This is a genomic window from Chryseobacterium vietnamense, assembly GCF_031454475.1.
In the GTDB taxonomy this organism is placed as follows: Bacteria; Bacteroidota; Bacteroidia; order Flavobacteriales; family Weeksellaceae; genus Chryseobacterium; species Chryseobacterium vietnamense.
The window spans coordinates 115,344-230,686 of sequence record NZ_JAVDQX010000001.1 but is presented as its reverse complement, the minus strand read 5'-3'; the positions used below and the strand labels follow the sequence as shown (position 1 = coordinate 230,686).

Sequence of the window (115,343 nt, the reverse complement as noted above, 5' to 3'; positions counted from 1 at the left end):
GACGCGGTAACAGTTGCTCCAACTGTCGTAAAAGACTTTACCAATATATTAAAAGCTCCTAAAAAGTCGACTTTTAATGTTTATGATCTTTCAGGTAAAAAACTACAAACAGGTATCATTAACAATGATAAAGAAGCAGTAGATTTATCCGCTTACACAAAAGGAATTTATATCATTGAAGTAAAAACAGACAAAGATGTTATTTCTAAAAAAGTGATCAAGGAATAACCTTTATAAACAAAGATTTTTCACAAAATACTAACAGTTGTTAGTATTTTGTTTTTTTATGTATATTTGCTTCCTATGGAAAATGCACTTCACGAAAAAGTTTCTCAGGATATATTACTCAAAGCGTATAATCATATGATGCTGGCTAAGGCGATGGCTGACATTTACGAAGAAAACAGAAATGTATGCAAATACGTTCACAGCACTTCTAGAGGTCATGAAGCTATTCAGCTTGCAACAGCTTATCAGTTAAAGAAAGAAGACTGGGTTTCTCCTTATTACAGAGACGAAAGTATTCTTTTAGGAATTGGTTTTGAACCTTACCAATTAATGCTTCAATTACTGGCAAAAGCTGATGATCCTTTTTCGGGAGGAAGATCTTATTACTCACACCCTTCGAGCAAGGATGAAAATAAACCTAAAATTGTTCACCAGAGTTCAGCCACAGGAATGCAGACTATTCCTACGACAGGTGTTGCACAGGGAATCAAATATATTCAGGATTTTAACCTTCAGAATTTTGAAAACAATCCTGTTGTGGTTTGTAGTCTTGGAGATAATTCCGTTACAGAAGGAGAAGTGAGTGAAGCTTTGCAATTTGCCGCTTTACACCAGCTTCCTATCATCTTCCTGGTTCAGGATAATGAATGGGGAATTTCTGTAACTAAAGACGAAGCAAGAACATGTGACGCTTATGATTTTGTAGCCGGATTTACCGGATTGAGCAGAATGAGAGTAGACGGAACTGATTTTGTGGAAAGTTTTGAGGCCATGAAAAAAGCTGTAGACTTTGTAAGAACAGAAAGAAAACCTTTGGTTGTCTGTGCAAAGACAGTATTGATCGGACATCACACTTCCGGAGTAAGAAGAGAATTCTATAGAGACGAAGAAGATCTAACAAAACATAGAGCTAAAGATCCGGGAGAAATACTTAGAAAACACTTACTGGAAACTGGTGTTGACGAAGATCTTTTAAAACAAATTACCAAAAAAGCGCGTCTTGAAGCAGAAGAAGCTTTCGAAAAAGCTAAAAATGCAGAAGACCCAAAACCTGAAACTGTAATGCAGCACGTTTTTGCTCCTACTCCTATCACGGAGGAAACAGGAACACGTGAACCTGCCAACGGAGAAAAAATTGTAATGGTAGATGCTGCCATCCACGCGATACAGGAATTGATGTGGAAACATCCGGAAGCTCTTCTTTACGGACAGGATGTAGGAGAAAGAATTGGTGGGGTGTTCCGTGAAACGGTGACTTTAGGAAAAAAATTCGGAAGTAAAAGAGTTTTCAATACGGCAATTCAGGAGGCCTACATCATTGGATCCACAGCGGGAATGAGTGCTGTTGGACTAAAACCAATTGTTGAGGTTCAGTTTGCAGATTATATTTACCCTGGTATCAACCAGCTAATCACCGAGATTTCAAAATCCAACTATTTGAGTGGCGGAAAATTCCCTGTAAGTAATATTATCCGTGTTCCTATCGGTGCATACGGCGGCGGCGGTCCTTATCACAGTGGAAGTGTTGAAAGTATTTTAGCCAATATCAAAGGAATTAAAATAGCATACCCAAGTAATGCTGCAGACTTTAAAGGGTTATTAAAAGCAGCTTATTACGATCCGAACCCGGTGGTAATGCTTGAACATAAAGGATTATACTGGAGTAAAGTTCCGGGAACTGAAGATGCTAAGACGATAGAGCCAGCTGAAGATTATGTTCTTCCGTTTGGAAAAGGTAAAGTAATTATTGAAGCAGATAAAGAAGAAACCGAAAAAGGCAGAACTTTACTCGTGGTTACCTATGGAATGGGAGTTTACTGGGCTAAAGAAGCAGCTAAGAATTTCAACGGAAGAGTTGAAGTGATTGACTTAAGAACATTAATTCCTCTGGATGAAGAATTAGTTTTTGAAAGAGTGAAAGCCCATGGAAAATGTATCGTTCTCACTGAAGAGCAACTTAACAATTCTTTTGCAGAAGCTTTTGCACACCGTATTTCCAAAAACTGCTTCAAGTATCTTGATGCACCGGTAGAAACGATGGGATCACTGGATGTACCTGCCGTTCCAATCAATCTGATTCTGGAAAAAGAAATGCTTCCGAATGCTGAAAAACTAAGCAATAAGATTGAAGAAATGCTGAAATATTAATTTTATATAAAATTAAAACCTCTAAAAATTTTTAGAGGTTTTTTTATGCATTTTTTTCACTACTTTTATTTAAGATTATCAATCTCAATTCTAACCCATTACAAAACAACAAAACACAATTATCCATTATCTGAGAGGTATTATGAAACACAAGTAATCCCAGTTTGGTATTTATTTTGTCTATACACGCAAAACACATCCATCTTTATGATCACAACAAAATACGTCAATTATAAGCAGGTTCTCAATTTATCAGGTTTTCATCTTATACTGATTTCAATCTGGTGTACCCTGATCGCTGTCCTGTTCTATTTTTTCAATTGGCAGTGGATGACAATTCCTTGGGTTCCTGTGGCATTGATTGGTACAGCAGAAGCATTCCTTGTGGGTTTTAAAAACAACCAGGCTTATGACAGACTTTGGGAAGCCAGAAAAATCTGGGGAGGAATAGTGAATTCAAGCCGTTCGTTTGCTTCTATGGTGTATGCTTTCGATACCAAAAATGAAGAAATTGGTGTTTTTGATCTTGAAGACCGCAAAAGAAGAATCGTTTACCGTCATATTGCATGGTTATATACTTTCCGTGAACAGCTTTTGGTGCCTACAGAATGGGAACACATCAGTACAGAAAATAATAAATTCGGGAATATCAACCTGAGAAGAAACAGATTAATTAAAGCGGGTTTCCCTGATTATGGAAGAGCTCCTATTTTCCTGCACAAATATCTGTCAGAAGAAGAGTATGAGCTTAAAAATGATTATAAAAACTTTGCTACGTATCTGGTTGCTCAGCAAGCAAAAGACATCAATGAGCTGAAAAACATGAATGCCATTACGGAGTTCAATCAGACTCAGCTTCAAAACAGCCTCAATGAATTCTACAATTTCCAGGGGCAGGCAGAAAGAATCAAAAAATTTCCTTCTCCAAGACAGTTTGCCAGCACAGCCTTTGTTTTCAATATTCTTTTTATCATGCTTCTTCCGCTAGGATTAGTAAATGAGTTTGCAAAACTTGGTGATTGGGGAATCTGGACCTCTATTCCATTTTGTATCATTATCGGATGGATTTACATTATTATGGAGCTGGTGGGTGATTATTCTGAGAATCCTTTTGCGGGATTAATGTTTGACGTTCCTATGCTTTCTATATGCAGAACAATTGAAATAGATCTTCTTCAAATGAGTGGAGAAACAGATCTTCCTGATCCTATTGCTTCCAAAAACGGAGTATTAGTGTAATTTTTGAGGATTACTTCGTTAAAAACAAAATTTCAGATTTGCGATAAAAATATGAAGTAAAATATACTTAAAACTTCATTGTTTTTCATAATTTAGAGGCATTGAAAGCATAAGATATGTTGATTCATCAGAATCGATTGAGCTTTTCCTTTTTTCATCAGCTAATAATTTATCCCTTTTTTTAAACAATGAAATTCAAGCAACCCCTGCAGGTTATAACTGTGTTATGTTTTACCTTATTCTACTCTAAAGTAAAGTCGCAGGCGGCCTTTAATAAAGAATTACCTAAAGAGTTTACAGACCAATTCACCAAAGAAATTAACGACAGTATTCCTTCTTTGGGATCTTTTATTGTTTCACAAAACAACAAGGTAGTTTATGAGGAGTATTTCCACGGAGCCAACAAAGAGACCATCTTCAGTATAAAATCGGTAACCAAAAGTATCGTCTCTGTTCTGGCAGGCATTGCACAGGATAAAAATATACTTCCCAATCTCAATACTCCGGTTTTAAAAATTCTTCCGGAATATAATGTCTCAAGAAGCAGTTTCAAAAATATTTCCAATATTGAAGGAAAAGTAGCCCATGACTCTATCAGAAATACATTAACGTTGAAAAATCTGCTGACTATGCAGGGTGGTTTTGACTGGGTTGAAAATTCGAAAATTTCAACAGCCATGTCTTTTTCCAGTGATCCGGTAAAATTTGTACTGGATCTTCCTTTTGAAGAATATCCAGGAACTGTATTCAATTATAACAGCGGTGAAACTCATCTTTTTGGTGCCGCATTGGCAAAAATAGTGAAGACCAACCTGAAACAGTTTGCCACAGAGAATCTTTTCAGACCATTAAAGATGAATACTCCCCGATGGGATACAGACTCCATGAACAGGAATATTGCAGGTTCAGAGATGTTTATGAAACCTGAAGACATGCTTAAGTTTGGTTTGATGGTTCTGAACAATGGAAAGCTTAGCGGCAGACAGATTGTTTCCTCAAAATGGATTCAGGAATCTACTTCGGAACATGCAAAACTGAATTCCTGGGATGTCATGCCGGATGCCAACGGATACGGCTATTACTGGTGGCGAAGAAAGACCAACGGACATCAGGCGTATGTAGCCACCGGTTATGGTGGCCAGCTTATCTGCATCATTCCTGATTTAAAAATAGTAATCGTAACAACCTGCTTTTTGAATGACAAAAACAGAGGCAGAACCGAGATTAAAAGGCTTCATTATTTTATCGACAAAATGACCAAAGGAGATTCACAACCCTAAATCTTCCATTCAGTTTAGATCAAATGGCTGTGATAAGCTACAACACAATCGCCGTAGTATTTTTTACTTCGGAAATCATAAAAGAGCTGTGGGTACTGGCGATATGCTGAAGCGTTGTAAGTTTTGTCAGCATAAAACTACGGTAATCTTCAATGTCTTTCACTCCTATTTTAAGGATATAATCATAATCTCCACTTACATGAAAACACTCCGTAACTTCCTGAAGATCCATCACTTCTTTTTCAAATTGAAGGACAAATTCCTTTTTATGCTGGCTTAGTTTCACATGACACAAAACGATAAAATTTTTCTTAACTTTACTCTTGTCCAGTAAGGCTACATATTTTGAAATAACACCTGCATTTTCAAGCTTTTTTACACGCTCATAAATTGCTGTAACAGACAATCCAAGCTTACCGGACAGCTCTTTGGTGGTTTGTTTACAATCTTCCTGTAAAAAAAATAAAAGTTTCTTATCAGTTTCGTCAAGTTCCATAGATATTTTTTTGGTAAAAATTTAATAATATCGAAGATACTAAATAATTTTTCTAAATAAATAATATTTTACAGTTTTATATTCTATAAATTCAAATTTATATTGTAATTATTAGGAAATTAATGCAAATTGGAACGATAAAATAAAAACAATATTTATGGAAAACTTTAACGCAGCCAATGAGATCCAGGATCTTCAGTATTTTGGTGAATTCGGAGGAGTGAATCCTTCTATCTCAGATAGCTCTACCTATACATTCCTTTCTGCAAAGACGATGTTTGATACTTTCGAAGGAAATGCAGAAGGATGCTACCTGTATTCCAGACATTCATCACCAATGAATCTTTATCTGGCCCAGGCTCTTGCCAAGATGGAAAACACAGAATCTGCCAACGTTACAGCATCCGGAATGGGAGCTATTACTTCTGTTTTGATGCAGGTGTGCAAAAGTGGAGACCATATTATTTCGAGCAGAACCATTTACGGAGGTACGTATGCCTTTCTTAAAAACTTCATGCCTCAGTTTAATGTAGCGGCCAGCTTTGTTGATATCAACAATTTTGAGTCTATAGAAAATGCTATTACTCCCAATACTAAAGTAATCTACTGTGAAAGTGTAAGCAACCCGCTTCTTGAAGTAGCAGACCTTAGAAAGCTTTCTGAAATCTGTAAAAAACACAACCTGAAACTGATTGTAGACAATACCTTCTCCCCTCTTTCCATCTCTCCAACATTATTCGGGGCTGATGTGGTGATTCACAGTTTAACAAAGTTCATCAACGGAAGCAGTGATACGGTAGGAGGTGTATATTGTGCCACACAGGCCTTTATTGATGACACCAAAAATGTAAATTCCGGAGCATGTATGCTTCTCGGACCTACTATGGACAGTTTAAGATCTTCAAGTATCTTAAAGAACCTGAGAACATTGCATATCAGAATAAAACAGCATAGCCACAATGCTATGTATCTGGCTGAAAGATTCGAAAAAGATGGCTTAAAAGTATCTTATCCAGGTTTACCATCCCATAAAAATCATGAATTAATGAAAAGCATGATTCATGAAGAGTACGGATATGGAGGATTACTTACTCTTGATGCCGGAACTACAGAAAAAGCAAACGAACTGATGGAGCTGATGCAGACAGAAAATCTGGGGTATCTTGCGGTGAGTTTAGGGTTCTATAAAACTTTATTCTCATGCTCAGGAAAGTCTACCTCATCTGAAATTCCTGAAGAAGAAAGAGCTTCCATAGGTATTTCCGACGGGCTGATCAGATTCTCCATCGGTCTTGACCACGATATCAAAAGGACTTATCATAAAATGAAAGAATGTATGCAGAAAGTAGGAGTTCTTAACCACCATGAAAACATTTCTATCATCTAAATTTATTATTGTAAAAAGGCTGTTTCGTTTTGAAACAGCCTTTTTTTATTTTCTTAATTGATAACTCCAGCCGCTTAGATTCCTGCGGAATGACAAAGATTGTGTATAATTACAAGCAAAAAAATCAATAGGAATGGGCTTTAGCCCATTTATCAAAAAAGAATTCTTTCGATCGGCTTTAGCCAAAACTTAAATTACTTTTTATAATAATGGTGCGGAAAAGCATCTTCGGGTTTCATTCTGAAAACATTCAGCAAAATCCAGGATTTTAAGAATCCGTATCCGTAAGAAAACATCTGAATATAGGTGGAAATAACCGCCATTCCGGCAATACTGATATTTTTTGTCAGCAATAAAGCGTGAAACAATACCAAAAAAGTATACAATCCATAAAAGGCAAGGATTATTCCTCTACCCATCATAAAATACTCCAGAAAGCCCATCACATATCCCAGCATAAACAAAGTAGGAAAAGCAAAGGAGATCTTTACATAATTCGGGTGTCTCTGGTTAAGAATCGGTCTTGCACAGCCAAACTGATAGACCTGTTTGGAGAATTTTCCAAAATCAACCCTGCGCTTATGGTATACGGCAATATCATCAAAAAAAGCAGTAGTAAAACCATTTTCCCAAAGGGTCATAGAAAGATCAGGATCCTCTCCTATTCTCAGTTCTGAAAATCCGCCTACTTTTTTAAAGACTTCTTTTTTCACGCCCATATTAAAACTTCTGGGTTGAAACTTAGAAACTGCTTTTTTACTTCCTCTGATTCCTCCGGTTGTAAAAACAGAAGTCATGGAATAGGAAATAGCCTTCTGCATCAGATTAAATCCTTTATGTGCTTTATCTGCTCCTCCAAATGCATCGCAAGGAATTGTAAGAATATCGTTTTTGATATGTTCAATATAATCTTTTTCAACAATGACATCACTGTCTACAAATACCAGCCATTCGTTAGCGGCTCTTGCTGCCCCATAATTTCTTGTCAATCCAGGCCCTGAATTATCTTTTCTGAAATATTTAATATCCAGGATTCCATCAAAATTTTTAATAGTAGGTTTCAGATCGATTAAAGAACCGTCATCCACAATAATCATCTCAAACTCCTTATCTGTCTGTTGAGTAAGGGAGGTCAGCAGCTCAAAAAGTTCGTCTTTTCGGTTGTAAATGGCAACGACAATGGAAATAGTAGGCTTCAAATTGAAAATTTTTCAAAATTACTTATTCGCAGGACAACCTACAAACAGTTTAACAGCTTATTCAGATAAATTAACGATAGAGAATTTTATCAGCTTTACTTCATGGAGATTACAAATGAAATTCTGAGCCAAGTTATTTGACATTTTAAACAAAATAAACACAGAAAATCCCTCCTAATTTTGCTATAGAAATTTAAAACAATAAAAAATGGAACCTATTATCAGCGCAATACAACAACCTATTCAATCAGGCTTTAATGCTTTCTCAACAGCTCAGGAAGTAATAAAGGGAATTGATCTTACCGGAAAAACAATCATTATCACCGGCGGCTATGCAGGAATCGGTCTTGAAACTACAAAAGTCCTTGCTTCAGCAGGAGCCCATGTCATCATTCCTGCGAGAGATATTGAAAAAGCAGGAAAAAATCTTTCAGGAATTGAAAATATTGAACTCGAAAAAATGGATCTGATGGATCCGGCATCTATTGACGCGTTTGCAGAAAAATTTATATCGTCAGGCAGAAGTCTGGATATTCTCATTAATAATGCAGGCATTATGTGGGTACCGCTCCGCAGGGACAGCAGAGGTATAGAATCTCAATTGGCAACCAATTACCTTGGACAGTTCCATCTTACCTCAAAATTATGGACAGCTCTGAAAAAAGCAAATGGAGCAAGGGTTATCAGTGTTTCTTCTTATGGACATCAGATGGCTCCGTTTAATTTTGAAGACCCCAATTTTGAAAAAAGAGATTATGACACCCTTTCCGGATATGGACAATCCAAAACGGCCTGTAATTTATTTTCCGTAGAACTCGATGAAAAAGGAAAAGAGTTCAATATCAGAGCATATTCCCTTCATCCAGGTTCAGTCTATGGCACTGATCTGGGCAGAGAAGAACCCATCGAGCTTTTTAAACAGCTCGGAACGCATGATGAAAACGGAAATATCAAACCGGAAGTTGAAGCACGTTTAAAAACCATTCAACAAGGAGCTGCTACTACAATCTGGTGCGCTGTAAGCCCTCAGCTTAACGAAATCGGTGGAGTTTATTGTGAAAATTGCGATATTGCAGAAATCGACAGAGGGCAAATTGAGCACAGGTTTGATGAACCGGCTACGATCCGCGGAGTACAGCCCTATTCCATTGACAAAAACAATGCAGAGCAATTATGGAAACTGAGTGAAGAGATGCTGGGATTTACCTTTGACACCAAATAATTGTTTTTTAAATACATTTGTAATGAAAAACTTTTGACAATGGATTTCCAGATACAATACCTCACACCGGATATCAAGCTTTCCAGTTATGATGATAAGCTGTTCAAAACAGAAACGGTTTTTGAATATCATATGCTGGTCTGGTTTATATCAGGAGAAACGAAAATTATCCAGGCAGACAAAACCTATCTGTTCAAAGCAGGAGATATTTTTCTGATTCCGAGAAATCATCTTGCCACCATCATTAATTATCCGAAGGATGGACTTCCTCACAAAGCAGTAGTGATGCATCTTACCACAGAACGTCTGAAAGCATTTTACAGTTCTATCGGCTATCAAAGGATAGACGGGCATCGGAAACACAGTATTCGCAGTTTCAGCAGTCATCCGCTTCTGAACAGCTGTCTGGCCTCTCTCATTCCTTATTTTGATATTGAAGGTCCGTTTCCTGAAAGCATTGCTCATTTAAAGATCACTGAAGCCATTAGTATTTTAAGAGAAATTGATCAGAATATAGATTCTATACTCGCTGATTTTGATGAGCCGGGAAAAGTTGATCTGATCAATTTTATGGAAAAAAATTATATGTTCAATATGCCACTGGAACGGTTCGGGTATCTGACAGGAAGAAGTTTGTCTACTTTTAACCGGGATTTCAGAAAGATCTTCCAAACCACTCCACAGCGGTGGCTTACCCAAAAGCGTCTGGAACTGGCCTATTATCATTTATCCGAAAAAAACAAAAAGCCTTCTGATGTCTTTCTGGAAGTAGGTTTTGAAGACCTCTCGCATTTTTCACATGCCTTTAAAAAACAGTATGGCTTTGCTCCTTCACTGGCACAATAAAACAAAATAGGTTGTACTAATATGTACAACCTGTTTTTATTATTTCGATTTAACTGAATTCTATTGCAGTTATTTTTTCTGTGGAATATCCGAATCTTTTAGCTCTTTCTTTTGAGATATTACATTGTGATTTAAAGCCTTTCTTTCAGGTTTTGAAGGTGATGATTTTGATCCAGAACCCAACATACCAAATACATCCAAAACCACATCAAACAGATCTAAAAAATTCCAGGACATATTATATTCTATTATTCTTTAATAATTTTCGCAGATTTCGCTTTTCCATCAGTTAAAATATAAACACCCTTAGGCAAAGAAGATATGTCCACATTTTGTGTTTTACCGGATTTCAAATTGATATTTTTAATTTTTTTACCTGAAATATCCATCAATAGTAACCATTCATTGGTAAGAGATTGTAAGCTGAATTCATTTTTTGCAGGATTGGGATAAATTAGCATTTCTCTATTTTTCATCAATTCCTTAGTAGAAAGTACATTATTCATCATTATTTTACGAATTCTATGATTACCTACATCCGCAATATATAAATTCCCCTGATTGTCAATAGTTATTCCATTTGGATTATAAAATTTTGCATTACCGGCAGTCCCGTCTTCAAATCCTAATATGCTTCCTGATAATGTAGAAACCTGATTTCCTGAAATTTTACGAATTCTGTTGTTCATTGTATCAGTTATAAATAAATCAGCAGATTTATTTGAAACCAATTTAAGTGGATTATAAAACTTAGCATTAGCCAATGTTCCATCTGCAAATCCGTAGTTACTTCCTGAAATAGTAGAAACCTGACCTGACGATATTTTGCGTATTTTATTATTCCAATTATCTACTACATATAGATCCTGCCCCACTACTTCTATGTCTGTTGGATAATCAAACCTGCTTGATAATGCATTGCCATCTATATATCCAGCCACTCCATCACCTGCAATTGTTGTAACCTGGCCTCCTGTTATTCGTCTTATTCTGTTATTATTTTGATCGGCAACATATATAATTCCTTCTTTGTCGATTGCTATCCCAGCAGGATTTTTGAATTGCGCTGTTGCGTTGTCACCATCAGCAAAACCAGCAGTACCATTCCCGGCAAAAGTAGAAACATCTCCTGATGGACTTACTTTTCTGATTCTGTTATTATAAAAATCTGATACATAAATGTTCCCAAAAGCATCAACAATAAGATCATTAATACCATTAAATTTAACAATGTTTGGACTTCCGTCTGCAAAACCTTGCGTACCATCTCCAGCTAAAGTAGATACATTTCCTGATGGAGTTATTTTCCTAAGCCGGTAATTCCCCGTATCAGCAACATATACATTCCCCACATCGTCTACAGCAACACCGGCAGGACGGTTAAACATTGCAGAATTTACATTTCCGTCCGCATATCCTTCCGTCCCATTTCCCGCTAATGTAGAAACCGTGATTACTTGTGAAAAAATTTGAGAATGCAGTATAACTGAGACAATAACTGCGTAGATTTTTTTCATGTATTAGTTTTAAAAATTTGTGATAAAAATATAACAAATAACCTAAAAAAACATCACAGACAATAATATTTAAAAGATAATTGATATAAAGAAGCCCTTTCAGACTTGAAAGGGCTGTATCCGAGTTTTTATTTATCTTCCAATTTATGGATTTTCTTCGTTCCCTCATACATTTCATATTGTAAAAATCTCGTTTCCAGCTTTCCATTGAAAAGTTTGATTTTTCTCGAAGGTCGCAAACCTATTTTCTTCACCGCTTCAAGATCGGAAGAGATCAGCCAGGCCAGTGTATTCGGATAATGCGTTTTAAAGGTATCTCCGATTTTCTTGTAGAAATCATCATCATTGATGGAGATTCTCTCATCGTATGGTGGATTGAATACCATTAATAATGGGAAAAGTTCTTTTTTGGAATCAAAGAAATTCTGTTTTTTAATCTCAATAACATCTTCCATTTCTGCAGCCTCTACATTCATTCTTGCAGCGTTCAGCATTCTTGCATCAATATCGTACCCAACAATCTTTCCATCAAACTGTCTGACTCTGTTGATTCTAAACTCTTTAATTTTCGCAAATAGGTCTGCATCATAGTTATTCCAGTTCTGGAACCCGAATCTTTTTCTGAAAATCTGAGCCGGAAGATCCATCGCAATCATTGCTGCTTCAATCAATAATGTTCCTGAACCACACATCGGATCAAGGAAGTTTCCTTTTCCGTCCCAACCTGCCAGCTGAAGCATTCCACTTGCCAGTACTTCATTGATAGGAGCCTCGCCCTGCTCTCTTCTGTATCCTCTTTTAAACAAAGGATCTCCTGAAGAATCCATAGAAATCATTACCAATTCTCTGTCAATATGAAGGTGGAATTTGATATCCGGATTTCTCGTTTCTACATTCGGACGTCTTTTGAATTTTTCCTGAAAATAATCTACAATAGCATCCTTCATTTTTAAAGTAACAAACTGAGAATGTTTGAATGTTTCGGAATTCACCGTTGAATCAATAGAGAAAGACTGATCAACATCCATGAAGTTCTCCCACTCAAACTTAAACAGTCTGTCATAAAATTGATGCTGGTTAAAGGCCTTGAACTCGTGAATCGGAACCAAAATTTTCAATGCTGTTCTCGCAGAGTAATTGATTTTATAAAGGAAACCAAGATCTCCTTCACAGTTTACTGCCCTGTTTTTAATTTCAACATTTCTTCCGCCCAATTTTTTGATTTCTTCTGCCAGAATCTGCTCCAATCCGAAGAATGTCTTTATCTGTATTTTAATATTTTCTGTATCCATAAGTTTGAATTAAAAGATTTAAAGCTTTAAAAATTAAAAGTTTAGCCATCCAACTTCTTATCCAATTGAATTTTTCAATCTCTTAATGTTGTAAAATACTTTGCTTTTAACCGCACAAATTTAGTTATTTTTGCATTATGGAATGGTTTGAATCTTGGTTTGATACCCCTTATTATCATTTGCTTTATAGCAACAGAGACTATACAGAAGCAGAAAACTTCATTACAAAGCTCACAGCGGACCTTCAGCTTCCGCCTCAGTCGAAAATCATAGATCTTGCCTGTGGTAAGGGAAGACACTCTGTTTTCCTTAATAAATTAGGGTATGATGTTTTGGGACTTGATCTTTCAAGACAAAGTATTGAATCTGACAAACAGTATGAAAATCAAACGCTGCTTTTTGAAGTTCATGATATGAGAAACCCCATTGATGCGGATCCGATGGATGCTGTATTCAATTTATTTACAAGTTTTGGGTATTTTGACAATGAAAGTGATGATAAAAAAGTATTCCAATCGGTTTACAATGCTTTAAAGCCAGGAGGATATTTCGTACTGGACTATCTGAACGAGGAATTTGTAAGAAGTACCTTAGTTCCTGAAACTACCATTACCCGCGGCGATATTGAATTCAGAATATTAAAGAAAATTGAGGGAAGACATGTCATCAAAGACATCCGTTTTGAAGCCGACGGTAAACCGTTTCATTTCTTTGAAAAAGTAAAACTTCATACTCTGGAAGCCATTCATGCATATGCTTCTGAATGTGGATTTGAAAGAATAAAAATCTGGGGAGATTATCAGCTGAATGAATTTAAGAAAGAAAGTTCCCCGCGATGCATCAATTTATTTAAGAAAAAATAATGACAACAGTACTTTTACTGATTTTAAGTGTCGTAACAGGAGTATTTCTGGGAAAACACTTTGGTAAAAAAGAGAAACTGGCTAAAAATCTACTGATATTAAGTGCCGGTTTTTTGATTACAATCTGTCTTAATGAAGTGTTTCCGCAGGTTTATACCTCTTCAGGGAGCAGCAGTCTTGGGATATTTGTAATCGCAGGAGTTCTTCTTCAGATGATTCTGGAGGCACTTACCAAAGGTTTTGAACACGGACACTTCCATCATCATAGTGAACATAATATTCTTCCCGTTGCTTTAATGGTAGGATTGTTTATCCATGCTTTTATTGAGGGGATTCCTTTGGCTAACGAACAGCACGAGATGTCGCCTTACCTCTGGGGAATTGTATTTCATAATCTTCCCATTTCATTTATTCTGGGAGCCTTTTTATTTAACAGAAAAGGAGAATCAAAAAGTTCTTCGTCCTATCCCTCTATTCTCATTGTAGCCTTGTTTGCCCTGGCTTCTCCAATGGGAATGTTGTTAGGAAATTATTTCAACCCGGATCTTCAGCCTTATTTTCTGGCGATCGTAGGGGGAATTTTCCTTCATATTTCATCCGTAATCATTTTTGAAAGCAATAAAAATCACAATATCGATTGGGTAAAAATCGGACTGGTTGTTTTAGGAGTCTCACTTGCATTGATGATGCATCTTTTCCATCAACACCCCGCTACTCATTCTCATTAGTATAAAAAAAGCTTCGGAATCAGACTGCCCCCAAAAAGATAGACACTTTTTAGGGGCATTTTTTATTTTAGCTTATTGAATTAGTATATGTTTCCCGAGGCTATTACCATTAATCTTTACTTATAATATTTTAGACAAATAAATTAAAATTTGCTTTTTTAAAAATATTTTACGTTAAAAAATAAATAGAAATTAAATATTTAAACTAAAATATGAAACAAAACACAATAGTTAACATTTTTTAACACACACTTAATAACCATACGTTGTTTTTTGTACTTTAGCCACATTACCATCACTTAAAAATGTATGAAAAGACAAAAGAACCTAACAACATCAGTATGCTTTTTTTTAATGACCGGTTTTATAACGGCCCAGACTACAAAGAAAACAGATTCTTTAGAAGAAAAAAAAATTGATGACATTGTAATTATCGGTTACAAAGCCCAGAAAAAATCCAGCCTTACAGCTGCTGTTTCTGTTATTTCCAACAAAAAACTTCAGGATTCCAACACCCCCAGTGTATCGGGACTTCTTCAGGGGAAAGCTGCAGGAGTTCAGATCTTACCTGGCGGAGGTTCTGCAGGTTCTGTAGCCACTGTAAAAATCAGGGGAACATCTACTATCAATGGTCCCAGCTCTGCCCTTTGGGTAGTAGATGGCGTAGTAATGCCCTATGCCCCCAATCTGGATCCCAGCCAGATTGAAAGTATCAATATTTTAAAAGATGCTGCTTCTACAGCCTTGTATGGTTCCAAAGCAGCCAATGGTATTGTACAGGTGTTTACCAAATCGGGAAATTCCGGAAAGGGAATATTAAGCGTTTCTCTTAATAATTCTTTTAATGTGTTTAATAACGGACGTTTCAAACTTATGAACGGAACGCAGCTGTATGACTATTTCACCTCATTAAAAGGAGCCCCTGAAATCCCTGCAACCCTTAGAAATGATGGTTACAACTGGCTGAAAGGCGGTACACAAACCGGAACTGTACAAAATTATACTATTGATTTCAGAGGTGGATCAGACCATTCCAAAACCTATATTTCAGGAAATTATTATAATGAAACAGGAACAATAAAGGGAGATGAATACAACAGGCTTTCATTCAGAATCAATCATGAACAGACCATAAAGCCGTGGCTGATCCTGAAACCCAAAGTGAGCTTATCCTACACTACGGGAAAAGATACTCAGGCTTCACTTTCTCAAATGTATCTTAATATGCCATGGGATAATCCAAGGGACGCTAACGGAAACCTGATCCGGGTTGATGAGGATTACACAGATTGGTATGGCAGAGATAAAAGTAATTATCTGTATGATCTTCAATGGAACTATGGTAAAAGCAATCAGCTGGACCTCATAGGAAATCTGGATGCTGAAATCCGGTTTACCGATTATCTCAAATTCATCACGACCAACAATGTTACCTACAAAAATTATGATGATATGTACTATACCGATCCAAGATCAGTCAGCGGGACAAGTAATAAGGGTGAGCTAACAGAGAGATACCAAAAGGATATAAGCAAGTTTTTTAACCAGATGCTGAGATTTGATAAAGATTTTGGAAACCATAACATCAATGCATTAGCTGCTTATGAATATACCGATAGATTCTATAAGGCATCACAAGCAGGTGTTTACGGTGTAGTACCTGATACAGATATTTTTAATACCGGAGCAACCACAGGTCAAAAACCATCGGGAACCAAATCAGACAGAGCTTATAATGCTTTTATGTTCAATGCTGAATATATCTTTAATCAAAAATATTTTGTACAGGGGTCTTTAAGGAGCGAATCATCTTCTGCATTCGGTGCCAACAAAAGAAATGGCCTATTCTATGCCTATAGTGCAGGATGGAACATTCATAAAGAAAGCTTTTTCAAGGTAAAACCTGTTAATGAATGGAAATTACGAGCAAGCAGAGGACTTGTGGGAAATACGCCCAGCCCTAATTACGGATGGCAGGACTTATATTCACTGACACAAAAATACAACGGTCAGATAGGGGCAACATGGTACCAGCTTGGAAACCCTGCGCTAACCTGGGAGTCTATCTATCAAAATAATATTGGTACGGATATCAGGGCTTTTAACAACAGACTTACTTTAAATATTGATTACTTTAATAACAAAACGAAAGACTTGCTTATGCTTGTTCCACTGCCATCATTGACAGGGGTTGACAGACAATACCTTAATATTGGCGATGTCAGAAACAAAGGCTGGGAATTCAACGTAAATTATTCTATTATCCGTTCAAAAGAGATCAGCTGGGAGCTTGGATTCAATATCAGCACTTATAAAAACAGTGTACTTTCCACCCGAAATAATGGCACACAAATATTGGATAACTATCACGTTGCAATACCAGGATATGACGTCTCCTCTTTCTATATGAGAAAGTGGCTGGGCGTAAATCCGGACAATGGTGAAGGACAATGGGAAGTAATCAACCCGGATGGAAGCAGAAGTGCAACCTCAAAATACAATCTGGCTACCGTACAGGTGACAGGCGCGACAACACCGGATTATTATGGCTCTGTTAGTACCAATCTGAATGTCAAAAACTTCTATCTTGCTGCAAATCTTTATTTCTCGCAAGGTGGGCAAGTGTATAATACGTACAGAGAATTATATGATTCAGACGGCGCCTACCCTTATTACAACCAGATGGTTTTAGAAAATGGTTGGACGAGATGGGAAAAGCCTGGAGATATCGCCACCCATCCGGCTGCTGTGTACAACAATAATTCATTAACAAATAAGACATCATCACGGTATCTTGAGGATGCCAGCTTTGTCAAGTTAAGATCCCTGAGAATAGGATATAATTTACCTGCATCTCTAACAGAAAAGATGAAAATAAAATCGGCGAATATTTACATTATGGGTGAGAATTTATTTACCATCACCAAATTCTCCGGCGTGGATCCGGAAATTGGTAATGCAGACACCCAAAACGTCTATTCAGGTAATGCAGGAGCTATCTACCCTATTCCGAGAAGATTTTCTTTAGGTTTAAACTTTTCTTTTTAAAAAAATAATTATGAAAAAAATACTTATTCCCATTCTTATACTATCATTAACGGCATGCAACATAGACCGTTCACCATATGATTCAAAGGAATCTGATGTTATTCTTGCGGACGCAACAGGACTGAAGACCATAACCTTAGGAAATTACGCATTGCTTAAAGGAGATGCTGAAGGGGGTGGTTTTTACAACAACCTGTACAGGATCAGCGAGTACGGTGGTGATAATATCGACATCAGCGGGACTACCAGCGATTCTTTCTTTTATTACTACAATTATAAAAGCATTAAAAACAATTACCGCACTAATATCATCTGGAACTCCGGATATAAGGCCATTATTGGGTGCAACAGAGTGATATCAAAGGTTACCGAAGGGAAAGACACAGAAACAGACCAGCTGATAGGTGAAAATTATTTCCTGAGAGCTTATGTATACTTTTCTATGGTCAATGTATTCGGAAGACCGTATAATCAGGGGACGGGCAATTCCGGAATACCTCTAAAATTATCTGATGACGTCAATGATTTGCCCGCAAGAGCTACTGTAGGAGAAATATACAATCAGGTGGTAAGCGATCTTCTGAAAGCAGAAAAACTAATGACACTGGATAAAACTAACATATATGCATCCAAAGAAGCAGCACAGGCTTTACTTTCCAGAGTCTATCTTTACATGGAAAACAATGATAAAGCAGTAGAATATGCCGATAAGGTTATCAACTCCGGAAAATATACACTCTTATCCAAAGCAGAACTGCCTGCTTATGCTACTAAAACTCCAGAAAACAATACAGAAACCATTTTTGCATTTAAATATAATAAAGATGGAGACTATAGTGATGGCTGGTATACTGTAGGTTCTATGTATGCCACCATACAGAATGTAGGCTGGGGTGAAATGTACGCTTCATCTTCTTACCTGGATCTTATCAATCAGAATCCTCAGGATGCAAGGCTGAAGTTTATTTCTCCGAAATACAGCAGCCCGGCAGTTCCCGTAGCGTATTGGGTACAAAAAGGAACCAGCTCATCCGGTACTGCAACCTACAGTTATCAATTCCAGAAGACCTTCCAGCAGAATGGAAATACTTATTTTACTATGAATAATATCAATTACCAGGTACAATCTGAGGCAGCACCCAATAAAACAAACTATTATTTTGTTAATGCCACCGGTGGGAAAACTTATGTTTACCTTGATAATGATATGGATAAAAGAAATGGGTATCCTAAATTTTATGTTTTAAAATGCTCATTACAGGAAGGAGTTCCTCAGTTATGGTCGCCGGTTATTGTACGACTGGCAGAAATATATCTTAACAGAGCAGAAGCCTATGCAAAAAAAGGAAATACTGCTTCAGCACTCACAGATGTAAATATCATCCGAACAAGAGCGGGAATACCTGTATACAATTCAACTCCTGCAGGACAGACTGCACTGGATGTCGTTCTACAGGAAAGAAGGCTGGAAATGGCTTTTGAAGGGCATAGAAGATATGATATCTTCAGGAACAAACTTGATCTCGACAGACAATATCCCGGCACCCATTTAAGCGGAAATAATGTCTTTTATACGGTAACTTATACGCATAACAGGGTAGTAGAATATATTCCTGAACAGCAGATCCAGATTCAGCCGAATCTGGTGCAGAATCCTGATTAAAAATTGACATGTATACTTTTATTGTATAAAGGCACGAAACAAAATCGGCAAAAAAAAGAGGCTGTCCTGAAAGTTTGGACAGCCTCTTTGTATATTTTGATATTTTTTAAAGCACCAGATTAGAATTTCCATCCTAAAGTAAGGAAGAAATTATTTCTGTTGTTTTTCACATTACTTACAGCATAATCCGGACTTTCAAAAATTTTACTCGAAGAATAATATGATGAATCAAAATTATCACCCATATATCCTCTCATAAAAGGATTTGCATATTTGGAAGAAATATTCTGATAAGATGCATCAATATAGAATGATTTGAAATCATATCCAATACCGAAAGAAAGTGTATTTCTGTCACTTAACATAAGATTGTTGTAAGACTCATCTCCCACAGTGCCTGCATCATTAAATCTGCTGATTGTAAGTGCATCAAAAGGACTTGACTGGTAAGAGTATCCTCCTCTCAGTCTGAACTGCTGCACTCTGTACTCAGCTCCCACTCTTACTTCTGAAAGATTCTTGTAGTTATCTTTGAAGAAATCATTCAATTCTCTTTCTGCACCTCCGTAGACCTTATAATCAGGTTTTGTAAGTCCCAGAGTATAGTCAACGTTCAATGAGAAGTTTTTACTCGCTACAAAGGCTGCACTCACTGTTGCTTTAAGCGGTGAAGTGAACTTTCTGTTTTCAGCTCCCATATCATCCCCATAAACAGGATCATTATAGAAATAATAATTTCTGTCTATCGTCCAGAACGTAGGTGTTTCTAGAGATGCTCCCACTCTGAAATTAGGACTTAGTTTTCCAATTACCCCTAATGAAGCAGAAAAACCTGATGATCTCTCTGAATATGGAGTATCCTGCTTACTGAATGCTTCTGTAGAGCCATTAGCAAGATTTCGGTACAATAAAGTATCATACTGATCCAATGAAGCATTGAAAAAGTTGAAACCTGCTCCTAAATATAAATTATGATTATAGTTGGCACCTACTCCGAAACTCATCTTTGACAAGTTACCGTATCTCTCATACATATGTCCTGCCAACGCCGCATCCTTGGTAATATCATCCTTATCAAAGGCATAAACAACATTATTATTTCCTGGTGACTGGATTACATTGTCCAAAGTCTGGTTAGAAAAATTAATACCAATATTGATAAACTTCCATCCGGTTTCTGTCATCAAAGGAAAAGCAATTATTCCTCCTGCATTTCCAAGATCTCCTTTGGTTTTGCTATAATCTATTGTAGATCCTCCTAAAGAACTTTTATTTTTATTTCCTAAAACAGATAAAGTTCCTGAAACCTCTCCTGAAATAGCGACTCCCAAACCTGCGGGGTTCGTAAGCAAAGAGTTTGCATCACCACCCAGCGCACCATTAGCTCCAGCCATCGCATTAAACTTGGCTGATCCCACCATAGGAGTAGTTGAATAAACCTCTACCGTATTTCTTATGACAGAAACATCCTGAGCCTGTGCATAAAATGCGGCAGAAATGCTCATTAATACTAAAGATTTTTTTAACATTATTTTTTAATAGTTTATTAATTTGAAAAATTATCTGAAGCCTCCTCTTCCGCCGCCGCCGGATCTCATTCCGCCACCGCCTCCTGAAGAGCCACCTCTGAAGCCGCCTCCACCGGAGTTAAAACCACCACTGGATCTGAAACCTCCTGAGTCATTAGATCTGAAGCCTCCGTTATTGTTGTTATATCTTGGCTGTGGTTGCTGATAATTATAATTGGGTCTTGTTTGTGACGAAGAATTACGGAATCCACCATTAGATTGTGTATTTCTGAAACCTCCTGAATTACCGTTTCTGAAGCCTCCTGAATTGCTATCTCTGAATCCGCCGTTGCTGTTTCTGAAACCACCATTGGAATTAGAATCTCTGAAACCACCGTTATTATTAGTGTTTCTGAAGCCTCCATTAGTATTTCTGAAACCTGAATTAGCAGTATTCGTTCTGTACACTGCGTTGGCTACCCCTGTATTCTGGAATCCACCTCCACTGATACCGCTTCTTCTGGAAACAGGTCTGTTGTAGTAACCACCACCCCAGTAACCTCCTCCGTATCCCCAATATGGGTTTCCGTAGTATCCGCCCCAGAATGGATCATAGTATCCTCCATAGCCGTATCCCCAGTATGGACTACCCCATCCGTAAGAGCCTCCCCAGCCCCAGCCGAATGATCCGCCCCAACCCCAGGACATACTTGCACCCCAGCCCCAGCCACGGTTCATACCCCAACCCCAATACGGGCTGTAACCACCATACCATCCCCACGGAGATCCCCATCCCCATGAGTTATCATAGTAGTTCGTCTGAGAACCTGCATAAAGTCCCCAATCCGAGTCTGTAGCATTAGAGTTCCAATTGGTATTGGTACCACTCCAGTCATTATATCTGTTTTGCTGCTCTCTGGAATTCGTCTGTGCATTCTGAATCACATTGGAATCCTGATAGTAGTCATAATATTCTCCTACTCTGTTTCCGCTATCATTAATGATAACTCCTTCAGGTAGCGTATCCTTATTGGGGTCGTAATACACCCCATCCGTCTCGCTATACCCTCCCATCTGAGCACCACAAGACACAAGTAATAATCCGCCTGATATAGCCAATATCCCTTTGGATCTTAGCAGACCAAGCAAATTTTTATGTATATTTCTTTTCATGATAACGTAAAAATTTTTAATTTAAATTATATTTGCAATCTGTACCAAAAATGTACCAAAATACTGGTAAAAAAATCTATCAAAAATAGATTTTTATTTTTAGATAACAATAATGTACAAAAGTTAAAAAAATTTTAAAAAATAATGGCAAAATTAACCTCAAGAAGCGAAGATTACAGCAAATGGTATAATGAGCTGGTTGTAAAAGCTGATTTAGCTGAAAACTCAGGCGTGCGTGGATGTATGGTGATCAAACCGTATGGCTATGCAATCTGGGAAAAAATGCGTGATGAAATGGATAAAAAATTCAAAGAAACAGGTCACGTTAACGCATACTTCCCGCTTTTTGTGCCCAAGAGCTTGTTTGAGGCTGAGGAAAAAAATGCAGAAGGTTTTGCAAAAGAATGTGCTGTTGTTACCCACTACAGATTAAAAACCGATCCGGACAATCCATCCAAACTGATTGTCGATCCGGATGCAAAACTTGAAGAAGAACTTATTGTTCGTCCTACTTCAGAAGCAATTATCTGGAATACCTATAAAAACTGGATTCAGTCTTACAGAGACCTACCGATATTAATCAACCAGTGGGCGAATGTTGTTCGTTGGGAAATGAGAACACGTCTTTTCCTTAGAACTGCCGAGTTCTTATGGCAGGAAGGGCACACTGCTCACGCTACAAAAGATGAAGCAATTGAAGAAGCTGAAAAAATGAATAAAGTATATGCAGATTTTGCAGAAAACTTTATGGCAATTCCGGTTATCCAAGGGTTGAAAACACCTTCTGAAAGATTTGCAGGAGCTGATGAAACCTATTGTATTGAAGCATTAATGCAGGACGGAAAAGCTTTACAGGCCGGGACTTCTCACTTCTTAGGTCAGAATTTCGCCAAGGCATTTGATGTAAAATTCACCAACAAAGAAGGAAAAATAGAACACGCATGGGCTACTTCATGGGGTACTTCTACCCGTCTGATGGGCGCTTTAATTATGACGCACTCTGATGATTTCGGATTGGTATTGCCTCCTACGCTTGCTCCAATTCAGGTGGTGATTGTTCCTATCTTTAAAGGAGAAGAACAGCTGGAACAAATCAGTGAAGTTGCTTTAGATATTCAGGCTAAACTGAGAGCAAAAGGAATTTCTGTGAAATTTGACAATGATACTCAGAACAAACCAGGATGGAAATTTGCAGAATATGAATTGAAAGGAGTTCCTGTAAGAATCGCAATGGGACCTAGAGATCTTGAAAATAAATCTGTGGAAATTGCAAGAAGAGATAACCTGACTAAGGAAGTTCGTTCTATTGAAGGACTTGATTCTTATATCGAGGATCTATTGAAAACGATCCAACAGGATATTTATAACAAAGCATTTGAATTCAGAAAAAATAATATCACGAAAGTGGATACTTATGAAGAATTCAAAAAAGTGCTGGAAGAGAAAGGTGGATTCATCTATGCTCACTGGGATGGCACAGCTGAAGAAGAGGAGCAAATCAAGGATGAAACAAAGGCAACCATCAGATGTATTCCTTTGGATAATGACATAGAAGAAGGAATTTCACTAATATCAGGAAAACCATCTAAGAGACGTGTGTTATTTGCAAAAGCTTATTAAAATTTTTAATGATTTAGAAAAAAATCGTTAATTTTCAAAGAAATATTCAAAAAAAAGTGACATTTGGACGGATTTTTGTTTAAATTTATCTCAACATTAATCAAAAAAATTTATTATTATGTCTTTAAATGTCATTGATTTAATTAAAGGACAATTAGGTCCCGCTTTGGTTTCACAGGCTGCATCGCAGTTTGGAGAAAGTGAATCCGGTATTTCTAAAGCAATTGGCGGATTATTACCTGCTGTAGTAGGTGGATTGGCCAATAATGCAGATAAGCCTGGCGTTGTGGATGCTATTACACAAGCCTCTTCAAGTGGAATTTTAGGAAATTTATTAGGTGGTTCGTCCAGCAATCCTATTATTTCAAACTTGTTGTCTTCTATTTTTGGAGATAAAGTAAGTGCATTAGTGAATTCCATTGCCAGTTTTTCAGGAGTCAGCAATACCTCTGCAGGTTCTTTGTTAAACCTGGTGACTGGGGCTACAGTAGGCACTATTGGGAAATATGCAGCAGACAATAATTTGGGTGCTTCAGGTATTTCCAGCTTACTGCATGATCAGAAAGGCGTTATTTCTTCTTTATTGCCGGCAGGTCTTTCTTTGGCTTCCTTTGGATTAGGAGCTGAAAATTGGTTTGGCCAGGCAAAAGAAACAGTTTCTTCCGTAACTTCTACTGCTAAAGATAACATCGCTGAAGGTGTTGCTACAGCAAGAGAAAATGTTTCAGAAGGAGCCAGAGAAGTAAGAGAAAGATTTGAAAATAATAACAATAATAATCAAGGCGGAGGCTCAATCTGGAAATGGTTGCTTCCGCTTTTATTATTAATAGCAGCTGCTTATTTCTTATGGAAACAGTGTGAGAAAAAACAGACTACTACAACCACTACCACAACATCTGATTCCGCAGCAACCAGTTCAACTACAGATACTGCTGCTACAACAGGAACTGCAACCCCTGCTCCTGCAACAGCTAAAACCGATGAAGATATTGATCTTAACGGGGTGATGTTAAAAGGTTACAAAGGAGGAATGGAAGATCAGATGATTACATTCCTGAAATCCGGATCATATAAAAATGCCGCTGATGATGCAGCATTGAAAGATAAGTGGTACGATTTCGATCATGTCAATTTCAAAATGGGAAGTTCTACTGAACTTGAAGCAGGTTCACAAGGGCAATTGGATAACTTAGTGGCTATCCTTAAGGCTTTCCCTGATGCAAAAATCAAAATCGGAGGCTACACTGATAAAACAGGAAATGAGGCTAACAATGTAAAATTGTCAAAAGCAAGAGCTGAATTTATCAAAGCTGCTTTAGTAAAAGCTGGTGTTGGTGCTCAGGTTCTGGAAGCTGAAGGCTACGGAAGTAAATTTGCGAAAGTAGATGCAAAAGCTTCTGATGCTGAAAGAGCTGCAGATAGAAAAATGGCTGTAAGATTTGCGAAATAATCTTTAGAGTCAATAAAAATTAGGTCCCGGGAAGCAATTTCCGGGATTTTTTTATGCCATGATTTTTCTGTTTACATTTATTTAATTAAATTTGTTAGTCATTTCTAACATTTATGAATTTCAATATAAAAAGCGCCTGGCGAAAAGATAAAACAAACCATTCCTTATCAGAGGTTTATTCATCAATCAAAGTCCCTAAAAATGCAACATTCTGGAGAAAGTATCTTGCATTTGCAGGACCAGGGCTGATGATTGCAGTAGGTTATATGGATCCCGGAAACTGGGCAACTGATATTGCGGGAGGAGCTCAGTTTGGCTATACCCTCCTTTCAGTTATCCTTATTTCCAATATTTTTGCAATGGTTTTACAGCACTTATCTGTGAAACTGGGAGTTGTGGCCGAAAGAGACCTTGCTCAGGCATGCAGAGACCACTTCAGTCCTACCACTAATTTTATTCTCTGGGTATTCTGTGAAATAGCCATCGCCGCCTGTGACCTCGCTGAAGTCATCGGCTCAGCTATTGCATTAAATCTGTTATTCCATATCCCGCTGACCTGGGGAATTGTCATTACAACAGTAGATGTTTTAATCATTCTTTTGCTTCAGTCCAAAGGATTCCGATGGATTGAGAGTATTGTAGGAGGACTTATTTTCATTATTCTGGCATGTTTCGTATATGAAATTATCATTTCGCAACCTGCTTTCAATGAGATTCTGGGAGGCTTGGTTCCACAAAAGGAAATCATTCAGAATCCTGCCATGCTTTATATTGCAATCGGAATTTTGGGAGCTACGGTAATGCCACACAATCTGTATCTGCACAGCAGTATTGTACAGACCAGAGATTACACCCGTGATAAAGAAGGAAAAAAAGAAGCCATCAAGTTTGCCACCATAGACAGTACCGTTTCATTGATGCTGGCTTTCTTCATCAATGCTGCAATCCTTATTCTGGCTGCTGCTACATTCCATACTACAGGAAATGAACATGTAGCGGACATTCATGATGCTTATAAAATGTTGACCCCAATTTTAGGCGCTTCTATGGCAAGTATTGCGTTTGCTATCGCTTTATTGGCTTCCGGACAAAATTCTACATTAACAGGAACTCTTGCCGGACAGATCGTAATGGAAGGCTTTCTGAATATCAGATTAAAACCATGGCTGAGAAGATTAATTACCAGACTTATTGCTGTAGTTCCTGCACTTATTGTAGCTATTCTTTACGGAGAACAGGGAACAACCGAACTATTGGTTTTAAGCCAGGTTATTTTATCAATGCAGCTTAGTTTTGCCGTTGTCCCTCTGGTAATGTTTACCAATGACAAAGCTAAAATGGGTGAATTTGCCAATAAACCATTCCTGAAAGTCTGTGTATGGATTATTTCGATCATCATCATTGTTTTAAATCTATACCTGCTGTACCAGACGTTTACAGGAGAATAAAAAAATACAACTATAGTTTTCAGATTGACTATTGGGCATTATTAAAGTGAATGGTCAATAGTCAATTTTTGCTTCGTAAAGTCAATTTTTTGAAGCTACACTCATGTTCATAATTCACATGCGAAGCGCATTGACGTATTCACGATTCACCGTTACTTCTTTTTCTGCCTTAATGTCCAGATTTTGGATTTGGCAGACTCTTTGTCAAACAATCAGTAAATAAATATTGAATTATGGAAAACCAGGATATTAACGAAGAAAGCATCAATAATCAGGAAGAAAACAATGTTCAGAATGACGCAACATCTCAGGACAATGTGACAGCTACACCTTCTCCGGAGGAACTTTTGGCAGAAGAAAAAGACCGTTACATCAGATTGTATGCTGAATTCGAAAATTATAAAAAAAGAACAAGCAAGGAAAAGATAGAATTCTTCCAGTATGCTAACCAGGAAATGATGGTTTCAATGTTAGGCGTTTTGGATGATTTTGAAAGAGCTTTAAAAGAAATCGCTAAAAACGGAAATCCAGCAGACCTGCAGGGTGTAGAGCTTATCTATCAGAAATTCAAGAATAAACTTACCGAAAAAGGACTAAAAACAATGGAAGTAAAGGCTGGTGACAGCTTTAATGTTGATTTCCATGAAGCGATTACTCAGATTCCTGCTCCATCGGAAGAATTGAAAGGAAAAATCGTAGACGTTATTGAAACAGGATATACTTTAAATGATAAAGTGATCCGTTTTGCAAAAGTAGTAACAGGAAATTAAAATTCATAAATGATAAATGGTGAGTGATAATTGATGAATGTTTCACTTATTAGCTTTACAATATCTTTTATCATTTATCAACAATCAATTATAAAATTGTCATGTCAAAAAGAGATTATTACGAGGTTCTTGAGATCAGCAAATCTGCATCTGCCGACGAAATAAAAAAAGCATACCGTAAAATGGCCATCAAATTTCACCCGGATAAAAATCCAGGGGATAAAGAGGCTGAAGAAAAGTTTAAAGAAGCAGCTGAAGCTTATGAAGTTCTGAGCGACGATCAGAAACGTGCCAGATATGACCAGTTTGGTCATGCCGGAGTAGGTGGAAATGGTGGTTTCGGAGGCGGAGGCTTCGGAGGCGGAATGAACATGGAAGATATTTTCAGCCAGTTTGGAGATATTTTCGGTGGCGGTTTCGGAGGATTCGGTGGAGGCGGTGGAGGCCGTCAGCAGGTGAAAGGTTCTAATTTAAGAATCAGGATCAAGCTGAACCTTGAGGAAATGGTAAATGGTACTCAGAAAACCATCAAAGTAAAGAAAATGAAGATGGCGGAAGGTGCCACTTCAAAAACATGTCCTACCTGTAACGGTTCTGGTGTTCAGTTAAAAGTAATGAATACCATGTTCGGTCAAATGCAGACGCAAACTACCTGCGGTACCTGTCAGGGAATAGGAAAAGTTGCTGACAAAATTCCTGCAGGAGCTAACGCACAAGGTCTTATTAAAGATGAAGAGGAAATCACGATCAACATTCCGGCAGGAGCAAGAGACGGTATCCAGCTTAATGTAAGAGGAAAAGGAAATGATGCCCCATTTGGAGGTGTTCCGGGAGATTTATTGGTGATCATTGAAGAGGAAATAGATCAGGTGATCAAGAGAGAAGGAGATAATCTTCACCAGGAGTTATATGTTTCGTTTGCTGAAGCTGCTTTAGGAACGAAAAAAGAAATTCCTACCGTTGGCGGAAAAGTAAAAATTACCGTTGATCCGGGAACTCAATCCGGAAAGATCTTGAGATTGGCTGGAAAAGGGCTTCCAAGCATCGACAGTTATGGTAAAGGAGACATGTTCATCCACATCAATGTATGGACTCCACAAAAGCTTACGAAGGATCAGAAAGACTTCTTTGAAAAGCAGATGTCCAGCGGAGAAATGGTTGCAGAACCCTCCGGAAAGGAAAAAACTTTTTTTGATAAAGTAAAAGATTTATTCAATTAATATAAAAAAAGAGACTTTTTACAAGTCTCTTTTTTTGTTTAAAGTTCAAAGTTTTAAATTCAAGGTTTAAATCTTGAACCTGATCATAAAAAATCCTGCACTCTCTCGAATACAGGATTTTTTGGTTATTTAATTCTAATTCTGTTTTTATTTTCTGGTGGCTAAGGAATAGATTCCTTTTCCTAAAGTAAATACCGCAACGGCTACCAATCCCCCAACAACACCAAGTGTAAGCTCTTTCAAAACATCTGGCCAGGTTGGTAGTATCCCATGGAAAAATTCAATTCTATGTAGAAAAATTCCACCAGCAACCATTATTAAAGCAATGGTTCCTACTACTCCTAATATTTTAATAACAATAGGTAAAGCCTTCACTAATAGATGTCCAAGCCCTCCGAAAAAGCCTTTATCCTTACTTTTCTTTATTAATTTAAACCCTGCATCATCCATTCTTACAATCAAAGCTACAATTCCATAAACTCCAACAGTAGCGATAAATGCAACCAGGCTCGTTACTAAAATCTGCGTAATGAAAGGATGGCTTTCTTCCAATACCGTTCCTAAAGCAATAATAACGATCTCGATGGATAAAATAAAATCAGTTGTAATTGCAGATTTTACTTTCTCTTTTTCAATTTCTTCAGAACTTTTCTGGTCTTCTTCAATTTCCTCTATCACTTCATGACCCTTTTTGTCACGGTGAAAAAGAAATTCTATTACTTTTTCAACGCCTTCAAAAGCCAGATAGAATCCTCCAAGGATCAATACATAATTAATAGCCGGAGCATACAACCAATTGAGTAAAAAAACAATAGGCAGAATGATCAGTTTGTTGATAAAAGATCCTTTCGTAATTGCCCATAAAACAGGAATTTCCCTTGAAGAAAGAAAGCCAGTAGCTTTTTCTGCATTTACAGCCAGGTCATCTCCTAAAATTCCTGCTGTCTTTTGTGTAGCGACCTTACTGGTAACTGCTACATCATCCATCAATGCTGCAATATCATCCAAAATTGCAAAAAAGCCTGATGCCATATTTTAATAATTTTTTAATCTTTGTTAAGTTCAGCAAAAATAATTATTTAATTCCGTTTTTGGATTCATAATCTAACAATAATTTTGAAAATTATAAGAATCGTTAAACAGTCCTTCAATTTCAATATTTTATATCTTTGCTTAAAATCTATTCAATGGATCAAAACTGGGAAGCCCAATTACAAAGTATATGGCTGAAACTGGGAACAATAAGCAATGAAGCGTTTATCCTGCTCATCAAAAATCATGTAGAATTACTTACAATTACGGATTCCCAGGCTATTGCTGATTTTGAAAAAGCCTGTGCTTTTGATTCCACGGGACATGAAAAAGAAGCAGAACCTTTGTACAGGTCAGCATTAGATAAAGGATTAACAGGCTTACGAAGAAGAAGAGCAAGAATTCAGCTGGCAAGCACCTTAAGAAATAATGGGAAAATAGAGGAAAGCATTCAGATTTTAAGGGAAGAGAAATCTAATTATTCTGATGAACTGGATGATGCGGTAGATTCTTTTTTAGCACTGTCCCTTTCTTCAGCGGGAAAGCACAAAGAGGCGCTGTCGTTAGCATTGAAAGCCCTTTCCAAACATTTACCCAGATACAATAATTCTCTATCCCGCTACGCTGAAAACCTGTAATTTTAACCGTTTTTAAAATCTGATACCTATGCAACGTCAATTTCATATTTTAGCTTTAGGATGTTTGTTTTCTCTGTTCTGTTCATTCTGTTCTACTCTAAAAGCTCAGACAGAAAATCATTTCAACACGATTAACCAGGAAAAGAAAAAAGAAGAAATAGACAGGATTATAAAGGCATTTGCTGGTATTAATAAATTTAATGGAACTGCTTTGATCCATTATCAGAATAAAAACATTTTCGAAAAATCATATGGCTGGCAAGATGCGGAAAAAAAGATACCCAATCAGGATAAAAGTATATATCAGATTGCATCTTTAACCAAATCTTTCACAGCCTTGATGATTGTAAAGCTAAATGAAGAAGGGAAACTTTCGATTAAAGATCCTGTTTCAAAATTTATTTCTGATTATCCAGGAGGAAATGAAATTACAATCGAACATCTTCTTACCCACACTTCAGGAATCTATGAAGTGCTACAAAATAAAGAATACTTCGGCCTGCTTCACACCGGAAAAAGTATTAGCAAAGATAAAGAGCTTTCATTTTTTAAAAACGAACCTCTAGCTTTTGAACCCGGCACTCAGTTTTCATATACCAATTCAGGATATATTGTATTGGGAATCATCATTGAAAAAATCACAGGGCTTTCCTATGAGGATGCGATACAAAAAAATATTTTAACTCCTTTAAAAATGACCCATACCGGGTTTAACTATATGGCTGTGAAAAGTCCTTACAAAACAGTTCCTTATTCCTATATTTCAAACACAAAACAGGAAAAAACAGAAGTCTGGAATTCTACATTAACCGGCCCTGCCGGGCAAATTTACAGTACCGTTGAAGATCTTTACAATTACTATGTCGGATTGAGAGATTATAAAATTGTTTCCAAAGAAGCATTTAAAAAAGCAACCACTCCTTATCTTAGCGGCTACGGCTATGGATGGTTCATTGATGATCTTTATGGGAAAAAACTGATTAACCATGGCGGAAATATAGAGGGCTCCACAAGTTATTTTGCAATGCTTCCACAGGATGATCTCTGCATTATTCTTCTGAACAATATCACCAGTAAAAAACTTGAGAAAGCGGGGAATACTATTTTAGCAGCGCTTTTAGAACAACCTTACAGTCTTCCACAACCGAAGAAAGAAGCCATATTAAGTGCCGGTATCCTAAAAAAATACATGGGTGATTATCAGCTTTCAGAGGAAAGCATTATCCATATTCTGTACGAAAATGGACAGCTTTTTATGCAGAACAACAAAGATCCTAAAGTAAGAATACTGGCTGAAAAAGAGGATACATTTTTTGTGCAGGATGATGACACTGAGATCTCTTTTATTTTCAAAGAAGGTGAAAAGGGTGTTATTACCATCAAAAAAGGACTTTCATCAAAAACAGCAGAAAAGCTCTAATTAAGCATTGATTACGTCATAATCAATAGAATTTTCCGTAAATTTAAATAATGAAAAAACTCATTCTCCGGTATCATTTTTTCGTCATGGGATGCATTGGTTTCCTTTTGCAGTCGTGTAATACGAAATTCAGAGTTTGGGTAGGTCCCGGAGGACAGCAGAAGATCTATAATTTAAAATATGGCGAGCATAAAAGGCAGAAAATGGATGTTTTTCTTCCCAAAGATTATGCTGAAGATTCTCCTGTAGTACTTATCGTTCATGGTGGAGCATGGACTTTAGGCAAAAAGGAACATATGATCCAGGTTCAGAAAATGCTTTTTGAAAACAAGATTCCAAGTATCAATATGAACTATAGATTGGTTTCTTCCAAGAAAAAAATCACGTATAAACAACAGCTTGAAGATATTGCGCTCGCCATTGAAAAATTCAATTCCCTGGCGGAAAAAGCAGAGCTTCAACCCAACAATTATATTCTTCTGGGAGAAAGTGCCGGTGGACATCTCGCCTTACTTTACGGATACCAGCATCCTGAGCAGATCAAAAAAATCATCTCTTTAAGTGGACCGACAGATTTTTACAGCTCTGAATATCTTAAATCCTTTTATTCAAAATATACTTCTCCAACTTTTCAAAAAGTAGTAGGAACTAAGTTTGAACGGAAAAATGTTTCTAAAGCCTTCAAAGAAGCCAGTCCTATTGCTAATATTACGAATGTTCCTACCTTGCTGTTTCAGGGAAACAATGATGTACTGGTCAACCAGCATCAGGGAATTGCGATGGACTCTGCGCTTACCAAGAGGAACATTCCACACAAATTCATTTTCATGAAAGGTGCCGGACATGCTCCAAGATTCTTCAGTAAAAGAAAAAGAGACAGCATTATCTATCCAAATATTCTGGAATGGATTAAAGAATAGTTACCTCTTTAATGCAAAGAATAAATAATTAGACAACTATTTTAAACAATCATTTTTAAGAATCTTTTAAACATCTAGTACAAAAACAATTTTTGCCTGATAGATCTATTTAAAACGCTATGTCCGCAAAGAAATTGTAAAGCTTATATTCTATCGGTCGCAAAGGCACTTCGTTCAGCGAGGCAGGTTACTTAGCTAAGTGAAACGTCTCTAAGAACGAAAAGTAACAGATCATAATAGTAACCTTGCGAGCTTTGCGTGGTAAAAAACATCTCCTATATATAAAAAAGCCATCTCAGTGTTGAGACGGCTCTATATTTTTGATTGAAATTCTTATTTATTCAAAGTCCTGATCTTCATATTTGGAAAGATCTTCTTTTTTCCCAAAAACAAACTTGATGATCACCGGAAGTGTAGTTACCAATACAATGACGATAATGATGTATTCCAGCTTTTGCTTTAGGTTGATTCCAAACTGCTCCATGAAAAGTTTGTCCAGATAATGGCCCGCAAAGATCAAAATGAATGACCATAATACCGCGCCAATGATATTATCTCTTAAAAACTCTTTCTTATCCATCTTTACAATTCCAGCTACAATGGGAGTAAAAGTTCTTACAACAGGTAAGAATCTTGCCATAATAACAGCTAATGCTCCATGTTTTTCAAAGAAATCGTGTGCCTGATACAGGTATTTTTTCTTGAAAAGCATTGAATCCGGTCGTTTATACAAAGCAGGTCCTGCTTTTCTTCCGAAATAGTAGCCTACTTCATTTCCAATAATAGCCGCCAGAGCTACTCCTGAAGCAAGTAATGTGGTATCTAAGAAATCGCTTCCTGTAGATCCAAAAGTCTCTTTGATGATTTCAACAGCATAAATTCCTGAAACGAACAGTAGTGAATCCCCAGGTAGAAAAAATCCTACAAAAAGACCTGTTTCAGCAAAAACAATAAACAAAATCAGCCAAAACCCTCCCATTTTTATATAAAACTCCGGGTTTAATAAATCCTTCCAGCTATTGAAATCTTCCATAAATATCGATGAACAACAAAAGTAAGTCTAAAATGTCTGAAACAAAAATTAATTATAAGATTTTAACTAAAATTCAAACATGATTTTTATAGGTCCATATCATCATCAGAAATCGCAGTTCCATCAGCCATTAAGAATGCTTTCAGGAAAGGAGTAATATTTCCGTTCATTACAGCATCCACATCTGAAGTTTCATGACCGGAGCGTACATCTTTTACCAATTTGTATGGATGCATGACGTAGTTTCTGATCTGGCTTCCCCACTCGATTTTCATTTTGTTAGCTTCTATCTCATTTCTGGCTTTCATACGTTCTTCCAATTCCATTTCATAGAGTCTTGAACGAAGGAGCTGCATTGCTTTTTCTTTATTCTGAAGCTGAGAACGGGATTCTGAGTTTTCAATGATAATTCCTGTAGGAGCGTGACGAAGACGTACAGCGGTTTCTACCTTGTTGACGTTCTGTCCTCCTGCTCCGGAAGCTCTCATTGTTTCAAAGCTGATATCGGCAGGGTTGATGTTGATTTCAATAGTATCATCCACCAAAGGATATACATATACCGAAACGAAACTGGTATGGCGTTTTGCATTACTGTCAAAAGGGGAAATCCTTACAAGTCTGTGTACTCCGTTTTCACCTCTTAAATATCCAAAAGCAAATTCCCCTTCAATTTCAAGGGTAACAGTCTTTACTCCGGCTACATCACCTTCCTGGTAGTTCAGTTCACGGATTTTATAGCCTTGTTTTTCTGCCCACATGGTATACATTCTCATCAGCATGGCTGCCCAGTCGCAACTTTCTGTTCCTCCGGCTCCTGCGGTAATCTGCAACACTGCAGAAAGCTCATCACCTTCATTGGAGAGCATGTTTTTGAATTCCAGGTCTTCAATTTTTTCCACCAATTGCGGGAATGTTTCGTCCAGTTCTTTTTCAGAATCCGGATCTTCTTTAGCAAAGTCGGCCAAAACCTGCAGATCTTCAAACTGTGTCTGAATTTCATCATAGCTTTCCACCCATTTTTTCTTGGAACGAAGCTGCTTTAGAAATGCTTCAGCCGTTTTTGGATTGTCCCAGAATTCGGGTGCTGCGGTTTTTTCGTCATCATTAGCAATTTCAATCTTCTTTTTTTCAATCTGAAGATATCTGTGTAAATCTTCAATTCTGGATTGAACTTCTTTTATCTGGTCGTTGTTAATCACGAATGTTTCTTTTTTGCAAAAATAAGGAATTCTTTTAGAGTGGAGAGGTACAGATTCTTAGTTTTCGGGGTTCGGGATTCGAGTTTTTGGGATATTGGATTTTTTTGGAAATTTAATAGAGACTCAAAATCTGATTTAGGAGAAACTATTCCTTTACGATTTCAGCGTCAAAACTTCTTCTAAGATATTCTTTTGCTTGTTTGCTTTCCGATTTGAACCCTATCATAGTTAAAGCGTAGACAAACAAAAGCATACCTAAAGGAAGAAAAAGCTCTACCGATATTTCTTTTTCTCTTATAGCTCTTATGGAAACGCCTATGAAGAAAATCACGGCAAATGAACACCAGACTATTAAAAAAAAGAAGACAAATGCATGTAGGGACATGGTCACCTGTATTTGTGCTCCATTATTTTCATTTTGAATTCTACCGTTTATCTGAGGAAGGAAAGAGTTTCTGTACTGAATAACTTTACTTATTTCAAAGCTATTATTATGGATAGATCCTTCATATTCTTTTATATAATTTCTCCCTAAACCGAATTTTTTAGGCTCTACAAAACCGGAAAGTCTTGTTAAAACTTCCTGTTCAGACAAGTTTGTTTTGTAAGTAATACGTTCAAAGGGCAAGTATTTCATGTTTATCAACGTTATAGTTATATCATTTCTGCCACCATTTCCCCTATCTTCGGAGCCAGAGCAACTCCCATTCCAGAAAGTCTTACGGCACAAAACTGTCTCTTTGAAACCTGCTTCACAATAGGTGACTTTTCTTCGCCCATAGCCATTATTCCTGACCAACGAAGGGCAATTTTAAAGTCTTTATAAGGAAGGATGACCTCTCTTAAAAAGTTTTCCAAGTGATTCTGTAGAAATTCTGTGGTTTCAAAAGCAGTGGTTTCTTCGGTTTTAAAATCCTGATTTCGCCCGCCGCCTAGCAATATGCGGTTTCCGACATTTCTGAAATAATAGTAACCTTCGTCATAATGAAAGGTTCCGTTAAGCTTCAATCCCTCTATCGGCTCAGTCAGGAGAACCTGTCCGCGGGCAGGAACGATATTTTCCTTTTTCAGAAACTTTGAAGTGAATGCATTGGTGCAATAGATGAGCTGGTCTGCTGTTACAGAAAGGTTCGTTGAAAGATGAACCTCAACGTCATCTGCTTCTTCAATATGCTGAACTTCCGTACCAAATAAAAATTCGATTTTGAGTTCATGACACTTTTCTAAAAGCTTTTGTAATAATTTTCCTGAATGCAGACTTCCTTCACAGGGATTTTCAATCAGGAATTCAGATTTTCCAAGTCCGAATTCCTGTATTTTATTCTGTTTTAAAGTGTACGTCTGATCCAGCCCGGTTATTGTTTTCAGCATTTCATTGACAGCTTCAATCCGGGATAAAGGTTCTTCATTATTTACAATTTCATAGCCTCCGTTGAGGTTAAAATCAATTTCATCCTTTTTAAAATACTGCCGGATTTTCTGAAGCCCGTCATATCTCATTGTAACAAGCTCCAGTGTTTTTTCCCAACCCATTTTCTCAGAATCTGCAATAACTTCGGTAAGGCTTCCGAAACAGGCAAAGCCGGCATTTCTGGTGGAAGCACCCAAAGGAACCGGGTTCCGTTCAATAATGAGAACAGATTTTTCAGGATATTTTTCTTTGACAGATATAGCGGTCCATAGTCCCGAAAATCCGGCACCAATAATAATGATGTTTCGCTTTCTGTAAAAAGTATCCAGTTCCCAGATGCTGTTCATGAGTAATGAGTAATGAGTAATAGGTAATAAATGATTTTTTTAAACCCTTAAGCTTTAAGCTTTAAACTTTGAACCTTAAACTTAAAATCCCTTTCGTTCTACCCTTTATCTTTATCATCATCATTATGTTGGAATCCTATTGCTCTTTGTGGTTCCTCAACAACTCTGTAGGTTTCCAGTTCATTTTTCAACGCCTGAATTCTGAACTGAAAGTCATCAAAATTATTGATAATGGCATCCGCAAGAAATCGGGCTACCTGATCAAGATATTCTTCAGTAAGTTTTGATCCGGCATCCCTTAATGCGCTGTCTAAAAGTTTCTGATCAATTTTAAGCTTTTCGTTTCTGGTTTTTTGGTAAAGGTTTTTAATTCTTTTCTTTAAACTTTGGGTAAAATCTATCAGCATTGTGTTGCTGAATGCTTTCATTTTGGAAGATATTTCGTGCCAGAAAGGAACTTTATCTGCCTTGTTATTTTTAAGTATTTTATAGAGTAAAGAATCTTCTTCCAATCCTCTGGTCATGGCATAAAGAATGATTTCCGAACGCTCGGAAGCATTGGGGGGAAAGATCGGAATCATCACATCGAATCTTCCGGGAGCAAGAATCTCTTCGTCAATTTCTGAAACAGAATTGGCAGAACCTACCATCAGGATACCTTCTTTTTCAAATTTTCCAATGTAGTGAAGAATCAGTTCCTGAACCTCAAGGTTACAGGAAGCGACATCATTTTCTGCTCTTCTCTGCATCATAATCTCATCGAAATCATCCATAAAAAGCAGCATTTTGTTTTCCTTCATCATACTCAGCAGGAAATCACTGAAATTGATCTCATTGCCGTCAATCAGCGAAGTTCCCAGATAATGTTTTTTGACTTCTTTAAACTGATATCCGATAATTTCAGCAATTTTGTTGGCCCAGAAAATCTTTCCGCTTCCGGGAGGTCCGTAGAGGATAATTCCTGCAGGCTTGTTGATTCCCCAGTCTTTAATCTGCTGTGGATTCAGGAAGGGTTCCAGAACAGCGGATGTATAAAAGAACAGGTCTCTGTATCCTATAAAGTCTCTTTGCTGCAGGCTGGTTTTGTGTCCGAAATAATCATACACAAACTGGTAATTCCCTCCCAGTTTATTATCAATTCCATAGCTTGATATGGAAGATTTGAAAAAGCCATTATCGAAAATATTAAGATTATTGTCTTTAATTACTTTTTCAACCTTGTCTTTTGGCTGCTTAATGACTTCAGCAATCTGCTCCAGAGTTTTATTTTTATCAAGATCTTTTTCATATAGCCTTAAAAAATCTACGTTTTCGCGGGCAAACTTTTCAAAATCTTCTTTTACCTCAAAATTCGTACTGACACAGTCTACCAGTTCAAGATCAAAATCCTGAATAAACTGTTTGATGGCTTCTGCAGAGACATTTAATTCTTCTGCCAGTTCAATTAGCTTCATAACTGTTGATTAATTCTATCAAATTTAATGTATTTGTCCATAAATTAATATTGATTTATGATAATTCTGTAACATTCTCTAATTTATATAGACTACTACTATGTAAAACAAATTACATGGAAAAGATTTTATCAGTAAAAAATTTGACAAAAAAATTCAAGAGAGTTGTGGTCAACAATATTTCTTTTGATGTCGAAAGAGGAAATGTTTATGGCCTTTTAGGTCCGAACGGAAGCGGAAAGTCTACAACTTTCGGAATGTTGCTTTCAACCATCAATCCTACCAGTGGAGACTGGTTTTGGTTTGGGAAGAAGGGAACTGATCCGGAAACATTAAAAAAAATAGGAGCGATTATCGAACAGCCTAACTTTTATCCTTACCTCAGTGCGGAAACCAATCTTAAAATTGTCGCAGAAATTAAAAATGCACCCTATTCAAGAATTGATGAAGTTCTGAAGACTGTTAATCTGTATGAAAGGAGAAAAGATACTTTCAAAACATTCTCTCTGGGAATGAAACAGCGTCTTGCCATTGCTTCTGCGATGTTGAACAACCCTGAAGTGATGATATTGGATGAGCCGACCAATGGACTGGATCCTGAGGGAATCATTCAGATCAGGGAAATTATCAGCGATATTGCCAAGCAGGGAATCACCATCATTATTGCCAGCCACCTTCTGGATGAAATTGAAAAGATCTGCAGCCATGTCATTGTTTTGAAGGAAGGAAATTCCATTTACTGCGGAAGAGTGGATGAGATGACTTCCAACAACGGATATTTTGAACTGAAGGCAGATAACAACACCCTGTTGTTACATGCACTGAACGAGCTTCAGTGGTTCTCATCCATCAATCAGGAAGGTGATCTCATCAAAGCTCAGATCCGTGATGACGCTTCCATTTCAGCTTCAGCAATGAATCAGAAACTGGCAGAGAAAGGAATCTATCTTTCCCATTTGACCAGGAAAAAACTATCTCTTGAATCTCAATTCCTTGAACTTGTAAAAAACACCAATTAATCATGATAAAATTATTAAAACTTGAATACTACAAAAACCTGAACTATAAGCCGTTCAAAGTTTTTACGATATTATATTTTGCCATTCTTATTGCTTTGCTTTTCATTGGATTGGTTGACTTTGATGTTTTTGGAGGAACAATCAACTTAAAGGAACAGGGGATTTATAATTTCCCGGAAATCTGGAATTTCACCACATGGATTGTTGCCTTATTGAAAATTTTCCTGGGGCTTATCATTGTTTTCTCTATTTCTCAGGAATTCAGTAACAGAATGTTCAAGCAGAATACGATCGACGGACTGAGCAGAAAAGAGTTCATCACTTCAAAATTGCTGACGATAAGTATTTTCACTATTGTTTCTACCGCAATTGTATTCGGGATTACTATTTTCCTCGGATATCAATACTCAAATACAACGGAATCTGCAAAGGTTTTTGCTGAGATATTCTTCATTGGAAATTACTTCGTGAAGCTATTTACGTTCTTTTGCTTCTTAATGTTCCTTTCTATTTTACTGAGAAAATCTGTTTTTGTATTTCTTGCTCTTTTCGTATTCTGGATTGGCGAAGGAATTTTAACAGCTCTTGAAACGTATTCAAAAGTAAAAGGAATGCAGGGGCCTCAAAGAAACGAGGTTCTTCAGAATGACTTTTTTATCTCTCATCTTTTACCGCTGGAAAGTATGTCCAGCCTGATTCCTAACCCGATGATGAGATTAAATATGGCTAAAATGATGGGCTTAAAATATGAATTCCACTACCCTACGGAAAGTCTTATTGCCTGTCTGTTATGGTGTGCTGTTTTCATCTTCGGATCATATTGGATTCTGAGAAAAAGAGATTGGTAGAATTTAATTTCACTATTAATTCAAAATAAAAAGGCTGCCAGATGGCAGCCTTCTTTCATATTACTTTTTATCTAACAACGGAAGATATTTTCCGTATCCTTTTGTTTCCATTTCAGCTTTTGGAATAAATTTCAGAGAAGCACTGTTGATACAGTAACGAAGTCCTCCTTTATCCTGCGGTCCGTCTGTGAAGACGTGTCCCAAGTGGGCATCCCCCGTTTTACTTCTTACTTCCACTCTATCCATACCAATGGAACGATCCAGCTTTTCATCAATCAAACCTTTGGTAATAGGTTTTGAGAAACTTGGCCATCCACACCCGGATTCAAATTTATCGGTAGAGATAAACAATGGCTCTCCTGTTGTAATATCTACATAAATTCCTTCACGGGTTTCATTCCAGTATTCATTTTGGAAAGGTCTTTCCGTGCCATTTTCCTGGGTAACATTATATTGTTCTGCGGTCAGTTTTTCTTTTAAAACTTTTTTATCCTGTTTCTGATAAGTCGATTTTGGTAGTGGATTGGCTTTTTTAGCCATTTCAAAAAGTCCCGGTTCAATATGACAGTAACCGCCTGGATTTTTATCCAGATAATCCTGATGATAATCTTCTGCTTTATAGAAATTTTTCAATGGAATCGTTTCTACGACCACTGGTTTATTATAATTCTTTGCAAGCTTCTGAACTTCATCTTTTACCAAAGCTTCATCTGTTTTATTGGTGAAATAGATTCCGGTTCTGTATTGATTTCCTCTGTCATTTCCCTGCTGATCTTTACTTGTAGGATCAATAGTTTTAAAATATAAATCTATCAACAGTTTCAAACCTACCTGTTCAGGATCATATTTTACTTTTACGGTTTCTGCGAAACCTGTTGTATGACTTACCACCTCTTCATAAGTAGGGTTTTGGGTATTTCCGTTGGCATATCCTACTTCTGTTCCTACAACTCCACGAATCTGTTGAAAAAAATGTTCTGTTCCCCAGAAACATCCACCTGCAAAATAAATCTCTCTAACGTTTTTGTTATCCATAATTTCCTCATTTTCTTTTTTTATTTCCACTACATTGGACCTCGTTTTCTTGAAAAGCCCTGATTCAGCAGCAAATACTGCTATACCCAGAATGATTCCGAGTACAATTAATATATTCTTCATTTTTACTTTTTTATTCATTACTTATTATTTTGAATGATCATTAATCCAAATCCTAAAAACATAAGGTCTTTCAGAATAAAGAAATCTGTCACAGGCACTCCGTCCACTATTTTCCACATTCCCGGTGTTGTCAATAAATAGTTTAATGTTACCAGAAAAGTTACGATCATTCCTATCCCTGCATAGTTTTTCAATACAGCAAATTTCGCACTAAATATGAGGAGTAATGCAATGATAATTTCTATCGTTCCGATAAGATTTGACACTGCCTGGACACTCATAATCTTATATACGAAAAAAGTTAAGAAATGGTTTTCCACCAAGGGTTTTATTGCGGCCGCTTCTGTAGGGGTAAATTTGAAGATGCCAATCCACAGCAAAATAAGAGCTGCTCCGAAAAGGGAGATATAATACCCGGTTCGGGTTAATTGATTTTTTGATTCCTGTACTGTTCCGACCATATTTTAAGATTTTAGTTAATACTTTATCGTTTTCAAAAGTATAGTCGGAGCAATTTTACAATCCTGACAAAAATTTTCTCAGAAATTTAATTTATCGATCATTTTATTTTTAAAGTCCTGAATTTCAGAATCATTAATTTCAGTTTCTTTTTCAGAAAAAGTCTTTTTAAACGCTTTATCCAGAAGTGCCAGCTTTTCATTGTACATTCTGCACCATTTACAGATCATCAGGTGCATGCTCAGCATCCTGTTTTCTTTGGCAGAAATAGATTGGGCATTCCTTTTTTCCATCAGTAAAGTAGCTTCACTGCATGGTAAAAATAATATATGTAGTATTCTTCGTATCATGATCCTTATGATTTTGAAAACCAGTTAAACTCAAGACATTCTCTGAGCTGCATCCGGCTTCTCTGCAAAATCTTCCATAGATTAGTCGTAGAAACATTCAATTCCTGACTTACTTCCGGTGCTTTTTTTTCTTCTATATAATACATTTTCAGCAGAATCTTCCATTTGGAGGGCAATTCCTCAATGCATTCTTCCAATATTTTATTAAAATCCGTACTGTCTAAAAGTTCATCTCCTTCCCCTGAAATGTTCCAGTCATTCAAAACATCATTATTTTTCCATGATCCTGTTTCGTCAAAAAAATGATCCAATCTGATATTGGGTTCCGATTTGTATTTTTTCCGGTAGAAATCTGCCACTTTCCTGTTCAGAACAGACATCAGCCATGTCAGAGGCTGGCTTTTTCCTTCAAAGGAATCATAACCCGTATAGGCAGCAAGAAAAACTTCCTGAACCACATCCTGTGCATCCTCTTTATTGGAAAGTACATACAGCGCCCGCTTCAAAAGCGGACCTGAATACTGTTCTATCCAGCTTTTCAGCTCTTCATCTTTTGTCATTGAAGGATTTTTGTCTTATTTCAAATTACAACGAAGGTAGTAAGTTAAACGGAAATTGCAAAACCAGATAGATTATTATTAATTATAACCATCTCAAACCTTATAGGTTTTGAAAACCTACAAGGTTTACGACACATCCATTACCCAAATCCGGCACCATTCAAAACATAGCATAAAATTATTACAAATCGCTTAAAAATCTTAAATTTGCATCTTATCAAAAATTTGATATTTAAAAAAGCAAAAGCAATACTATGACATCACAAGAAATACGTCAAAAATTTTTAGACTATTTTAAAAGTAAAGGGCACCTTATTGTTCCTTCAGCTCCTATTGTGCTGAAAGACGACCCTACCCTAATGTTTTCCAACTCCGGAATGACGCAGTTCAAGGATTTTTTCCTTGGCTACAAAACCCCTACCGCCCCTAGAATTGCCGATACACAAAAGTGTCTGAGAGTTTCAGGGAAGCACAATGACCTGGATGATGTAGGTAGAGATACTTACCACCATACCATGTTTGAAATGTTAGGAAACTGGTCTTTCGGGGATTACTTCAAAAAAGAGGCTATTGCTTTTGCCTGGGAATTACTGACTGAAGTATACGGAATTCCAAAAGAAAATTTATATGTAACGATTTTTGAAGGTGATGCTTCAGAAAATCTGGACAGAGACCAGGATGCTTATGATTTCTGGAAATCTCACATTTCAGAAGACAGAATCATCAACGGAAATAAAAAAGATAACTTCTGGGAAATGGGTGAAAGCGGACCGTGCGGACCGTGTTCGGAAATCCATGTTGACTTAAGAACACCGGAAGAAAAAGCAAAAGTTTCAGGACTTGAACTGGTCAATAATGACCACCCACAAGTTGTAGAAGTATGGAACCTGGTTTTCATGGAGTTCAACAGAAAAGCTGATAAATCTTTAGAGAAACTTCCTGCTCAGCACGTAGATACGGGAATGGGCTTTGAACGTCTTTGTATGGCGCTTCAAGGAAAGTCTTCCAACTATGATACCGATGTTTTCACTCCACTTATTGCTAAAGTTGAAGAACTTTCAGGTAAAAAATACACCGGAATTTTAGAAGACGAAAAAGATATTGCTATCCGTGTTGTGGTAGACCACATCAGAGCGGTTTCGTTTGCTATTGCAGACGGACAGTTACCTTCAAACGGAGGAGCAGGTTATGTAATCAGAAGAATTTTAAGAAGAGGAATTTCTTATTCTTACCGATTCCTGGATATGAAAGAGCCTTTCCTTTACAAGCTGGTTGCTGTACTTCAGGAACAAATGGGAGCATTCTTTCCTGAACTTGAAAAACAAGGAAAACTGGTTGCTGAAGTGATCAAAAGTGAAGAAGATTCATTCTTAAAAACCATTGAAAACGGTTTGATCAGAGTAGAAAAACTGATCCAGCAGACTATTGCCAATAACCAGCAAGTATTACCAAGCGAAGAAGTTTTTGAATTGTATGATACCTATGGTTTCCCAGATGATTTGACAAGGATTATTGCTGAAGAAAAAGGGTTAACGATTGATGAAGCAGGATTCAAAGCTGAAATGGAGAAGCAGAAACTTCGTTCAAAAGCTGATTCTGCCCAGAAAGTTTACGACTGGGTTACTTTAGAGGAAAGAGATGAAAACTTTGTAGGATACGATCAGATTGAATCCGAAACCTATATTACAAGATACAGAAAGGTAGAAAACAAAGACGGAGAATTTTACCAGGTGGTATTAAGCAGTTCTCCGTTCTATCCTGAAGGAGGTGGACAGGTTGGTGACAAAGGTGTTCTTGAAAATGCAGTTGAGAGCTTCGAAGTACTGGAAACTAAAAAAGAAAACGGATTGATTATTTCACTAATCAACGGTCTTCCTAAAGATGCAGGCGCTGTTTTCTATGCTAAAGTAAACGCTTCAGAGAGAAAAAATTCTCAGGCCAACCACTCGGTGACTCACCTTCTGCACGAGGCTTTAAGAGATGTTTTAGGAACTCACGTAGAACAGAAAGGTTCTTATGTAGGTCCTGATTATCTGCGTTTCGACTTCTCTCATTTCAACAAAATGACTGAGGAAGAACTGGCATTAATTGAAGAAAAAGTAAATAAAAAGATCAAAGAAAGTATTGCTTTACAGGAATTCAGAAACATTCCGATCCAGGAAGCTCTGGAGAAAGGGGCAATGGCTTTATTTGGTGAAAAATATGGTGACAATGTGAGAATGATCCAGTTTGGAAGTTCAAAAGAACTTTGCGGAGGAACTCACGTAAAAAACACCAGCGAAATCGGTCATTTCAAGATCACTTCTGAAGGTTCTGCTGCTGCGGGAATCAGAAGGATTGAAGCGATTTCAGGAGATAAATCTGAAGAATATTTCAACAATCTTGAAAAACAGATCATTGAACTTTCTCAATTATTAAAGTCTAAAGATGTGGTAAGATCTATCGAAAAACTGATCGAAGAAAATACTTCATTAAAGGCTGAAGTAGATGCTCTTAAAAAGGAAAAAGCAAAAGGAGAAATCGGAGAATGGAAGAATGCTTATGAGCAGAAAGGCAACAAGCAGCTTTTAGTAAAGAAAACGTCGCTGGATGCAGGTTCTGTAAAAGACATCGTATTCCAGTTGAAGAGAGAAATCCCGGCTTCAGTTACAATTATCCTTTCTGATGCAGATGGAAAACCAATGATTACCGTTGGAGTTTCTGATGATCTTGCTGCAGACTATCAGGCTGGTGCTATTGTAAAGGATCTAGCAAAAGAAATCCAAGGTGGTGGCGGTGGAAACCCAGGCTTTGCAACGGCAGGTGGTAAAAACCTTGAAGGGTTGGAAAATGCTTACCAAAAAGCTTTAAATATTTAAAAATAGAATACCTATTATAAATTTTAGAACAGGCTGTTTCATTTTGAGACAGCCTGTTTTCGTTTTTAATCATTAAATCCTAATGATCACAAAAAAACATACCCGTCATAAATATTTTCGTTCGCAAAGACATTACACTCAGCCATGAAATGATTGCATTTTTTACTGAATAGAATGCCTAACTACAAAACACCAATTTTTCGAAACATTCAAATTAAAACTCCTGAAGCTTAACCGCTAAGAAGTTTTTTATTTGGAAATTCCGGTAAAATACACAAAGACTATCTGGTGCAATTCTTCATTTGACCTTGCCCTTGAAAAGTCCATAAAAACATTAGATTAAATCAATGTTATACTCTGTTAAAAACTTTTCTACAATAATAAATATCATTATTTTTGACGTAGTTTTTTTACATGAAAAGGGGGTTACTGTTATTATTTTTTATGATCTGCTTTTTGGGGTATTCACAAACAAAAATTAAGGTTGTGGATGACGCCAGTCAAAAACCTGTCTTTAAAGCAAAGATATCCTGTGACCATGCAGTTATCGGATATACCAATGAACAAGGTATTCTGGAGTTTAAAACAGGATGTAAAAACATTGATATTGATGCAGATTCTTATCAGAAAGAAACCATTACTGTGGAAAGCAGTATGGAGGTTTCCTTACTAAAAAAAATATCTAAGACAACCAACATTGAAGCCATTGTTATTGAAGATAAAAGTGATCCCAGAGCTCTGGAAATTCTTAGAAAAGTTAATAAACTCTACAAAGAAAATTCCCCGAAAAGCTTAGGTTCTTATTCTTATAAATCTTACGAAAAAATTTCTCTGGACATTGATGAAGACAGCCTTTCCCAGTTTAACCAGTATTTTAGTGATTTAAACATTTTCAAGAAAAAAAGAGAAAAAGACTCCCTGAATAATATTAACGCAAGAAAAATATTTTCAAAAAGCAAACTCTTCCTTTGGGAAAGGGCTCAGGAGTTTTTATATTCCAAAAAATATGGGGAGAAAATCAATATTCTGGACAACAGGATTTCGGGTCTGAAACAGCCAATCTACGAAATGATTGCCCTTCAGCAAAGCAACAGGGATGTTGTTCCCGAGCAGTTGAAACCGGAAAACAGAGGACTGTACCGATTTTTCCTTTCGGATACCATTACCCTTGACGGAAGAAAAAACTTTGTGATCCGTTTCCGTGAGGTGAACTACAAAAAACCGGACAGAAAACGAAAGTATAATGGTGCAATCTATGTAGATACTGAAACTTATGGAGTCAAAAAAATTGAAAATTTCAGTAAAAACAAAAACGAAGGAATTATCACCAGTACCTGGGTGTTTTATAACAACAAATGGTTTCTTGCCCACGAAAAAGCCAAGCTTAAAATGGGTAAAATGGCTATGGATGACAAAGTGCATGCTGATGATAAAAAAGACAAAAAAAGCTTTGGAACCTACGCTTTTCTTACCTCAAAATATTTTGATTTTGAAGCCCCCATTGAAGAAGATCCAAAAGATTTCAAAGGCTATACTTTTTCTGTAAAAAATATTGACGGCCATTCGCTGGACCAATATAGAACGGATCCGCTTACCGAGAGGGAACAAAATACCTATAAAACGATCGACAGTTTAGGAAAAAAATATAAAATTGACAGCAAAGCACAGATTTTATCAGGATTACTGAACGGACAGATCCGAGTAGGTTCTGTGGATTTTGCCGTAGATGAAATTGTTAACTATAACTCTTACGAAGGTTTTAGATTAGGTTTAAAAGCCAAGCTGAATGAAAATTTCAACCCTTACTTTTCACCGGATTACTACTTTGCTTACGGAGTAAAAGACAGAAAATGGAAGTATGGAATGGGGCTTGACATGAAAACCACTCTGGAAAAGAACTCCTTTTTCAGATTTGAGGTGTATGATGATGTAACAGCCTCAGGAGAATTCAACCGAAAGCTTTGGAATTTCAAGATGAGAATGATGAACTTCGGGAATAATCTGAATAACGACCGTTATTTTCACTTTAAAGGAATGTCATTATCTTACCTCAACGATGTCACTAACGGGCTTACCGTTGCTCTTGCTGTAAGAAGAAATACAGAAGAAGCAGAATTTGACTATCAGTTCAGGGACAGAGGTACTTCATACCGCAATTTCAATACTCTTTTCACCTTAAAATATTCCCCGAATTCTACCAATATCATGACTCCACAGGGAAAATCTCTGATTGATCAGAAATACCCTGAACTCTATTTTAATTATGAGCAGAGTTACAAAATCCTGCAGGGAGATTTTAATTATTCCCGCTTTGACGCCTTGTTTGTTCATAATTTCAAAACACCAATCGGGACTACAGGTTTCAGATTGTATGGAGGTCTTGTCCTGGGTGGAGCGCCGATCTGGAAAAATTTTACGATGAACGGACTGGCTTCTCCAGGTAAAGATTTTAATTTTAACCTTACATCGTACCTTGGATTTGCAACACTGGAGGGAGGAAAATACTATAATGACAGATTCGTAGCCTATTACTTCACACACAAACTTCCCTGGTATTTAAAAAGTTTCGGACACAATGTTTCCAGCTTTGATTTTGTCTTAAGAGGAACTATCGGAGATATGAAACATCCGGAATACCATCAGTTTAAATTCAGAAAACTGGATCACCTGTATCAGGAAGTCGGCGTGGAATGGAATAATTTCCTTTCCAGCTATTTCAATCTCGGTGTATTTTACAGAGTGGGTTATTATGCGACACCACACTTCAGAGAAAATTTTGCCATCCAGTTTAAACTGAAGTTTCTGGAGTTTTAATCGTCCGGAAAATACAAAATCTTTATTTTTGAATAAGAATTCAGAAATATTCAACAATAATATATAAAAAAGAACATGCAGAAAATCGAAATAAAAGCAGAACAGTTTTTTGAATTATTAAAATTAAAAGACACTCCGATGTGGGAAATTTTCTCACAGATGATCGATGGAAATGAAAAGGAAATTATCTTTTTAGACAACGAAGACAAGATCCTTTTTAATTATATTCTACCTTCCACCAGGGAAAAACTGGAAGAAGACAGAAAAGAGTTTTCAAAACAGTTTTCAGAAAAATTAGCTGAATTTAATTAAACACTGTTATGAATAAAAATTACATTTTTTCTCTGTTAAGCCTTTTCCTTTTTACTATTGGAAATGCTCAGAATTATAAAAAACCTCTGGTTTCTGCCATCAAAGAAGCAGATCTCCGTACCGATATGTATCAGCTTGCTGCAGATCAGTTCTGGGGACGAGAAGCCGGAACTCTGGATGAACTGAAAGTTTCCATGTGGCTTGCCGATAAAGCCAAAGAAGCCGGAATGAAACCTGCCGGAGATAACGGAACATTTTTCCAGTTTTTTGATATGTACAGACATCAGGTGATTCCTCAAAGCAGCCTGAAAATTGGAGATAACAGTTTGAAATTATGGAAGGATTTTCTGGTTGCTGAACCTGTAAATGCTTCTGTAGATGCTGAAATAGTATATGCCGGAAATGCAGAGCCTGAAGATCTTGCGAAATTGAATATCAAAGGAAAAGTTCTTGCCATAAACGCATCTGACAAAAATATTTCTAAGGATATGACCCTTTTCGTAAGAAGATATCCCGGATTCGTAAGAAATAAATATTACAATAAAGCTGCTGAACTGGGAGCGAAAGCCATTATTTTCATCACCGATGATACCTCCGAGCAAAGCTGGGTAGAAGTGCTGCCTCAAATGACAAGAGGAAGTTATGGCGTAGAAGGATTAAGAGAAAAAATCACGAATAATATTCCTGTTTTATGGATCAAAAGAGAAAATGCAGGCTGGGTAAAAAATAATCCCAAAGCTTCTCTGAACCTGATCACTGAAACTTACAAATATCCGTCAGTGAATATCATCGGGAAAATAGAAGGTACAGATCCTGTTCTTAAAAGTGAATATGTTTTGCTAAGCGGACACCAGGATCATGACGGAATCCGACATCCTGTAAAGAATGATACCATCTATAATGGTGCTGATGATAATGCAAGTACCTGTGTTGCGATGCTGGCGATGGCAAGAGCTTACAAAAAACAGCCCGGAAAAAGAAGCATTCTTTTTGTGTTCCACGGTGCTGAAGAAAGAGGTTTGCTGGGTTCGAGATGGCATGCTGCCCACCCTGTTGTCCCAAAAGAAAAAATTGTAGCCGTTCTGAATGGTGATATGATCGGGAGAAATGATAATAATGAAGCCGCTTTATTAGGAGGAAATGCACCGCATAAAAATTCTGAAGAGCTTGTAAAAATGGCTGAAGATGCCAATAATGAAAGTACAAAATTCAAATATCTGAAAGATTGGGACTCTCCAAGCCACGCTGAGTATTTCTATTTCAGAAGTGATCATCTTCCGTATGCTAAAATTGGTATTCCTGCAATATTTTTCACCAGTGTACTGCATGATCAGTACCATACCCCACAGGATGAATCTGAAAATATCAATTATAAAAAGCTGTATAAAATGACGGAATGGATGTACAGAACATCCTGGAAAGTGGCTAATGAAACAGAACGTCCGAAAGTGATTTCTAATTTTTCGCTTGAAAGATAAAATAAAAAAACTGAACCATTAAGAGGAATTTAGATTGTAAGGAAAGTTAAGATTCAAATTCATTTGAATGAAGCGCCTTGCTTAATAAATATCGAAAGATATTTCCCTTCACTATTCTTAAAAACTTTATCATTCTTAATGGTTTAAAATTAATATTCTTTTGTCTTGAAACAAAAGAACCAAAAATTCAAGACTTAGAAACTTCCGCTAAAAATGAAATCTGTTCTCTAAAAACTCTAAACTCGTGCGGAAACAATCTATGTTTAGAATCATATTTTGTTCCGCACTCAGACAGTAGAGTTTTTTTAACGTTCACAGAATTCATTTTCTTAACGCTGCAGTTTCTTATGTCGTTTGATATTGCCCAAAACATAAGGAAGTTAAGATCCAAATCTATTTGAATGAAGTGCCTTGCTTAAAAAAATATCGAAAGATATTTTCCTTAACTATTCTTAAAAACTTTATCACCCTTAATGGTTCAAAAATAATTTTCATTCTATAAAAAAAACGTAAAAGCTTCACAGATTGTGAAGCTTTTTTCATCATTGTGTTTTTAGAATCTGATTTGTGTACGAAATAATTTAATATTGAATATGATTTTAAACCATTAAGAGGGGTTTAGATTATAAGGAAAGTTAAGATTCAAATGAATTTGAATGAAGTATTTTGCTTATTAAATATCCGAAGATATTTGCCTTCACTATTCTTAAAAACTTTATCACTCTTAATGGTTTACTTTTTTTTCATTATACTTCTTTTGTCTTGAAACAAAAGAACCAAAAATTCAAGACTTAGAAACTTCAGCTAAAAATGAAATCTGTTCTCTAAAAACTCTGCACTCGTGCGGAAACGATCTATGTTTAGAATCATATTTTGTCCCGCACTCAGACAGTAGAGTTTTTTTAACGTTCACAGAATTCATTTCCTTAAAGCTGCAGTTTCTTATGTCGTTTGATATTGCCTAAAACACAAAAGCTTCACAGATTGTGAAGCTTTTTTCATCTTTGTGTTTTTAGAATCTGATTTGTGTACGAAATAATTTAATATTGAATATGATTTTAAACCATTAAGAGGGGTTTAGATTATAAGGAAAGTTAAGATTCAAATGAATTTGAATGAAGTATTTTGCTTATTAAATATCCGAAGATATTTGCCTTCACTATTCTTAAAAACTTTATTATTCTTAATGGTTTAAAAATTTTAAATAAGCAGATTCATCAGAGAAGGGTCATTGTTCAGATAGTTGACAAAGAAATCATATTGTTTCATTTTATCGATCAAAGGGGTGAAATCTTTGTTTTGTTTCAGAGCAATTCCTACTACTGCGATTCCTTTTTCTTTTGAATTTTTCTGGGTATATTCAAAATAAGTGATGTCATCATCAGGTCCCAGTACATCCATTACAAAGGTTTTCAATGCTCCGGGGCGCTGTGGAAATCTGACCAGGAAATAATGTTTTAATCCTGCATGAAGCAATGCTTTTTCCTTGATTTCTTCCATACGGGTAATATCATTATTACTTCCGCTGATGATACATACAACATTTTTACCTTTTATCCCGTCTCTGTATTTTTCCAATGCTGCTACTGAAAGCGCTCCCGCTGGTTCAACAACAATAGCGTCTTTATTATACAAAGACAGGATGGTTTCACAGACAAGTCCTTCATCTACTGTAGCCATATCGTGCAGGATATTTTTACAGCATTCGAAAGTGAGATCTCCTACTTGCTGTACGGCGGCACCATCTACGAAACGGCTTATCTTTTCGAGAAGAACAGGTTTTCCCTTTTCAAGGGCCTTTTTCATGCTTGCCGCTGCCGAAGGTTCCACCCCAATGATTTTTGTCTGTGGTGAAAGATGCTGAAATACGGAACAAATTCCTGCGGCCAATCCTCCGCCGCCAATCGGGACAAAAAGATAATCAACAACACCTTCAGCCTGCTCCAGAATCTCCAGTGCTGTTGTGGCCTGCCCTTCAATAATGGCCGGATCATCAAAAGGGTGAATAAATGAGCTGTTATGGTCTTCACAAAACCTCATCGCTGCATCTTTTGCTGCATCAAAGGTATCTCCGTAAAGAATTACATCTATGTATTCTCCTCCGAACATTTTCACCTGTTCAAGTTTTTGTCCGGGAGTTGGCAAAGGCATGAAAATCGTTCCTTTCACCTTCATAGTCTGGCATGCAAATGCGACTCCCTGTGCATGATTTCCGGCACTGGCACACACAACACCTTTTGAGAGTTCTTCTTCAGACATGGTTGCCATCTTGTTATAGGCTCCCCTTATTTTATAGGATCTTACCCTTTGAAGGTCTTCCCTTTTAAAAAAAATATTCGACTCATAAATAGCTGATAGATTATTATTAACAGCCAAAGGTGTTTTTACCACTACATCTTTTAATCGTTCCTCCGCTTGATAGACATGCTCTAAAACGGAGGAACTTACTCCCTCTTTCATCATCTGTTAGGTAATTAATTGTTTTCGGGTCTCAGGCTTCGTACCGTCTTACCTGCTTTCCACATTTCGCTTTCTCTTAATTCTGTAAGTTCGGCTTCCAATTTTTCACGATAATCCGGTTTGCTGTTGCTGTCAATCGAGCGTTGTGCTTCGTTCCCTTTGGCTACGTTGTCATACAGTTCTTCAAACAAAGGCGAAGTAGCATCCCTGAAACGCTTCCACCAGTCCAAAGCTCCTCTCTGAGCGGTTGTACTGCAATTGGCATACATCCAGTCCATTCCGTTTTCTGCTACCAATGGCATTAACGACTGGGTCAATTCTTCTACGGTTTCGTTAAATGCTTCGGAAGGGCTGTGTCCGTTTTTTCTCAATACATCATACTGAGCGGCAAATATTCCCTGTACAGCTCCCATCAGTGTTCCACGTTCTCCGGCAAGATCACTGTATACTTCTTTTTTAAAATCGGTTTCAAAAAGATATCCGCTTCCGATCGCAATACCTAATGCAGTCACTCTTTCTCTCGCCTTTCCGGTTGCATCCTGATATACGGCAAAACTGCTGTTCAAACCTCTGTTCTGCAAAAACATTCTTCTCAATGACGTTCCTGAACCTTTCGGGGCTACCAGAAATACATCTACATCGGCCGGAGGAACAATTCCTGTACGCTCGCTGAATGTAATTCCGAAACCATGAGAGAAGTATAATGCTTTTCCTGGGGTAAGATGCTGTTTTACTTTTGGCCAGTATTCTATCTGTGCGGCATCACTCAAAAGATAACAGATAATAGTTCCTTTTTCTAATGCTTCTTCGATTTCAAATAACGTTTCTCCCGGTACAAATCCGTCTGCAACTGCTTTATCCCATGATTTGGAGTTTTTTCTCTGCCCTACAATCACATTAATTCCGTTATCTTTCTGATTCAAAGCCTGCCCTGGTCCCTGTACTCCATAGCCGATCACAGCTACAACTTCATTTTTTAATGCTTCCTGAGCTTTTTCCAACGGAAATTCTTCTCTTGTTACTACATTTTCTTCTACTCCTCCAAAATTCAATTTTGCCATTTTTCTTGATTTTATTTATTATTGATTGTAATGTTTAATTCTTGTTCTTAACTGGCATATTCTACTGCCGTCAGGTACGGATTTCTGTGGTAATGTACTTCCAGAACATCTACCTGTTTTTCCATTTGTTTGCTAATTTTCTGAACAGAATCTTCAGATTCTCTGATCACGATAACAAACTTTTTTACTTTTTCCATTTCTGAAGGACCTACATTAAAGGTCACCATAGAAATTCTTCTTCTTGAAAAAATAGCATTGATGCGGCTGATCAATCCTAAATAATCTTCTGTATACGCTGTAATGGTATATTCCTTATGATCTGTTTTCATCTTTTTTATTTTTAAACTTTATTTATTATTTAATACAATTTCCGAAACACTTTTCCCCTGGGGAATCATCGGAAATACATTATGTTCTTTTCCTGTCATCACTTCAAGGAGGAAAGATCCTTTATGATCAAGCATTTCACGGAGTGCCCATTGTAGCTCTTCTCTCTCAGATACTCTTTTTCCAGATATATTGTATCCCTTTGCCACCTGAACAAAATCAGGGCTTTGGATATCTACTGAGGAATACCTTTCTTCGTGAAACAATTCCTGCCATTGCCTTACCATTCCCAGATAGCAGTTATTCAGAATTAAAATCTTCACCTCCGGATGATACTGCATAATGGTTCCCAGTTCCTGAATATTCATCTGAGCTCCTCCGTCTCCCATTACGGCAATAACAGGACGGTTTGTTTCAGCATAAAAAGCTCCTATCGCAGCAGGAAGACAGAATCCCATGGTGCCCAGCCCTCCGCTTGTAACATTGGTTCGGGAATGTTTAAATTGCGAATAACGGCATGTCGCCATCTGATGCTGTCCCACATCTGTTACAATAACTGCGTCACCTGCTGTCATCTCATTTAACTGGCGGATAACTTCCCCCATTGTGATCTCTCCTTCCTCAGGATACAGTTCGGTATGGATCAGACTGATGCTTTCAATTTCATGACATTTTTTAAATCTTTCATGCCAGTGATGATATTCTCTTTTTATAATTTTTTCTGTAAGGAGAGGGAGCGTATGCTTGCAGTTTCCAAGAACAGGAACATCAACTTTTACATTTTTATTGATCTCTGCGTTATCAATATCCAGATGAATAATCTTTGCCTGTTTTGCATATTGATCCAGCCTTCCGGTCACACGGTCATCGAACCTCATCCCAACAGCGATTAAAACATCACATTCGTTGGTTAGTATATTGGGACCATAATTTCCATGCATTCCTACCATTCCTACAGCTTGCGGGTGGTTAGTAGGAATAGTACCCATTCCTAAGACAGTCCATGCTACCGGAATTCCTGACTTTTCAGCAAACTGCAAGAATTCTTTTTCTGCTTTCCCAAGCATTATTCCCTGCCCTGCTATGATGAATGGTTTTACCGCATTGTTAATCAGTTGTACTGCTTTTTCTATGCTATCAAAACATGGATCAGGATCAGGTTTATAACTTCTCAATGAATGGCATGGAGAATATCCTTTATAATCAACAGACTGCAACTGGGCATTTTTGGTCACATCAATCAGTACAGGACCGGGACGACCGGATTTTGCAATATAAAATGCTTTGGCCAATACTTCCGGAAGCTCACTGGCATCGGTTACCTGATAATTCCATTTGGTAACCGGGCTGGTGACATTCATTACATCTATCTCCTGAAAAGCATCGGTTCCGAGAAGGTGTTCAAAAACCTGCCCTGTAATGCATACCAAAGGAGTATTATCCAATAAGGCGTCTGCCAAACCTGTTACAAGATTGGTTGCTCCCGGCCCACTTGTAGCCAGTACAACCCCTACTTCTCCTGAGACTCTTGCCAGACCTTGTGCTGCATGTACTGCTGCCTGCTCGTGGCGTACAAGTATATGTTTCAGATTTTCCTGATAGTCGTAAAGAGCATCATAAATAGGAATAATAGCGCCTCCCGGATATCCGAAAACAGTTTTCACCCCTTCCTGAAGAAAGGCTTCAAGAATGATCCGGCTTCCGCTCAATTGTATTTCTGTTGATAAATTCGGGTTTTCCATATTTTTATTGAGTGATTTCGTCCGTTACACAACCTTCTGCGGCTGATGATACTGTTAATGCATATTTATAAAGCAATCCTTTCTGCACTTTAAGAGCTGGTTTTTGCCATCCTTTTTTTCTTCTTTCAATTTCTTCTTCTGAAACTTTGAGCTGTATGGTATTGTTTACGGCATCAATTTCAATCAGGTCATCATTGTTTACAAAGGCTATCAGACCTCCTTCATGAGCTTCAGGAGTAATATGTCCTACTACAAATCCATGAGTTCCACCGCTAAATCTTCCGTCTGTAATAAGGGCCACGCTGCTTCCCAGTCCTGCCCCAATCAGTGCACTTGTAGGTTTCAGCATTTCCGGCATTCCAGGGGCTCCTTTCGGACCTTCATGACGAATAACAATGACATCGCCATGTTGTACTGTTCCATCCTGGATTCCTCTGATCAGATTTTTTTCACCATCAAATACACGTGCTTTTCCTACGAAACGTTCCCCTTCTTTTCCTGTGATTTTGGCTACACTTCCCTTCTCAGCAAGATTTCCGTATAATATTCTCAGATGTCCGGTCTCTTTTACAGGTTCTGATAATGGTTTAATAATTTTTTGAGTAGTAAAATCCAGATCAGGAACATTTTCTAAATTCTCTGCCAGTGTTTTTCCGGTTACCGTTAAACAATCGCCATGTAATAATCCCTGGTGTAACAGGTATTTCATTACGGATGGTATTCCTCCGTGTTCATACAGATCCTGCATCAGGTATTTTCCGCTTGGTTTTAAATCTGCCAGTACCGGAGTTTTATCACTCATCGTTTGGAAATCATCCTGAGTAAGCGGTACTCCCACACTTTTTGCCATGGCAATAAAATGAAGAACGGCATTGGTACTTCCTCCAAGGATCACAATCATGCGTAGTGCATTTTCAAAAGCTTTACGGGTCATGATATCCGAAGGTTTAATATCTTTTTCTAATAATACTTTCAAATATTTTCCTGCTTCAAGGCATTCTTCCTGTTTTTCCTTGCTTAAAGCCGGATTGGAAGAGGAATACGGAAGACTCATTCCTAATGCTTCTATCGCGGAAGCCATTGTATTGGCCGTATACATTCCACCGCATGCGCCAGCGCCGGGACAAGAGTTTTTCACAACCCCATCAAAATCTTCTTCTGTGATTTCTCCTGCAATCTTTTTCCCTAATGCTTCGAAAGCAGAAACGATATTAAGCTGTTCTCCTTTGTAACATCCCGGAGCTATCGTTCCTCCGTATACCATGATTGAGGGTCTGTTCAGCCTTCCCATTGCGATAATCGTTCCCGGCATATTTTTGTCGCAGCCTGGCAGCGCAATCAATCCGTCATAGTATTGAGCTCCGCATATTGCTTCGATGCTGTCTGCAATCACATCACGGCTTACCAGAGAGTAACGCATTCCATCTGTTCCGTTGCTCATTCCGTCACTTACTCCGATGGTGTTAAAAACCAGACCGGCTAATCCATGATTCCAGGTTCCTTTTTTTACCACCTGCGCCAGATCATTCAAATGCATGTTACAGGTATTCCCGTCATAGCCCATACTGGCAATTCCGACCTGAGCTTTATGCATATCTTCTTCTGTAAATCCTATCCCATACAACATGGCTTTGGCTGCGGGTTGTTCACTGTTTTGCGTGAATGTTTTTGAATATTTATTTAACATACTTTTCCTACATTTTCTATTCTTTTCCTCTTCCTGAAATGGAGTTCTTTACTAAATTTTGAACCAAAACTACATTTTGTAATATTCTTTTCATTTTCATTTTTTATAAAAATTACAATATTCAATGGTTTAAAGAATGAATCTATTTATTTAATAATCAGATATTTAAATTCTAAAAATCTACAATGACAGAACTCTTACCAATTTCAAATATGCCTGCTGTACTCTACTGCTAGCCGTATTTTCCCAGTTTCTGGTAAAGGGAACATCATCAAGTGAATCCAGAGCTACAATTTCTGCTGCTGTACCACAGAAAAAACCAGCTTCAGCACCCCTCATTTCTTCAGGTTTAAAAAAGGTTTCTTCCACAGGGATATTAAGCTCATTACAAATCTCCATCACGGTTTGTCTTGTGATTCCCGGAAGGATACTTCCTTTAGCCGGAGTATATAAAACCCCATCTTTTTCGTAGAACACATTAGCGCCCGAACTCTCAGCAACATTTCCGTTTTCGTCCAGAACCAATGCTTCGTCATAACCTTTGTCTTTGGCATCCTGACAGGCTAATATTGAGTTTACATAATGTCCTCCTACTTTGGCTTCAACCTTGAAAGCCTTAGGATTAGGACGTTGAAAAGGCGAAGTCATAATTTTCATTTTATCTGCCAGATAGCCGTTGTTCCATTCCCAGGCCAGAAGCGACAGATAAGATTTTTGTCCTTTTGAAAGTGACATATTGGGAGAGCACGTAACCAATGGACGGATATAAGCATCTGTAAACCCATTACGGTCCAGAAGTTCATAGGTAAGTTCTGTAAGCTGGTTTACGGAATAATCGAAGGGAATATGCATTAATTCAGCTGATCTTTTTAACCTTTCATAATGTTCTTTCGCTTTGAAAATTTGAGTTCCATGATCTGTGCTATAGGATTTAATTCCTTCAAAAACAGAATACCCATAGTGAAGTGATTGTCCGTAAAGATCTGTTCCGGCATCTTTTGCTTTCATAAATTTTCCGTCAAAGTAGATGGCCGTGTCGTCGTTGTAATACATGTTATAGAGGTTTAAAAAAATTAAAAATGGGAATAAAAAAAGCCCTCTCACAGTGTGAGAGGGCTCAATATATGTACAGTCATACATGTTCCTTCTCACAAACGCAAGGGAATAATAATGACGATAATAATTACGGATAATAACTGATACATATTTTTATACTATAAAAAATTAAAAACAAAAAAAACCGTTTCATAATTTGAAACGGTTTTATATATAATTTAAATTAAAATCTATTTAAAATGCCGTTTCCTTACTGTTGTTAATGACAACAGCAATAATAGAAATGACAATAATATTTTTCTGATTCGTAAAATTCATACTGCAAATGTATAAACTTTTTAATTACTCACAAGTTTTTTTTGCACTTTTTATTTTTTTCGTAAAAAACGGGTTAATGTTTCCTTTGCTTCAGCCACATCATGAACTCTTAAAATCTTTGCCCCCTGTTCCAACACTTTCCTATGAAGTTTCTGTGTTTCCTCATTGATATCCAAAGGTGATTTTCCCAGTGGTTTGTAGATAAATGACTTCCTCGAAACGCCTATTAAAAGAGGAAATTTCCCAAACCCGAGATATTCAACTTCCTCAATCATTTTCATCTGGTCCTCTACTGTTTTTCCGAAACCAAAACCGGGATCAAGAATGATATCATTCACTCCTTTTTCTAAAAGTTCTTTTGTTTTTTTAGCAAAATATTGATTTACTTCCAGTGTAATATCTGTAAATTTTACTTTATCATGCATGGTTTCGTAGGAAGGATTTACATGCATCAGAATGTAAGGCAGCCTCGTTTCAGCGGCTGTATCAAACATTTCTGCATCATACTGACCTCCTGAGATGTCATTGATCAGATCAATTCCTTCATTGAATCCAAATTTCACTGTTTCTGCATAGAAAGTATCCAAGGAAATGAGGGCTTCCGGAAATTCTTTTTTGATCAGAGAGATGATATTTCCGATCCTGTTTATTTCTTCAGAAGCGTTTAAAAATTCTGCATTGGGACGTGTAGATTGCGGACCGATATCCAATATTTCGGCTCCATCCTTCAACAGTTTTTCAGCATGATTCAACGCTGATTTTTCATTATTGAATTTTCCGCCGTCAGAGAAAGAATCCGGAGTCATATTGAGGATTCCCATAATCTTTGGAGTGTCCAGCTGTACTAATCGGCCGTTGCAGTTGAGTGAGTAGGTTGGAGAGTCTGAGTGTGGGAGAGTGTGAGAGTTGGGGAGCATGGAGTTTATAGTTGATGAATGATAATTGATTTCTGCAGTACAAAATTAGTGATTTATGCGTTTTTAATGAGAAGAAATTAGAAATTATAGGCTGGAAGTTATTAATAATAAATGATGAATGATGAATTACAAGTTATGAGTTATGAGTTTAACTCCTACACTTTCACACTCTCCCACTCTACAACCCTAACCTCCTCTTACTCTAAAACCCTCCAATCCAACAACTCGAATCCGAAACTCTCAAACTCTCCCACCCTCAAACCCTCTCACTCACAAACTCCCGTTGCAAATTCAAAAATCTAAAACCGAATTCGTATATTTGGAAGATTAAGAAAATTTATGCTAAAAACATCAGTACAGTTCGAGAAAATTATCAGTCAGTGCCGTGATCTTTTCGGTAAAAAATTGCAGGATTATGGTGCGGCATGGAGGGTTTTACGACCAAGTTCCATTACAGATCAGATTTATATTAAAGTCAACAGGATCCGTACATTGCAGATGACTGATAAAAAAATGGTGGATGAGAGTGAGGAAGATGAATTTATCGCGATTGTGAACTATTCTATCATTGGACTTATTCAGCTTGAGAAAGGCCTTTCCAATGATTTCAATGAAAATAAAGAAGAAATTTTAGGTCTGTATGATAAATATGCCAATGAAGCAAAAGCTTTGATGGAGAGGAAAAATCATGATTATGGTGAAGCATGGAGGGATATGAGAATCTCTTCAATCACGGATCTTATTTATCAGAAAGTATTAAGAACCAAACAGATTGAGGACAATCAGGGAAAAACAATCGTTTCAGAGGGGCTTGATGCCAACTATTTCGATATGCTGAATTATGCGGTCTTCTGCCTGATCAAGTTCTCGGAAAAAGAAAATCAATTTGAACCCAAAAATATTTAATATGCTCAAAGGTTTATTACGCTTTATTATTGCTGTTATTTTTATCCTTTCAGGCTTTGTGAAAGCCGTGGATCTGGTAGGTTTTTCTTTCAAAATGGAAGAATATTTTGCGCCTCCGGTTTTCAACATGCCATTTTTAGAAAAGTTTGCCCTGCTGTTTTCCATTATTGTAGTGGTACTGGAGCTTTTCTTAGGATTTATGCTGCTGCTTAAATTAAAGCTTAAATTTACCTTGTCCATATTAATTGCACTTTGTATCTTCTTTGGATTCCTTACATTCTATTCAGCGTATTTCAATGTGGTAACAGACTGTGGATGTTTTGGTGATGCCATCAAATTTACGCCTTGGCAGAGCTTCCTTAAGGATGTTGTACTGCTTGTGGGATTGATTATCCTTTTTGTTCTGTACAGAAAAGATTTCCGTAAAAAAGATGAGTACGGAATTACTCAAAAAGAGTCTTCCAACACATTCAAATATATCCTTTTAACAGTATTCTCTTTAGGAATGGTCTACGTTATGGCACAGGGAATTATGCATGAACCTATCATTGATTTCCGTGATTATAAAGTAGGGACTGATATAAAAGCTGAAAAAGCAAAAATTGATAAAAATCCTTCAGAATATAAAACTTTCTACACCCTGAAAAATCAGAAGACAGGAGCTGTTGTAAAAGTAAATCAGGATGATTATATCAAAAAAACAGAATACTGGGCAGAAGGATCTCCCTGGAAAATTGAGGATGGGAAGAATGAATCTGTATTGATCAAAGAAGGTTATAAATCTGAAATTGTAAAATTCAAGATTGAAGATCCTACAGGAATGGAAGTTACCCAGGAAATCATTAACGCTCCTAAAGCTGTTCTGGTGTTTTCATACCATCCAAAAGATGTTCCTGCAGATCTGCTTCAGAAAGTGGAAGCGAAAGTAAATACCCAGAAAGGGGCTCTTATCTATGGTGTTTCCACAGAGCCTAATACTTTTAAAACCATCAAAAATGTACTAATGGACGGGACTGCCATCAAAACGATAGCGAGAAGCAATCCTTTTGTACTGATCCTTGAAAATGGAAAAATTGTAGACAAACAGCCTGCAAAGGACTACGTTAATTAATTATAAATGATGAATGATGAACGATAAATGATCTTTTTGACGAGAGCCAATCGTTGATCAATCATCAATTCATCAAATTTAAACACTAAACTTAAACATACAACAGCTCATGCAAAAATCAAATAAATCAATTGCCGGTTATCACTTATTAATGATTCTTTCTTCTGTAGACGGAGAATTTGCTCCTGAGGAAGGAATGCTGGTACAGCAATATATGGCAGATGAATTTCCTTTCAGAATGAATCTTGACAATGAATTAGACACATTGGCTCTTTTACAGCCTGAAGAATGGAAAGATCATTTTGAATTCCATGCGAGATGTTTCCATGATGATTCTACAGAGGATGAACGTGTCAAATTTGTTCAGTTTGCAAAATCGTTGATCAAAGCTGATAATAAAGTAACTGAAGAAGAACATACTTTCTACGTACTGTTGAAAAATCTTTGGGGACTATAATCTAAACACCGATCCAAAACAAAAATACCATGAAAAAAACTTATCTAGGACTATTAGTAATGAGTGCATCTATATTTCAATCCCAGCAATTTCCGGACATGAAGGTTCCTGTTGCAGAAAAGCAGGAACATATCAGAGAAATCCACGGTGATAAGGTAAATGATCCTTATTACTGGATGATTGATTATTTTAAAAAAGGAAAAGATTCTACCAAGGTCGTTGATTATTTAAAGGCTGAAAACACCTATTGGGAAGGCATGATGAAGGATACTGAACCTTTCAGAGAAAAGCTGTTCCAGGAAATGAAAGCCAGAATCAAAGAGAAGGATGAATCTGTACCTGTTTTTAGAAATGGATATTACTACTACAGCCGCACAGAGACCGGAAAACAATATTTTAAATACTGCAGAAAGAAAGGCAGCCTTACTGCTCCGGAAGAAATTCTTCTGGATGTGGATAAAATGGCGGAAGGGCATCCTTACTATTCAGCTTCCGGCTTCAGCATCAGTCCGGATAATACAAAAATGATCTACGGAGTGGATGATGTCTCCAGAAGGCAGTACAAGTTATTTTTAAAAGATCTTTCTACAGGAAAAATCACGGATCTTGGTATTAAAAACACCACTGGTTCTGCAACATGGGCCAATGACAACAAAACAATTTTCTACACTTCAAAAAATCCTGAAACTCTTTTAACAGAAAAAATTTTCAGACACACACTGGAAACAGATTCCAGTAAAGATATTTTGGTATATGAAGAAAAAGATAAAACCAACTATATCAGTGTAGGAAAAACAAAAAACAATAAATTTATCCTGATCGACTCGCGTGCTACCACTTCTTCTGAAACCCGATATCTGGATGCCAATGATCCTAATGGAAATTTCAAAATTTTTCAGCCCAGGATCAGTAATGTACTTTATGATGTAACTTCTCTTGAGGATAAATTTCTGGTAACAACCAATAAAGATGCTCTTAACTTTAAGATTGTAGAAACTCCTTTAAATAAAACGGGAGTTGAAAACTGGAAGGATTTTATTCCACACAGAAAAGATGTTCTGATGGAGGATGTTACTGCATTTAAAAATTATCTGATATTCAGTGAAAGACAAAACGGACTTTCCCAACTGGTAATTTATGATAGAAAAACAGGGAAAAAGGAGTTTCTGAAATTTGACGAACCTACTTATACCGTTTATTCACTGGAAAACCCTGAATATAACACAGATAATTTCCGTTTTGGGTATACTTCCATGATTACACCAAGTTCTCAGTTTGAACAGGATTTAAAAACCGGAAAACGAGTTCTTTTAAAACAACAGGAAGTTCTGGGAGGTTACAATAAAGATAATTATACAACAGAAAGACTGTTCGCTACGGCAAAAGACGGAACGAAAATTCCAATCTCCATTGTTTATAAAAAAGGGTTCAAAAAAGATGGAAACAACCCACTTCTACTCTACGCTTACGGTTCTTACGGAAGTTCTATGGATGCCAGTTTCAGCAGCACCAGACTGAGTCTTTTGGACCGAGGTTTTGCCTATGCCATTGCCCACATCCGCGGAGGTCAGGAAATGGGAAGACAATGGTATGAAGACGGAAAAATGATGAAAAAGAAAAACACATTTACTGATTTCATTGATGCGGGAGAATATCTGGTTAAAGAAAAATATACTTCACCTAAACACCTTTATGCTCAGGGAGGAAGTGCAGGAGGGCTTCTGATGGGTGCTATAGCTAATATGAGCCCAACTTTATGGAATGGTGTTATTTCACAGGTTCCTTTTGTAGATGTAGTTAACACAATGCTTGACACCAGTATTCCATTGACTACCAATGAATATGACGAATGGGGAAATCCGAACAATAAAGAAGCCTACTTCTATATGAAATCCTATTCTCCATATGAGAATATTGAGAAGAAAAACTATCCGAATCTTTTGGTAACAACAGGATTACATGATTCTCAGGTACAATATTTTGAACCTGCAAAATGGGTTGCCAAGCTAAGAGATATGAAAACGGATAAAAATGTATTGCTACTCAAAACAGATATGGCATATGGCCACGGTGGAGCTTCAGGAAGATTTGATTATCTGAAGGATCTGGCTTTGGTGTATGCTTTTATGTTTAAACTGGAAGGGATTACTAAGTAATTAGTCTCGCAGATTTTGCAGATAACGCAGATTTATATTAATGACAGAAAATGAAATTTCATACATCGTTCGTAAATGTGTTTTCAATGTATATAATCAGTTAGGTCCTGGTTTACTTGAATCTGTATATCAAAAAATCCTGATTTATGAGCTAGAAAAGAATGGTCTCAATGTCAAATCTGAAGTAGTACTTCCTGTATATTATGACAATAAAAAATTTGATATTAATTTCAAAATTGACATTTTAGTAGAAGATAAGGTTATTTTAGAACTAAAATCAATAAAAGAGTTAGACAATATTCATTATAAACAATTATATACTTATTTAAAATTATCTGACAGAAAATTGGGACTGCTTATAAATTTTAATACCTCCAATATTCTGGACAATATAAAGAGAGTGGTAAATAACTTATAATAGGTAATTAGGTTACATTAATCTGCTAAATCAAACAAATCTGCGAGAGCAAAAAGAGTCTCGCAGATTATCCAAAAAAGAAAATTAAAAAATAAATAAATCTATATTTAAATCTTATGAGAAGAAAAATAGTTGCAGGAAACTGGAAAATGAACAAAAATGTAATTGATGCACAACAATTAATGATTCAGTTACTAAGCTATAAAAACAACAATGCTACGAACTGTGAGGTTTGGATTGCTCCACCTGCATTGTATCTGATGATGGCAAAAGATGTTTTTGAAAAGGATGAAATCGGTGTATTTTCTCAGGATATGAGCGAATATGAAAGCGGTGCGTATACTGGTGAAATTTCTGCAGATATGTTAGAGTCTATCGATGCAACCGGTTCATTAATCGGGCACTCTGAAAGAAGACAATATCACGGAGAAACAGATTCTCACTGTAACAGAAAAATCAAATTAGCTCTTGATAAAGGTCTTATTCCTGTTTACTGTAATGGAGAAACTCTTGAGCAGAGAAAGGCAGGACAACACCTTGAGGTCGTAAAAAATCAGACTGAAGTAGCTCTTTTTACGCTTTCTGCTGAAGAGATCAAAAAAGTAGTGATTGCTTACGAACCAGTTTGGGCTATCGGAACTGGAGAAACAGCAAGCCCTGAACAGGCTCAGGAAATCCACGCTCACATCAGAAATATTATTGCTGCAAAATACGGGCAGGAAGTTGCTGACGAGATTTCTATCCTTTACGGAGGATCTGTAAAGCCAGACAATGCTAAAGAAATTTTCTCTCAACCGGATATCGACGGAGGTCTTATCGGAGGAGCAGCTTTGAAATTAGAAGATTTCTCTAAGATCATTGAGGCTTTTAATTAATATAAAATAGCTAAAAACATAATAAAAAGCGGCGGAATCTTCGATTCCGCCGCTTTTTCGTTAAAAAAATCTAATTATTGAATATCGACTACATACATCGTTCCCTTGTCTACTTTACCCGTCTTAGGTAAAATTTTGGCTTTTGGATTTCCGTTGCCATCATCCACCACTCCAAAGTCATCATCATTGAAAACGGCCAGTTTACTATTTCCCAAATAAACAATCCCCTCGAATTTATCATGTTCATAGCCCAGTTTTGCAACCAGATCTACGGCTAATGTTTTGGTAACAGCTTTAATTCCTGCATTGGTAATTTCATCCCATGAACATTGTTCTAAAGCTTTTCCATTGACTTTTATTCCGTCAACAGCGGTGATGTCGGATCCGTTTACATCTGTTGCATTGCTCAGATTGATTCTGTATACTTTTTTGATTCCTCCCTGAGAACCGAAATTTCCGTCTCTTTCTATCACCAGGAATTCATTGTTGCTTAATGCAGTAATATCACATACTGAATCAGAAGCTCCGCCATCCTGCTTATATAAAAATTGCTTGGTCTGCCCTGTAATAATATCAAATGTGACAATTCTCGTTAAAGTTTTATTGGTAGCCAATGCCTTACTGGGAACATACATCATCGACTGTATGGTTCCTACCAGCGTTCTTCCGTCCGGAGTGATGCAGAGTCCTTCCATTCCTCTGTTGGCTCTTCTTTTGGCTAAAACAGCAGGTAATTTTCTTGGTCCGGTATTTACTCCAACCGGGCTTATTCTTTCCATCTCCATTCCATCAGCACTGTAATGGACGATATGCGGACCGTATTCATCGGAAACCCAGAATGTTCCATCAGCAGCTGCCACAATACTTTCGCTGTCTAAACCATATTGATCTGTGCCTAAAACATTGCCGGAAGCATCATATGCAATCTCTCCTGTACTTCCCATTCCTGCAGGGTTTGGAAGTCCGGTAATAGGCTGTCCGGAAGGATTTTTAAGTTTAATATATTTGATCACCTCTACATTTCCGTCAGCATTGATTTTAAAATGCATAATGGTTGGTGTAAAATTAGGAGTAAGAAACTTTTTACCATTCTGAAAATCGGTATTAGGCCCCCTATCCGTAATGACGTAGAATTCGCCTTTCCGTGTAGGGTGAGCGGCTGCACCGGAACCAAATCCACCGTTGATAACGTCCACACCGTTTATTGTCATCAGTTTTGTAAATGGAAATTCCTGAGGTAGTTTGGAATAATTAATATCCTGATTAATCATTGCGGTATCGTCATCACTTTTGCATGAAGCCAATACAGCCAGTATACCCACAGACCATAGTAATTTTTTCATATTCACTTTTATGGCTGCGAAAATAGAGATTGATTATAAACTGATCTTGAATAGAATGATAATTGTATTTTAACAATATAATTACAAAATGAAATGAATATAAACAGAAAAAAAAGAATTTAAAAGTGAGTGATGAGAACTTGGAAAACCACCCCGTCAAAAATTCTTTGAATTTTCGCCACCCCTCCAGAGGAGGGGAATTTTTCCCTCTTCAGTTGAAATTATGGTGTATCCGAAACAATTTGTCATTCCACAAAAATCTGAGCGTCTGGTAATAAAATGTGTGATCAGAATATAAATCCAACAAAAAAACCGCACCAGATGGGTGCGGTTTTCCTATGATTTTACAATCAATTATTTTTTCTCAGTAGATCTTTGTAAAACCTCATCTACCATCCCATAACCTTTAGCTTCTTCAGAAGTCATCCAGTAATCTCTGTCAGATGATTTTTCTACCCACTCATACGTTTGTCCTGAGTGGTGACCAATGATTTCATAAAGTTCCTGCTTCAGTTTCAGCATCTCTCTTAAGTTGATCTCCATATCAGAAGCTACTCCCTGAGCACCTCCTGAAGGCTGGTGAATCATTACTCTTGAGTGTTTAAGCGCAGAACGCTTTCCTTTTTCTCCGGCAACCAGTAATACAGCTCCCATGGAAGCAGCCATACCCGTACAGATTGTCGCTACATCCGGCTTAATGATCTGCATCGTGTCATAGATACCTAAACCTGCATAAACACTACCACCAGGAGAGTTGATATAAATCTGAATATCTTTTGAAGGATCAGCACTTTCTAAGAATAAAAGCTGAGCTGTAACAATGTTTGCTACCTGATCATCAATACCTGTTCCAAGGAAGATAATTCTATCCATCATAAGACGGGAGAAAACGTCCATCTGAGCAACATTTAATCTTCTCTCTTCCATGATGTACGGAGTAAGATTCGTTGGGCCATACATTCCCATATACTGATCGGTAACCAAACCGTTGTTTCCTAAATGTTTTACAGAGAAATCTCTGAATTCTTTTTTAATGTCCATATTTCTATTATGTATTATTTTTTAAATATTCTCGAAGTTTAAATTACAATATTTATTCCTAAAAATTTATAGGACTTTTTGTCACAGAACATCAAAAAAAATCTGACTACAAATTATCTTTTCCTATCCACATAAATTCCTTTGATCGGTGAATATTCGATGATATTGCTCAGTCGCATGGAAGCCTGCTTTAAAAGCGTAATCTTTTTGATCAGCTCATAATATTTTACTTCATCTGTGCTGCTGTACTGATCAAGTTCTTTAGCCGTTTCCCTGATCAGATAATCAATATATCTGTATTTATGTAACAGAACATCTCCCTGAATCTGATCTGCCACTTTATCTCCATAATTAGGAGGATAGATATTTCTGGAAGCCCAGTTTTCAAGTTCATCCAGCGGGATTAAAGCATCTACAACCTTTGTGGTAATCTCTTCGTCCATAAAAGATACAAAAAAGTTTCCACTTCTTAGCTCATCCTTCTGAATTCCTTCTCTTACCTGATTGATAATTATTTCATTTTCTTTGACTAAAAATGTATACTGCTCTTCTTCAAAGTGATGAAGAATTTCTTCAATAACAGTAATATCATATTCCTCATTCTGATCATTTCTCCTTTTCAGAATAATATCTCCGAACATCAGCATATGATCTACAAGTTTGTTCTCCATAAACAATACATCGTACAGGAAAGGATCTTCTTTTTCCTGATCCAGAGGAACAATCTCCATTTTCGGAGCTGCAGCTTTTTCCTTTTGCTGCTGCTGAACATGATGCGTCTGATTCTGCGTGATCTGTTTCTGAACATCCAGCTCATTGAAAAGACTCTGCTCAGAAAGTCCGAATTTATTGGAAACCTCTTTCAGATAAACCTCTCTTTTCAGGGCATTCTGTACAAAAGAAACAGATTTTACAATATCCCGGATCGCTTCAGCCTTTTTAATCGGATCATTTCCGATATCTTTTAAGAGAATTTCCGCCTTAAAGTCGATGAAGTCCATCGCTTCATTTTCGATATACTTTTCAACGTAATCCTGTGGATGTTTCCTGGCAAAGGAATCCGGGTCATCTCCATCTGGGAAAAGCAGAACACGAATGTTCATTCCCTCAGTCAGTAACATATCAATACTTCGGAAGCTGGCTTTGATACCGGCATTATCTCCGTCAAAAAGAATCGTTACATTTTCTGTAAGTCTCTTAATGAGTTTGATCTGTTCTGTTGTCAGAGACGTTCCGGAACTTGCCACTACGTTTTCAATTCCGGACATGTGAAGTGAAATCACATCCATATATCCTTCCACCAAAAGACAGGCATTCTTCCTTGAAATAGCTTGTTTACTCTGGTTTAATCCATAAAGAACATTGGATTTATGATAGATCTCCGTTTCCGGGGAATTGAGATATTTTGCTGTTTTGACATTATTTTTAAGAATCCTTGCTCCAAAACCGAGCACCCTTCCTGAAAAACTGTGAATAGGGAAAATTACTCTTTCCCTGAAACGGTCCACCCCTGCAGGAGTATTTTCCGGGAAGATGGAAAGTCCGGATTTTTCAAGAATTTCTTTATTATAACCTTTTTCAAGTGCATAAGCTGTAAAAGCATTCTTCTTCTCCGGAGAATATCCAAGCTGGAACTTTTTGATAATATCATCCCGGAGTTCTCTCTCTTTGAAATAAGAAAGTCCTATGCTTCTGCCTTCCTGATCATCCCACAGGATCTCCTGAAAATACGTGTTGGCAACCTCATGGATCTTGTACAGCAGATCTTTTTCTGTCTGGGCATGTTTTGCTTCTTCAGAAATTTCACGAAGATCTTCTTCAATTTCAATTCCGTACTTTTTTGCCGCGTGGCGGAGGGCTTCAGGATAGGTAAAATTCTCAATCTCCATAAGGAAAGAGATTGCAGTCCCTCCTTTTCCGGTTGAGAAGTCTTTCCAGATCTGTTTGCTTGGGGAAACAACAAAACTTGGAGATTTTTCTTCATGAAAAGGACTGAGTCCTTTGTAGTTAGACCCTGCTCTTTTCAACTGCACGTATTCACCCACAATCTCTTCAACGCGGATCGTGGAGAATATTTTATCAATGGTCTGTTTGGAAATCATGCTGTAAAATTAAGTAATTTATGGGGAAGTTGGAAGAGGCTGAGAATTTCGGTGCCGGTTTCGGGATACGGGTTCGAAAGTTTGGGAGTTCGAGAGTTTGAGAGTTTGTGAATATGTACGGAATGTACTGTTTATAACTTCCATCTTCCGGCTTCCATCTTCCTGCCTTTAAATTTGTAGCTTCGCAAGTCATAAATCATTATTTTTGCAAAACAAATTAGTATATGCAGTTCACTATCAATACAATCGAAGACTGGCAGGAAGTTGTTGACAGCATCATTCCGGAATTAAAACATAATATCCTTTTATTAAAGGGAAATCTGGGAGCCGGAAAAACTACTTTCACACAATTTCTGCTTAAAAATATAGGCAGCAATGACGAAGTAAACTCTCCCACATATTCTATTGTGAATGAATATAGTACAAAAAAAGGGAAAGTATTTCATTTTGATCTTTACCGCTTAAAAAACATTGAAGAAGTCTATGATATCGGAATTGAAGAATATCTGGACAACTCTTTTCTATGCATTATCGAGTGGCCGGAAGTGTATGAAGAGGAGCTTTACGGGCTCAACTATCACACAATGAGTATTGTGAACACGGGTGAATACAGAGAAGTTTCATTCGATTAAATATTATGTATCTTTGCTCATTAATTGAGTGTAAAAAATAATCTGTAAGACATAATTTAATTTAAGGATGAGTACAAATATTTTTACTCCTTTCACAGAAGAAGAATTAATGCCGAAAGAGGAAAAATTGGAGGTTATAAAGAAAGGGAAACAGTTCAGTATTGGAATTCCTAAAGAAACCTGTCTCAACGAAAGGAGAACCTGCATTACTCCTGACGCCGTACAGGTGTTGGTAGAGCACGGTCATGAGATCATTATTGAATCAGGAGCCGGAGAAGGTTCATTTTTTACAGATTTACAATATTCCGAATCAGGAGCGAAGATCACTAATGATCCTAAGGAAGCTTTCGGACAGGATCTTATCCTGAAGGTGAATCCTCCTACAGAAGATGAAATTGAGTATATGAAACCTAATACCTATCTGGTTTCAGCACTTCAGATTAACCTTAGAGACAAGGACTATTTCTTAAAGCTTGCAGAGAAAAAAATAAACGCCATTGCTTTTGAATTTATCGTTGATGAATACAAGCAGCTGGCTTTGGTAAGATTAGTCGGTGAAATTGCAGGAACCGTTTCTATCTTATATGCCTCAGAATTATTAGCCTTATCCAACGGTTTAATGCTTGGAGGGATTACAGGAGTAAGACCTGCAGAAGTTGTGATCCTTGGAGCCGGAATTGTGGGTGAATTTGCTACAAAAGCAGCCATTGGTTTAGGTGCGAGCGTAAAGGTTTTCGACAACTCCTTATCAAAACTGAGAAGACTTCACACCATCGTTGACAGCCGTGTACCGACTTCCATTATTGATCCTAAAGAACTCAGCAAAAGTTTAAGACGTGCCGATGTAGTGATTGGAGCGTTGCCAAGACTTAACATGACGCCTATCGTTACCGAAGATATGGTGATGAAAATGAAAAAAGGCAGTGTCATCATCGATATCACGATAGACAACGGTAAAGTGATTGAAACTTCTGAGCTTACCACGATGGAAGATCCTTACATCATCAAACACGGAGTTATCCATTGCGGACTTCCGAACCTTACTTCCAGAATGCCGAGAACGACCACCAAGGCCATCTCGAATTTCTTCCTTTCCTATATTTTAAATTATGACGAAGAGGGCGGCTTTGAAAACATGCTGATCCGCAAAAACGAAATGAAGCAGAGCTTATATATGTACAAAGGAAGACATACCAAAAAGATCATCTGCGACCGTTTCGGACTTACGTACCACGACATCAATCTTTTAATTTTCTAATGAAGAAACTGAAATTTTATGCAATAGGCTTCGTTCCGGGGCTTTTGATCGTATTTTTTATTTTAAACAAAAAAGGGGCAAGCTGCAGCGGATATTTACCGAACAGCCGTGTGATTGCTGAAAGTCTTTCCAAAGAATTCAAATATTCTAAAGAAGCTAAAAATGCAATGGCAGCCTACAAGATTGATGAGAAATTTATAAAAGACAGCATCATTACCAAAGGAAAAGTAGATTTTGACCGCAGTCATGCACAAAAGAAACCATGTCCTGATTATCTTTTAACCTACCCTGAAAAGAATCCGTCTTACGAGATCACGTATGAAAAATGTGAAGAAACAGTGACGGTCAACAGTCTTAAAAAACTGAAATAGTTTCAATAACTACGAGCTATGGACGGCAATTACTACATGATTCATGATTATCTGATATTCATCGGAGTCTTTGCCATTTTCCTGTTTCTGACCACCAGTATTTATCTTTTTAATCAGAATCAGAAGCTGAAACAGAGAAATACCAAACTATCAGAAACCAACAAACTTATTGAACAGCGTCTGAATGAAGTCCGTCTTGAACATATCGGGACAAAACTGAATCCGCATCTGTTTAAGAATATTCTCAATTCGGTACAGTCTCATGCCTATCAGACCTATATGTCACTGGATAAGCTGGCGAATGTGCTGGACTATATTTTATACGAAAGCAATAATAAGTATGTAAGCCCGAAAGAAGAGCTTAATTTTGCTTTAAGCCTTATTGAGATTAATAAAATCAAGATCAACCCTCTTTTTGACTTCAGAATTAAATCCAGAATCAATAAATCTGACGCTTTGTACGAAGAAAAGGTATTTGCTCCGCTGATCTCTGTAGATCTTATTGAAAATGCCTTCAAGCATACGGATTTTCTGGCTCAGGATTCTTTTATTTCTATTTATATGGAGCTTGAAAATGGTGTGTTCACCATGAAAGTCAGCAATAAAGCTTCTCTGAAAAACATTCTGGAAAAGGAAAAAAGCGGTTTTGGAAGCCAGTCTTTTGATCAGAGACTTAAAATGATCTACAGCACTTATTATCAGCTGGAAAGAAGCTCAAAAAACGGAATCTTTACAGCGGAATTAAAAATCAATTTAGGAGAATTCTATGATAAAATGCGTTATTCTGGATGATGAATTACTGGCTATCAGTTATTTAAAACTTCTATGCGAACAAATTGAGAATGTAGAAGTGGTAAAGGCATTCAATGATCCTAAAATTTTTCTGAACGAAATAGACAATCTCGACTGTAATCTGTGTATTCTGGATATTGAAATGCCGGGAATGACAGGACTTCAGGTAGCTGAGATTATTTCAGGTTCCAAAAAAATCATCTTCACAACGGCTTATAAAGAATATGCAGCCGAAGCTTTCGATCTGAATGTGGTGGATTATGTAAGAAAACCCATCAAAAAAGAAAGATTAATCCAGGCCTTCGAAAAAGCTAAAGAGCTGGTAGAAAGTACGCCTAAAAAGACTTTCATCGAGTGGAATACCAACATTGGAAAAACCGTTATCTTCACAGAACAGATTTCTTACATCAAAACCTCTGAAATTGACAGCAGGGATAAAGATATTATGCTTATTGACGGAACGACGATCGTTTTAAAAAACCTGAATTTCAAAAACCTTCTTGAAATGCTGCCGTCAAAAGATTTTGCCCAGGTCAACAAAAAAGAAATCATTGCGCTGTCTTCCATCAAAGTATTTTCAACCAATGAAATTATCACTACTATTCCTACGGAAGATCACAGTTTTCTGAAACTTCAGATCGGCGATGCTTATAAAAGTTCACTGATGGAGCTATTCGGAAAATAGACCTTTTTCAAATCTTTCCGGTTTCATTACAGAATACAGTCCCTTTATTACAACTCCCCTTTTTCAGTAAGTAATCCCTTTACTTTTGCATAGAATTAATTGATTTTATAATGAAAAACTGTTTCTATGCTGCAGGACTTCTCATATCCGGCTTGTGTTTTTCCCAGGAAACCTCCTCAAAATTAAAGGTTTCGTTTTTTGACGGAATCGCAGCAGCCGGATATGTAGATCATGGTGCATTTATCAACTTTACCGGACCGAACGTAAGCCTTACCCACAAAAACGTAAAATTTATATTGGGAATGCTTCCTTCATTGAGAATTAAAGAAGACCGTTCATCGGGAACTAAAAACAGCCCTATTATGCCCACTTTAGGTGCCGGCTTCACTATGGTTTATAAAAAGATTGCCCTTCAGATTCCTGCTTATTACAATACGAAAACAGCCGATCAGAATGGCACCTGGAAAATAGGAATCGGGCTCGGCTATTCTTTCAGATAGATTTTATTACATTTTTTAGAACATTCGTTACATTTAAAAAAAAAGGATATTTAACATAACTATATTCTTATCAAATTTGCATAAAATATTGGAATCATGAATTTGGGGAAATACAAAAATTTAATTTTCTATATTACGACCATAGCCGTCTTTTCTGCTCTGATGTATTATTTCATCATTGAAGGACAGACGCTGGAAGTAAAGGAAAATATTGTTGCTAACACCAGCACCGGATCTACCTGGGATAATTTCCTGGAATCATTCAAAACCAATCTTCACCATCCGCTTGCCTTATTATTGGCACAAATTGTCACTATTATTATGACAGCAAGGCTTTTCGGATGGATTTGTATGAAAATAAAACAGCCTACAGTAATTGGAGAAATGATTGCAGGTATTGTATTAGGACCATCACTTGTGGGAATGTATTTCCCTGAGTTTTCTGCATTTCTTTTTCCTAAAGAATCATTGGGCAACCTTCAGTTTCTGAGCCAGATAGGTCTTATCCTGTTCATGTATATCGTTGGGATGGAACTGGATCTGAGTGTATTAAGGAAAAAAGCTCATGATGCGGTTGTCATCAGCCATGCCAGTATTATTATTCCTTTTGCATTGGGAATAGGACTTTCTTATTTTGTTTATCAGGAATTTGCTCCGGATGGGATTCAGTTTACGTCTTTTGCTTTATTTATAGCCATTTCGATGAGTATCACAGCATTTCCGGTCCTGGCAAGAATCGTACAGGAAAGAAACCTTCAGAAAACCAAACTGGGAACGATTGTTATTACCTGTGCAGCTGCAGATGATATTACTGCATGGTGCATTCTGGCAGCAGTCATTGCTATTGTAAAAGCGGGTTCTTTTACAAGCTCTATCTATGTGATTATCATGGCTATTGCTTATGTATTTTTAATGATTAAAATTGTAAGACCTTTCCTGAAAAGAATCGGAGACCTTCAGGCCGGAAAAAATACGATCAGCAAACCCATGGTGGCTATTTTCTTTCTGACATTGATCTTATCTGCATATGCTACTGAAGTAATCGGTATTCACGCTTTATTTGGCGCCTTTATGGCAGGAGCTATTATGCCGGAAAATACAAAGTTCCGTACGCTTTTTATTGATAAGGTAGAGGATGTGGCATTGGTGCTTCTGCTTCCATTATTCTTTGTATTTACAGGACTTCGTACCCAGATTGGCCTGCTTAACGACAGCCACCTGTGGATGACGGCAGGATTTATTATTCTCACCGCAGTTCTTGGAAAGTTTGCAGGAAGTGCCCTGACCGCCAGGTTTGTAGGTATAAACTGGAAAGAAAGCTTAACGATAGGAGCTCTGATGAATACAAGAGGCCTTATGGAACTTATTGTGCTGAACATCGGATATGACCTTGGTGTTTTAAGCCCTGAAATTTTTGCAATGCTGGTGATCATGGCTCTCTTTACTACTTTCATGACAGGACCGGCACTGGATTTCATTAATTTTATTTTTAAATCTAAAAAGAACCAGGACGAGTCTATTCAGGATAATGATTCCAAATACCGTGTTCTTCTCTCATTTGACAAGCCGGAATCCGGAAGTACCTTATTGAAACTTGCACACAATTTTACTCATAAAATGAACGGCAATAAAAGCATCACCGCAATGAATATTGCTCCGGTAGATGAAATGCATGCCTATGACATCAACGAGTATGAGGAGTCACAGTTTCAGAATGTCATTGAAACCTCCCACGATCTGAATCTGGAGGTCACTACCCTCTTCAAAGCCTCTACTGATATTGAAAGCGATCTTACCAGCATTACCAATAAAGGACATTATGATCTTCTGCTGATCATGCTTGGAAAATCTATGTATGAAGGCAGTTTATTAGGAAGGTTATTAGGTTTTACCACCAAGATTATTAATCCTGAAAAACTACTGAACACGGTAAAAGGTAAAGGAAACATATTCAACAATTCTCCTTTTGACGATTTTACGCTTCAGATTCTCGACAAAACCAATATTCCTGTAGGAATTTTGGTGGAAAAAGATTTTAAAGCAGCCGATAAAGTATTTGTTCCGATCTTTAATCTGAGTGATTTCTACCTTCTTGAATATGCAAAAAGGTTGATCAATAACAATAATTCTCAGATTATCATCCTTGATGCCGCAGGACAGATCCGAAATAATATTGAGGTAAAAGAACTGATAAGAAGTATTGAACAGGTAGCTCCCAATCATATCACGTTGTACAATGAGAAAAAGATTGAGAAAGAATTCCTGAATTCCCAGGATCTGATGCTTATCAGCAGTAAAAGCTGGAAAAACCTGATCGATACAAAGAGTCTATGGCTGTCTGACATCCCATCCACATTAATAATATCAAATCCATAACACATAATACACACCGATATTTCTATTTCTATTGAAGCTGTAAATATTATTCGTTGTCTGTAAAGAAAAAACGGGTATATTTATAGCTTCAATTTTTTGGGACATGCTGATTAACAGTGAAAATGGAGTTATAGAGCTGGAAACCTTTGCTACCACACTTTATAAAGGAATGAGTCTTGATCACCTGAAACATTCTGATTTTTATAAAGAAAAGTATCATAATCTGTGGGATGTAAAAACCGGATATTTTTGGTATTATTTTAAGGCTATAGAAATACAGGGATATCAGGTATCTTTCAGCTTGTGCTTTTTTAAAGACCAGCTGGACATTATCCATATGAACACATGGGAAAATGGTGATGCCAAAGACTGGAATGAATGGACAGAAGAAAAAGAAATGAACGTTTTTCACCGGAACAACACTTTTCTATCGAAAATTCTGAATAAGCCTCCAACCCAAAAAAAGAAAAAACCTTACCCAAGCTGCACCTTCAAATTTCCCTGGGGAGATGTGTGGTCGGTCTACGACCCGAGAAGCGCCGCCAGCCTGATGGGAATCAATTATAATGAAGAGGAAAAACAAATACAAAATAACTTATAACCAAAGAATAAGATTTTACTATGTGCCGATATGCCATGATGGTTTACAAAGGACATTATGCCTGTTTTAACTGCCAGAAAACATTCAAACGCCGCCACCTGAAAGATGTGGACCGGGATGCTCAGACCTCTGTAGAAGCCAAGTGCCCTGAATGTGGAAATCTGATGGCCAATATGGGACTTGATTTTAAATCCCCTCCCAAAAATGATGACAAGCAATGGGCTCACATCCGTGATTTATATACGGTTGGAATTACTTTTCATTCATGTGGATGCTCTGGCCCGGGATATATTCCCCAGGACCGGAAGGCTATTATTGACTATCTTGAAAAAGTCCGTTCAGAATATATGAAATCGCTGGTATTCTGGAGATACCGGATAGAGCCAGAAAATAAAAAAGAACGCGAGCTGGATTATCAAAAAAACAGTTCACACCTATGGACCGTCAACCGTAATGCTTTTAAAGAAACAGTGACTAATCAGGAAGGAATCAACTATTGGCTTAAAAGAATTAATGAAGTGGAAGAAAGACTGAATATTATCAAAGCTGATAAACTATAACGCTACTCTAATTCACAAGCTTCAGAAGCCTTTTAAAATCTTCTTTGATCTCTTTTTCCTGCTCAGCCGGATAATCCGCACTGATACCTGATCCGTGTATGTCATTATTGCTGATCAGAATGATATTTCCGTTTTCAAAATAATTCCGGGTCATTGTAATCTTTGATTTTTTCAAATCAAATACTTCAGTATCATTATGTTCTTTCATTGCTTTAGCATCGTAGAAAAGCGGTCGGTTATATTTATATTCTTTTTCGAAAACAAAAGAAAGTTGTCCGTTAAGAAGATAATATTCTGTCAGCTTCTGTCCCATTTCTCCATAATGTTTCGCAATTACTTTTTGCAGACCTCTGTCCGTATAATAAAATGTGGCCTCCCCACCTTCTGCAGATTCTCCTTCAATATCCTTCTTTTTAACAGAAGCCCATGTTGTTATGGAATTGATACTTTTAAAATTAGCTTGAATAGGTTTTATCCTATTTTTTAAACTTTTGCTGCCTGTAGTATCTTTTTCGTCCAATATTTCCCCAATCTTTACATTATCCCGCGCTTTGGTATTGAAAAAAACAGATGCCTGATCACCAGACTTCTGAGCATATGCAGAACCTAAACCAATCAATAGTATGAAAACTCCATGCAAGAATCTATTCTTCATATTTTCTTTTTTTTTAGCTTTAAAATTAAAAATAACTTTTGGTTGTACTGTATATAATGAAGCTACAAAAGTTACAAAAGTTTTTTATTGCTCTAAGTTATAACTACCTGTTTTAGCTTTAAAAATCCTTATACCAGCTTAGATTCCTGCTGAATGACACAATCGGACTGCTTGTCTTACCATACAGTTTGTCATTCCATGTAAATCCAACTTGCATGCATAAAAACATCAGAAAGTCACAATCTGGCCAACTCTTTCAAACTGAAGACGTAAAATTCCCTCCTCCTGAGGGGTGGCGAAAATTCAAAGAATTTTTGACGGGGTGGTTTTCAGGGAGGTTTTCTTCACACCATCAATTTCATGTCGTAATTCTACGACAATTTTTAAAATTTAATCCCAAAAATTAATTTCCAACAGAGTTTTTTAATAGCTTTATCTGATAATTCACATTGGATGGAAATTGATTTTTTACAATATCAGGTACGAAACGGAGACACACTTACCTCCATCGCTTCCCGGCTGGGTATGAGCAGTGAGGAGCTTAAGGTGTTTCATAATTCTCATTGCCCGAAAATGGATAAAGTCTGGTTTGAAAACCTTAATGACGTTAAAAAGATTTTTGTCCCTATTCATTTTAAAACAGAATCTCAGAAGGAAAATGAAATGAATAGCAGCCTTCCCGGCCAGTTCTCTTCTTCCTTTTGGGCCAACACATACAGCATCAATGAAACTTTTGAAACCTCTTTTGAATCTCCGGTTAACATCGATTATACCATTGATTTAAATCTTAGAAAAGACAAAAACAAAGGTCAGTATGTCCTTAGCTACAGTCAAAAAGACTTTAAATCCGGAGGAAATGAACCGGATGATAAGGTAAGCGGCCTTTCTCTAGCCTGTATGAAAAGCATTATGCCTCTTGAATTTGTCCTAAATGAACAAGGCAGGATAAAAGGATTGGCAGATCATAAAAAAATTACAGACACCTTTACTCAAAAGCGTAAAGATATTGAAGAGTTTTATATAGGAGAAGTGGCTCAAAATTATATGGATTCGTTTGAAAGGAACATCAGCAATGAAGCATTTTTATTACAGCAGTTTCAAAGCACGCTCCTCTTTCAGACTTTATTTCCTAAAACAGACTGGTTCCGGAGAAAAATAAAGTGGACAGAACGCTTTTATTTTTTACAGAATTCATTTCCGGTAGCCTGTGAAATCAATCCTGAACAGAAAAATGAAGAAGAAAACTCTGTTTTGACTATTTTAAACGGAAAAATCACCGAACTATGTACCCCACAGGAGATCATGCGCGGGATCAGACTTCAGGAGCAGGCTGCAGAACCGGCTTCAGGAAATATCATATTAGAATACACAACTCACACCAAAAATAAGAATCTTCTTCAGGCTAAAGCCTCGGTTTTACTCAGCCATGAAGGAATATTGATACACCAACATCACATCAATATAACACAAGGATAATATGAAAAATTATGTCACACAAAAAGGCGACACTTTCAGTTCACTGGCCCGGCAGTTTAAGCTGAAAAATGAAGGTATTTTAAAAACTTACCATAATCTCCACTGTCCGCCGGAAGATGTCATGCAGGAACCTGTTCCGGGAAAAACGATTATGATTCCGGAAGATTCCCAGTTTATGACTGAGGAAACAGAACCTCAAAATATATCTCTATCTTCTCAGGAGGAATCTTCAGAAGATGTAGGCTCCGATGAAGGAAATTCAACGGAAGAAACTCCACAAAATGAAGAGCAGCCATCCGGAAAAGCTGAACAGCAAACAGCTAAAGAGGAAAAGAAGGATAAAAAAGAAGACAGTGGCTCCAGTCCTCATGAAGGAAAATATTTCGTTGTGCAGAAAGGAACTGTGCAATGTAATCAGGGATTTAAATTTCCAAAATTTAAAGTGACCAGCCATCAGAAGCACTACTGGAATGATGAAGAAGGAAACGCTGATTATCTTGCTGTAACGGAGGATGACCTTCAACTGGATCCTGCTGCACAGCCGTTCGGACAATGCAAACTCAAACCAACTTCAGGAGGCTATCTTCCGTGTGCTTATGCACCAGCAGGAAAGTGGCAGAAGACGTATGAGAAAGTAAAAGTGATGGGAAAAAGCTGCGTTACAGAAATCTCAGAACTGATGTGCAGCACAGGAGGAAAAATAACTATTCTCAAGCACGGACAGCAAAGTGAAGTTGGTAAAAGCCAGGTTGCCAAAGCAAATGCGCAGGAACAGCAGGTTTATAATCCCGTTGTGGATTTTGATGAATTCAAGGAAGATACAAAAGATACAGACGAACTTTATTACAGCTAAGCCATGACAGGAACTATTATCGGGAATCAGAATCCTCTGGTAGGAACAACCTATACCTACGAAATAAAACCTTCGGGACTCTCATTTGGTCTGAAAGGTGACTATGAATGGTATCTGTACAAGAAACAGAAAAACGGAAACTGGAAAGATATTACCAACCAACCTAAAAAGGGTGAAAAAGTAACGTACAGATTCGGAGAAATAGGCCTGGGTATAGAATTTCAAATGAAAGTCTATGAGATTAAAAAAGGAATTTTGCCCGGCATGTCTGCCACCAAAGAACTGGCTGGCAGTTGTATATTGATTCCGACCAGTGATAAAGTTTCAAAAATAGAGAAGGTAATTCTTTTCAACAGAGGCGCAAAAGACGTCAATAAAGCCAGCTACCGTGATACTCTTATTGCGCAGGCTCATTGCATAGCGATGTTTAATAGAGAAATTGAGTTTCACCTTTGGGAAGATGATGCTCCTGGAAAAGGCCACGATGCTAATATCAATAAAAATAACCGTCATACCCGCAGCTATAAGGCTCGGGTCAATGAAAAAGGGATTGCAGAAGTCTCCATTCCTCTGATGTCTGATGAAAAAATCCTTCGTCAGATGGCCAATCAGTTTTTGATGAAGGGTGACAGGAATGAAGGCGCGAATCATGAGTATTATGTTACGGCCACTTACTCAGGCCAAATTCAGGGAGCCAGCCAGGTGAATGTAGATGTAGCCAACCCTGATTATAAAGGGCAGCCTCAAAATCAGCCCCAACCTAAACCACAGCCTGATAAACACACCCCAAAATTCCCGGCCGGACAAGGAGGTGGTCCCAAACAGCCGGATCCTAAAGGCAATATTATAGAAGCGGTTTTCATTGATGATAAAGGAAATGAGCTTTCCAAAGTTGCAGTAGGTGATAAAGTAAGGGTAAGAATCCACTCCAAGAATATGGTGGGAAAACATATCCAGTATGTTATCTGGGAATATGATACCACTTCCAATGATGAAGTCTACAGAAGCGGAAATATTAAAATTCCTGCCGATGTATGTGATACTTCAGGATTTGTCATTACCAAAGACATTTTCGGAAAAGGAATAGACTCTCCTATCGGCGATCCGGATTCCGATACACAAAATTATTTCATCGAAATTATCTCCAAAGATCTTTCTGCAGAATCACAGAAATTTGGGGTAAATTCGGAAGGTCTGATGCAGGTGGAGAAGGTGAAGAGTGCGGCGGGGGTGCAAAATACACAGAAACCAGATAAGCCAGGAAGTTGTATATGTCAGGAACAATACAAAGATCTAATATGGGGTGGAAAAGTAAGTTGTGAGTTTAGGAAGAAAGTAGTACAAATATGTGCTGAATTATGGGGTGAAAATAGAAAGCTAGAAATGGCAAATGGATTAATGGCTGTAATGAATGTTGAAACGGCAAGCTCATTTAAAGCACACCAAATAATGGGGCAAACTTTAAAGAATGTTAAGGCCATAACAAAAGATGATTTTTGGCTTGTTCAAAAAGATAAAAAAACAGGGAAAGAAGTTCGTACTTCACGAGCAGTTGGATTAATTCAATTTACACAATCTGCGTTACAAGCAATTGGAGAATTTAAATCTGGTAGTGGATTTGATAAATTACATGAAGTAAAATTACGTTTTGCAACAATGGGAGAAATTAAACAACTTGATTATGTTAAAAAATATTTTGAACCTTCAAAAAATAAAATTAAAACCCCAGAAGACATTTATTTACATGTATTTGCTCCTAAAGGTGTAAATCAATCAGATAATTATGTTTTATATGAGAAAGGAACTATTGAATATACTCAGAATGAAAGTGTTGATAAAAAAAGTAAAGGAACAAATAAAGGAGATGGTAAGATTCAACGTTCCGAAATTTTAGAAAGATATCATAATAGTTATAATGATGGAATTACTAATAAAACACAAAAATTTACTTGTAATAATTCTCCTGAAAAACCAGATGAAAAGCAATCATCCAAATGCCCAGAAGATTGTTCACAATGCTTTGAATATGCTGATGTAATAGATAACCCTAAATTAAATGATCAAAGTAACAATGTAAATAAAAATAGATTCCACAGAACCCCTCGGTACAATAACAAACACCCAAAAGGATACTATCATACAGGTACAGATATCTTAGCACAATTAGACAAAGAATTAAAATCAATGCTGTGTGGAGAAGTTGTAGAAGCTCTTGACACAAAAGGTGATTTAGGAAAAATAGTTACTATTAAATCAAAAGATAAAAATGGTAAATTTATTTGGATAAGATACTGTCATTTAAATTCATTTTCTGTATCAAAAGGGCAGAAAATAAAACATGGAAAAGCTTTTGGTAAATCGGGTAATACTGGTAATGCAAAAGATATTTCACCTCAGTATTATCATGTTCACATCGAAGCATCAACTGACGGAGTTTTCTATGGAGGAACTACACGTGTCGATCCAGAACAATTTATGAAAACAAAATTTGATGAAACTATAAAAGGAAATCATATTAAATAATAAACATGAATAAAATATTTTTTATAATCATTGCAATTATCACTTTACAAAGTTGTAATGGACAAGAAAAAAATAAAAGTCAAAATTCTAAAACTACTAAAATTACAGTCCAAGATGATAACACTATCAATTTTCTAGATGTAAAATACCAAGAAACTGGTTTTTTCATTCCAGACATCTCCAATCCTTATCCAACATATACCTATTCAGATAAAAAAATAGGTATTTTCAGCGTAGACTTTATTGGAAAAACGGATGAAACTCAATATTTTTGGAATCCTAGTAATTTGAAAGGTTATTATTCAAAATCTACTAACCCTGAAAATGATGCCCAAAATTCAAAAGCGATAAAAAATCTTATTAAAGAAAATGATTATTATGTAGTTGCCTCATATCTACCTAATAAATTCATTACTTATACTGGAGGGGAAGCTGGAGAATTTGAACCAAAACAAAATGCAAAAACAACATTTTATTTATATGAAGATAGAAAATGGAAACAAATAGGAGAAATAGAAACTTCAAAAATTCCAGAAGATATTTTAGCTTTTGAAACCAGTCTTATTCAGAAAGAGCTCTTTAAAAATCTCAAAAACAATTCATCAATTTACGATGGTATTCATTCTACTTCAGTAGAAACAGAAGCTACAACAACAGGTATGGCTTCTATTTCATATAAATTTGACATTAAAAAAAATAATATATTGTTATCCTTAAACACATATAAAGAGTCCAACCTGTGTGAAGGTAAATATATAGGTATCGAAAAAGACAATCACCTAGAAGTCTATTATAGTGGTGATCAATTAAATTGTGTAAGTATTGATCCAAAATTTATAATTAAACACGACAAAAATCAATTTTATATAAAGGGAATAGGAGGCGAATCTACTAATAGTGAGTGGATAATGATGCAATAAATATAGTTCAAAGATCAAAAAAGATGGATTTAAAAAATAATTATTACAATTTAGGCCATCTAGAATTTCTGGGATTCTAATAAGGCCGAAAACTCCTATTGCTGGATTCTAAAATAAACACAAATAATGAAAAATATTTCTTTAGCTCTTTTGTATTCATTTCTACTTTCTTGCACCAGACAAGAAAGTAAACTTCAATTGCGTAATATTAAAGATATAATTTCATTAAAAGACGCACCTTATAACATTACAGATGAAGGAGACGGCACAAAATCAAACTATGATGACCTGTCTCCTGAATTTATCAACAAAGCGAAAAAAGTATTAGAGCAAAGAAAATTTCAATTTCCGGATGAAAATACCTTTAATCAAAAAATTTTGGATGTATTTTCTTTCAATTTAAAAGATTATAAAAATTCCATAATTGCTTTACGTACGGCAATGTTTCCAGAGGTAGCTATTAAAGAAAATAAATTTATTTTCATTCAGGACGCTGGTGCTGCCGAACCAGAGTTTATAAATCCTGACTTGTTATATCATTTTAATTCTTACGTATTTTATAATACTCCTGTATCATATGTTTGGTTGCAAACAAACAATTTAAATCTTTTATACGATTTAGTTGTTTACTATGGATACAATAGGGATAAAAAGCTTGTAGAATCAGTATTTAAAAAATTCGATTTTAATAGCCTTTCCGATATGGAGCAGTTAATTTTTGTAGATTCTGACGGCTATAAAAAATTAAAAAAACAAATATTTGACGACATAGAAACTATTATTTATAAAGGTAAAGTTGAAGACTTTTCTTATGCTAAAGAAGGTAATGGTTATTTAAGAATAGGTGATATAATAAATAAAATATCATCATCTCCAAAAGAATATTTTGAACCTGAAAAAACAATATCTTACTTATTTGAAAGAGAATTAAGAGTTGGAATACAAGGTAATATTGAAAGCTATTTAAATAAAAATCCAATATATATATCAAATCTGGAAAAAAATAAATTTTATGATTTACCTACTTTAAAAGACTATGTGAAATATATTTATCAAAAAGAAAGCAATACCAATTTTATCATTCAGGATAGTGATGGTTTTACCAATCTAAGGAAGGAGAAAAACTCTTCTTCCCAAATCTTACAAAAGATCAACACCGGTGAACAAGTTGAAGTTTTAAACCAAAACGGAGATTGGTGGTTAGTGGTTTCTAAAGAAGGTAAAAAAGGATATGTCCATAAAAGCAGGATAAAATCTGAATAAATAACTTAATCAAATGATGAAACCCTTTTTAATGGTATTTGTACTCATACTTGTTGCATGTTCAGACAAGCCAAGAGAAACATCAACATCTGAAGTTTCAAGCAAGTCAGATAACACTAAAAACCTACTTCAATTAACTAAAATCAATTGTGACGAAGAAAGTACAGAATCAACAAGTTATACATTAAACTGTAAAAACTTCATTGTCTCAAATACCCTTATTGAAGGAAGTGATCAAAACAGATATGAACTTATAACTTTTGTTTTTGATGACATAGAGAAGGCTATAATTAGGAAAATCAATAATGAAGATCTAGAAACCTCTTCTCCTATTGTATATTTTTCAAATACCTCTAAAAACTATATCATCTTCTTTCCTATAAATGGTGAAAACCATTTTGGGTGGAAATTATATCTGTATAAAAATAAAGTTTCATACCCGTTGGGACAAAGGGTATTATATTGGAAACCAGATTATGAAGAATCTGATATTAATTATTCTGGTATCTTAAAAATCTATGAAACAGGAGATAATATTCTTGTTGAAATACCAAGTAAGTATATTATTAAAAATGATAATGATTACCAAAATTATCCTAATTATTTAGATGGAAAATATTATGAGAAGGAAGAGAAATCCTACTTTGAATTTTCAATATCAAAAATAGAATATTACAAAAAGTATACAAATGGACTTTTTGAAGGAGATTATAATAAAATGATTAATAATAAAATAATTGACTTAATAAAATAAGCCATTCATAAGTATAGAATATCTGATAGATTTTCTAGGAATGCTCACTTCAATTTATTATAAGTTAGAGACCATAAAATCACTGAATGTAAAAACTTTGAATTAATGAAGGGTATATTATTTATAGCAATTTTAGCATTTTCGGTTATTGCTTCTTGTCAAAAGAAAGAACAGACAATAATTGATAATTCAAAAAATATAACTATGGAAACACCTCAATGCCTTCAATCTCAACTTCAGGCAGGTTTCTCAGCAGAAAAAAGTGAGACAGATTATCCTAATTATAATTATAACGAAACTGATCTTGATTGCTCTATACCTATATTAGAATCAGAATTATCCAAAAAAGGCTATAGGTCTCCATCTACAGAAGAGTTTATTAAAAAAGTATTTGATATTTTCAACCGAAAGATTGATTATGATATGGCTACTAAATATGTTTATTTAGATGGCAATAATCTTTGTAATAAGTCAATTACCTATAATAGAAACTCAGATGCTGAAATGACTCCTAAATCTTATTATATAGTTAAAAATAATAAATTTATCACTGAATTATTTGCAATTCCTGAAATTACAGATTATTCAAAAGTATTTCCCGAATCTAAAAATTTTGAAGACAATGTTAAAAAAATCCAAAATGAGGTAAGCATTACAAAATGGAATGAAGATAAAAATTTAACACAAAAACGTTTCGAAAATATAAATAAAATAGCAGCTCGCAATAAATACCTATTTAATGATAGTAAGTCTGATTTAGCATGGTTACTAGCACATGATAAAAACTTCTTAAAACAATTGGTTACTACTTTTGGATATGATAAAGAAGAAAAAATAAATAAGCAGGTTATAGAGGATCTATACAAATCATATACAGAATCAGGACAACTTTGGCAGGCAGTAAAACTAGGTGAAATATTTTTCACTAAAGATTGCCAAGGAAAATTAAAGATTCAGGAGGGTTTATTAAGCTATGTTTTTAACAACACCAATGAGAATGATGACAGATTGATATATGCATTGAGCAATTACCTAAATTATTTATTCAAAGATGACAAAGATGGTATTTTTGCTGAAGCACCGTCTAAAAAATTCAGTGTTGAAGAAAAAGCAAAAATAATAGCTTATGTAGCAAATATAGAAAGTCCTGCATTTTATAAATATAAACCTTTAAATAGTAGTCGTGCTTGGCAAAAGGCAGGAACTTCGTTCTACAATATAACAGGTGCACATCCAGAAATATTAAAGATTATTGAACAAAATAATTATTATGGATTAACTCCTGTAAAGAATGTTGTTGAAAATGGACAGTTAGAAGATGAAGCCTCACTGTCTCCTCAAGGAGATTAGCTTTATTTACAGATATTAGATTAGATTTCAAGTAATTACTCAAGCATATGAATAGATTACTCTTATTAATAACTATACTAATATCATACAAAAGTCCTTCACAAGAGAGAAATAAAGACAATAATATTACAAGGAGAAGTCATAGTAGAAGCCTAAAAAACATAATCAAAAGCCAACTCATCCCATCCCTATACAATTTAGAAAAGAAAATTTCGTTTCATTTAAAAAATATTTATACCTTTGCTCTGTGATTTTTAACAACGGAACATATTATTATAGAATTTTCACCTCAGCTCTGGGATAGGATTCTTATGAATATAATTTAAAACCTCGTCCTAGGGACGAGGTTTTTTTATTTAAAAAAATGTAAAAAGATGAAAATAAGTATTATTGGAGTGGGATTAATCGGAGGTTCGATGGCTTTGAAATTAAAAGAGAAAAATCTGGCCAGCTTCATCTACGGAATCGATAACAATACACAGCATATCAGTGACGCATTGGATCTTAAGATCATCGATGCCGGAGTAGATCTTGAGCATGGAATTAAAAATTCGGATCTGATTATTCTTGCTATCCCTGTAGATGCTGCCAGGAAAATGTTACCTTCTGTTTTGGATCTTGTATCTGATCAGCAGACTGTAATGGATGCAGGTTCCACCAAAGCAGGCATTGTACATGCGGTAAAAAACCATCCGAAACGGTCAAGATTTGTGGCATTTCACCCGATGTGGGGAACAGAGAACAATGGTCCGAAATCCGCTATTGCTGAAAGTTTCTCCGGAAAAGCGGGTGTGATATGCAACAAGGAAGAATCGGCTGATGATGCTCTGGCTACCGTTGAAAAGGTAGTCAATGCCTTGGATATGCACATGATTTACATGAATGCGGAAGATCATGATGTTCACACCGCTTACATTTCACATATCTCCCACATTACGTCTTATGCCCTTGCCAATACCGTATTGGAAAAAGAACGCGAAGAAGAAACAATTTTCCAGCTTGCCAGTTCCGGTTTTTCAAGTACCGTACGTCTTGCCAAATCGCATCCGGAAATGTGGGTTCCCATTTTTAAACAGAACAAAGAAAATGTACTGGATGTTCTGAACGAACATATCACTCAGCTCAGAAAATTCAAATCCGCTCTGGAAAAAGAAAACTATGAATACCTTGAAGAGTTGATTTCCAACGCCAACAGAATCAGAGGAATTTTAAGATAAAAATTCTTTATATGATACTAAAAGCCCGACGGTTTTTACTTTTATTTTATTAAGAAACCCTTAGTCAGTAATGGCTAAGGGTTTTATTTTTAAAATAGTGTTATTTATATTAACATTCCGGAACGTTAACTGCAATCGCAAGTCCGCCCTCAGAAGTTTCTTTAAAACGGTCACTCATCGACTGGGCAGTTTCCCACATCGTCAGAATCACCTCATCTAATGTTACTTTTGCTTTCGTAGGATCGCTTTCCAGTGCAATATTGGCTGCCGTAATGGCCTTCATTGCACCCATTGTATTTCTTTCAATACACGGAATCTGTACCAGCCCTTTAATTGGGTCACAGGTTAATCCCAGATGATGTTCCATTGCAATTTCTGCCGCCATCAATACCTGTCCTACACTTCCTCCTAAGATTTCTGTAAGTCCGGCAGCTGCCATTGCAGAAGAGACTCCGATTTCTGCCTGGCACCCACCCATCGCTGCAGAAATGGTTGCATTTTTCTTGAATAATGTTCCGATTTCTCCTGCTACAAGTAAGAATCGTACAATATCATCCTCATTGGTAAATGGTGTAAATGCCTGCGCATACATCAATACAGCCGGAATTACTCCACTTGCGCCATTGGTAGGTGCGGTAATAATTCTTCCGAAACTTGCATTCTCTTCATTCACTGCCAGTGCAAAACAGGCAATCCATTTGTTGATATTCGTAAAGTTCTCTTCAGCGTCTACTACCTGCTGGAACCATTCGTCTTTATTTTTATAGATCTTATCTCCTAACAGTTTTCTGTTGATTCCTGCGGCTCTTCGGGAAACATTCAGTCCGCCTGGAAGAATTCCTTCTTTATTGACCCCTTTGTAAATACATTCTTTGATCTGCTGCCAGATATAAAGCGCCTCCTGTCTCGTTTCTTCCTGAGTTCTCCAGCTTTCTTCATTCATAAAAATCAGATCTGAAATCTTATCAAATCCCAGTTTTTCACAATATTTTGCAATATCCGAAGCCTTATGACAAGGATACAATGTACGTACACACTGCTTTTGGATAGAGTTTTTTTCCTGGCTGGCAATGAAACCGCCTCCTACGGAATAAAAATCCTGCACAAGTTCAGTTCCGTCTTCAAAAACAGCTCTGAAGATCATTCCGTTCGGATGAAAATCAAGGCTCTTTTTCATGTTTAAAATCAAATGATGTCCGTAGATAAACGGAATTACCTTTTCACCACCAAGGTTAATGGTTTGAGTACTCTTGATGTAATCTATCTTTTCATCAATTTTTGAAGTATTAATGGTTTTAAAATCTTCTCCATTCAATCCAAGCATTCCTGCAATATCAGTTCCGTGCCCAATCCCCGTTTTTGCGAGTGAGCCAAAAAATTCAAGAAAAACCTCTTTAACTTCTTCTATTGATCTTTCTCTTTTTATAATCCTGATAAATGCTGCTGCTGCATTCCAAGGTCCCATTGTATGTGAACTGGATGGGCCTATTCCTACTTTAATAATTTCAAAAACCGATATTGATTCCATAAATGATTCGTCATTTTCCTCAAAAACAAAGATACATGATAAATCCTAAAATATACCTTCAAATTTTTAATGAAATTAACATATCATCACAATATAAAAGCTATTGCAGGCACTCCTCATGCTGAGACAAATCAAGCCCTTTATTTTCAGACTCTTCGGAAACTCTTAATGTAATCAGTGAGTTTGTAAATTTATATAAGATGAGTGATCCTAAAAAAGTAAAAGCAGAAACTAAAACCAGGGCTGCTATATGATGAAGAAAAACATCGATTCCCCCGTGAAGCAGACTTGCTTTTTCACCATGTGCAAAGATAGCGGTAAGAATCATTCCCATAATCCCTCCTACTCCATGGCAGGCAAAAACATCCAGGGTATCATCTACTTTCTTTAAAACTTTCCAGTTTACCATCAGATTGGAAACGATCGCTGTAATAAATCCAATAAAAAGACTTTCCGGAATACTTACAAAACCACATCCCGGAGTAATCGCCACCAGCCCTACTACAGCTCCAATACATGCACCCAAAGCTGAAACACTTCTTCCGTTTATTCTGTCAAAAAAGATCCAGGTCATCATCGCAGAGGCAGACGCTATGGTAGTTGTTCCAAAAGCTGTAGCTGCAGAAGCAGAAGCACTCAAAGCAGATCCTGCATTAAATCCGAACCATCCAAACCACAGCATTCCTGTTCCCAGAAGTACATATGGTATGTTGGAAGGCTCATGGTGAGGATTCTTTCTGTTTCCTACCACCAGAGCTCCTGCAAGGGCCGCAAAACCGGCACTCATATGCACAACAGTTCCTCCTGCGAAGTCTTTTACCCCAAAATATTTGTTCAAAAGACCATCAGGATGCCATACCATATGACAAAGCGGCGTATAAATAAATAGGCTGAAAAGAACGATGAATAGTAAATAAGAGATAAAACGCACCCTTTCTGCAAAAGATCCGGTAATAATCGCGGGAGTAATAACAGCAAATTTCATCTGAAACAAGGCAAAAAGGATAAATGGTATGGTGGGAGCCATCAGTTTATGCGGAAGATTTCCTACTCCGCTAAAAAATGGATAACTGAGCGGATTCCCAATGATACCGTAATGTTTGCCAGCAATGGTAATTCCTAAAGATTCACCGAAAGACAAAGAAAAACCTACGACTACCCAGACCATAGAGATCACTCCTAAAGCAATAAAACTCTGCAGCATGGTAGAAATTACATTTTTCTTTCCCACCATTCCTCCGTAAAAAAAGGAAAGCCCGGGTGTCATAAGCAGAACAAGTCCTGCCGCTGCCAAAATCCAGGCAACATCGGCACCAACAATTTTATCTTCACTTAAAAATTCTCCTGTATCAGGAATATCTGTAACCGGATTCCAGAACAATCCACCAATTGCAACGAGTGTGATTATTGAGAATGAAACAATCCACTTTAATCCTACTTTCATAAAATTATATTTAACCCCATCAAATTTAAATATAAATTCTTTAAAAAATACATTTTTAAAACAATTACCCCTAAAAAAATATATTAACTAGTTACATTTTCTATTTTTTCAAAAAAGATCTCTTTCAGTATTTTGGAAACTTCTTTGGATTTCGTAGCCGGAAAAAGATGTGTTCCTCCTTTTACCACGTAATTCGGATTAGAGTAACGGATTGGGAAAACAATATCTTTATCGCCTAATATCTGAATGACATTCGGGTTTTCATCAAACTTCCACTCAGATACTTTTTCTACAGACCATTTCAGGTAATAAGGATCTCTCACTTTAAAATATTGAAGGAGTTTAGGATTTTTAGGATCAAAAAGCTTTCGGATCACGGCATACACATTGGCTGCTTTGTCGTTGAATAAGCCTACAGGAAGTATTCTTGGAATTTTTGTAACCTCACCTGTCCTAATGAATCTGGATTTTTCCTTGTCTGATTTTATACTTCCAAGGATCACCACTTTCTCTGCAGGTTTCAATTGATTGATCTCCTGCACAATAATTCCTCCAAAAGAATATCCCAACAGGCAGAAGGGCTCGGAATCATCTACTTTTTCCGCCATTCTTTTGACATAAGCATCGAAGGGCTCATTTTTTTCAGGAATAAGCCAATCTATAAAAATCAATTCACAGTGTTTGGGAAACTCTATTCTTTCAAGGACCTTAAAGTCTGCTCCCAGACCGCTTACGATATAAATTTTCATACCACTAATTTATGAAAAATACAGAAACAAGGGAATGACAGCTTCTAATCTTTATGTCATGAAGCATAAAAAAAAGAGCAGTCTTTACGAACTGCTCTTCTGTATTGATAAAAATATATCTTATTTTTTCTTCTTCTGAATTCTGTTCTCGTTATCCAGCATTTCTGTAGTCACTTTGAATTGAATATCCATTTCGTTCTTAATGAAATAATCTTTCAATGAAGACTGATAGAATACTTTAAAGTCTCTTCTGTTCAGGGAGAACTTTGCAGATTCAATAGATGTGGTGAACTGAGTAACGTATACATTCGCAGGGAAAGAAATTGTTTTTCTCACGCCTTTAAGGGTAAGGTCACCATACACTGTAGAATTGTATTCACTGTTTGCTAAAGGAATAATTTTAGTCAAATGGAATTTTGCAATAGGGAATTTTTTTACTTCAAAGAAGTTTGAGCTCTTCAGATCATTGGTAAGTTTGATCTGATCTTCATCAGAAACATCACCCGCCATCATACTTCTCATGTCTATTACAAACTCTCCATCTACCAGGACCGTATGGTCAAAGTTAAATTTTCCACTTTTCAGCTTTACTGTTCCTGAGTGGGAAGTCTCTTCGGTTTTTACCACTTTATACCCCCACCATCTGATCTCTGATGAAGTCACTTTTGACACTTTATCAAATTTCTTTTGGGCAGAAACAAATGACATGCTTGCGCACACCATAGCAAACAATAGTAATCTTTTCATTCTTTTTTATTTACAATTCAACAAAAATAAAAAAAAGTGTAGAACTTCTACACTTTTAATAATCTTTTTTTGATTAATTTATTGAGCAGTTACCTTTACAAGCATATCAATATCATCTTTCACAAAAACATCCTGCATTGTAGACTTGTAAGCTACATCAAATTTCTGTCTGTCGAAAGAGAATTTATTAGATACTAGGCTTACTACTCCTTTGCTGTAAGAAATCTTGGCAGGGAAAGAGATTGGGCTTGTTTTTCCTTTTACAGTAAGGTTTCCTGTTACAAGAGAGTTATAAACTTTATCGTTATTTTTCTTTACTCCTGTAATTTTGAAGCTTGCAGTAGGGAATTTTTCAACTTCAAAGAAGTCACCATTTTTAAGGTGTCCGTTTAATTTCTGCTGATATTCTCCTGTAAGGTCAGTAGAGCTGATTGAAGTCATATCCAATACGAAGCTTCCGCCTACCAATTGGTTTCCTTTCATTACCATATCTCCAGACTTTACTTTTACAGTACCGTCGTGAGAGCTAGCCTCAGATTTTGCTACTTTATATCCCCACCAGTGTACATCAGACGCTACTACTTTTTTTGACTGTCCGAAAGCTAATCCACCAGCTAAAACTGCTACTAAAAATATTTTTTTCATTGAATAGAGTTGTTTACTTATTTAACGAGACAAAGGTAGCATCTTATTCGATAGATTTCATTGATGTATATCAATAAAATTTATTATTTTCATGAATAATATCATCCCATAAAAAAACTCCGAATTTCTTCGGAGCTTTATTTTATAACTGATAGTAAGCTGTATAAAGTGCTATACCATTTAATGCAGTGTGATTTTGCTTGACCAGATAAATGGGAGTATTTTTAAGCATTTCCTCCATTTTATCACTGATCTTGAATTTCTCATAGAATTTCGCCTTGTCGATATATTCCGCGATCATTTGTGGAATATCCCCGGCAATCAGCAATCCTCCGGTAGCTTTTAATTTTAATGTTAAGTTGTTCGCTTCTCTTGCCAGAAATTCAAGGAAAGTATCTAAAGCGATTCTGCAGATCAATACATTCTCCTCGATAGCTGCTTTATAAAGTTCTTCCACAAAATTTCCCTGTGCAAGGCGCTCTCCTAACCATTCCGGCTCAGGATGTCTTTTCACATCTCTTAAGAATCTGTAGATATTGAATAATCCCGACTTGGAAAGTACATTTTCCCAGCTTACAATACCGTAGATATTATTTAAGAATTGGTAAAATTCAACCTCTACGTTGGTTCTTGGTGAAAACTCTGAGTGTCCTCCTTCTGTTGCAAAAGGTCTCAGGTATTTACCGTCAAAGAAATATCCCGCTTCTCCCAATCCGTTTCCGGGCGCAAGAACCGCTACATTTCCTTTTTCAAGATGTCCGCTGGTATAAATAGCTTCAAGATGATTATCTTCAAGAAGAGCCATTCCATAGGCAGAAGCTTCCAGGTCATTCAGCATTTCTACTTTTTCAAACCCGAAATCACGTGCATATTCAGCAACATCTAAATGCCATCCCAATCGTGCAGGGCTGCTTTTCCCGTCCAATACAGGACCTGGCACTGCCATTCCCAGACGTTTTACATTTTCAAGCTGATTATCCTGAATAAACTTCTTTAAAATATCTGAAAAGGAAGCATATTCTTTAGTTGCATATTTATTTTCTACTTTTATCTCAAGACCTCCGTTCCCGGAAACAAAATAGCCTAAGATTGTTATATCTTCACGGAGACTTGCTCCAATGATAGAAACACTATCATTATTACTGTTTTCTACTCCTGGTAAATAAAGTGGAAATTTTGGATTCAGAATCATAACCTCAAATTTTACCAAATATAATAATTGTTTTTGTAAATCCTGCACAGAACAAAAAAACCTTTTCACTTTCGTGAAAAGGTTTTGGTTAATAATTGTTTATATATTAAATCTAACTACTTTCCTAATGGAATATTGTAACCGAATCCTACACCGATATTCCCCACATTATAGTCCTGACCAGGCAAATCTCCTTTAGTTCCTACAAAAACCTTTTGGTATTGTACGAAGAAATTCCAGTCTCTGTTGTGGTAACCGATCTCCGGTTTTAGGTAGAAGCCTCCGCTTGCTCTCTCAACATTAGTATTGGATGCAACCGTTTTATCTCCTACTAAGAAACCATATCCTAAATCTGTTCCGAAATAGAAACCGGTTTGTTTTGGATAAATTCTGATTAATGCTGCTACTGGAACTACTCCTACATCATTGTTTTTATATCCGTTGTTCTCTTTTCCAAAATAGTGAGTATATCCTGATGCGATACCTAGTCCAAATCCTGGTGTAATCAAATTCTGGTAAGCTACATCCACTCCTACTGCAGCGGAAAGATTATCTGCGGGAACTGCTAAACCAACATTTGCACCTACCTTGATCATATTGTTCATTTGAGCACTTTGGGCGCTTGCGATACCTGCTGTTAAAATACCAGCCAGTACTATTGCTTGTTTAAACATTTTCATAACTCTAATTTTTAAATTTTACTAAACAAGAGGATGTAAAAATCATGCCAAGCAAGCATTTTTCTTTGATTTTAACACGCATAAAATTCATAATATAATGAATATCAATATATTAATTTTAACAAAATTTAAATATTTGTTTAACAAAATTTATCAAAAAATCAACAGCGAAAAGTGAATTATAGAAAAAAAGAAATGGAAGCAAGAAGATGGAAGGTTGAAGCAATATTCTGTTATATGAAACTCCTATCTGTTATAATTAAAGTAAAGAGAAATTTCTCCTTTCTTTACACCATAACTTCCAGCTTCCAGCCTAAAATAATATTAACAATCCTTAACCCGTTATCATTTTAACCTTTTTCTTCAAAATACATCAAAAAATAAATTCTCCATGATGGCTGATTCATTATTAAAAAACAAGCATCTTCTTTGGCGCGCAGGTTTTGGTGTTGGTATTAATCAAATTGATGATTTGAAAAATAAAAATAGTAAAACGTTAATAAATGAATTATTTAAAGAAGAAAGCTTCAAAGAAATCACTTACGACACACCCGATCCGGTTTCAGCAGCAGATTATATGAACAGTACAGCTCCTGCAGAAAAGAAAAAAGAAATGCAGCGGATCAACAGGGAACAAAATAATGAACTCAACCTGAATTTCCTGAACTCCATCGTTAACAGCAAGGAACAGATGCGGGAAAAGATGGCATTTTTCTGGCATGGACACTTTGCTTCAAGAGTGATCAATCCAAAGTTCAACAAACAGCTTTTAAATACGATCAGGAAAAACGCACTCGGCAATTTCAAAGATCTGCTTTTTGAGGTAAGCCAATCACCGGCGATGCTTAACTTTCTGAATAATCAGCAGAATAAAAAAGATCATCCTAATGAAAATTTTGCCCGAGAAGTGATGGAACTGTTTACTATGGGAAGAGGGAATTACACTGAAAAAAATGTGAGAGAAGGAGCCAGAGCTTTCACCGGATGGAGCTATGATAAGGAAGGGAATTTTAAGGAAAGGAAAAATCTTCATGATGAAGGCACTAAAACTTTTCTGGGAAAAACGGGTAATTTTGATGGAAGTGATGTTTTAAATATTATTTTGGAGCAAAAAGCTACGGCACAGTTTATTACAACGAAGATTTATAAATTCTTCGTGAATGAAAAACCAGATCAGGATATGGTTAATACACTCAGTGCAAACTTTTACAATTCAGGATATGACATCAAAAAACTGATGACTGAGATATTTTCAAGCCCATGGTTTTATGATCAGAAGAATATAGGTAATCGTATAAAGTCCCCTGTAGAACTGATGGCAGGAATCATGCGAATTCTTCCTATGCAAATTCAAAATCCTGAAAACCTCATCGTTTATCAGAAATTATTGGGACAAATGCTCCTTTATCCGCCCAATGTATCGGGATGGCCGAATGGAAAATCCTGGATCGACAGCTCTACTCTGATGCTCAGGCTTCAGATTCCTCAAATCTGGTCCGGACTTCGACCTTTGGAATACAGTCCCCGCCAGGATGACGACATAGACATGGGAATGAAATCCAGGGAAACGGCTTTAAACAAAAGCTTTAAAAACCCGAATATCACCATCGACTGGAATCGTATTGAAAAGCTTTTCGCCCATAAAAACTGTGAAGACTATCTTCTGCAGAATACGCATAGTCTGGACATGAATTCTGTAAGGAATTTTTCAGATAAGAGTATAAAAATGAATATTATTAACCTGATGTCTACTCCGGAATACCAGTTATGTTAGGTAGGAGGTTTTAGGTTGCAGGTAGCAGGTAATAGCTGCGCAGTATAACTTGCCTACCCCTGATTTACTGCTATAAAAAATGTAATGCAGCCCAGCCCATAACTTACTACCCGCTACCTGCAACCTTTTATCTGCCACCTTAACTCCTAAAAGCAAAATTATGTTAATCAAAAGAAGAGAATTCCTCAAAATAAGTTCGTTGGCTACCGCTTCTTTGCTGATGCCGAATTTTTTAAAGGCTATGACTCTGGACGAGGCCCTGAATCCTGATCAGAACATTCTGGTTGTTCTTCAGTTTACAGGTGGAAATGATGGCCTGAATACCATTATTCCGGCTAAAAATGATATTTATTTCAAGGAAAGGAAGACCCTGGCCATTCGGAATGCTATACCGCTTACCGATGAAGCGGGAATCAATCCTGCTCTCTCCTATTTTAAAGAACTTTTTGATAACGGGGAGCTTTCTGTGATGAATAACGTGGGATACCCCAACCCGGATAAGTCCCATTTCAGAAGTATGGATATCTGGCAGTCAGCAAGCAGAAGTGATCAATTCTTGGAAACAGGCTGGCTAGGCCGTTTTCTGGATGAAGAATGTTATCGCTGTGAACACCCAACTCAGGCGCTGGAAGTAGATGACATGCTAAGTCTTGCTTTAAAAGGGGAAAATAACAAAGCTTTTGCCTTTAAAGATCCTAAAAGGCTGTATCAGACCAGCCAGGAAAAGTATTTTAAATCTCTCTACGATCATCATCACGATGATGAAACGGTGTCTTATCTATATCAGACTTTAGGCTCAACCATCAATAATGCTGATTATATTTTTGAAAAAAGCAAAGCTAAAAAAACAGAGCAGGTTTACCCCAATTCCCAGTTAGGAAAAGATTTTAAAACGGTTGCTTCTTTGATAAAATCAGATATTAATACTCAGGTGTACTATCTTTCTGTAGGAAGTTTTGATACGCATGTCAATCAGAATGACAGACAGAAAAAGTTATTTGATGATATCAACGAGTCGGTAAAATCATTTGTTGCCGATATGAAAAGCAACGGACTCTTTAAAAATATACTGCTGATGACATTTTCAGAGTTTGGACGTCGCGTGGCGCAAAACGCCAGTAATGGGACAGATCATGGAACCGCCAATCAAATGTTCTTCATCAGCGGAAATCTTAAGAAAAAAGGGCTGTTAAACGCACTTCCTGACCTTCAGAATCTGAACGAGGGCGATCTTATTTATAAGGAAGACTTCAGAAAGGTATATGCAACAATCCTTAAAAACTGGCTTAAGGCAGACTCTTCCAAAGTACTGGGATGGAAAGATGGGATTTATGATTTTGTGTAGGGAAACCGAAACCGCAAAAGTCACAAAAGTTTTTTTAGAAGCATGGCTCTAAAAAGAATGGATAATAAGTATGTTCAGATTCCTACGGAATGACACAATTGGAATGGTGATCTATCCCTCAGCTTGTCATTCCGTAGGAATCCAGCCTTCTTTTCCCAAAAACACAATCCTGACCCATACCTCAGCTGAAAACATTCCCCTCCATCGGACGGTGGCAAAAATTCAAAGAATTTTTGACGGGGTGGTTTTCAACATTCATCAAAAACATCCATTAACAAAAAAAGAGACTGTACCTGGTTATGACAGTCTCTTTTCAATAATTTTAAATTTAAACTACTTTTACGTTTAAGCCGTAATCTGCTTTTTTTCGCTCTCTTTTTCTTCCTGTTTTTTATCTATTTTCTCAGATATCTTTTTCACGATATACTCTATCGCCAGCGGTGCTATAATTGCAATTAATGCTTTAAATATTCTTGATTTCATAATTAATTTGGTATTGTTAAGTTAATAATACAATTTCCAAGCCAAGATAAAATGTGAAAATAAATTATCTTCAATAAAGCCTTGTAAATAGAACATTTAAAATAATTTAGTTTTCCTCGGGAACAATCAGATTCTGATAATTTTTACTGCCTGCACTAAACTTTTCCTCCATTTTCAGCCGTAGTTTTTTGGGTTTATGTACAATCAGAGAGTCTCCAAACCCAAGCAATAATCTTTCCAGCTCAAAATTGATCTGAACACATATTTTAAACAGCGTTCCATCATGATCTTCCTTTAAGATCTCCTGACTTTTATGCAGCGGTTTGGTTTTCACATAAGGAGCATTTCCCGAATCTACCCAAAAGATAACATTCCTCGGATCCATAGACTCTGAAACAGTTACCCCAACAATATCTTTGAAATATTCATCGCCATCCAGTTCCTTGTCAATATATACAAGACTATCATCTGTTTCGATACTTTCCATTCTGTCCAATGCCAGATTATACATTTTCTGTTTATAAAGACAGATCAGAAACCAGCGGTTGTTGAACTCTTTCAGTAGCTGCGGATGTACCGTAAAAATATTGGACTCCCTTGCCGTAAAGCTTTTGTAAAGAATCTTAAGTACTTTTTTATTGGCAATACTTTCGTACAGAATATCAATATGTTCCAGGCCTTTTAATTGTTCATTTTTATCCAAATGAATAATAGATTTCTGGTTGGTGGAGTGAATAGAATCTTCCAGTTTCTGAATAACCCCATTCATTTCTTTGAACATGGAAAAATCTTTGAACTGTTTTAAAATCTGAACGGCGTTATTCATTGCTTTCAGATCACTTTCATTCACAGAAATATTATGAATACTGTATTCCGGATCACTGTAACGGTAATATTTTCTTTCGTAAACTTCGATAGGAGCCTCGTATCCGAACTTTTCGCTCCGCATATTCTGAAGATCAAGCTGAACAGTTCTCTTACTTACATAAGATTCTTTTCCCTCAAATTCAAATAATGCTTCTGAACATTCATCAATAAGATCTTCTAGCGTATATTTCCTGTATTTATTTTTAAGACATCTATCTAATGTTTTATACCGGATCAGAGCATTTTTATTGGATGACATACCTTAGTGTTTAATGATTGGGTGTTTTTAAATAAAAAATTGCTTTTTCTTTCTGCTCTTCTTACAATTATTTTTCTTTTAACGCATTGTCATCAAAAGTAATTCCTTCCCAGCCGAATTTCATAAAGTTCCGGATATTCTGATGATCAGTTCCTTCAGGATTTTTCAAAACATCCTCTCTGTAAAACTCACCAAACAGCCAAAGTGTTTCTTCTTTCGTCAGATCCTTAATGCTTGCAAAGCTGAAAACCTTGCAAGAACCGTTGTTCTGTCCGGCCTGATTAGTGGTATCACCGTTTTGAAATGCGGTAGGAGTAAATTCATAATGCTCATCAATATGAGCGATCACATCATTAAACTGGATCGTTTCCGGGAAATGTTTTAACTGTTCTAATAATACCATAAGCCTTGTTTTTTTAATTATATACTATTTAAGAATCTGCCAAAGGGCTTTTTTCATCTTTTTAATTAATTTTTGTAAAAATAATTAAAATTTCTTTATCTACGCAAAACTATTGCGCAATAATGATATTACTTTGCATCATCAAAATGAAACAAAATGGAATTTAATGGAAATCATTTAATCGAATTAGGATATAGACCAGCAAAATGGTTTAAAGATGCCATTAGCTATATCAATGAGAATAATCTGGATGAAGATCAGATCGCAGAATATCTGGTACAATTCAAACAACCTGATCTTATTCCACTTCATGAAACGGCTAAAGATTTTATGATCAACATCCGTGCAGAACACGAAAGTGAAAATGATAATGTGGAAAAAGTAATCAAAACGATGAAAGTTCTGATGAAAACCCCTACTCTGGTTGGCGGAGCTTTAATGCCTGATGCCTGTCCTACAGGTCCTGAAGGTCAGATTCCGGTGGGAGGTGTGGTAGTGGCTCAAAATGCCATTCACCCTGGATTCCATAGTGCTGATATCTGTTGTTCAGTGATGCTGACAGATTTTGGAAAAACCAATCCTAAAGATGTCCTGGATGCAGCACATTCCGTAACGCATTTCGGATATGGAGGAAGACCAAGAGGTGAACAGATGCCGATGTCTCAGGAACTGATGGATGCTTTCAGAGAAAATGTATTCTTAAATGATGAAAAACTGATCAGCATTGCCCGTTCTCATATGGGAACCCAGGGAGACGGAAACCATTTCCTATTCGTTGGAATTTCTAAGAATACAGGTAATACCATGATGGTAACCCATCACGGATCAAGAGCACCGGGAGCTGCTTTATATGATAAAGGAATGAAGGTTGCCAACCGTTTCAGACAGGAAATTTCCCCTGAAACATTAAGAGAAAACGCCTGGATCCCTTATGATACTGAAGAAGGAAAATCTTATTGGGAAGCACTGCAATTGATAAGACAATGGACGAAAGAAAACCATACTTCTCTTCATGATGCCGTGCTGAACAAGCTGGAAATGGAGAAGGAAAACAGATATTGGAACGAACATAACTTCGTTTTCAAAGATGGAGACCTGTTCTACCACGCAAAAGGAGCTACTCCACTGGATGATAAATTCATGCCTGATATTACGGGACCAAGACTGATTCCGTTGAATATGGCGGAGCCGGTATTGATTGTTCAGGGAAAAACGAACGAAAGAAACTTAGGTTTTGCACCACATGGAGCTGGAAGAAATTTCAGCAGAAGCCAGCATAAGAGATCTTTGGCTCATAAGACAACCGAGGAGATCTTCAATGAGGAAACAGCAGGATTGGATATCCGATTCTACTCCAATGAAGTTGATATTTCTGAACTTCCGAGCGCTTATAAGAGTGCGAAGAACGTTAGAGCACAGATAGAAGAATACGGACTTTGTGAAGTTCTGGATGAAGTGATGCCTTACGGATGTATCATGGCAGGAGACGTGCAGAAGAATGCTCCGTGGAAGAAAAAGAAGAAATTCAGAAAAGCATAATTTTTAAAAGTGTACTCAAACCTTACGGGTTTTAGAAACCCGTAAGGTTTAAATAAAAACAACAACCCAAGTTTCACAGCACTAAAAAATTATTTTAAAGAAAAAACTCAAGGCAAAGAAAGTTCCTATATTTCCAGATTTACTTTCCGCCTTTTTACAAATTATAAGGCAAACGGAGTTCCTATATTTTTTGGATAAATTACTCCCCGCTTTTTATAAACTATAGGTAAAAGGAGTTCCTATACCCTTCACTTTTAATGAATCTACTCCTCACTTATTTTTTAAAATTAAAACAATGAAAACACTACAATTATTCAATGCTGTACTAGCCAGAAAATCCTATGAAAAGCCATTTCTTTCTGATGATGGTTTCATCATTGAACCGGATGCTCTGTGGGCAAAAAGTGAGATCATTTCTTATTATGCAAAGGAAAAACTGAATGGAAATGATTTGAATAAAACCTTTCACAAATCCTGGAATAAAATAAAGAACACTTCCAGAATTGATTTATTTTTTGAACAGCTGAAACATTATATTTCAACCTATGGAAGTGATTTCCAAAGTGAAATTTATATTCCTGATGAAATACTGAATGTTCCCGATATGAAGCTTTCTTTTAAAGTTATCAAAGCTTATTCTGCAGAAGAAATGCAGGAAAAATGTCTTGCTCTTTTAAGATCAGGTATTGCTTTAAAAGAAGAAACCATTGATGATTTGCTTTCTGTTTTACATACGGAGCTGGAATATGATTTTACAGGAAAAGAAAATATCAGAAATAAAGAAGCGGTTATAAAAATAGCTGACCTTTATAATATTTATCCTGAAAATCCTGTTGAGTTTTTCCGTTATGTCATTTATAAAACGACTAATACAACGCTTTTAATCAAAAATGATGATCTGATTAATTTAATTAAGCAGAGTAATTTCAATCCGACCTACTTGTTTGAAAGCTTTGGAATGGAAAAAATGGCAGAAATTTTCAACAGATTCAAGCCGTTATTCCTGGCGTATAAAAACAGAGCACCAAAAGCAATCAACAAAATATCAAAGCTGTCTAAAGTGCATCATAAACCTTTGATTTCAAATCCTTTGAATGATGCTACCAATACATTACTGGAAAACAGCGACTGGCACTGGCTGGAAAATGCAACACCGTTTGCATTATTCAAAGCATTATCAGCTTGTTATTCAAGAATGTATGGTCAGGATACTTTTGTTTACAGAGTCAGAAACGGGAAATCATGGACTAAAAAAGGTAAGGAAACTTACGTGAATCAGTTCAATTATGATTTTATCATGGATTATCTGAAACTGAAATATGAAAGTCTTTCCGGAAAGAAATTTTATTTCCCTGAGAATATAGAATTTGCGTTGCCAACTTCTGAAAAAATGTTTGTAGGAAATATCCCTACCGGAACCCGTTTTTATGCGGACAGACTGGCGGTAGGTATTTATTGGGAAGATCAATGGGGAGCCAATGACCTTGATCTTTCAGGATTGAATATCGCAGGAAAAATAGGTTGGAATGCCGCTTATAACCACGGTAACGGACAACTGATGTATTCAGGAGATATGACTTCTGCTCCTAACGGTGCTGTTGAATATCTTTATGCCAATAAAGGGCTTTGTGAACCAACATTGGTCATGAATAACGTTTTCTGCGGAGATGCCAACTGTGGATATAAAATTGTGATCGGAAAAGGAGATGATATTTCCTACGATTATATGATGAATCCTAACCATCTCTTTGCTGAAGCGAGATGTAATTCTGTTCAGAAGCAGATGATTCTGGGAATGCTTGTAGCTAAGAACGAAAAGCAATGTTTTGTACTGTTGAATTTCGGAGCCGGACATTCTCATGTTTCAGGAAACAGCCAGATTTCTGCGATGGCAACAAGTGCATTATACCAGCAATGGTATGAAGCGATGTCTTTCAATGCGCTTATCAAAGAGCTTGGAGGCGAGATTACTGCAGAAAAAGCGGAAGCTGATTTTGATTTCTCACTGGAAAGTCTGGAAAAAGATAGTTTTATCAGGGTTTTTAAATAAATCCTATGACGTCATCTGATGGTATCAGGTGGCGTTTTTTGTGATGATAAGGTTGGGGAAATGTTGAGAACCACCCCGTCAAAAATTCTTTGAATTTTCGCCACCCCTCCGAGGGAGGGGAATTTTCACGTCTTCAGTTGGGAGACTGGTCAGGATTGTACTTTTGGTAAAAGAAGGCTGGATTCCTGCGGAATGTGACACATTTGTAATGATGGTCTATCCACACAGCTTGTCATTCCGTAGGAATCCATCCTCTAAAATTCAAGAATTACCTAATGTATTCTATTACAAACAGCTTAAGTTTCGGCTAAAGCCGTTTGAAAATTGTAATCTTTATTAAACGGACTAAAGTCCGTTCCTATTGAATAAGAACGGTCACTATACATTCACCTTTTTCACGGAAAAAACTCCTTCATTCACATGAATAATCACTTTCTTTCCATAATCAATCTGAATAGTAAACATATTCTCTAGCGGAAACTGAAGCACAGCCTGAAGGATAAGACGAATGACTCCGGCATGGGTAATAATGAGTACTTTCTCCTTATCTTTTTTCCAAATCAAATCCTGCCAGAAGCTGAGGACGCGGGTCTGCATTTCGAGAAGATTTTCACCTCCGGAAGCTTTAACATTGACAAAATCTTTGTACCATGGATTAATTTCATCTTCAGGAATATCCGTCCATTTTTTGAGCTCCCAGCTCCCGAAATTCATTTCACGAAGTCTTTCATCTGTCTGATAATCAAACTTAAAAAAATCGGCTAAAAGACAGCAGCGTTGAGAAGGACTTGAAACAATTACATCATAATCTTTGTCTATTTCCAACATTTTAAAATCTTCGATATATCCTTTCTGTAAAGGTATTTCAGCAAAACCATAACATAGGTTTTCCGGATTTGCAACAGCAGTATGCCGGATTACATGAATTTCCATACGATGATTGTTCCTAAATAAAATAAAACTTCACAAACCTGCTGTACCGAACCCAGGCAATCTCCCGTGTAACCGCCGATATGTTTTTTAAAATACCAGCCCATATATATTTTCCCTAAATACGCGAGCGCAAAAGCAAAAATCAAATGCCAGTCCGGAAACAGGGTAAAAGCAGCTAACACACTGATAAACCCTACCAGCAAAGCCATTCCATCCAAAGGTTTATTGGCCAGAGGTTTTGATTTGCTTACATCAATATCAGTGACATACTGATGAGTGTAGATCATCGTTCCTGAAATAAACCGGCTTACCGTATGACCTAAAACAACAATGCATAAAACACCCAACGGATCAGCCATTCCCAAAGCCTGAATACTGTAAAACTTTAAAGCAAAAAGTAAGATAATCCCTATGGTTCCATATGCTCCTACTCTACTGTCTTTCATAATCGTCAGAATTTTTTCTTTTCCATATCCGCCTCCGAAACTGTCGCACATATCTGTAAAGCCATCTTCATGAAAGGCTCCTGTCAGCAGAACACTTGAAATCATCATGACAACAATTCCTATTTCGAGGTTAAAAAGGATCATAAAAAGATAAAGCACCGCAGCATTGATTACCCCCACCAAAAGTCCGACCCAGGCAAAATATTTCTGGGATTTATTCATAATCTCACTGGAGTAAGGAATCGTAAACGGAACCGGGATTCTTGTGAAAAACATTAATGCTGTCGCAAAGTAAATCAGTTCATTCTTGAGAATTTTCATCTATTCTTTTTTAACAAAAATTGGATTAATCAATTTCCGTAAAATTAGGAAAGCTTTTAACAACGATAAAGAGATCGGTTAAAAAAATAGAAAACATGAATCTTATCACCTGAAATTTATCCTTTTTATTTCTGAAGTATTTTTAGTTTTGCACCATAATAACCATGAAAAAAGAACAAATGAAAAAAGCGTATTTCGCTGGATTATGCCTTATATCCATCGTAAGCTGTTCAGCTCCCGGTGATGAGCTGGACAATGTAAAGGAAGCACAGGCTTTAAATGCATCTGGTAGTAACATGCTAGCCAAAGGAGGTTTCAGAGATACTCCTGACACCCCAACTCCTCCACCTGCAGGAATCTGGTCCAAATCTTTCTATTTAACAAATCCTATTTACGGTTTTTACAGTAATCTTACCAAAAAACACCTGTACAATACCTCTCCATTACCATCCGAACTTCCTAAATCGTATTCTGGCCTGGACTATTATTTTCAGGAGAGATTATTAGGTTCTGCAGACGGACCCGGTCCGGTTATTACAAGATGGTTTCACACAGGAACTAATGATCTTGTTTTAACGACTAATCCTAATGAATTAGTGGGACAAAGCAATTGGGAAAAAAGAAATCTCGGTACCAGCTATAATGGTGATGAGCCAGGAAGCTTTCCTATTTACAGGTACTTCAATGGTGATAAAAAAACACACTTCTACACCAGAGACAAGAATGAGCTGGGAGATGGAAAAGACGGCTATGAATATGAAGGAGTCGCTTTCTATTTAAAAGATTCAGAGCCTAAAGCCTATAGGGTTCGTGACGGACAGTTTTTTCAGGATAATGCGACAGGAGCTTTATACATTGTATTTGAAAGTACCCTGAGACGTATCGAATCTTTTGCAGTGATCAATAATCTGTTTGCTGTTCAGGGTAAAGCCTATCTGGTTTTTAAAGTAAATATAGAAGATTATACCGGAGAAAGAGGTGCTGACATCACTTCAGGAACACAACTGGTAAGAAACACCAATACCGGGAAACTGTATATGGTAGATGATGGTTTATACAGATATATTCCTACGATGCAGATATTCAATTCATATAAATTCAATGAGGATGCTATTCAAAATAAACCTGTAAGAATGATGTTTACAGGGAAAGATGTTGAACATACTTATTAAGTATTTGATTTTAAGATAAAAAGGGGGCTTCATTGCCCCTTTCTTATTATATAAAGTTAAGATGATTTGTTGGAAATATGGGCGTCTTCAAAGCTTGACATTTCATTCAGGAAGTTAACAGCACTTTGAATAATCGGATAGGCCAATGCACAACCTGTTCCTTCTCCGAGGCGTAGATTCAGATTGAGAATAGCCTGTTCTCTCATCAGTCCCAACAGCTGAGGATGGGCATTTTCATTGCTTACATGGCAGAAGATACAGTTATTCAATACTTCAGGATTCTTTTTCCATACGGTGGCTACAGCAACAGTGGCGATAAATCCATCTACCATAATCAGCATATTGTGGTGATAAGCTTCTTCTATGGCTCCAATCATTTGGGCAATTTCTAATCCTCCAAAGGTCTGTGCGATTTCATCCTCAGTCATTTCAGCCGGATATTTTTCAATAGCTTCTTTTAAAATACTGATCTTGTTGTCCAGCTGATGATCATTTAATCCGGTTCCACGTCCTACACAATGGGTAACTGGAATATCAAAGAGCTTGCTCATCATCAAAGAAGACGCGGAAGTATTCCCGATTCCCATTTCTCCAAAGCCAATAATATTGCAGCCTTTTTTCGCAATATCAGCAACCACAGACTTTCCGTTTTTAAGAGCCTGCTGATATTCTTCAGAGGTCATGGCAGGTTCTTCCAGAATATTACGGCTGGATTTTCTAACCTTTTTATCTACCAGATCCAATCCATCCGGAAAATCAAAATTGACTCCGGCATCCACGATTTTGATCTTAATATCATTCTGTCTGCAAAAAACATTGATGGCAGCACCTCCACCCAGGAAATTCATCACCATCTGATAGGTTACTTCCTGTGGATAGGCACTTACTCCTGCAGCAGCAATCCCATGGTCGGCTGCAAAAACCACCATATGAGGATTCAATAACTGCGGTGAAATAGTTTTCTGTACCATTCCTATTTTGTGGGCAATATGCTCAAGATGTCCCAGTGCGCCTAAGGGCTTTGTTTTAAAATCAATTTTATGCTGTAATTCTGATGATAACATGGATGTTGATACTTATGTTAAATGGAAAAATGCAATATTAGTAAAATAGGAAGAATTTTGCAGTGTTTGTCTGTAGTTTTTAAGGGCTGGAAGCTGGAGGCCTGAAGCAGGAAGCTAAAAATCATACTTTTATAAACTTTCTCATCTCTATAACTATCAAACCCTCGCACCTCACAACCCGAATCACGACTCCCGAATCTCGCAAAAATACAACGTAAGAACATTGCGCACTTCACCCATTACTTTGCATCATCAATACAAAAACAATGACACCAAAAATACTTGAAAAAATAAAAGAAGTTGAAGCAGCACGAGGCATAGAAGTGCTTCTTGCCGTAGAATCAGGGAGCAGAGCATGGGGTTTTGCATCTCCTGACAGTGATTATGATATACGTTTTATATACCGTCATGAAAAAGACTGGTATCTTTCTCCCTGGGATAAGGATGAAACGATAGAATTTATGACAGAAGATGATCTGGACGGTTCCGGCTGGGATCTGAGAAAGACTTTTCACCTTTTACTTAAGTCGAACGCAGCGTTGCTGAGTTGGTTTTATTCTCCTATCGTTTATAAAGCGGATGAAAAGTTTGTAGAACTCTTTAAACCTTTGGCAGATGCCTGCTTTTCTCCGGTAGCGGTCTCTTATCATTATTTAAGTATGAGCAAGAAATATCTGGAAGCCTGCAGAGCTGATGAAGTAAAATTAAAAAGTTATTTTTATTGTTTACGAACCACATTAACAGGAAAATGGATCATAGAAAAAGGAACGGTTCCTCCTGTACTGTTCAGTGAACTGCTTGTTTTAACAGATAACAAAACCAGACGGAAAATAGAAGATCTCGTTGCCTTAAAAGCAACCAAAGGAGAATCTTATTACCACCCGAATGATTGGGAACTGTTTGATTTTCTGGAGAAAACAATCGGTGAGAATGAAGAGAAATCGAAAGGTTTATCAGGAGGAAAGGCGGATAAGGGCGAGATGGAGAGGGTTTTTAGGGAGATATTACAATTATAATAACTTATGAAACAACTATCTGAAAGAGCTCTTAATTTTTTAAAAAGAAAAGAACGAAAAGACGAGTTTTATATTGATAAAAAGGAGATAGAAAATCATTTATCCTTATATTCCATCAAAAATTATTCTGAGATCCTTAGATTTCAAGAAATATATTCCGGACTTATCATAAATAATAATGTTATTCATATTTTCAACCCTGTCAAATTAAAAGAGCATGAGACAATCAAAACCTTTCTATGTGAAGAGCAAGTTCTATTCCCTATTTGTGATGGACTTTGCATTTCGGAAGATGGAAGAATTGCTATAAAAGATAATGTCAGCAATGATTATATCTTTTATTTTGAATTTTTTGAAACTTTTATAGAGCAACAAGCTTTTTTTGAGGAGTATCAAGATTACAAACACCTTCCAGCCATAGGATATTATACAAAGAATATTAGTTTAATTTCAAAAGGTCTTCCAGATTATGATTTCATTATTGAATGTTCTGACCGTTATCATTCTCTTTGGAAAAACATTTCGAATCTTGTCCACGCCAAACTATATCCTGAAGGCTTCACACTCATTCTTGATAGTACTTCAGAAGAAGAACGTAATTTTTTAATTAAAAAACTGGAATCAAAAAAATTAATCTAAAAATCTGTAATTAGCTAAAATGACCATCCAAGACCTAAAAAACAATAACCTCCTCCTCTTCGAAGCCATTTCCGGAAGCAGAGCTTTTGGGTTGGCGACAGAGAATTCGGATACGGATATCCGCGGGGTGTATTATCTGCCGAAGGAAGATTTCTTTGGGCTGAATTCTGTTCCGCAGATTTCCAATGAGACGAATGATATTACCTATTATGAAATCGGGAGGTTTGTAGAACTGTTGCAGAAGAATAATCCTAATATCCTGGAAATCCTGGCAAGTCCGGAAGATTGCATTCAATATAAGCATCCGCTGATGGATCTGCTGAAAACGGAGGATTTTGTGTCAAAACTATGCAAAGATACCTTTGCAGGCTATGCCGTTTCCCAGATTAAAAAGGCAAAAGGTCTCAATAAAAAGATTGTAAATCCGATTGATAAAGAGAGAAAATCTATTTTGGATTTCTGCTTCATTCTTGAGGGACAAGGCGCTGTACCATTGAAAAAATGGCTGAATGAATTGCCCTCCTCTGGTGGACGGGGTGGTCTCTCACAGGAAAATTGTGGATTGATAAACATTGATCATACCAAGGGAATGTATGCTTTATTTTATGATGAATCGGGAACGTTGGGATATAAAGGAGTTATACAGAATGAAGAAGCCAATCAGGTTTCTGTATCCTCTGTTCCTAAAGATGAAAAACCGGTTGCTTATCTGTTTTGCAATCTGGATGCTTATTCTGTGTATTGCAAAGACTACAGGGAATACTGGAAATGGGTGGCTGAGCGTAATGAAGACCGTTACAATGTCAATCAGACCCACGGACAAAATTACGACAGCAAAAATATGATGCACACCATCCGTTTGCTGCAGTCTTGTGAACAGATTTTTAAAACCGGTTCACTGAAGGTCCGTGTAGAAAACCGCGACGAACTGTTAGATATTAAAGCTGGCAACCAATCTTATGAAAGTGTAATGCAAAAGGCAGAAGATCTTATTCAATCTATAGAAAATCATTATTCCACTTCCACTCTACCCAACCAACCGGATCTTGAGAAAACAACAAAAATATTAATTCAGATCAGAGAAAAACTGTATCATCATGAATGATAAATGATCAGTGATAAATGATAAATGATCAGTGAAGAATGGTGGGATTGGTGAACTTCATCTCTCCCACTCTTACATACACTCTCACCCTCAAACTCTCAACCTCTCTCACTCTCAAACCCAAAAACTCACTTCTTCGCCGCCTTCGCCATCGGATTATAATCCAGGCAGATTCTGATCCAGTATTCAAAATCATCTGCTTTTTTAAAACCAATGGGTTCAACGTAGCAATATCCATTTAACTGTTTCCCTTTCATGATCATCGGCAGGAAGCCTTTTTTTTCCGAAACCTCATCTTCCATTTCGGGATTGTAGCGGCACATCAGATTGTCATGGCTGATGTTGATGCACATCTTTCCGTTCACCAAAAAAGACAGTCCGCTAAACATTTTCTTTTCCTCGATCTCTATATTATTTTCCATGGAAAGCCGTTCACGTACACGGTCGGCAAGTTCAGTACTGTAAGCCATAATTTCTTTTTTTTTGACCTATCCCTTTTAGTAATAATGGCTTCGACAGACTCAGCCTGACAGCGCTTAAAAATTTCGGCTGGTATTCCAGTTTCTTCACCCTGAGCCTGTCGGAGGGTATCAATAAGAAAACCTTATAATCATTTTTTGAGTATTACTTAAAGGAATAAGTTGATCAACTTTTTTGTTATTTAAAATTAATTAAAAACTGTGATTAACACGTTATTTTTTTTATATTATTGATGAATTCAAAATTTAAGAATTAAAATTTTATTTAAATAAATTATTGTTTTACGATAATTAATTATACATTTGCAATAGTAATACTATTCTTACCATGAACCAGACCAAGATTATTTCAAGGATCTTATTTTATATCTGTGCCATACTTTCGGCGGGATATTTAATCACTTTTGGGTATTCCCTATTCTGTCTGATCACAGGATTTTCGGTTACCCCTTATAAAGAAGGACAGTTCCTTCATATCAATTATCCGTTGACAGAACAGCCGTTTCTGAATATCGAAAACAATTACCCTTACATGATATTTTCTTTTATGTCGGTTCTTATCGCTTATGGAATCTTTTTCTGGTTATCTGCCAGGGTTTTCAAAGTATTTTTCCGGCAAAAACTGTTTACTGAGGAAAATATCATTCGGCTTAAGACATTTTACCTGTACAATATTTTCATCCCGTTTCCACTGGTGATGATCGCGAGTTTCTTTGTGGAAGTAGAAAGTATCATATGGGGACTGGTGTTTATTCACTTTATGCTTGGAATTTTTTGTCTGTTTCTTGCTAATATCTTTAAGCAAGGACTACATTTGCAAAACGAACAAGACTTATTTATTTAAAATGCCAATTATAGTCAACTTAGATGTGATGCTTGCCAAACGAAAAATGCAGAGTAAAGAATTGGCAGAAAAACTGGGGATCACCCCCGTCAACCTCTCTATCCTGAAAACCGGCAAAGCCAAAGGTGTCCGCTTCGATACCCTTGAAACCATCTGCAAAATCCTGGAGTGCCAGCCGGGAGATATTCTTGAATTTAAAGAGTAGACGAGATTAGGGGTACGAGTTACGTGTTAGAGAGTTTGAGGGTAGGTGTGTAAAAATCCCGCTTCTAACTTCCAGCTAATACCCAATCCTAAACTTTAAACCCTAAATTTTAAACTTTAAACTTTAAAACCCTACACCAGCTGCCGAAGGCCGCCTGTCCTTCTATTCCCTAAACACAACGTTATGAATACATTATCTATCAACAACCTTAGCCTTACCTACAAAAATGGTTTCCAGGCTATTAAAGACATTTCACTGGACATTAAAAACGGGATATTCGGGCTGCTTGGTCCGAACGGAGCCGGAAAATCTTCTTTAATGAAAACTATTGTCGGACTTCAGAAACCAACCTCCGGAACAATACTTTTCAATGAAGTGGACATCATTAAAAATCCTGATTATATTAAACAGAATCTTGGATTTCTGCCTCAGGATTTCGGAGTTTATCCCAAAGTTCCTGCTTACGATCTGTTGGAACACATTGCCATTCTGAAAGGAATTAATGATAAGAATCAACGTAAAAATCAAATCCTGAGCCTGCTGGAAAAGGTTAACCTTTCCGATTTTGCTAAAAAAGAAGTTCATACTTTTTCGGGCGGAATGAAACAGCGTTTCGGGGTAGCTCAAGCCTTGTTAGGTGATCCGAAAATAATCATTGTAGATGAACCAACTGCAGGGCTGGATCCTGAGGAACGCAACCGCTTCAATACTCTGCTCAATGACATCAGCCAGGAGGTTATCGTTATTCTGTCTACGCATCTTGTTGAAGACGTCAGAAACCTTTGCTCAGAAATGGCAGTGATGAATCACGGGCAGATTCTCAGAAAAGGAAATCCCGGAAAACTGATTGCAGAGCTGGAAAATAAAATCTGGTCAAAACCCATTGATAAAAATGAACTGGAAAGTTATGATTCCAGCTATGAAATCATCAGCAGACAATTATTGGAAAGAGCGCTTCATATCACTGTATTTTCCGAAGAATATCCGAAAGACTTCAGCGCCGTAACCCCTCTGCTGGAGCACGTTTATTTCCATACACTTACCCAAAAACCTTAATCATGAATACGATATTTTTATTCGAAGCCGGACGCTCCTCCAAGCACTGGCTCGCCTATCTTGTGGCTTTACTCTTAGTAGCTGTCGGTATTTTTTGTGGCAGCCAGTTTAATCTTTCGGTAGGAGAAGGTATTTATTTAAACTCTCCTTACACCATCGGTTTTATGACCGGGATGCTGAGCCTTGCCGTGATTTTTTTTGCGACTGTTTACGCATTACAGCTGCTTTTTAAAGATCAGGATTCAAAATTTGACAGTATTCTGTTTTCATTTCCTTTGTCAAAATCCGCCTATCTGAAAGGGAAATTCTATGTGTATTTTCTACAGACATTTTTAAGCTTTTCTTTACTGATAACCGGATTTATCACAGGTCAGGTGATGCGCACCGGAAGTGAAATGCAGGAAGGTTTTGCGATCATCCATTATGTCTATCCTTTGTTTATATTTGGTTTCATCAACAGTCTGGTTGTCTGTAGTTTTCTGTTTTTCATTGCATTCACTGTAAAAAGAAAACTGCTGGTTGTTGTAGGCGGACTGCTTCTATATGTTTTTTATATGATCATTTTACTGTTTTCCAATTCGCCCTTTATGGCCGGAAGTCTTCCGCAGTCATTGGAAACACAGCAGTTTTCAGCATTGATTGATCCGTTTGGATTATCTGCTTATTTCATGGAAGCCCGTGGTCTTACGGCACATCAGAAAAATAGTCAGATGGTTCCTTTTACAGGATATCTTTTGTTCAACAGGCTCCTATTTTTCATGATCTCAACAGGACTTCTCCTTCTTTCATTAAGATTGTTTTCTTTCTCCGGTATTTCCGGACGAAAAGTAAAAATATCAGGAATTGCTCTGTCATTATCTGAAACCAATAAAGCGGATTATTCCACAGTAAATTCAGATTTTAGCTGGAAGAGTTCATTCCGGTCTGTACTTTCTTTTGCCAAAACAGACCTTATTTATCTCTTTAAAAGTGTTGCTGTTCCTGCTGTTTCCATATTGCTGTTATTTTGCGTTGGGATGGAAATGTATGCCGAAATTGAAAAGGGAATCCGTCTTCCGCAGAAGTATGCCGGGTCTGGCCTTATGGCAACAACCATCTCGGAAAACTTTCATCTGCTCGGTTTACTGATTTCAGCTTATTTTCTGAATGATATGTATTGGAGAAGCCCGTCTTCAGGATTTTATCTGATTGAAAACAGCACTTATTTTTCCAAAAACCGGTTAACCGGACATTTTCTTTCCATCAGCTTCCTCCTGTTTTTCTTTACCGGAATTTTAATTGTTCAGGGAATTGTTTTTCAGGCTGCTTACCAGTATTTTCATATCGACTGGAATGCTTATCTCGGTGTTTTTCTTTTCAATACTTTCCCTTTAATGCTCTTTTCAGGATTGATTCTTTTAATTAATGACAGGATTCCCAATAAATTCATTGCTCTTGGAGTTTCTGTTCTTGCCGTTTTTGTATTATCAGGTCCCGTTTCCGCAAAATTAATCACCTATCCTCTCTTCAGAATATTTTCAGATTTTAAAGGAACTTACAGTGATTTCAGCGGCTATGGAATCTACGAAAAAGCCTTTGCTCAAAGACTATTATTCGGAACTGGTATTATCAGTATTTTATGGATACTTAACAGCACTATAAAATTCAAAAAAACACCTGCAATTGCATCTGGTTTTAGTATTCTTCTCTTCATTTCAGGAATCTTTGCCGGAGTATTGTTTATGAAAGGTTATGTTCCAAAAAATGAAAACCAGGCCATTCTGCACTCTGTAGACTATGAAAAAAAATACAGGAAATATGAGAATATTCCACAACCTGACATCACTGACATTGCTACAGAAATTAAACTGTATCCTTCAAAAAATGCTTATCAGATTATTGGAAAATATACCCTTAAAAATCAAACTAACCAGCCCATCAATAAGGTTCTGATCAATTTT

General features: G+C 36.8%; 102 protein-coding genes (2 of these 102 cut by a window edge). 60 read left to right on the top strand and 42 right to left on the bottom strand.

Features of this window, described 5'->3' with window-relative positions:
- From J2786_RS01030 to J2786_RS01015, 4 genes are all read left to right on the top strand, one after another.
- Positions 1 to 228 carry the 3' end of a S8 family peptidase gene (locus tag J2786_RS01030; protein WP_047432454.1) on the top strand. The gene continues 1,896 nt to the left of window position 1, outside the view, so only the last 228 of its 2,124 coding nucleotides appear in the window; its start codon lies off the left edge, out of view; it ends in the stop codon at positions 226 to 228.
- A 75-nt stretch (positions 229 to 303) separates the two neighbouring features.
- Positions 304 to 2,376: an alpha-ketoacid dehydrogenase subunit alpha/beta gene (locus J2786_RS01025; RefSeq protein WP_047432458.1), complete on the top strand. Its 2,073-nt coding sequence runs from the start codon at positions 304 to 306 to the stop codon at positions 2,374 to 2,376.
- A gap of 207 nt (positions 2,377 to 2,583) precedes the next feature.
- Entirely contained in the window at positions 2,584 to 3,615 is a 1,032-nt protein-coding gene (locus tag J2786_RS01020; protein WP_047432461.1) for a bestrophin family protein, read from the top strand.
- Between the two features lie 188 nt (positions 3,616 to 3,803).
- Positions 3,804 to 4,895, top strand: a complete 1,092-nt coding sequence (locus J2786_RS01015; protein WP_047432464.1) for a serine hydrolase domain-containing protein — start codon at positions 3,804 to 3,806, stop codon at positions 4,893 to 4,895.
- A 37-nt stretch (positions 4,896 to 4,932) separates the two neighbouring features.
- Here the strand turns inward: J2786_RS01015 and J2786_RS01010 are convergent, their stop codons facing one another.
- Positions 4,933 to 5,391, bottom strand: a complete 459-nt coding sequence (locus tag J2786_RS01010) for an Lrp/AsnC family transcriptional regulator (protein WP_047432467.1) — start codon at positions 5,389 to 5,391, stop codon at positions 4,933 to 4,935.
- 157 nt (positions 5,392 to 5,548) lie between these two features.
- On the opposite strand from J2786_RS01010, the gene J2786_RS01005 reads away from it, so the two are divergent.
- Positions 5,549 to 6,778: an aminotransferase class I/II-fold pyridoxal phosphate-dependent enzyme gene (locus tag J2786_RS01005; RefSeq protein ID WP_047432470.1), complete on the top strand. Its 1,230-nt coding sequence runs from the start codon at positions 5,549 to 5,551 to the stop codon at positions 6,776 to 6,778.
- Positions 6,779 to 6,972: 194 nt separating this feature from the next.
- Here J2786_RS01005 and J2786_RS01000 read toward each other — a convergent pair whose 3' ends face one another.
- A complete protein-coding gene (locus J2786_RS01000) occupies positions 6,973 to 7,977 on the bottom strand; it encodes a glycosyltransferase family 2 protein (RefSeq protein ID WP_047432473.1) in 1,005 nt (334 codons plus the stop codon).
- A gap of 208 nt (positions 7,978 to 8,185) precedes the next feature.
- Between J2786_RS01000 and J2786_RS00995 the strand changes: the two genes are divergently transcribed.
- Positions 8,186 to 9,199, top strand: a complete 1,014-nt coding sequence (locus J2786_RS00995) for an SDR family NAD(P)-dependent oxidoreductase (RefSeq protein WP_310023640.1) — start codon at positions 8,186 to 8,188, stop codon at positions 9,197 to 9,199.
- A gap of 39 nt (positions 9,200 to 9,238) precedes the next feature.
- Positions 9,239 to 10,045: a helix-turn-helix domain-containing protein gene (locus tag J2786_RS00990; RefSeq protein WP_047432475.1), complete on the top strand. Its 807-nt coding sequence runs from the start codon at positions 9,239 to 9,241 to the stop codon at positions 10,043 to 10,045.
- Between the two features lie 69 nt (positions 10,046 to 10,114).
- Here the strand turns inward: J2786_RS00990 and J2786_RS00985 are convergent, their stop codons facing one another.
- The 3 genes from J2786_RS00985 to J2786_RS00975 all read right to left on the bottom strand — a co-directional run bounded on the left by J2786_RS00985 (position 10,115) and on the right by J2786_RS00975 (position 12,854).
- Entirely contained in the window at positions 10,115 to 10,282 is a 168-nt protein-coding gene (locus J2786_RS00985; protein ID WP_156121464.1) for a hypothetical protein, read from the bottom strand.
- Positions 10,283 to 10,293: 11 nt separating this feature from the next.
- Positions 10,294 to 11,562, bottom strand: a complete 1,269-nt coding sequence (locus J2786_RS00980) for an NHL domain-containing protein (RefSeq protein WP_052187008.1) — start codon at positions 11,560 to 11,562, stop codon at positions 10,294 to 10,296.
- A gap of 128 nt (positions 11,563 to 11,690) precedes the next feature.
- Complete coding sequence (locus J2786_RS00975) at positions 11,691 to 12,854, bottom strand: THUMP domain-containing class I SAM-dependent RNA methyltransferase (RefSeq protein ID WP_047432479.1); 1,164 nt, start codon at positions 12,852 to 12,854, stop codon at positions 11,691 to 11,693.
- Positions 12,855 to 12,991: 137 nt separating this feature from the next.
- Here J2786_RS00975 and J2786_RS00970 point away from each other — a divergent pair, with 137 nt between their 5' ends.
- The 4 genes from J2786_RS00970 to J2786_RS00955 all read left to right on the top strand — a co-directional run bounded on the left by J2786_RS00970 (position 12,992) and on the right by J2786_RS00955 (position 19,156).
- Entirely contained in the window at positions 12,992 to 13,717 is a 726-nt protein-coding gene (locus J2786_RS00970; RefSeq protein WP_047432483.1) for a class I SAM-dependent DNA methyltransferase, read from the top strand.
- Positions 13,717 to 14,445, top strand: coding sequence for a ZIP family metal transporter (locus tag J2786_RS00965; RefSeq protein ID WP_047432485.1), 729 nt, complete (start codon positions 13,717 to 13,719; stop codon positions 14,443 to 14,445). The genes J2786_RS00970 and J2786_RS00965 overlap by 1 nt, the downstream gene beginning before the upstream one ends.
- Before the next feature lie 309 nt (positions 14,446 to 14,754).
- Entirely contained in the window at positions 14,755 to 17,493 is a 2,739-nt protein-coding gene (locus tag J2786_RS00960; RefSeq protein ID WP_047432487.1) for a SusC/RagA family TonB-linked outer membrane protein, read from the top strand.
- Positions 17,494 to 17,503: 10 nt separating this feature from the next.
- A complete protein-coding gene (locus J2786_RS00955; RefSeq protein WP_047432490.1) occupies positions 17,504 to 19,156 on the top strand; it encodes a RagB/SusD family nutrient uptake outer membrane protein in 1,653 nt (550 codons plus the stop codon).
- A gap of 119 nt (positions 19,157 to 19,275) precedes the next feature.
- Here J2786_RS00955 and J2786_RS00950 read toward each other — a convergent pair whose 3' ends face one another.
- Both J2786_RS00950 and J2786_RS00945 read right to left on the bottom strand, forming a co-directional pair.
- Positions 19,276 to 20,661 carry an OmpP1/FadL family transporter gene (locus J2786_RS00950; RefSeq protein ID WP_310023633.1) on the bottom strand — a complete coding sequence of 462 codons (1,386 nt, stop codon included), beginning with the start codon at positions 20,659 to 20,661 and terminating at the stop codon, positions 19,276 to 19,278.
- Positions 20,662 to 20,715: 54 nt separating this feature from the next.
- On the bottom strand, positions 20,716 to 21,837 hold the full coding sequence (locus tag J2786_RS00945; RefSeq protein WP_047432495.1) for a hypothetical protein: 1,122 nt from the start codon (positions 21,835 to 21,837) through the stop codon (positions 20,716 to 20,718).
- A gap of 144 nt (positions 21,838 to 21,981) precedes the next feature.
- On the opposite strand from J2786_RS00945, the gene proS reads away from it, so the two are divergent.
- From proS to dnaJ, 5 genes are all read left to right on the top strand, one after another.
- Complete coding sequence (proS, locus tag J2786_RS00940) at positions 21,982 to 23,457, top strand: proline--tRNA ligase (protein WP_047432497.1); 1,476 nt, start codon at positions 21,982 to 21,984, stop codon at positions 23,455 to 23,457.
- Positions 23,458 to 23,575: 118 nt separating this feature from the next.
- A complete protein-coding gene (locus tag J2786_RS00935; RefSeq protein ID WP_047432500.1) occupies positions 23,576 to 24,907 on the top strand; it encodes an OmpA family protein in 1,332 nt (443 codons plus the stop codon).
- Between the two features lie 113 nt (positions 24,908 to 25,020).
- Positions 25,021 to 26,355, top strand: coding sequence for an Nramp family divalent metal transporter (locus tag J2786_RS00930; RefSeq protein ID WP_047432503.1), 1,335 nt, complete (start codon positions 25,021 to 25,023; stop codon positions 26,353 to 26,355).
- A 230-nt stretch (positions 26,356 to 26,585) separates the two neighbouring features.
- Positions 26,586 to 27,125 carry a nucleotide exchange factor GrpE gene (locus tag J2786_RS00925; protein ID WP_374709947.1) on the top strand — a complete coding sequence of 180 codons (540 nt, stop codon included), beginning with the start codon at positions 26,586 to 26,588 and terminating at the stop codon, positions 27,123 to 27,125.
- Between the two features lie 101 nt (positions 27,126 to 27,226).
- Positions 27,227 to 28,345 (top strand): molecular chaperone DnaJ, encoded by a 1,119-nt coding sequence (gene dnaJ / locus J2786_RS00920; protein WP_047432509.1) that lies wholly within the window; start codon positions 27,227 to 27,229, stop codon positions 28,343 to 28,345.
- A 147-nt stretch (positions 28,346 to 28,492) separates the two neighbouring features.
- On the opposite strand, the gene J2786_RS00915 is transcribed toward dnaJ, so the two are convergent.
- The gene (locus tag J2786_RS00915) at positions 28,493 to 29,377 is read right to left on the bottom strand and encodes a DUF808 domain-containing protein (protein ID WP_047432512.1); all 885 of its coding nucleotides are present in this window, start codon (positions 29,375 to 29,377) and stop codon (positions 28,493 to 28,495) included.
- A gap of 155 nt (positions 29,378 to 29,532) precedes the next feature.
- Between J2786_RS00915 and J2786_RS00910 the strand changes: the two genes are divergently transcribed.
- Genes J2786_RS00910 through J2786_RS00900 form a run of 3 tightly spaced genes read left to right on the top strand, consistent with a single transcriptional unit; the run spans position 29,533 to position 32,355 of the window.
- The gene (locus J2786_RS00910) at positions 29,533 to 30,015 is read left to right on the top strand and encodes a tetratricopeptide repeat protein (RefSeq protein ID WP_052187009.1); all 483 of its coding nucleotides are present in this window, start codon (positions 29,533 to 29,535) and stop codon (positions 30,013 to 30,015) included.
- 28 nt (positions 30,016 to 30,043) lie between these two features.
- Entirely contained in the window at positions 30,044 to 31,435 is a 1,392-nt protein-coding gene (locus tag J2786_RS00905; protein WP_052187010.1) for a serine hydrolase, read from the top strand.
- A 50-nt stretch (positions 31,436 to 31,485) separates the two neighbouring features.
- A complete protein-coding gene (locus tag J2786_RS00900; protein ID WP_047432518.1) occupies positions 31,486 to 32,355 on the top strand; it encodes an alpha/beta hydrolase in 870 nt (289 codons plus the stop codon).
- Positions 32,356 to 32,692: 337 nt separating this feature from the next.
- Here J2786_RS00900 and J2786_RS00895 read toward each other — a convergent pair whose 3' ends face one another.
- From J2786_RS00895 to J2786_RS00875, 5 genes are all read right to left on the bottom strand, one after another.
- Entirely contained in the window at positions 32,693 to 33,388 is a 696-nt protein-coding gene (locus tag J2786_RS00895) for a DedA family protein (RefSeq protein ID WP_047432523.1), read from the bottom strand.
- Between the two features lie 86 nt (positions 33,389 to 33,474).
- The gene (gene prfB / locus J2786_RS00890) at positions 33,475 to 34,587 is read right to left on the bottom strand and encodes a peptide chain release factor 2 (protein ID WP_047432527.1); all 1,113 of its coding nucleotides are present in this window, start codon (positions 34,585 to 34,587) and stop codon (positions 33,475 to 33,477) included.
- 145 nt (positions 34,588 to 34,732) lie between these two features.
- Positions 34,733 to 35,224 carry a hypothetical protein gene (locus J2786_RS00885; RefSeq protein WP_156121466.1) on the bottom strand — a complete coding sequence of 164 codons (492 nt, stop codon included), beginning with the start codon at positions 35,222 to 35,224 and terminating at the stop codon, positions 34,733 to 34,735.
- Between the two features lie 17 nt (positions 35,225 to 35,241).
- Positions 35,242 to 36,345: an NAD(P)/FAD-dependent oxidoreductase gene (locus tag J2786_RS00880; RefSeq protein WP_047432529.1), complete on the bottom strand. Its 1,104-nt coding sequence runs from the start codon at positions 36,343 to 36,345 to the stop codon at positions 35,242 to 35,244.
- A 98-nt stretch (positions 36,346 to 36,443) separates the two neighbouring features.
- Entirely contained in the window at positions 36,444 to 37,799 is a 1,356-nt protein-coding gene (locus J2786_RS00875; protein ID WP_047432532.1) for an AAA family ATPase, read from the bottom strand.
- Between the two features lie 116 nt (positions 37,800 to 37,915).
- Here J2786_RS00875 and J2786_RS00870 point away from each other — a divergent pair, with 116 nt between their 5' ends.
- Both J2786_RS00870 and J2786_RS00865 read left to right on the top strand, forming a co-directional pair.
- Entirely contained in the window at positions 37,916 to 38,818 is a 903-nt protein-coding gene (locus tag J2786_RS00870; protein WP_047432535.1) for an ABC transporter ATP-binding protein, read from the top strand.
- Between the two features lie 2 nt (positions 38,819 to 38,820).
- The gene (locus J2786_RS00865) at positions 38,821 to 39,666 is read left to right on the top strand and encodes an ABC transporter permease (RefSeq protein WP_047432538.1); all 846 of its coding nucleotides are present in this window, start codon (positions 38,821 to 38,823) and stop codon (positions 39,664 to 39,666) included.
- A 60-nt stretch (positions 39,667 to 39,726) separates the two neighbouring features.
- On the opposite strand, the gene msrB is transcribed toward J2786_RS00865, so the two are convergent.
- From msrB to J2786_RS00845, 4 genes are all read right to left on the bottom strand, one after another.
- Complete coding sequence (gene msrB, locus J2786_RS00860) at positions 39,727 to 40,824, bottom strand: peptide-methionine (R)-S-oxide reductase MsrB (RefSeq protein WP_047433363.1); 1,098 nt, start codon at positions 40,822 to 40,824, stop codon at positions 39,727 to 39,729.
- Between the two features lie 17 nt (positions 40,825 to 40,841).
- Positions 40,842 to 41,285, bottom strand: a complete 444-nt coding sequence (locus tag J2786_RS00855) for a DUF417 family protein (protein ID WP_310023626.1) — start codon at positions 41,283 to 41,285, stop codon at positions 40,842 to 40,844.
- 78 nt (positions 41,286 to 41,363) lie between these two features.
- On the bottom strand, positions 41,364 to 41,633 hold the full coding sequence (locus J2786_RS00850; protein WP_047432542.1) for a hypothetical protein: 270 nt from the start codon (positions 41,631 to 41,633) through the stop codon (positions 41,364 to 41,366).
- 5 nt (positions 41,634 to 41,638) lie between these two features.
- A complete protein-coding gene (locus tag J2786_RS00845; RefSeq protein ID WP_047432545.1) occupies positions 41,639 to 42,193 on the bottom strand; it encodes a sigma-70 family RNA polymerase sigma factor in 555 nt (184 codons plus the stop codon).
- Positions 42,194 to 42,447: 254 nt separating this feature from the next.
- On the opposite strand from J2786_RS00845, the gene alaS reads away from it, so the two are divergent.
- The 4 genes from alaS to J2786_RS00825 all read left to right on the top strand — a co-directional run bounded on the left by alaS (position 42,448) and on the right by J2786_RS00825 (position 49,655).
- Positions 42,448 to 45,051: an alanine--tRNA ligase gene (gene alaS / locus J2786_RS00840; RefSeq protein WP_047432547.1), complete on the top strand. Its 2,604-nt coding sequence runs from the start codon at positions 42,448 to 42,450 to the stop codon at positions 45,049 to 45,051.
- Positions 45,052 to 45,537: 486 nt separating this feature from the next.
- Positions 45,538 to 47,865, top strand: a complete 2,328-nt coding sequence (locus J2786_RS00835) for a hypothetical protein (protein ID WP_310023624.1) — start codon at positions 45,538 to 45,540, stop codon at positions 47,863 to 47,865.
- Between the two features lie 75 nt (positions 47,866 to 47,940).
- Positions 47,941 to 48,177, top strand: a complete 237-nt coding sequence (locus J2786_RS00830; protein WP_047432550.1) for a hypothetical protein — start codon at positions 47,941 to 47,943, stop codon at positions 48,175 to 48,177.
- An 8-nt stretch (positions 48,178 to 48,185) separates the two neighbouring features.
- The gene (locus J2786_RS00825; protein ID WP_047432552.1) at positions 48,186 to 49,655 is read left to right on the top strand and encodes a M20/M25/M40 family metallo-hydrolase; all 1,470 of its coding nucleotides are present in this window, start codon (positions 48,186 to 48,188) and stop codon (positions 49,653 to 49,655) included.
- A 1,200-nt stretch (positions 49,656 to 50,855) separates the two neighbouring features.
- Here J2786_RS00825 and ilvA read toward each other — a convergent pair.
- From ilvA to folP, 7 genes are all read right to left on the bottom strand, one after another.
- Positions 50,856 to 52,118 (bottom strand): threonine ammonia-lyase, encoded by a 1,263-nt coding sequence (gene ilvA / locus J2786_RS00820; RefSeq protein WP_047432553.1) that lies wholly within the window; start codon positions 52,116 to 52,118, stop codon positions 50,856 to 50,858.
- Between the two features lie 11 nt (positions 52,119 to 52,129).
- On the bottom strand, positions 52,130 to 53,176 hold the full coding sequence (gene ilvC / locus J2786_RS00815) for a ketol-acid reductoisomerase (protein ID WP_047432555.1): 1,047 nt from the start codon (positions 53,174 to 53,176) through the stop codon (positions 52,130 to 52,132).
- A gap of 47 nt (positions 53,177 to 53,223) precedes the next feature.
- Positions 53,224 to 53,505, bottom strand: coding sequence for an ACT domain-containing protein (locus J2786_RS00810; protein ID WP_052187012.1), 282 nt, complete (start codon positions 53,503 to 53,505; stop codon positions 53,224 to 53,226).
- Between the two features lie 18 nt (positions 53,506 to 53,523).
- Positions 53,524 to 55,245 carry a biosynthetic-type acetolactate synthase large subunit gene (gene ilvB / locus J2786_RS00805; protein WP_047432557.1) on the bottom strand — a complete coding sequence of 574 codons (1,722 nt, stop codon included), beginning with the start codon at positions 55,243 to 55,245 and terminating at the stop codon, positions 53,524 to 53,526.
- A gap of 4 nt (positions 55,246 to 55,249) precedes the next feature.
- Positions 55,250 to 56,932, bottom strand: a complete 1,683-nt coding sequence (gene ilvD / locus J2786_RS00800; protein ID WP_047432560.1) for a dihydroxy-acid dehydratase — start codon at positions 56,930 to 56,932, stop codon at positions 55,250 to 55,252.
- Between the two features lie 180 nt (positions 56,933 to 57,112).
- Positions 57,113 to 57,985 (bottom strand): branched-chain-amino-acid transaminase, encoded by an 873-nt coding sequence (gene ilvE, locus J2786_RS00795; RefSeq protein ID WP_047432565.1) that lies wholly within the window; start codon positions 57,983 to 57,985, stop codon positions 57,113 to 57,115.
- Between the two features lie 371 nt (positions 57,986 to 58,356).
- On the bottom strand, positions 58,357 to 59,223 hold the full coding sequence (folP, locus tag J2786_RS00790) for a dihydropteroate synthase (RefSeq protein WP_052187013.1): 867 nt from the start codon (positions 59,221 to 59,223) through the stop codon (positions 58,357 to 58,359).
- A gap of 339 nt (positions 59,224 to 59,562) precedes the next feature.
- Here folP and J2786_RS00785 point away from each other — a divergent pair, with 339 nt between their 5' ends.
- The 6 genes from J2786_RS00785 to tpiA all read left to right on the top strand — a co-directional run bounded on the left by J2786_RS00785 (position 59,563) and on the right by tpiA (position 65,146).
- A complete protein-coding gene (locus J2786_RS00785) occupies positions 59,563 to 60,129 on the top strand; it encodes a DUF1599 domain-containing protein (RefSeq protein WP_047432572.1) in 567 nt (188 codons plus the stop codon).
- A 1-nt stretch (position 60,130) separates the two neighbouring features.
- Positions 60,131 to 61,240: a BT_3928 family protein gene (locus tag J2786_RS00780; protein ID WP_047432576.1), complete on the top strand. Its 1,110-nt coding sequence runs from the start codon at positions 60,131 to 60,133 to the stop codon at positions 61,238 to 61,240.
- A 109-nt stretch (positions 61,241 to 61,349) separates the two neighbouring features.
- Positions 61,350 to 61,697 (top strand): tellurite resistance TerB family protein, encoded by a 348-nt coding sequence (locus J2786_RS00775; RefSeq protein WP_047432580.1) that lies wholly within the window; start codon positions 61,350 to 61,352, stop codon positions 61,695 to 61,697.
- A 29-nt stretch (positions 61,698 to 61,726) separates the two neighbouring features.
- Positions 61,727 to 63,853 (top strand): S9 family peptidase, encoded by a 2,127-nt coding sequence (locus J2786_RS00770; protein ID WP_047432583.1) that lies wholly within the window; start codon positions 61,727 to 61,729, stop codon positions 63,851 to 63,853.
- A gap of 40 nt (positions 63,854 to 63,893) precedes the next feature.
- Positions 63,894 to 64,271, top strand: a complete 378-nt coding sequence (locus J2786_RS00765; protein ID WP_047432586.1) for a GxxExxY protein — start codon at positions 63,894 to 63,896, stop codon at positions 64,269 to 64,271.
- Positions 64,272 to 64,387: 116 nt separating this feature from the next.
- Positions 64,388 to 65,146 (top strand): triose-phosphate isomerase, encoded by a 759-nt coding sequence (tpiA, locus tag J2786_RS00760; protein WP_047432589.1) that lies wholly within the window; start codon positions 64,388 to 64,390, stop codon positions 65,144 to 65,146.
- A gap of 74 nt (positions 65,147 to 65,220) precedes the next feature.
- On the opposite strand, the gene J2786_RS00755 is transcribed toward tpiA, so the two are convergent.
- From J2786_RS00755 to dnaG, 3 genes are all read right to left on the bottom strand, one after another.
- Positions 65,221 to 66,489 (bottom strand): esterase-like activity of phytase family protein, encoded by a 1,269-nt coding sequence (locus J2786_RS00755; RefSeq protein WP_047432591.1) that lies wholly within the window; start codon positions 66,487 to 66,489, stop codon positions 65,221 to 65,223.
- 354 nt (positions 66,490 to 66,843) lie between these two features.
- On the bottom strand, positions 66,844 to 67,530 hold the full coding sequence (gene clpP, locus J2786_RS00750) for an ATP-dependent Clp endopeptidase proteolytic subunit ClpP (RefSeq protein ID WP_027373257.1): 687 nt from the start codon (positions 67,528 to 67,530) through the stop codon (positions 66,844 to 66,846).
- Between the two features lie 113 nt (positions 67,531 to 67,643).
- Entirely contained in the window at positions 67,644 to 69,632 is a 1,989-nt protein-coding gene (dnaG, locus tag J2786_RS00745) for a DNA primase (protein WP_047432594.1), read from the bottom strand.
- Between the two features lie 224 nt (positions 69,633 to 69,856).
- Here dnaG and tsaE point away from each other — a divergent pair, with 224 nt between their 5' ends.
- The 9 genes from tsaE to J2786_RS00700 all read left to right on the top strand — a co-directional run bounded on the left by tsaE (position 69,857) and on the right by J2786_RS00700 (position 77,407).
- Positions 69,857 to 70,264 carry a tRNA (adenosine(37)-N6)-threonylcarbamoyltransferase complex ATPase subunit type 1 TsaE gene (gene tsaE / locus J2786_RS00740; protein WP_047432596.1) on the top strand — a complete coding sequence of 136 codons (408 nt, stop codon included), beginning with the start codon at positions 69,857 to 69,859 and terminating at the stop codon, positions 70,262 to 70,264.
- A gap of 67 nt (positions 70,265 to 70,331) precedes the next feature.
- Entirely contained in the window at positions 70,332 to 71,522 is a 1,191-nt protein-coding gene (locus J2786_RS00735) for an alanine dehydrogenase (protein ID WP_047432597.1), read from the top strand.
- On the top strand, positions 71,522 to 71,893 hold the full coding sequence (locus J2786_RS00730; RefSeq protein WP_047432600.1) for a DUF4258 domain-containing protein: 372 nt from the start codon (positions 71,522 to 71,524) through the stop codon (positions 71,891 to 71,893). Before J2786_RS00735 ends, J2786_RS00730 begins: the two co-directional genes overlap by 1 nt.
- Before the next feature lie 18 nt (positions 71,894 to 71,911).
- A complete protein-coding gene (locus J2786_RS00725) occupies positions 71,912 to 72,685 on the top strand; it encodes a histidine kinase (RefSeq protein ID WP_082001981.1) in 774 nt (257 codons plus the stop codon).
- Positions 72,660 to 73,370, top strand: a complete 711-nt coding sequence (locus J2786_RS00720; protein ID WP_047432602.1) for a LytR/AlgR family response regulator transcription factor — start codon at positions 72,660 to 72,662, stop codon at positions 73,368 to 73,370. Before J2786_RS00725 ends, J2786_RS00720 begins: the two co-directional genes overlap by 26 nt.
- A 110-nt stretch (positions 73,371 to 73,480) precedes the next feature.
- Entirely contained in the window at positions 73,481 to 73,870 is a 390-nt protein-coding gene (locus tag J2786_RS00715; RefSeq protein ID WP_047432603.1) for a hypothetical protein, read from the top strand.
- A 102-nt stretch (positions 73,871 to 73,972) separates the two neighbouring features.
- Positions 73,973 to 76,246: a cation:proton antiporter gene (locus tag J2786_RS00710; protein ID WP_082001995.1), complete on the top strand. Its 2,274-nt coding sequence runs from the start codon at positions 73,973 to 73,975 to the stop codon at positions 76,244 to 76,246.
- A 103-nt stretch (positions 76,247 to 76,349) separates the two neighbouring features.
- Positions 76,350 to 76,847, top strand: a complete 498-nt coding sequence (locus J2786_RS00705; protein ID WP_047432607.1) for a hypothetical protein — start codon at positions 76,350 to 76,352, stop codon at positions 76,845 to 76,847.
- Between the two features lie 35 nt (positions 76,848 to 76,882).
- A complete protein-coding gene (locus J2786_RS00700; protein WP_310023616.1) occupies positions 76,883 to 77,407 on the top strand; it encodes a hypothetical protein in 525 nt (174 codons plus the stop codon).
- A 7-nt stretch (positions 77,408 to 77,414) separates the two neighbouring features.
- Here the strand turns inward: J2786_RS00700 and J2786_RS00695 are convergent, their stop codons facing one another.
- A complete protein-coding gene (locus J2786_RS00695) occupies positions 77,415 to 78,062 on the bottom strand; it encodes a hypothetical protein (protein ID WP_047432613.1) in 648 nt (215 codons plus the stop codon).
- Positions 78,063 to 78,515: 453 nt separating this feature from the next.
- On the opposite strand from J2786_RS00695, the gene J2786_RS00690 reads away from it, so the two are divergent.
- The 8 genes from J2786_RS00690 to J2786_RS00655 all read left to right on the top strand — a co-directional run bounded on the left by J2786_RS00690 (position 78,516) and on the right by J2786_RS00655 (position 88,418).
- Positions 78,516 to 79,538: a LysM peptidoglycan-binding domain-containing protein gene (locus J2786_RS00690; RefSeq protein WP_047432618.1), complete on the top strand. Its 1,023-nt coding sequence runs from the start codon at positions 78,516 to 78,518 to the stop codon at positions 79,536 to 79,538.
- A 1-nt stretch (position 79,539) separates the two neighbouring features.
- The gene (locus tag J2786_RS00685; RefSeq protein ID WP_047432621.1) at positions 79,540 to 80,391 is read left to right on the top strand and encodes a DUF4280 and LysM peptidoglycan-binding domain-containing protein; all 852 of its coding nucleotides are present in this window, start codon (positions 79,540 to 79,542) and stop codon (positions 80,389 to 80,391) included.
- A gap of 3 nt (positions 80,392 to 80,394) precedes the next feature.
- Positions 80,395 to 82,914 (top strand): M23 family metallopeptidase, encoded by a 2,520-nt coding sequence (locus J2786_RS00680; protein WP_052187014.1) that lies wholly within the window; start codon positions 80,395 to 80,397, stop codon positions 82,912 to 82,914.
- A 5-nt stretch (positions 82,915 to 82,919) separates the two neighbouring features.
- A complete protein-coding gene (locus tag J2786_RS00675; protein ID WP_047432624.1) occupies positions 82,920 to 83,834 on the top strand; it encodes a hypothetical protein in 915 nt (304 codons plus the stop codon).
- Between the two features lie 126 nt (positions 83,835 to 83,960).
- A complete protein-coding gene (locus J2786_RS00670; protein WP_047432626.1) occupies positions 83,961 to 85,097 on the top strand; it encodes an SH3 domain-containing protein in 1,137 nt (378 codons plus the stop codon).
- A 13-nt stretch (positions 85,098 to 85,110) separates the two neighbouring features.
- A complete protein-coding gene (locus J2786_RS00665) occupies positions 85,111 to 85,851 on the top strand; it encodes a hypothetical protein (RefSeq protein WP_156121468.1) in 741 nt (246 codons plus the stop codon).
- Between the two features lie 105 nt (positions 85,852 to 85,956).
- Positions 85,957 to 87,201: a hypothetical protein gene (locus J2786_RS00660; RefSeq protein WP_047432632.1), complete on the top strand. Its 1,245-nt coding sequence runs from the start codon at positions 85,957 to 85,959 to the stop codon at positions 87,199 to 87,201.
- A 374-nt stretch (positions 87,202 to 87,575) separates the two neighbouring features.
- Positions 87,576 to 88,418, top strand: a complete 843-nt coding sequence (locus J2786_RS00655) for a prephenate dehydrogenase (RefSeq protein ID WP_047432636.1) — start codon at positions 87,576 to 87,578, stop codon at positions 88,416 to 88,418.
- A 109-nt stretch (positions 88,419 to 88,527) separates the two neighbouring features.
- Here the strand turns inward: J2786_RS00655 and J2786_RS00650 are convergent, their stop codons facing one another.
- The 7 genes from J2786_RS00650 to J2786_RS00620 form a co-directional block, all read right to left on the bottom strand.
- Positions 88,528 to 89,946 (bottom strand): L-serine ammonia-lyase, encoded by a 1,419-nt coding sequence (locus J2786_RS00650; protein WP_047432640.1) that lies wholly within the window; start codon positions 89,944 to 89,946, stop codon positions 88,528 to 88,530.
- A 100-nt stretch (positions 89,947 to 90,046) separates the two neighbouring features.
- Positions 90,047 to 91,390 (bottom strand): ammonium transporter, encoded by a 1,344-nt coding sequence (locus J2786_RS00645; protein ID WP_047432642.1) that lies wholly within the window; start codon positions 91,388 to 91,390, stop codon positions 90,047 to 90,049.
- An 83-nt stretch (positions 91,391 to 91,473) separates the two neighbouring features.
- A complete protein-coding gene (locus tag J2786_RS00640; protein WP_047432645.1) occupies positions 91,474 to 92,139 on the bottom strand; it encodes an alpha/beta hydrolase in 666 nt (221 codons plus the stop codon).
- Between the two features lie 120 nt (positions 92,140 to 92,259).
- Positions 92,260 to 92,886: a YceI family protein gene (locus tag J2786_RS00635; protein ID WP_047432647.1), complete on the bottom strand. Its 627-nt coding sequence runs from the start codon at positions 92,884 to 92,886 to the stop codon at positions 92,260 to 92,262.
- A 78-nt stretch (positions 92,887 to 92,964) separates the two neighbouring features.
- Positions 92,965 to 93,531, bottom strand: a complete 567-nt coding sequence (locus tag J2786_RS00630) for a YceI family protein (protein ID WP_047432650.1) — start codon at positions 93,529 to 93,531, stop codon at positions 92,965 to 92,967.
- Between the two features lie 142 nt (positions 93,532 to 93,673).
- A complete protein-coding gene (locus J2786_RS00625; RefSeq protein ID WP_047432653.1) occupies positions 93,674 to 94,723 on the bottom strand; it encodes a glucokinase in 1,050 nt (349 codons plus the stop codon).
- 116 nt (positions 94,724 to 94,839) lie between these two features.
- Positions 94,840 to 95,403, bottom strand: a complete 564-nt coding sequence (locus J2786_RS00620; RefSeq protein ID WP_034692268.1) for a hypothetical protein — start codon at positions 95,401 to 95,403, stop codon at positions 94,840 to 94,842.
- Positions 95,404 to 95,794: 391 nt separating this feature from the next.
- Here J2786_RS00620 and J2786_RS00615 point away from each other — a divergent pair, with 391 nt between their 5' ends.
- Together J2786_RS00615 and J2786_RS00610 are read left to right on the top strand one after the other, a co-directional pair.
- A complete protein-coding gene (locus J2786_RS00615; RefSeq protein WP_310023610.1) occupies positions 95,795 to 97,177 on the top strand; it encodes a DUF1800 domain-containing protein in 1,383 nt (460 codons plus the stop codon).
- Between the two features lie 160 nt (positions 97,178 to 97,337).
- The gene (locus tag J2786_RS00610) at positions 97,338 to 98,522 is read left to right on the top strand and encodes a DUF1501 domain-containing protein (protein WP_047432657.1); all 1,185 of its coding nucleotides are present in this window, start codon (positions 97,338 to 97,340) and stop codon (positions 98,520 to 98,522) included.
- 345 nt (positions 98,523 to 98,867) lie between these two features.
- Here J2786_RS00610 and J2786_RS00605 read toward each other — a convergent pair whose 3' ends face one another.
- The 3 genes from J2786_RS00605 to J2786_RS00595 all read right to left on the bottom strand — a co-directional run bounded on the left by J2786_RS00605 (position 98,868) and on the right by J2786_RS00595 (position 100,534).
- The gene (locus J2786_RS00605) at positions 98,868 to 99,005 is read right to left on the bottom strand and encodes a hypothetical protein (RefSeq protein WP_167497810.1); all 138 of its coding nucleotides are present in this window, start codon (positions 99,003 to 99,005) and stop codon (positions 98,868 to 98,870) included.
- Positions 99,006 to 99,111: 106 nt separating this feature from the next.
- Entirely contained in the window at positions 99,112 to 100,131 is a 1,020-nt protein-coding gene (locus J2786_RS00600) for a helix-turn-helix transcriptional regulator (protein ID WP_047432663.1), read from the bottom strand.
- 67 nt (positions 100,132 to 100,198) lie between these two features.
- The gene (locus J2786_RS00595) at positions 100,199 to 100,534 is read right to left on the bottom strand and encodes a HopJ type III effector protein (RefSeq protein ID WP_047432665.1); all 336 of its coding nucleotides are present in this window, start codon (positions 100,532 to 100,534) and stop codon (positions 100,199 to 100,201) included.
- A gap of 738 nt (positions 100,535 to 101,272) precedes the next feature.
- On the opposite strand from J2786_RS00595, the gene J2786_RS23030 reads away from it, so the two are divergent.
- Both J2786_RS23030 and J2786_RS00585 read left to right on the top strand, forming a co-directional pair.
- Complete coding sequence (locus tag J2786_RS23030) at positions 101,273 to 102,073, top strand: RtcB family protein (protein ID WP_374709946.1); 801 nt, start codon at positions 101,273 to 101,275, stop codon at positions 102,071 to 102,073.
- A 295-nt stretch (positions 102,074 to 102,368) separates the two neighbouring features.
- Positions 102,369 to 104,123, top strand: coding sequence for a hypothetical protein (locus tag J2786_RS00585; protein ID WP_047432670.1), 1,755 nt, complete (start codon positions 102,369 to 102,371; stop codon positions 104,121 to 104,123).
- A 378-nt stretch (positions 104,124 to 104,501) separates the two neighbouring features.
- On the opposite strand, the gene J2786_RS00580 is transcribed toward J2786_RS00585, so the two are convergent.
- The gene (locus tag J2786_RS00580; RefSeq protein WP_047432672.1) at positions 104,502 to 105,056 is read right to left on the bottom strand and encodes a histidine phosphatase family protein; all 555 of its coding nucleotides are present in this window, start codon (positions 105,054 to 105,056) and stop codon (positions 104,502 to 104,504) included.
- Complete coding sequence (locus J2786_RS00575) at positions 105,041 to 105,823, bottom strand: adenosylcobinamide-GDP ribazoletransferase (protein ID WP_047432674.1); 783 nt, start codon at positions 105,821 to 105,823, stop codon at positions 105,041 to 105,043. The genes J2786_RS00580 and J2786_RS00575 overlap by 16 nt, the downstream gene beginning before the upstream one ends.
- Positions 105,824 to 105,987: 164 nt before the next feature.
- Between J2786_RS00575 and J2786_RS00570 the strand changes: the two genes are divergently transcribed.
- Complete coding sequence (locus J2786_RS00570) at positions 105,988 to 106,995, top strand: hypothetical protein (protein WP_047432676.1); 1,008 nt, start codon at positions 105,988 to 105,990, stop codon at positions 106,993 to 106,995.
- Positions 106,996 to 107,051: 56 nt separating this feature from the next.
- Here the strand turns inward: J2786_RS00570 and cobT are convergent, their stop codons facing one another.
- Positions 107,052 to 108,059: a nicotinate-nucleotide--dimethylbenzimidazole phosphoribosyltransferase gene (cobT, locus tag J2786_RS00565; RefSeq protein ID WP_047432678.1), complete on the bottom strand. Its 1,008-nt coding sequence runs from the start codon at positions 108,057 to 108,059 to the stop codon at positions 107,052 to 107,054.
- Between the two features lie 266 nt (positions 108,060 to 108,325).
- On the opposite strand from cobT, the gene J2786_RS00560 reads away from it, so the two are divergent.
- The 3 genes from J2786_RS00560 to J2786_RS00550 are packed head-to-tail and all read left to right on the top strand — an operon-like array spanning position 108,326 to position 110,819.
- Positions 108,326 to 109,075, top strand: a complete 750-nt coding sequence (locus J2786_RS00560) for a nucleotidyltransferase domain-containing protein (protein ID WP_047432680.1) — start codon at positions 108,326 to 108,328, stop codon at positions 109,073 to 109,075.
- Positions 109,076 to 109,081: 6 nt separating this feature from the next.
- Entirely contained in the window at positions 109,082 to 109,714 is a 633-nt protein-coding gene (locus tag J2786_RS00555; protein ID WP_047432682.1) for a hypothetical protein, read from the top strand.
- A 19-nt stretch (positions 109,715 to 109,733) separates the two neighbouring features.
- Positions 109,734 to 110,819, top strand: a complete 1,086-nt coding sequence (locus J2786_RS00550) for a nucleotidyltransferase domain-containing protein (protein ID WP_047432684.1) — start codon at positions 109,734 to 109,736, stop codon at positions 110,817 to 110,819.
- A gap of 128 nt (positions 110,820 to 110,947) precedes the next feature.
- On the opposite strand, the gene J2786_RS00545 is transcribed toward J2786_RS00550, so the two are convergent.
- Positions 110,948 to 111,289: a TfoX/Sxy family protein gene (locus tag J2786_RS00545; RefSeq protein ID WP_047432686.1), complete on the bottom strand. Its 342-nt coding sequence runs from the start codon at positions 111,287 to 111,289 to the stop codon at positions 110,948 to 110,950.
- 337 nt (positions 111,290 to 111,626) lie between these two features.
- On the opposite strand from J2786_RS00545, the gene J2786_RS00540 reads away from it, so the two are divergent.
- The 4 genes from J2786_RS00540 to J2786_RS00525 all read left to right on the top strand — a co-directional run.
- Positions 111,627 to 112,142 (top strand): DUF2975 domain-containing protein, encoded by a 516-nt coding sequence (locus tag J2786_RS00540; protein WP_047432688.1) that lies wholly within the window; start codon positions 111,627 to 111,629, stop codon positions 112,140 to 112,142.
- A gap of 1 nt (position 112,143) precedes the next feature.
- Positions 112,144 to 112,347: a helix-turn-helix domain-containing protein gene (locus tag J2786_RS00535; RefSeq protein ID WP_047432691.1), complete on the top strand. Its 204-nt coding sequence runs from the start codon at positions 112,144 to 112,146 to the stop codon at positions 112,345 to 112,347.
- 183 nt (positions 112,348 to 112,530) lie between these two features.
- Positions 112,531 to 113,403, top strand: a complete 873-nt coding sequence (locus J2786_RS00530; RefSeq protein ID WP_047432694.1) for an ABC transporter ATP-binding protein — start codon at positions 112,531 to 112,533, stop codon at positions 113,401 to 113,403.
- Between the two features lie 2 nt (positions 113,404 to 113,405).
- On the top strand, positions 113,406 to 115,343 hold the 5' portion of the coding sequence (locus J2786_RS00525) for a M1 family aminopeptidase (RefSeq protein ID WP_047432696.1). 1,305 nt of this gene lie beyond the right edge of the window; 1,938 of the gene's 3,243 nt are visible here — the first part of the coding sequence; its start codon is at positions 113,406 to 113,408; the stop codon falls past the right edge of the window.

Excerpts from the sequence above, each read along its gene's own strand:
- J2786_RS00915 (WP_047432512.1), bottom strand. The coding sequence starts at position 29,377 with ATGGCATCAGGCTTTTTTGCAATTTTGGATGATATTGCAGCATTGATG.
- J2786_RS00630 (WP_047432650.1), bottom strand. The coding sequence starts at position 93,531 with ATGAAAAAAATATTTTTAGTAGCAGTTTTAGCTGGTGGATTAGCTTTC.
- ilvB (WP_047432557.1), bottom strand. The coding sequence starts at position 55,245 with ATGGAAAACCCGAATTTATCAACAGAAATACAATTGAGCGGAAGCCGG.
- J2786_RS00685 (WP_047432621.1), top strand. The coding sequence starts at position 79,540 with ATGAAAAATTATGTCACACAAAAAGGCGACACTTTCAGTTCACTGGCC.
- J2786_RS01005 (WP_047432470.1), top strand. The coding sequence starts at position 5,549 with ATGGAAAACTTTAACGCAGCCAATGAGATCCAGGATCTTCAGTATTTT.
- J2786_RS00965 (WP_047432485.1), top strand. The coding sequence starts at position 13,717 with ATGACAACAGTACTTTTACTGATTTTAAGTGTCGTAACAGGAGTATTT.
- J2786_RS00775 (WP_047432580.1), top strand. The coding sequence starts at position 61,350 with ATGCAAAAATCAAATAAATCAATTGCCGGTTATCACTTATTAATGATT.
- J2786_RS00560 (WP_047432680.1), top strand. The coding sequence starts at position 108,326 with ATGACACCAAAAATACTTGAAAAAATAAAAGAAGTTGAAGCAGCACGA.
- J2786_RS00620 (WP_034692268.1), bottom strand. The coding sequence starts at position 95,403 with ATGAAAATGTTTAAACAAGCAATAGTACTGGCTGGTATTTTAACAGCA.
- J2786_RS00665 (WP_156121468.1), top strand. The coding sequence starts at position 85,111 with ATGATGAAACCCTTTTTAATGGTATTTGTACTCATACTTGTTGCATGT.
- J2786_RS00980 (WP_052187008.1), bottom strand. The coding sequence starts at position 11,562 with ATGAAAAAAATCTACGCAGTTATTGTCTCAGTTATACTGCATTCTCAA.
- J2786_RS00945 (WP_047432495.1), bottom strand. The coding sequence starts at position 21,837 with ATGAAAAGAAATATACATAAAAATTTGCTTGGTCTGCTAAGATCCAAA.
- J2786_RS00755 (WP_047432591.1), bottom strand. The coding sequence starts at position 66,489 with ATGAAAAAATTACTATGGTCTGTGGGTATACTGGCTGTATTGGCTTCA.
- J2786_RS00625 (WP_047432653.1), bottom strand. The coding sequence starts at position 94,723 with ATGATTCTGAATCCAAAATTTCCACTTTATTTACCAGGAGTAGAAAAC.
- msrB (WP_047433363.1), bottom strand. The coding sequence starts at position 40,824 with ATGAAGAATATATTAATTGTACTCGGAATCATTCTGGGTATAGCAGTA.
- J2786_RS00595 (WP_047432665.1), bottom strand. The coding sequence starts at position 100,534 with ATGGTATTATTAGAACAGTTAAAACATTTCCCGGAAACGATCCAGTTT.
- proS (WP_047432497.1), top strand. The coding sequence starts at position 21,982 with ATGGCAAAATTAACCTCAAGAAGCGAAGATTACAGCAAATGGTATAAT.
- J2786_RS00960 (WP_047432487.1), top strand. The coding sequence starts at position 14,755 with ATGAAAAGACAAAAGAACCTAACAACATCAGTATGCTTTTTTTTAATG.
- J2786_RS01020 (WP_047432461.1), top strand. The coding sequence starts at position 2,584 with ATGATCACAACAAAATACGTCAATTATAAGCAGGTTCTCAATTTATCA.
- J2786_RS00910 (WP_052187009.1), top strand. The coding sequence starts at position 29,533 with ATGGATCAAAACTGGGAAGCCCAATTACAAAGTATATGGCTGAAACTG.
- J2786_RS00605 (WP_167497810.1), bottom strand. The coding sequence starts at position 99,005 with ATGAAATCAAGAATATTTAAAGCATTAATTGCAATTATAGCACCGCTG.
- J2786_RS00635 (WP_047432647.1), bottom strand. The coding sequence starts at position 92,886 with ATGAAAAGATTACTATTGTTTGCTATGGTGTGCGCAAGCATGTCATTT.
- J2786_RS00670 (WP_047432626.1), top strand. The coding sequence starts at position 83,961 with ATGAAAAATATTTCTTTAGCTCTTTTGTATTCATTTCTACTTTCTTGC.
- J2786_RS00555 (WP_047432682.1), top strand. The coding sequence starts at position 109,082 with ATGAAACAACTATCTGAAAGAGCTCTTAATTTTTTAAAAAGAAAAGAA.
- J2786_RS00700 (WP_310023616.1), top strand. The coding sequence starts at position 76,883 with ATGATGGTTTACAAAGGACATTATGCCTGTTTTAACTGCCAGAAAACA.
- J2786_RS00720 (WP_047432602.1), top strand. The coding sequence starts at position 72,660 with ATGATAAAATGCGTTATTCTGGATGATGAATTACTGGCTATCAGTTAT.
- J2786_RS00850 (WP_047432542.1), bottom strand. The coding sequence starts at position 41,633 with ATGATACGAAGAATACTACATATATTATTTTTACCATGCAGTGAAGCT.
- J2786_RS00535 (WP_047432691.1), top strand. The coding sequence starts at position 112,144 with ATGCCAATTATAGTCAACTTAGATGTGATGCTTGCCAAACGAAAAATG.
- J2786_RS00865 (WP_047432538.1), top strand. The coding sequence starts at position 38,821 with ATGATAAAATTATTAAAACTTGAATACTACAAAAACCTGAACTATAAG.
- J2786_RS00995 (WP_310023640.1), top strand. The coding sequence starts at position 8,186 with ATGGAACCTATTATCAGCGCAATACAACAACCTATTCAATCAGGCTTT.
- J2786_RS00645 (WP_047432642.1), bottom strand. The coding sequence starts at position 91,390 with ATGAAAGTAGGATTAAAGTGGATTGTTTCATTCTCAATAATCACACTC.
- J2786_RS00935 (WP_047432500.1), top strand. The coding sequence starts at position 23,576 with ATGTCTTTAAATGTCATTGATTTAATTAAAGGACAATTAGGTCCCGCT.
- tsaE (WP_047432596.1), top strand. The coding sequence starts at position 69,857 with ATGCAGTTCACTATCAATACAATCGAAGACTGGCAGGAAGTTGTTGAC.
- J2786_RS00990 (WP_047432475.1), top strand. The coding sequence starts at position 9,239 with ATGGATTTCCAGATACAATACCTCACACCGGATATCAAGCTTTCCAGT.
- J2786_RS00585 (WP_047432670.1), top strand. The coding sequence starts at position 102,369 with ATGAAAACACTACAATTATTCAATGCTGTACTAGCCAGAAAATCCTAT.
- J2786_RS00845 (WP_047432545.1), bottom strand. The coding sequence starts at position 42,193 with ATGACAAAAGATGAAGAGCTGAAAAGCTGGATAGAACAGTATTCAGGT.
- J2786_RS00730 (WP_047432600.1), top strand. The coding sequence starts at position 71,522 with ATGAAGAAACTGAAATTTTATGCAATAGGCTTCGTTCCGGGGCTTTTG.
- J2786_RS00970 (WP_047432483.1), top strand. The coding sequence starts at position 12,992 with ATGGAATGGTTTGAATCTTGGTTTGATACCCCTTATTATCATTTGCTT.
- J2786_RS00950 (WP_310023633.1), bottom strand. The coding sequence starts at position 20,661 with ATGAGCATTTCTGCCGCATTTTATGCACAGGCTCAGGATGTTTCTGTC.
- J2786_RS00985 (WP_156121464.1), bottom strand. The coding sequence starts at position 10,282 with ATGTCCTGGAATTTTTTAGATCTGTTTGATGTGGTTTTGGATGTATTT.
- J2786_RS23030 (WP_374709946.1), top strand. The coding sequence starts at position 101,273 with ATGGGAACCCAGGGAGACGGAAACCATTTCCTATTCGTTGGAATTTCT.
- dnaG (WP_047432594.1), bottom strand. The coding sequence starts at position 69,632 with ATGATTTCCAAACAGACCATTGATAAAATATTCTCCACGATCCGCGTT.
- J2786_RS00675 (WP_047432624.1), top strand. The coding sequence starts at position 82,920 with ATGAATAAAATATTTTTTATAATCATTGCAATTATCACTTTACAAAGT.
- cobT (WP_047432678.1), bottom strand. The coding sequence starts at position 108,059 with ATGTTATCATCAGAATTACAGCATAAAATTGATTTTAAAACAAAGCCC.
- J2786_RS00875 (WP_047432532.1), bottom strand. The coding sequence starts at position 37,799 with ATGAAGCTAATTGAACTGGCAGAAGAATTAAATGTCTCTGCAGAAGCC.
- J2786_RS00680 (WP_052187014.1), top strand. The coding sequence starts at position 80,395 with ATGACAGGAACTATTATCGGGAATCAGAATCCTCTGGTAGGAACAACC.
- J2786_RS00570 (WP_047432676.1), top strand. The coding sequence starts at position 105,988 with ATGAAAAAAGAACAAATGAAAAAAGCGTATTTCGCTGGATTATGCCTT.
- ilvA (WP_047432553.1), bottom strand. The coding sequence starts at position 52,118 with ATGATGAAAGAGGGAGTAAGTTCCTCCGTTTTAGAGCATGTCTATCAA.
- clpP (WP_027373257.1), bottom strand. The coding sequence starts at position 67,530 with ATGGACATTAAAAAAGAATTCAGAGATTTCTCTGTAAAACATTTAGGA.
- J2786_RS00955 (WP_047432490.1), top strand. The coding sequence starts at position 17,504 with ATGAAAAAAATACTTATTCCCATTCTTATACTATCATTAACGGCATGC.
- J2786_RS00975 (WP_047432479.1), bottom strand. The coding sequence starts at position 12,854 with ATGGATACAGAAAATATTAAAATACAGATAAAGACATTCTTCGGATTG.
- J2786_RS00660 (WP_047432632.1), top strand. The coding sequence starts at position 85,957 with ATGAAGGGTATATTATTTATAGCAATTTTAGCATTTTCGGTTATTGCT.
- J2786_RS00550 (WP_047432684.1), top strand. The coding sequence starts at position 109,734 with ATGACCATCCAAGACCTAAAAAACAATAACCTCCTCCTCTTCGAAGCC.
- J2786_RS01025 (WP_047432458.1), top strand. The coding sequence starts at position 304 with ATGGAAAATGCACTTCACGAAAAAGTTTCTCAGGATATATTACTCAAA.
- J2786_RS00855 (WP_310023626.1), bottom strand. The coding sequence starts at position 41,285 with ATGGTCGGAACAGTACAGGAATCAAAAAATCAATTAACCCGAACCGGG.
- J2786_RS00770 (WP_047432583.1), top strand. The coding sequence starts at position 61,727 with ATGAAAAAAACTTATCTAGGACTATTAGTAATGAGTGCATCTATATTT.
- J2786_RS00880 (WP_047432529.1), bottom strand. The coding sequence starts at position 36,345 with ATGAACAGCATCTGGGAACTGGATACTTTTTACAGAAAGCGAAACATC.
- J2786_RS00905 (WP_052187010.1), top strand. The coding sequence starts at position 30,044 with ATGCAACGTCAATTTCATATTTTAGCTTTAGGATGTTTGTTTTCTCTG.
- J2786_RS00615 (WP_310023610.1), top strand. The coding sequence starts at position 95,795 with ATGATGGCTGATTCATTATTAAAAAACAAGCATCTTCTTTGGCGCGCA.
- ilvC (WP_047432555.1), bottom strand. The coding sequence starts at position 53,176 with ATGGCAAAATTGAATTTTGGAGGAGTAGAAGAAAATGTAGTAACAAGA.
- J2786_RS00825 (WP_047432552.1), top strand. The coding sequence starts at position 48,186 with ATGAATAAAAATTACATTTTTTCTCTGTTAAGCCTTTTCCTTTTTACT.
- J2786_RS00735 (WP_047432597.1), top strand. The coding sequence starts at position 70,332 with ATGAGTACAAATATTTTTACTCCTTTCACAGAAGAAGAATTAATGCCG.
- J2786_RS00900 (WP_047432518.1), top strand. The coding sequence starts at position 31,486 with ATGAAAAAACTCATTCTCCGGTATCATTTTTTCGTCATGGGATGCATT.
- tpiA (WP_047432589.1), top strand. The coding sequence starts at position 64,388 with ATGAGAAGAAAAATAGTTGCAGGAAACTGGAAAATGAACAAAAATGTA.
- J2786_RS00885 (WP_156121466.1), bottom strand. The coding sequence starts at position 35,224 with ATGAAATACTTGCCCTTTGAACGTATTACTTACAAAACAAACTTGTCT.
- J2786_RS00830 (WP_047432550.1), top strand. The coding sequence starts at position 47,941 with ATGCAGAAAATCGAAATAAAAGCAGAACAGTTTTTTGAATTATTAAAA.
- J2786_RS00655 (WP_047432636.1), top strand. The coding sequence starts at position 87,576 with ATGAAAATAAGTATTATTGGAGTGGGATTAATCGGAGGTTCGATGGCT.
- J2786_RS00705 (WP_047432607.1), top strand. The coding sequence starts at position 76,350 with ATGCTGATTAACAGTGAAAATGGAGTTATAGAGCTGGAAACCTTTGCT.
- J2786_RS00580 (WP_047432672.1), bottom strand. The coding sequence starts at position 105,056 with ATGGAAATTCATGTAATCCGGCATACTGCTGTTGCAAATCCGGAAAAC.
- J2786_RS00715 (WP_047432603.1), top strand. The coding sequence starts at position 73,481 with ATGAAAAACTGTTTCTATGCTGCAGGACTTCTCATATCCGGCTTGTGT.
- J2786_RS00895 (WP_047432523.1), bottom strand. The coding sequence starts at position 33,388 with ATGGAAGATTTCAATAGCTGGAAGGATTTATTAAACCCGGAGTTTTAT.
- dnaJ (WP_047432509.1), top strand. The coding sequence starts at position 27,227 with ATGTCAAAAAGAGATTATTACGAGGTTCTTGAGATCAGCAAATCTGCA.
- J2786_RS00810 (WP_052187012.1), bottom strand. The coding sequence starts at position 53,505 with ATGAAAACAGATCATAAGGAATATACCATTACAGCGTATACAGAAGAT.
- J2786_RS00545 (WP_047432686.1), bottom strand. The coding sequence starts at position 111,289 with ATGGCTTACAGTACTGAACTTGCCGACCGTGTACGTGAACGGCTTTCC.
- J2786_RS00870 (WP_047432535.1), top strand. The coding sequence starts at position 37,916 with ATGGAAAAGATTTTATCAGTAAAAAATTTGACAAAAAAATTCAAGAGA.
- J2786_RS00725 (WP_082001981.1), top strand. The coding sequence starts at position 71,912 with ATGGACGGCAATTACTACATGATTCATGATTATCTGATATTCATCGGA.
- J2786_RS00540 (WP_047432688.1), top strand. The coding sequence starts at position 111,627 with ATGAACCAGACCAAGATTATTTCAAGGATCTTATTTTATATCTGTGCC.
- J2786_RS00780 (WP_047432576.1), top strand. The coding sequence starts at position 60,131 with ATGCTCAAAGGTTTATTACGCTTTATTATTGCTGTTATTTTTATCCTT.
- J2786_RS00575 (WP_047432674.1), bottom strand. The coding sequence starts at position 105,823 with ATGAAAATTCTCAAGAATGAACTGATTTACTTTGCGACAGCATTAATG.
- J2786_RS00650 (WP_047432640.1), bottom strand. The coding sequence starts at position 89,946 with ATGGAATCAATATCGGTTTTTGAAATTATTAAAGTAGGAATAGGCCCA.
- J2786_RS01010 (WP_047432467.1), bottom strand. The coding sequence starts at position 5,391 with ATGGAACTTGACGAAACTGATAAGAAACTTTTATTTTTTTTACAGGAA.
- alaS (WP_047432547.1), top strand. The coding sequence starts at position 42,448 with ATGACATCACAAGAAATACGTCAAAAATTTTTAGACTATTTTAAAAGT.
- J2786_RS00530 (WP_047432694.1), top strand. The coding sequence starts at position 112,531 with ATGAATACATTATCTATCAACAACCTTAGCCTTACCTACAAAAATGGT.
- J2786_RS00690 (WP_047432618.1), top strand. The coding sequence starts at position 78,516 with ATGGAAATTGATTTTTTACAATATCAGGTACGAAACGGAGACACACTT.
- ilvE (WP_047432565.1), bottom strand. The coding sequence starts at position 57,985 with ATGTATTACAACGACGACACGGCCATCTACTTTGACGGAAAATTTATG.
- J2786_RS00640 (WP_047432645.1), bottom strand. The coding sequence starts at position 92,139 with ATGAAAATTTATATCGTAAGCGGTCTGGGAGCAGACTTTAAGGTCCTT.
- J2786_RS00610 (WP_047432657.1), top strand. The coding sequence starts at position 97,338 with ATGTTAATCAAAAGAAGAGAATTCCTCAAAATAAGTTCGTTGGCTACC.
- J2786_RS00695 (WP_047432613.1), bottom strand. The coding sequence starts at position 78,062 with ATGAAGAATAGATTCTTGCATGGAGTTTTCATACTATTGATTGGTTTA.
- J2786_RS00930 (WP_047432503.1), top strand. The coding sequence starts at position 25,021 with ATGAATTTCAATATAAAAAGCGCCTGGCGAAAAGATAAAACAAACCAT.
- J2786_RS01015 (WP_047432464.1), top strand. The coding sequence starts at position 3,804 with ATGAAATTCAAGCAACCCCTGCAGGTTATAACTGTGTTATGTTTTACC.
- J2786_RS00765 (WP_047432586.1), top strand. The coding sequence starts at position 63,894 with ATGACAGAAAATGAAATTTCATACATCGTTCGTAAATGTGTTTTCAAT.
- ilvD (WP_047432560.1), bottom strand. The coding sequence starts at position 56,932 with ATGTTAAATAAATATTCAAAAACATTCACGCAAAACAGTGAACAACCC.
- folP (WP_052187013.1), bottom strand. The coding sequence starts at position 59,223 with ATGCTCCCCAACTCTCACACTCTCCCACACTCAGACTCTCCAACCTAC.
- J2786_RS00600 (WP_047432663.1), bottom strand. The coding sequence starts at position 100,131 with ATGTCATCCAATAAAAATGCTCTGATCCGGTATAAAACATTAGATAGA.
- J2786_RS00785 (WP_047432572.1), top strand. The coding sequence starts at position 59,563 with ATGCTAAAAACATCAGTACAGTTCGAGAAAATTATCAGTCAGTGCCGT.